A 109,822-nucleotide genomic window follows, 5' to 3' on the forward strand; every position below is an offset into this window, starting at 1 on the left:
CCGCGATCTCGTCAAACGGGTTCATGCTCATCTTCACATTCGCAAGATCAACACCAGTCCCGTCCGCCTTCACACGCGGCTTCACATTATAATCTATCACCCGCTTCACGGGTACAAGAAGTTTCATGTCATTACCTCCAGTTCGCGTCCACCCTGGGGAGTGTCATCGCCGCGCTACATGCGCGTTTTGCATGCTTTACGCAAGCGTAAGGCGGCAGCCTCGTTTGCCGTAGCGTCAAAGGCCGCCCATGCTGCGAATCAGGAAACCGCCTTCACCTGCGCCACGATCTTCTTGGCGGCATCGCCGAGATCATCGGCAGAGACGATCGGCAGACCGGAGCTGGCGAGGATATCCTTGCCCATATGTACGTTGGTGCCTTCAAGGCGCACCACCAGCGGGACCGAGAGGTTCACCTCCTTCGCGGCGGCGACGATGCCCTCGGCGATGATGTCGCACTTCATGATGCCGCCGAAGATGTTGACGAGGATGCCCTTCACGGCCGGATCGGCGAGGATGATCTTGAACGCCGCCGTCACCTTCTCCTTGCTGGCGCCGCCGCCGACATCGAGGAAGTTGGCCGGGAACATGCCGTTCAGCTTGATGATGTCCATCGTCGCCATAGCGAGACCAGCGCCATTGACCATGCAACCGATGTCGCCATCGAGCTTTATATAGGCCAGATCATATTTGCTGGCTTCCAGCTCAGCCGGGTCTTCCTCGGTCTCGTCGCGCAGCTCCATCAGGTCCGGATGGCGGAACAGCGCATTGCCGTCAAAGCCGACCTTCGCGTCGAGCACCAGAAGATTGCCCTGCTCGGTCACGGCGAGCGGGTTGATCTCGATCTGGCTGGCATCGGTGCCTAGGAACGCGGCATAGAGCGAGGAAGCGACCTTGGCGGCCTGCTTGGCGAGATCTCCGGTCAGCGAGAGAGCGGCGGCGATGCGGCGGCCATGATGCGGCATGAAGCCGGTCGCGGGATCGATGGCGATGGTGTGGATCTTCTCTGGCGTGCTGTGCGCAACCTCCTCAATGTCCATGCCGCCTTCGGTGGAGGCGACCATCGCGATGCGACCGGTGGCGCGGTCAACCAGCAGCGCCAGGTAGAACTCCTTGGCGATGTCCGCGCCATCCGTAACATAGAGGCGGTTGACCTGCTTGCCTGCCGGGCCGGTCTGGATCGTGACCAGCGTATTGCCGAGCATGTCGGTCGCCGCGGCCTTCACCTCGTCCAGCGTCTTGGCGAGGCGCACGCCGCCCTTGGCATCGGGGCCGAGCTCCTTGAACTTGCCCTTGCCGCGCCCGCCCGCGTGGATCTGTGCCTTCACGACATAGAGAGGGCCGGGGAGCTTGCCTGCGGCGGCAACAGCTTCCTCCACTGTGAACGCGGCATGACCGGCGGCGATCGGCGCGCCATATTTCGCAAGCAGTTCCTTGGCCTGATACTCATGAATGTTCATCGCGTGCTCCTGTGTCGGGCGAATTTATGATGGCGCCTCAAAGCACAGTGTAGCACGCGCGCATAGGAAGATTTCGCAAATGGACTTTGCAAAGTTGCAAAATGCGGTCTGAAATGGGCAAAGAAAAACCCGGATCGCCCCCCTTGAGCGATCCGGGCTTTCAGCGCTTAAGCGCCTGTTCCCTTTTATTGTGTCCATCCTCCCCATCGCGCCCCTGCAGTCGCGCTGGGGGCACGGTATCCCTGAACCATGGCCATTTTTTAAGTCCTATGTTCGATGGAAATCACTATGGCGAGAACCGGCTCTTGTCATCCTTCAAATTGGGTTAAGAATCATTTTTGCCGCGGTGCTGTGTCAATTTCGCCACAGGGCTGCGCGCCCCAATCGGCTTGCCAGCGTCCTTCCGTGTCCCTAGAGCTTTTCTGCGCGATGTCCGGAGGCAATACCCCATGATTCTGAGCCGTTTCGAACGGATGATCGCCAGACGCTATCTCCTGCCCGGCAAGGGCGAGGGCTTCATCTTTCTGGTGGCGGGGATCAGCCTTGTTGCGGTGATGCTGGGCGTCGCCGCACTGATCATCGTAATGAGCGTGATGAACGGATTCCGCGCCGAGCTTTTCGACAAGATCGTGGGGCTGAATGGCCATGCGGTGGTGCAGGGCTATGGCGGGCGCCTGCCAGACTGGCGGCAAGTGATGGCTGAAGCAAAGGCCACGCCCGGCGTCGTACGCGCCACGCCGCTGATCGAGCAACCGCTGCTTGCCAATTTCAATGGCAGGGTAGAGGCGGTGCTGGTCCGCGGCATGACGATGGACGACATCGGCACAAATGACTCGCTCAAGGGCAAGGTTAAGGTCGGCAGCATGGATAACCTCGCGCCGGGTCGCAACGTCATCGCCATCGGCGCGGGTTTGGCAGACAATCTCGGCGTGACGGTGGGCAACACGATCTCGATCATCAACCCGGCGGGCCGCGCAACGCCGTTCGGCACCGTGCCGCGCGAGATCGGCTATCAGGTCGGCGCGGTTTTCGAGATCGGCGTTTATGACTATGACAAGGCGTTTGTCGTGATGCCGATGGAAAATGCACAGCAACTGCTGCTGCTGGGCGATGTCGTCGGCATGATTGAGGTGACGACGAACGATCCCGACAATGTGGCGACTATCCTCGCCCCTCTGGCGGATAAGGTGGAGGGGCGCGCTGTTGTCACCGACTGGCGGCAGATGAATGCCTCGCTATTCGAGGCGCTGCAGGTGGACCGGATCGTCAGCTTCGTCGTGCTCTCGCTCATTATTCTGGTGGCGGTCTTCAATATCCTCTCGTCGCTCATCATGCTGGTGCGAGCCAAAACGCGCGACATCGCGATATTGCGGACGATGGGTGCGCGGCGCTCCTCGCTGCTCAAGATTTTCGTGACCGTGGGGGTGACAATCGGCTCGCTCGGTATGGCGGCGGGCGTGGTGATGGGGTTTGTCTTCCTGTTCTTCCGGGAGAAGGTGGTGGCCTTCATCCAGCTTGTCACCGGACAGAATATCTGGGATCCTTCGGTGCGCTTTCTGGCCGAGCTGCCCTCGCGCCCGGACCCGGTGGAGATCGTCGTCATCTGCCTGATGGCGGTGGGGTTCAGCTTCCTCGCTACGCTCTATCCGGCGTTCAAGGCCGCGAATACCGACCCGGTGCAGGTGCTGCGCTATGAATGAGCCGGTGCTGATCGTGCGCGACCTGAAGCGCGCCTTCACCCAGGGCGGGGTGACGATCGAGGTGTTGCGCGGCGTCAACCTCTCGATCGCGCGCGGAGAGATTGTGGCGCTGTTGGGGCCGTCCGGCTCCGGCAAATCTACACTGTTGCAGGCTGTTGGGCTGCTTGAGGGCGGTTTCGAAGGCTCAATCCGCATATTGGGCGAGGAGGCAGCCAAGCTGGGGGGCGACGAGCGCACTCGCCTGCGCCGCGATGCGCTGGGCTTCGTGTATCAGTTCCACCATCTGCTGCCGGATTTCACGGCTGCGGAAAATGTCATGCTGCCGCAGATGGTGCGCGATGTGGCGGATGCTGTGGCGATGGGGCGTGCGGCCGACCTGCTCGGCGCGCTCGGCCTGGCGCAGCGGATGGAGCATAAGCCGAGCCAGCTATCGGGCGGTGAGCAACAGCGCGTGGCCGTGGCGCGCGCGCTCGCCAACCGCCCGGCACTCGTGCTGGCGGATGAGCCAACCGGTAATCTCGACGAGCGCACGGCAGACGTGGTGATCGACGAGTTTCTGCGCCTCGTGCGCGAGGAAGGCAGCTCTGCCTTGGTCGCCACGCACAACGAGCGCCTTGCCGCGCGGATGGACCGCGTGGTGCGGCTGCACGAGGGGCTGCTAGAGTAAGACATTACAGCGCTTCGTTCAGGCTGCTCTGCGGCTGAGCAGGCGATCCAGCGACCATGCTCCGGCTCCCTTGGCGAGCAGCGGCAGCAACAGGCCCGTCCAGCTCAGATGCGTGGGCCATGCGTCGGGATAGACGAAAATCTGGATCACCAGCGTCATGCCGAGCAGACCCAGCGCCGCGCCGCGTGTACACAGGCCTAGCACCAACAAGATCGAAAACAGATGCTCCGAGATGGTCGCGGCATAAGCGGCAATGTGCGGAGGGATCAATGGCAGCGCATATTCGGTCGCGAACAGATCGAATGTGCCATCGGTAATTGTAAACCAACCCTCCACCTTGGCGCGACCGGAAAGGAAGAAAATTGCCGCTGCGCCAAGCCGCGCGATGAGTAGTAGCAATGACTCTGGCAATAGCCGTTCCGCAAGGTTCGCCGCGCCGGAATAGAGCGAGATGAGCGTCTTCATCAGTGCATCCTCCGTATCAGTTAATAGGAATGGCCCGGACGTAGGGGGGTGGTCGTCCGGGCCCAGAACAGGCGATTTGATGGGATCAGATCGACTGCTCTTATTCTTTGTTTTACCGCGATTTCTGAATCGTCCGATGATACCATCTGACTGGAAATCGCTCTCCAAGCATGGGGGCGCCTGTGCCGATCAGGCTTGTGGCGTCAGCGATCCCATACCCTTGGGGGTCTTGATCTTGGTGCAGGTGCCCGCCTTGACAGCCTTCCACGCGTTGCCCTGATAATCCTTGACCGAGGTGCCCGCGCAACTTGTGCCAGCGCCTGCCTTGCAGTCATTCTTGCCGGCAAGCGAGACGCCATAGCATTTTTCGGTCTTGGGCTTGTCGGCGGCATGCGCGACACTAACGAGAGTGAAGGCGAGGGCTGCTGCTGCTGCGGTCTGGGTGATGTTCATGATTGTGCTCCTGTCCGTGTGAATAGGGTTTGGGTGTCATGGGTCGCGGTGCGGCCCGGTTGACGAGGAGCAATTCGGCAGTCCTTCCCGAATGGTTACATTATTTATTTTTTCCATTTCGCTGGTTGAAGTGTAACCATTCGTCCTTCGCAAACGAAGGGTTGAGCGGGAGCACAAATGCGGGCCAGCGAAACACAGCTCAAGGCATGGATGATAGGCGGGCTGGATGGCGACGCTGCATGTCAGGCGCGCCTGTTGCGCGCGCTCGTTCCCATATTGGAAGCATTTTACAGGCGGCGGATGCAAGATGGGCAGGGCGACATCGACGATCTGATTCAGGAGACGCTGATTGCTGTGCATACGCGCCGGGCGACCTATGACCGGGAACGTCTGTTCAGTGGCTGGCTGTTTGCGATCGCGCGGTACAAGATGATCGACCATTTCCGCAGAGGGGGCCGCACCTGCACGATGGAGGGCCTTGAAGACATCCTCATCGCCGAAGGATTTGAGGATGAGAGTGGTGCGCGGATGGATATCGATCGGCTGTTGGGTGAGCTGCCCGCAAAGCAGGCAGAGGCTATTCGCGCCACCCGGCTTGAAGGGCTGAGCACGGTCGAAGCCGCAACGCGGGCTAATATAGGCGAATCTGACGTAAAAATATCGGTGCATCGTGGGCTGAAGGCGCTCGCGGCCCGCATAAGAGGCGATGTGACATGAATACCGATCAACTCATAGAGGCTCTTGCCAGCGACGTTGCGCCCGTGTCTCGCCATGCTGTCGGGCGCCGCCTTGTCGCGGGGATAGCATTGGGGGCCATAGGTACGATACTGTTGATCGGCCTGTGGCTTGGCTTTAATCCGCAACTTGATGTCGCCATGCGCCATTACTCGTTCTGGGTAAAATGGGGCTATACCCTCTCGCTTGGCATCTGCGCGGTGGTGGCGACAACGCGGCTTGCCCGGCCAGACAGCGGCACGCTCGGCTGGCTGTGGGTCATGGCGCTTCCTGTGGCTTTGCTCACTGCCATTGGCATTTTCGAGATGAGCCGGGTGCCGTCTGCGCAATGGCTCGCCATGTGGCTGGGGGAGACCTGGAGCGTCTGCTCTTCGATCGTCTTCATGCTGTCGTTGCCGATCTTCGGCGGCTTGCTCTGGTCCTTCCGCCGCCTCGCTCCCACGCGGTTGCGCGCTGCCGGGGCGACGGCAGGGCTAACGGCGGGCGCTTGGGCGGCTACGCTCTATTGCCTGCACTGCCCGGAAGTCTCCGCGATTTTCGTACTCACATGGTATACTCTGGGTATCAGCCTTGCGACTCTGGCGGGTGCTGTTCTCGGCCCGCGCCTGATGCGCTGGTAATTTTGGCAGGCGCTGTAACCAGCCTCCTGATCCACCCGAATAACAGAGGCCGACCCGGCATACGTATTTTCAGGAGACCAGTATGAACAGTTTGAATTCCGGCATCAGCCTTGCCACCAGCGCCGCCCTCGTCGCTGTTGCCGCCGCCGCGGTTGCCGCCCCGGCCGTTGCCGCTGCTGCAGACGCTGACAAGCAGGTTCACTGCTATGGCATCAATACCTGCAAGGGCACGTCGGACTGCAAAACCGCGCATAATGACTGCAAGGGCATGAACGAATGCAAGGGGCATGGTTTCAAGACCATGACCGCAAAGCAGTGCAAGGCCGCTGGTGGCAGCCTGACCGAGCAGAAGTAATTTGCGCTGCGTGTCGTCGCTTCATCCGAGGCGGCGACACCAGCATGTCGGAGGTGCCTGATGTCCGCCCCGTCTTTTTCCGGCTTTGGCCTTGGCCTGCGCAAACCGCATTATGCCGAATTTCTGGAAACCGATGTTCCGGTCGATTTTGTCGAGGTCATTTCCGAGAATTTCATGATCGACGGCGGGCGCCCGCGCGATATTCTGCATAAGGTGCGAGAGCGCTATCCGATAGCACTACATGGCGTATCCATGTCTGTCGGTTCGGCGCATGGGCTGGATCGTGCTTATCTATCCCGTTTGCGCGCGCTGGTGGATGAGATAGAACCTTTGTTCGTGTCGGACCACTTAAGCTGGTCGCGCACTCCGGCGTTCAACTCCCACGATCTTCTCCCTATCCCCTATACTCTTGAGGCGCTCGATATCGTCTGCGTCAACATATCTGAGGCGCAGGATGCTCTGGGCCGGACGATGCTGATCGAAAATCCGTCCAGCTATATCAGCTTCGCGCAATCCGAAATGACCGAGTGGGATTTCCTCCACGCCGTCAGCGACCGCACTGGCTGCGACCTGCTGCTCGATGTCAACAATATCTATGTCAGCGCGGTCAATCATGGCTTTGATCCTTTCGCATACACTGCCGGGATGCCCATGGACCGTGTGCGCCAGATCCATCTCGCCGGGCACAGTCAGGGAGAAACCCTGCTGATCGACACGCATGACAAGCCGGTGCCTGCGCCTGTGTGGTCATTGTTCGCGCATGTTATGGAGCGCGCCGGGCCTGTCGCTGTGATGATTGAGCGTGATGATGATATTCCTCCACTTGCCGATCTGATGGCCGAACTCGACATGGCGCGGGCGCTGTTGCCAGAGAAAGCGGCGGCATGAGCCTGCTTGCGCTCCAGAGCGATTTTCGTGAGTGGCTTACAACCGGCTCTGATGATGTTGCCGCCCGCTTCGAGCCTGAGGCGCAGGCCGGGCTTCTGGTCTATCAGAACAATTATCGTGCATCGCTGATGGCCTGCCTTGAGGAAAGCTTCCCGCAGACGCTCGCATGGATCGGCAATCAACCGTTTCGATCCGTCGCCGCGACCCTGATTGACGCTCGTCCGCCGGATAGCTGGTCACTCGATCATTATGCCGCGCATTTACCCGCCGCACTGTCCGCGTGTTTCCCGGATGATCCCGAAGTCGCGGAACTGGCTGTGCTGGAACAGGCGCTCACGGACGCGTTTGTCGGGCCGGATGCTGCCGCGCTCGCATCCGGTCAACTGGCCAGCATAGATTGGGACATCGCCATGCTGCGCCTTGTCCCTACCGCTCGGCTGTTAACGGTCTTCACCAACGCGGCGGCGATATGGTCGGCATTGTCGTCGGATCGGGAGCCGCCATCACCCGAAACCTTGGCCGTACCCGCTATTTTACTCGTCTGGCGCGCGGGGCACACGTCCTGCTTTCGCGTTCTTGACGCAGTTGAAGACCAACTGGTGCGTGACATGCTCGAAGGCATAGCATTTGCCGATGTCTGCACCCGGTTGGTCGAGGCGTTTGGCGAGGCGGATGGCATCAAAACGGCAGGCACTTGGTTGGCGCGCTGGGCTGCAGAAGGCCTGCTAGACCGTTTTCATCTGGCTCAATCAATGAGTCCTCATCCTAAGCTACCTATGGATTCGCGCGGGAATGGCGCGCCATCCAACTCGTAGTTGTGTACGAAATCTTGCGGGACTTCAGGTCCCCAACTCGCTAGCGCATCCTCCATGCTGTAGTTCGTGGGTGTCCAAGCGGAATAATCGTCTATGTGGTCGATATCGGCATAATATTCGAACCAGGAGCCCCAGGGGTCCTGAATATAGTGAAAGAAGTTCGATCCGATAGTGTGCCGCCCGAAGCCCCAGTCGCCAAGGCCCGCCTTTGCGAGCAATGCGCGACCACCCCGGCCGACTTCATCTGGGTCGGCCACCTGGAAGCTGGCATGGTGGAATCCAATGCCGCCTGATTTGGCAAAGGCGATAACATGGTGGTCGCTGTCGTTGCGTGTGCAGGTAAACGCAATGATGTCCTGTGCCCGGTCGGCTAACCCCATTCCAAAGGCTTGAGTTACAAATTCGACGCTTGCCAAGACGTCGGGCGTAAAAACAAGCACATGGCCGAGCCGCAATGGCCTGACGGGTAGATAGCTTTGCTTCGGCATGATGGCTGAACGGCGCTTGCGCACAATACGACCCGGTCCGTTGATCTCGAAGGGGGTGGGTGGGATCGCCAGATCGCTGTCAGCAGGATGTTCGCAAAGGTGAAACATCATGCCGTGGGGGTCACGCACCCAAAGCCCTTCCGGTGCGAAGCCGGCAGGCGCGTCAGTCACCAGTCCACCCAGGCTAGGGATGGCTGTGGCGATTTCATCGAGACGTTCTGCGCGAAGCTGAATGTGATGAATGCGCTTCCGAGGTGCGCCGCCAACAAGGACGATTGACGCGCGATCCTGCGTCTCGCACCGCATATAGGCGCGGTTGCCTTCCACCGTAGCACTGAGCCCGGCATCGGAATAAAAGCGCACACCCGCTTCTATGTCAGGAATTTCGAGCGTGACCGATAATAACCCCAGTACCGCCATGACATCCTCTCCTCTGGTCAGACCTTTGCGACCCTATTTTCAATCGCACCTATTGATTCCACCTCGCAACGGATGAGGTCGCCCGGCTGCAGAAACACTTGTGGCTCCATGCCGACACCGACGCCTTCAGGCGTTCCGGTGGCGATCAGATCCCCACTTTCCAGTGTGAAGGCGGTTGATAAGTAAGAAATCTGCGCCCACAGATTATGGATCATGTTGGCGGTATTGTTGTCCTGCCGGAGCTCACCATTGACCCAGCTCCGCAGTCTCAGTGCGTGAGGGTCGGCAATTTCATCTGCGGTTACGATCCAGGGACCGATCGGGCCATGCGTATCGAATGATTTGCCCATCGTGAAGGTTGGCGAGTGAAATTGCCAGTCGCGTGCAGACACGTCATTGCCGACACAATAGCCGAAAATATGGGCCGGTGCCTCAGATTCGGTTACGCCCTTGGCCGGCTTGCCGATTACAGCAACCAACTCGACTTCATAATCAAGCTTTTCGGTCACTCCCTGCTCGATTTCGTCATAGGGTCCGATAATGCATGTGGTCTGTTTGTTGAACCAAACCTGGTGCTTGCTGCGGGCAATGCCGAGCTTGTCCGCCTCTTCCAAGTGCTTGGCATAGTTCATGCCTATCGCGAGATACTTGCCAGGGCGCTCGATGGGCGGGAGTAGCTTGACAGCGTCGAGTGTCAAAACAGGCTTGGCGCTCGCAACGATATTCTTCAAAGCGGCAAGGGCATCCTCACCGCCTTCAATGATTTCGCGGATCGAGCGCCAGGGCGCTCCAGCCGCAACTAGGTCGATAACGCCTTGTTCCTTGAGTGCGCCGATGCGCGTTTCACCATCATGGCTGTAACGAATGAGCTTCATATCACATGCTTCCTGCAAGAGTTGGTGTGTTCTGTTTTCAGTCGGGCTGGGTTGCCAAGAGCGCCGCCGCCGTGGCGAACCCCGCAGCCCTTAGATCCGACAAGAAATCATCAATCAATGATTGCAGATCGTCGGATGTGCCAGCCCCCCCATAAACATAGAAATCCGGTCGGACTAACATCGCAATCCAGCCATTAGTCTCGAAAAAGGCGTCCATCCTGCCATCAAGATCAACGACTCCGCCCGGTGTATACTGATCGAATGATATGATTCTCACATCGAGTGCGATAAGTGTCTGGATTACCTCAGGACTCAGTAATGAATGGGGGTCCACCCCGCGACAGTGAAGCGCAAAATTGGACTCAATAAGCGCATCGAGGCGCATGTGATTGCCATTTCGCGATATTGTTACATGGGGCGACAGCAATCCCGCGCCCTTGGCAAGAGAGCCGTCTTCTGCCCGTCGCACGATCCCTGATGTAAGGGAAGGGAACGGAGGAGGAGGCTCTGCAGAACCATCGAGAAAGGCCTTGTCACGTTCGGCAGCAGCCTGACTGTCAGGGATGCAGATTATCTTCCCCAGATAGATCGAAATGTCGGTAACCTGGCTAACGTGTGGGCGTCGTTCGATTTCGTAGGTATCAAGCAGGCTGTCGTCCGCCTTGCCATCGAGAATGAAACCAAGTTTCCATGCCAAATTCCAGGCGTCGCGCATGCCCGCGCACATGCCTTGGCCCATAAAGGGCGGCATCACATGGGCGGCATCGCCCGCAACCATAATCCGCCCTGCTCGCCACTTGCTGGCCATCAATGAGCGGAAGTTGTATACCTTGTGACGCACGATTTCGATATCATTGGGGCCGGCCCAGCGTTCGAGCAGGCTCCAGACCTTTTCCTCGCTTTCCAGATCCTCGATCCGCTCTCCGGGAAGCCGCATGAATTCCCAGCGGCGGAAAACCTTGTCGCCGCGGATGCCTGCCGGTACGATGGTGGTAGGACGGACAGGATTGCAATATTGCCCCGCTGCGGGAAGCCCCAGCTTTTCGATCGTCACACCATCTTTCAGCATCACGTCGATGACCAGCCAGTCCGCCTCGAAACCGCGATCTTCACGTTCGCCGCCAATCGTTTCGCGCACCAGTGAATTGGCACCGTCACAACCCACCAGATATCGCGCGGAAATGGTCTTTTCCTCGCCGGTTTCACAATGGCGCAGGCGAGCGTGGACGAGATTATCATCCTGCGTCACCTCTGTCATTTCCCAGCCGAGATGCAGATCAACCGTTGGTTGCTTGGCGACGGCATCGTCCAGCGCCTGCTCAAGTGTCGGCTGATGGACGAAATTCACTTCTGGCCCACCCGATATAGATGGTGACGACCAATCGATCACCAGCAACTCATTCCAGTCGGCGTTAAACCATTGATATAATGGCCCTGGCTGAGTGACTGATGGCAGGATTTCCCCCATGCCGTTGGCGGCCAGCACCCGATACAGTTCGTGATCAATGCAAACGGCGCGGGGAAGCGGATAACGCGTCGTCCAGCGCTCGACGACGGCGACATGGCGACCTTGGCGACCCAGCATCAATGCCAACGATTCACTGACGGGGCCGTAGCCCACCTGGACAACGTCATAAACGTCGATGCTCATGTCACTCCCACTCCCCTAGGCTTGAACTTATAATGTCCTGATTGTCATAATGACAGTAATGATATTACTAAGTCAAGGCAGTATCTGCGATAAATATGCTGCTTCATCGAGATATCCGTTCGGATGAGTGCCCTTTGACAACAGCCATAGTAGTGGCCCGCTGCTCCGCCGTGGCATTGAGCTGAGCGTTGACCGCGAGGAAAATGCTGCTACTTCGTTCTGGCAATGACTAGCAAGGCAGGGCAAAAAATCATGGTGCCGCGGCAGAAATCCGCGCTTGCCGGGCCGGTAGACACGGTCCCGCAGGAGGATCATCGTGTTCGCGTGGCGCGCGAGAAGCGGAAGCGGATGCGTGCGCATCTTATGCAATCGATCATCGCAGTTTGCTCTGGACGCAAGCTGACAGGTTCAACCGTAATTGAAGACGTCGTGCGTCATGCCGAGGTGTCTCGCGGAACGTTCTACAAATATTTCGAAACGCTCGATGAAGCTGTTATCGAAATTGCTTCTGAGCTGGCCGAGGAAATGACCGTCGGCATAGCATCGGTATATGACGTCCTCGATGATCCAATTTTGCGCACGGCAACCGGCTTTCAGACGTTTCTTTCGCGCTCTTTGATTGATCCGAATTGGGGCGCTTTCATCATCCATCTGGATTTGCTGAATGGAGAGCAGAACCAGATCGCGAGCAAAGTCAAAGGTGATATTCGGTTGGGTATCCAGACTGGCGATTATTTCGTCAAGTCTGTCGATACGGCGGCTGATTTGTTGATGGGGGCAAAACACGAGGCAATCCGGCGGATTATCGCCGGGCAGCACGATGTAAGTTATATACATGATATGGCAGCAATGGTGCTCAAAAGCTTCGGGGTGTCACATCATAAGGCAGAGAAATCTGTGGCCCACAGTTTCCAAAGACTGTGTGACCTAGCACCAGATAAATTGGCGTGGTGGAAAACCGGCGGCCCCGCTGCACAGTTTCGGCCTGATATATAGCCAGTACGGCTAGGCATCGACGATGCCAGCATGGGGCTTTTCTCAATTTCTGGTTTATCCTTGATAGAATGAAGCTCTGCGCATGTGCGATTGGGGCACAGACGCCTTCTTGTGATGCTCATTCACGGCCATAATTCGCGGCGAGAATCTTTTCGATTGACATCATAAAAGCATTAGTGTCATTTTGACATCAATGAAACTCAAGATGCCCAAGTCGGCACACTGCAAGAATGAGTTCAGAAATCGGGAGAGGTGGCTTTGAACATAGACCGGAGAGGTGCGATCGGGATCGGTGTTGCGGCACTGTCTTCGTTGTCGTTTGCCCCTTTGGGGGCGGCCGCACCTTCGGCTAGAAAGCCTAACATCGTGTTCATCATGGCCGACGATCTCGGTTATGCCGATCTTAGCTGCTATGGTCGTCAGGACTATAGGACGCCAGCCGTTGATCGTCTTGCGCGCGAAGGCGTCCGGCTCACTCAAGCTTATGCAAATTCACCGGTATGTTCGGCAACCCGCATCGCCTTGATGACCGGCAGGTATCAGTACCGTCTTCGGGCCGGATTGGAAGAACCGTTGACTCCGGCCAGTAGCTACGGTTTGCCGCCGGAGCAACCGACGCTTCCATCGCTGTTGCGCAATACAGGCTATCACACCAGCCTTATCGGTAAATGGCATATGGGAGCGCTGCCCGATTATGGCCCATTGAAAAGTGGTTATGACGAATTTTGGGGCATACGCGGCGGCGGCGTGGATTACTTTTCGCATGCTGCGTTGGGTCAAGCGGATCTGTGGGATAATGATCGCCCTGTTGCTGAGGTCGGCTATCTGACCGATCTTATCGGGCAGCGCGCTCTCGATATGATCGAGCGTCGCTCTGCAGATAAGGATCCCTTTTTTCTGTCCTTGCATTTCACCGCACCGCACTGGCCGTGGGAAGGTCCGGAAGATGCAGCCGTGTCCGAACGCCTGAGCAAGGACAAGACTCTGAGTGCTTTGGCCCATTTCGATGGCGGTGACATGGCCACCTATGCCGCCATGGTCGTTCGCATGGATTATCAGATCGGTCGTATTCTGGATCTGCTTGATCGCAAGGGCATTGCAGACAACACCATCGTCATATTCACCAGCGATAACGGCGGAGAGCGGTTTTCCAATGTGTGGCCTTTCACGGGCAGGAAGGGAGAACTACTGGAAGGGGGACTCCGTATTCCTGCTGTCGTCCGCTGGCCGGGCAAGATACCGGCGGGTTCAGTCAGTGAGCAAGTCACCATATCGATGGACTGGTTGCCCACGCTGCTTGGCGCAGCTGGCGTCAATTTGCCGATGGATGCATCTTCGGACGGCATCAACATCATGCCATCTTTGTCTGGCAAAAGCGGAGCCGTCGATCGCACGCTGTATTGGCGCTACCTCAATTTCGATCAGCAGGCGTGCCGCATGGGCAACTGGAAATATCTGAAGATTCTGAACGAGGAGTTCCTCTTCGATGTCGTTGCCGATCCACTCGAACGTGCGAACCTGAAGGCGCGTTATCCGTCGATTTTCGCTCAGCTCACGGCATCTTATCATTCATGGAACAGGGAGATGCTACCGCTCGATCCCAAAGCCTTCACTCACGGCTTTTCAGGGAAGGAAATGGCCGACCATTTTGGTGTGAAGTCGCCGGTCATGCACAGCGGAACTATTGATTAGTTTATGATCAAATGCCGCTTCAGAGACAATTATTCACGGTTTTTTCTACAACACACAGAGTTCGGGGAGAGAGAAATGAACATGACAGATAAACTTTACGCATCGGTATCGTTACTGCCGTGCCTGATGTTTTCAGGCATGGCGTTTGCACAGGAGGCTAACCCCACAGCGGCGGCATCCGGCGCAGAACCGGCAGCCGAGCAGGCTGCACCGTTTGAAGGTGAGATCATCGTCACCGCACAGCGCCGTGAAGGCACGGTTCAGGACACGCCGTTGGCTATTGCCGTTCTGTCTGGCAGTCAGATGGCGGCAGCTCAGATTAACGATCCTACCAAGCTGACCAATGTGACTACCGGCGTGCAACTATCGACTGTCGGCCAGCAGCTTGCACTTTTTGTTCGTGGTGCGGGCGCACCCGTGGCGAACGTCAGAGCGGACCCGGCGGCGGCCTATTCAATCGATGGTATTGCCATCGCCAGGCCGGTATCGGTTAACGGCGCTTATTATGACCTTGCACGGGTTGAAGTCGTGAAGGGGCCGCAGGGGACGCTCTATGGTCGAAATTCAACCGTTGGCGCGATCAACATCATTACCAACCGGCCAAGTTTTAAACTGGAAGGGAGTGCAGAGATCGAAGCGGGGAACTACGATCTCTTTCGTGGTGAAGCGATGCTGAACGTGCCTCTGTCTGATACGTTTGCCATGCGCGGCGCGGTGCAGGCGACGAAGCGCGATGGCTATCTGTCCAACGGATATAATGACGCGGACAATTACGCCGGTCGTTTGCGTGCGCTTTACCAGCCTTCGAGCGACATCTCCCTTCTGTTGACCGCCAGCTACTATCGCGACCACGGAAAGGGATCGGGAGACGTATCGCTGAACTCGCCGAATGGCACGGTATTTACAAATGACCCATGGTTCGTGAAGGCAGGCCCGCCTAACTTTTTTGACCAGGTTCCAACGGACGGCAATCAGAACCTGAAAAGCCTGATTCTGAGTGCCGAGCTTGAGGCTGATCTGGGCTTTGCGACCCTTACGGTTATCCCAGCCTATCTCGACACGAGCTACCTTGCTCATACCTACACCGGTGGTTTTGAGCAGCGCATCGACAACGATGACAAGCAGAAAAGCGTCGAAGTGCGATTGGCGTCTCCAGCTAATCAGGCAGTCAGCTGGATCCTTGGGGGGCTGTATCTTGACGATAAACAGGATGGCTACACAGACATTGGGTCGCGTCCCGGAATTCTTCAGCGCGAACAGACCAACAAGCTCAGCCTTAAATCCTATGCTGCATTTGGTCAGGTAACAGTGAATCTGAGCGACCAGTTCCGGATCACGGGTGGCGCGCGTTATTCCAATGAAACCAAGGATCTGGACGGGTTTGTGCAAATCCTGACCTTGAGCCAGGTTCCTGTGCCGGGCCAGCCTGTGCTGCCCTCCATTGGTCACCGCAACTTCGAAGATATCAGCTACCGTGTGGGTCTGGAGTATGATGTATCGCCGGATAGCCTGCTGTATGCCTCAATCGCAACTGGATATAAGGCGGGCGGATTTAATGTCGGGCTCCCCCCTGTAAATCCGGGCGATCTTCCTAACAGCTTCGATCCGGAAAACATGACCGCTTTCACAATTGGCTCGAAGAACAGCTTCGCAAATAAGCGCGTTCGTCTCAATGTGGAGGCATGGTACTGGGATTATCGCGATGTCCAGCAGGTTCAATTCGGCTTCGTTAACCCGCGTCCCGCGTTTGCCCTCGTGACCTATAACGCAGCAAAGCAGGAAAGCTATGGCGCGGAAGTTGATGCCTCGGTCCGGATCGGGGATGGCGGCACCTTGAGTGGAAACCTGACCTATACACGTTCCACCTGGAAGGAGTTCGCTTTGCCCGGATTTGTGTTCGGTCCCTTTAACATTCCCGCCAGCAACCTGAGTGGCGCAGACACTCCATTCGCGCCGAAATGGGCAGCCAACCTGTCTTACACACACGCGTTGGAAACCGCTAACGGCGGCGTGATAACACCGGGTATTCGCACGCGTATCCGCAGTGCGCAGACATTGAACACAACAGGTGTGATCGGCAGCCGGGTAAAAGGCACTATGTCGACGGATATCTGGGTGACTTACCAGTCACCGGATTCGGCGATAGAAGTCCAGCTGTATGCCAACAACCTTGAAGACGAACCTGTCTTCAGCTTCTCTGGCGTGACGCCGGCAGGCCATTGGGGGCGGCCGGGCAACCCCCTCACCTTTGGTATTCGCGCCAAGACGAAATTCTGATCGATTGGCGGTCCCCGGTGCACATCGCCTGCGCCGGGGATTTTCAGTGTGACAGGTGAAACATTTTATCAGACAGTTTCGCGCGGTTGTAGCCAGGGATCTCGCCACCAGCCCAGGCGATCAGGTGCTGCACCCCGGATGAAGATTGTCGCCTCTGTCACCAGTGCGCTGGCTTCCTCGCGCTCTACGCCCAGCCCGATAAGTATCATCGACATCATGCCGTCCACAAATTCGCGGCGTACGTCTGCGGATCGTGCATTGGAACGGATGGCTTCCCGCATCGCTCCGATAGCCAGTGTTCGAGCTGCAACAGCGTCATCGAAACGGACTTCGCCATTAGCAGAGGCTTCCGCAAGATGCCGGGTTATTCCGTTGAACAGAGCGCCTTCGGCACGCAGCATATCGCTATGAGCGACGAAAGCCGCCCAGGTTCTGTCGAGCACGCTGCGCATCAGAAACAGATGCACCGAAATCGTAAACAGCATGACCGGTCGCTTCTGATCACCAACGAGATGCTTGAGACTTTCGATCATCTCATCAACAAGGTCGCTGGCGCGTCGCTCTATCGCCTCATCGACCGAGACGAAATATTTGTAAAACGTCGCGCGAGATACATCTGCACGCACGATGACTTCGTCAACCGAAGGCGGGCCAGCCAGTACATGATCCGCATAGCACTCCATCGTTGCTTGTAACAGCCGCTCGGTCATGCGCTCCCGGCGTATTTTCGCCACGCGGACCCGATGGTCCTCACTATCCATTATCTCGATCGTTTCCATCGCACCCCGGCTAGCATCAATTCGCGGATCCGCAAATGGTCGTTCATATGCCTCGCAAGGCGCAGGAGAATTTCGGCACTGCCTGCTCGGCCTCAAGTCAGTCCACCTATGGATTTCATATTGATCATTGTGTCGTTTTTGTAAATGGTGCGAGAACAAGGCGAGACAGGCGACCATTGAGGAGAGACTATGACTGAAATTGAAGCCACGCGCCGTGAGGCGCTGCTGGGTACGGCTGTGATCGGGTTGGGCCTCTCGGCCAACACCGCTTCGGCTGGCGGGGCACCGATTGTCGCCAAGGCCGAGGACAAGGTCGGGGAACCGACAGGTGAGGCGAAGATGCCGATCATCTGCCTTGAAGAGCATGTCAACGACATTGCGATCGCTCAGGCAACCAGGACCGCCTTTGTAGCACAGATTCCTTATTTCGCGGGTTTGGGCAGCCGTTATCGAGAGGATCCAGCCCGTTTTTCTCCTGATCGGCCAAGTCTGACATTTGTTCCGGACTCGATTAAGGTTGCGACCGCGCCGATCGAGGTCCGTCTTGCGGCGATGGATGCAGCCGGAATCGACATGCAGGTCATGTCACTCAGCAATGCGCCGCAACTTGCGCCGGTCGGGCAGGCAAACGCCTTGATCAAAGCCACCAATGATCGGCTTGCGACCGCTGCCGCGGCCCATCCTGCACGGTTCTCCGCTTTTTTCACTCTCCCATGGCAAGATCCGGACGCCGCAGTGCGCGAAGCAGAGCGCTGTGTGAAGGAGCTCAAGCTGCCGGCGACCTTGTTAAGTGGCCGTCCTCACGATGAAAAATTCATTGACGATGAAAGCTTCGATGCGGTCTTGGCACAGCTGGCGCGGCTCGATGCACCGATCTACATTCACCCTGGTGCCCCGCTGGAAGCCGTGCGAGAGCCCTATTATGGTGGCTTCAACGCGGAAGTGGAGGCGCGTTTCCCGCTCTTCGGGTGGGGCTGGCATCACGAGGCGGGAATTCAGGTTATTCGCCTGATTCTCTCCGGCGCTCTCGATCGTCATCGCAATCTCAAGATAATCAGCGGGCATTGGGGTGAAATGGTGCCATTTTACCTTCAACGCCTGGATGACACCATGCCGCGTGAAGTAACCGGACTTTCGCGCACCATCAGCCAGACCTATCGCGATCAGGTGTGGGTAGGGCCAAGTGGAATGCTCGATCTCCCCCACTTTCTATTCATACGCGAGATTATGGGGATTGAGCGGGTCGTCTTCTCTATCGACTACCCATATCTGACGATGAACGGGGCGCGTGCGTGGCTGGAAAACTTGCCAATACCCCATCACGAAAAGGAAGCGTTCGCATGGCGTAACGCCAGCAACTTGCTGGGTGTTAACCTCGTTGTCGATGGTTCTAACGGTGTCGCTTGACGATCCCGATATTCACTGATAGAACAAAATAGACAAATAATCTATTATGAGGAGTCTCCGAATGGCAACGGTTACTAGTCTTCCCAATGCGCCAGCAGCGCCCAGCGTAGTCGATAAAGTGCGCGCACTCGTTCCCGAACTGCGTGCGGCACAGGCAGAGTCAGACCGGCTAGCCAGGCCGCCGGCCCATATCGTTGAAAAACTGCGCGAGGCTGGCGCCTATAAATTGACCGTGCCGGCGCAATATGGCGGCCTCGAAGCAAACATGAAAACGTGGATGGACACCGTCGTCGAAATCGGACGTGGCGATGCCGGTGTCGCCTGGGCGGTTACCCTGGTCACATCCTGCAACTGGGCCTTTTCTAGCTATTTTCCAAAGCACATTGTCGATGAGGTATTTGCTGACCCCAATGCGACGCTGGCGGGGATTTTCACGGGACGCGCGGTTAAAATCAAACCGGTCAAGGGCGGCATACATGTCGAAAAGGGCACCTGGTTTTTCAATTCCGGGGTCTACGAGGCGACGTGGGATTTGCTCGGCGTGCCCATGTTCGACGCTGACGGAAATGAGATAGGCCCAGGAATCGCGCTGGTCCCGATGAGCGATGTGAAGTTGCTCAACGACTGGAATACGAGCGGAATCAGGGGCAGCGGCAGCACCAATGTCGCGATGGAGGACGTCTTCATTCCGAATGAACGGATCATACCTCTCGTGCCGATCGCCGACGGAACCTACCCCCGGACACATATGGGCGCTGCTCCACGCGTAGCGTTCATGCCACTGATGGCCAGCATCCTGTCCTATCCACTGATTGGCGCGAGCCAGCACATGGTGGAGTATTTCCTCGAAACGCTTCCTAAGCGGGACATCAAACTTACGCCTTATACGAACGCCGCAGAAGCACCGGTCACCCATCTTCAGATCGGAGAGGCCACCGCCAAAATAGAAGCCGCACGGCTGTTGATCGAGGATGGGGTGCGAGAGATGGACGACTGGTCGTACAGGGCCGAATATATGCCGATAGAGCTACGCGCGAAAATCCGTCGCGACACCGCATTCGCCGAACGGCTTATGTGGGAGGGTGTAGACCAACTCGGCACCGTCAGCGGTGGTTCCTTCTCATGGTTGAGCAATATTGGCAATAGGTTGTGGCAGGATGTTAAAGTGGGCACCCTCCATCCATTGATATCCGCCCCCAGCAACTATGAGATGTATGGACGGATGATTGCGGGTGTTGAGCCGCCACTCATGCTGATTTGAGTGGAGCATAGTCTGATAACTCTGCCAAGCTTCAATCAGCGTCTATGCCTTGGCGGGGCCGTATAAAACTCGTGATCAAGCAATGAGTTGCGCAGCGGCCCGTCGAAGCGTTCATTGCAGCATTTGCCTATGCGGAGCCAGTCGCGTTGCAGGCCCATATGGGCTGAATCCCAACAGCCCCAAATCTACAGAGCTATCAGACTGCTGATGCCCTTGCTGCCGGCCGGTTCGTGCCAGTACTGGCGGATCATGCCTCTGTGTCCTTGCCAGTCAATCTGTTGTTCCAGGGAGCCTGTGCTACAATGCCTGTAGTTCACTTGTTTATCCGGGCAATGAAAATGCAGGCTTGTATCAAGGCTTGGGCCTAGTGCGTTCCGCGCCGCGGTCGGTTCCACATCATGCCGCCTTTTCCTCACGATCAAAATCTTCAAGCGCTTCGGTTGCCTTCAGCCACTCTTGCTCCGCCAACTCTACACGAGCATCTATGTCCGCCCGGCGTTTCAACAATTCGGTCATGGTGAGACCGGCCAATGTGGCATCCACTGAGGATGGGTCGAACATAGCCCTGTCGATGGATGTGCGCAGTTCAGTCAGCTGGCTAAACTCGTTCTCGGCTTTTTTGACGCTGTCACGCAACTTCCGCTCTTTCTCGCGCGCCGCGACCGCGGAACGACGGTCTGCCTTGCGGTCTGACTTGGCTGATTTGCCTGTTCCGCCTGCACCGCCGCCGCGTCCCAACACGAAATCGGTGTAATCCTCCAGCGATCCGTCATAGGGCTGCGCCTGCCCGCTATCGACCAGCACCAGCCGGTCTGCGACCAACTCGATCATGTGGCGATCATGGCTAACGATCACAACGGCGCCGGAATAGCTGTTCAACGCCTGCACCAGCGCCTCGCGGCTGTCGACATCTAGGTGGTTCGTCGGCTCGTCTAGGATCAGCAGATGCGGCGCGTTGCGGGTGATGAGCGCTAAAGCAAGCCGCGCCCGCTCTCCGCCCGATAACGAGCCGACCTTCTGCGTCGCGCGCTCGCCCGAAAAGCCAAAGCGCCCCAGTTGCGCGCGCACCGCGCCCTGTGTCGCGCCTTTCATTGCGCGGGTCATATGCTCCAGCGGGGTATCGCCCGTGTCCAGTTCCTCCACCTGATATTGCGTGAAATAGCCGACGCTCATCTTGCCGGATGACGCCATCTCGCCTTCCATCGGCGTTAATTGCGCGGCGAGCAGGCGCGCGAGCGTGGTCTTGCCATTGCCGTTCTTGCCGAGCAGAGCGATGCGGTCATCCGGGTCGATCCGCAGGTTGAGGCGCTGGAGAATTGGCGTTTCGCTATAGCCCACAGCCGCCATATCGAGGGTGATGAGCGGCGGCCGCAAAGCGGGCGGATCGGGGAAGGCGAAGGACAGCGAGGGATCTTCGAGCGCGGCGGCAATCGGCTGCATCCGTGCCAGCGCCTTGGCGCGCGATTGCGCCTGCTTGGCGGTGGAGGCACGGGCGCTGTTGCGGGCGACATAATCCTGCAACTTGGCGCGCTCGGCGTCCTGCTTTTCCCTGGCGGCGGCAAGCTGCGCCAGCCGCTCGGCGCGCTGCCGTTCAAACGCGTCATAGCCGCCGGGATAGAGCGTCACCTTGCCGCTCTCCAGATGCAGGATATGATCGACGACATTGTTCAACAGATCGCGCTCATGGCTGATGACGAGGATCGTGGCGCGATACTCCTTGAGGAAATTTTCCAGCCATAGCGTCGCTTCGAGATCGAGGTGGTTCGATGGCTCGTCGAGCAGAAGCAGGTCTGGCGCGGAGAACAGCAGCGCCCCCAGCGCCACGCGCATTTTCCATCCACCTGAGTAGCTGTCCAGAGGCCGGTTCTGCATTTCTTCGTCGAAGCCCAACCCCAGCAGGATACGGCCGGCGCGGGCGGGGGCGCTGTAAGCATCGATTGCGATCAGCCGGTCATGCACATCGCCCAGCCGGTCTGGGTCTTCGCACGTCTCGCTTTCGGCCAGCAACGCAGCACGTTCAGTGTCGGCGGCGAGCACAGTTTCGAAGGGTGTCGCGCTACCACTGGGCGCTTCCTGTGCGATATAGCCCAGCCGTGTCCCACGCGGCATCTCTATGCTGCCACCATCCGGCTCGATCTGCCTGATGATCGCCTTCATCAGCGTGGATTTGCCCGCGCCGTTGCGGCCGATCAGCCCCACGCGTGAGCGCGGCGGCAGTGCTGCAGTGGCGCGATCGAGGATAGTCCGTCCGCCAAGACGAACCGTGATGTCATTAAAGCTCAGCATCGCGCGCCGTTAGCACAGCCATGCAGGAGATAGCTATTTTTCATTATGCATAGATTCAGCCCATATGGGCCTGCAAAGCCTGATTTTCTGTGCTTCGGTGCTCACGTGCCTTAAGTACGCTGCGTTGAATCGAGTCACGTGCCTCGATTCAAGATGCTCGAAAATCAGACTTTTCGCCTCCATCTGGACTGAATCTTGACAGCCATCAGACCATCATTGTGCGCACAGGGCCGGTCACGCGGTGGCGACATGCTCCGCGATCACATCCAGAAACGCCTGACCATACGCCTCTCGCTTGCGCTCACCCACGCCGGTGATTCGGGCAAGATCGGTAGCAGAGCGGGGGCGTTGCTCCGCCATTTCGCGCAAGGTGCTGTCATGGAAGATCACATAAGGCGGCACGCCCGCCTCGATCGCGAGCGCACGGCGGCAGGCCCGCAACGCCTCGAACAGCGGATCGTCGGCGGGGTTGATGTCATTGTTGCGTCGCCCCCGTTTTGCCCGCGTGGGGGGTAGCACCAGTGCTATCGCCTCCTCGCCGCGCAGATAGCCCCGCGCCTGGGGGCCGAGCATCAGTCCGCCATGCTCGTTGGTCTGCAGGGCATCACGCACAAGCAGGGCACGCGAAACGGGCTTGAGCATCGCAGCCTCATCGTGCCCGACAATACCATAGACGGTGAGCTTGTCGTGGTGGCGCTGGATGATCTTGTCGTTGCTCTTGCCGGTCAGCACCGCTTCGATGTGAGTGAGGCCGAAACTCTGGCCGGTACGATAGACGGCGGAGAGCAGCTTTTGCGCGGTGGTGGTGGCGTCGATGCTGGCGGGCGGGGAAAGGCAATTGTCGCAATTGCCGCAGATCTGCGGCGGGTCTTCGCCAAAATGCCGCAACAGCACCGCGCGCCTGCACCCTGCTGTTTCGACCAACGCCCCCAGCGCGGCAATGCGCGCTCGTTCGCCCTGCTGGCGGGCCTGTTCAACCTCGGTGATGCGCTGACGGGCACGCACGAAATCTTCGGCGCCCCAGAGCAGCGTTGCCACCGCTGGGCTGCCATCGCGCCCCGCACGTCCGCTTTCCTGATAATAGCTCTCGATCGACTTGGGCAGCCCCGCATGAACGACGAACCGCACGTCAGGCTTGTCGATGCCCATCCCGAATGCGACCGTGGCGACCATCACCATATCCTCGCTGGTGATGAATGCGGCTTGATTTCTTGCCCGTACTTCCGGAGCCAGACCCGCATGATAGGGCAGGACTGGCCGTCCTTTCGCTCCCAGGCTCGCAGCCAGCTTTTCGGTCGCCGCACGGGTCTGGGTGTAGATGATGCCGGGGCCGGGGTTCGAAGCCAGGATGTCGCCGATTTGCCGTCCCGGCCCATCGCGCGGCTCCACAACGTAGCGGATATTGGGTCGGTCGAACCCGGAAATGATGAGACCGTCATCCGGGATGCCGAGCTGTGCCAGAATGTCTTGCCGCGTATGGGCATCGGCGGTGGCGGTTAGTGCAAGGCGGGGCACTTGCGGGAAACGATCCAGCAGCGGCCGCAACAGACGATAGTCCGGGCGGAAATCATGCCCCCATTCGGAAACGCAATGCGCTTCGTCGATCGCGAAGAGGCAGATCCGCGCGCGCTCCAGCAAGGCGCGAAACCCCTCGTTGCTCGCCCGCTCTGGCGCGACATAGAGCAGATCGAGATCACCCGCGAGCAACTGGCCCTGCGTTTCCCGCCAGTCCTCGTCCACCGATGTCAGGCTCGCCGCGCGGATACCGAGCGCGCGCGCCGAACGCAGCTGATCATGCATCAGTGCAATCAGGGGAGAGACGACGACGCAGCATCCCTCCATGGCGACGGCAGGCAATTGATAACAAAGCGATTTGCCCGCACCGGTCGGCATAACGGCCAGCGTGCGCTGGCTGGCCATGACCCGATCTATCACGCTCTCCTGAACGCCTCGAAACGTCTCGAACCCAAATATATCATGGAGTATTTTGAAAAGATTGATGCGCATCGTCCGCGGCTATAGGGAGCCTGGTGTGCATACGCAAAGCATCGGTAAATTCTTCTGCTAGATCAGTCTTTCGAAAGGCAGGGCAGATATTCCATCTAATGCAGCGCCTTGGAAAGTGGCCGAGAAATTGGTGCAGCCCATTGATTTAGAGCGCGCAGCGTTAAATCTGGATCAGTCAGAGCGCTCTAAGTTTTTGTTTTGTCGCATCGTTTTGGCGCAAAACCGGTTCCCACTTTTGCGCACGATGCTCTAGCATGTCAAAAAAGTGGCGCCGTCAAGCGGAGCTAGATCGAACCGGCGCATGGGCTGGCGGGCGGCATCGCGCAAAGAAAGTGGTGCCCGGGGACGGAGTCGAACCGCCGACACTGCGATTTTCAGTCGCATGCTCTACCAACTGAGCTACCCGGGCATCCGCGCGACGGGGGATTACCCCCTCGCGGACAGGAGAGCGCGCTATAAGCATCACTTACCCTCGCTGTCCACCCCATAATCACTGCTTTTTTGCAGCTCGTCTTCCTCTGTGGAGCGTGCGGGGATCCGATAGCCTTCGTCGATCCAGCCGATGAGATCGCGGTCGCGGCAGCCCTTGCTGCAAAAGGGCCGGAACTCCGGCACTGTCGGCTCTTTGCACAATGGACAGCGGGTGGTCCGGCGTTCAGCCTGCATGATGCTCTCCCGGCGCCAGCGCGGCATCGGCATGAAGCGTCACCGTTCCGCCTCGCCGCTTTTCCAGACGGGTTATCCAGTCCGGCGCGCGACGGATGCGCTCAATGATGGCCGGATTCGCGCTGAGCGACACTGGTCCGCCGCCCACCGCTCCGCCTGCTCCTTGCGCGCGTTCGGCGCGGCGCAGCAGGGCAAGAGCGGCGCTCAGCACGGGGTCGTCACGCAGCAGTTCGATCAGCGAGGCGCGTTCGCGCTTGCGGATGATCTGGATAAAGCCGAAGCCGTTCACTGCCGTACGCTCAAACGGGAGGGGAAGGATCTTGTCGATCTGCGCGGCGGCGATGGCGCGCTCGTCCTTGTTGTTCATGGTCGGCAGATCAATGCCAATATTGCCGGTGAGGTTCATCGCGCGGATCGCCTGCGCCGCGAGCTTTGCGCCCTTGGGGCCGAGCTGGGCGGGCGGCAGGCTGCCGTCCACGTCGATCAGCACCATCGCGGGGGTGGGAAAGATGCGCAGGGCCGCATCCTCCGCGCCGAACACACCGCGCATCGCGCTGTCGAGCAGCTCGGACCAGCCATGCGCCTCGAAGCGGTCTTCCTCGTGCGCGGGGCAGGGGATGATCGGCACGCCGGTTTCGCGGATGCGCTGGAGCAGGCTGGGACCGGGGTGAGGCTTGGCGCCCGGCTGAGCCGCGCGGGCGAGGGCGAGCTTGTCACGCCGTTCGCCATCCAGCCCCGCTTCGCCGATCGACGCGCGGCGGATTTCGACGAGCACCGTCCCGCCCTCGGACAGCCGGGGCGGGATTGGTTCGAGCAGCACCTCTTCGCCGGAAAGCAGGCGGACGATCCCGCGCTTCTTAGGGATCAGCACCTTGACGAGCCGCCCCTGCGCCACGGCGCCCGCGAGTACGGTGTCTCCCTCGCGCTCGATCTGCGCCTCGATGATGCGGCCGGATTTCACCAGCGCGGCGCGGGATTCGCCGATGCCTTCCTCGTAGAGCCATTCCATCAGAGCGGATATCCTGCGGCGAGCAAAAGCGCCCGCGTTTCATAGAGCGGCAGGCCGATGACGCCGGAGGGGCTGCCGGAAAGAGCGCGGATCAATCCCGCCGCCGCCCCCTGTATCGCGTAGCCGCCGGCCTTGCCGTGCCATTCGCCGGTGGCGATGTAGAGGGCTATTTCCACGGTGGTAAGCCGTTTGAAGGTGACGATGCTGTTGGAAATTTTATTGCGCGCCAGCCCATCCGATCCAACAAGCGTGACTGCGGACCAGACATGATGCCGCCGCCCGGAGAGCAGCGCGAGGCACTCCCGCGCCGTGCCCTCGTCCTCCGCCTTGGGCAAAATTCTGCGCCCGCAGGCCACCACCGTATCCCCCGCCAGCACCAGCGCGCCGGGGTGCCGCGCCGCCACCGCCGCCGCCTTTTCCGCCGCCATGCGCGCGGCATAGGCGCGCGGCAGCTCTGCCTTCAAAGGTGTTTCGTCGATATCGGCGGGGTCTATCGCGTCCGCCGTCACGCCGATCTGCGCCAACAGATCAACCCGGCGCGGCGAGGCGGAGGCGAGGATGAGGCGCGTCACGCGCGCACCCTCACTTGAAGCGGTATGTGATGCGGCCCTTGGTTAGGTCATAAGGGGTCAGCTCGACCAGCACATCATCCCCCACCAGCACGCGAATACGGTTCTTGCGCATCTTTCCTGCGGTGTGACCCAATATTTCGTGGTCATTCTCAAGCTTCACGCGGAACATCGCATTGGGGAGTAACTCCACCACCGTGCCGCGCATTTCGAGCAGTTCTTCTTTAGCCATATTGTCCTTGGATTTCGCGAATTGCGGCTCCCATAGCGGCAAATGTTGGAAAAGGGAAGCTTAACCGCCTTTGTGTGTGGCGGGAGCTCTGATGTCAGCCGCCGAAACAGTCTGCTGCATCCGCTATCGCATCAAAGACCGTGTCGATCTGATCGCGCGAGGTGCAATAAGGCGGCATGACATATGGCGTGTTGCCCAGCGGGCGCAGCAATATGCCACGCTCCAGAAAAAAGGCGCGCAGCCTGGGCGCGAGGTCAGACATATAGCCCGCGCCTTCGCCGCCCTTCATGTCTATCGCCGCGATGGCGCCCAATGCGCGCGGGTTCTCCAGCGCTGGATGCGCGGCAAGCCCGGCGAGCCGCGCGGCCATGTGTGCGCCCAGTGCCGCGATGCGCTCGCGCACATCCTCTCCCTCCCAGATCGCGATATTGGCGGCGGCGGCGGCGCAGGCGATGGGGTTGGCGGTAAAGCTGGAGGAATGGAAAAACATCTGCGCGCGGTCGGTTGAGCGGTGCGCCTCGAAAACCCTGCCCCGCGCGAGCGTGGCGGCCAGCGGAATACTGCCCCCGGTCAACCCCTTGGCGGTGCAGAGAATATCGGGCGTCGCGCCCGCCTGTTCGCATGCGAAGAGAGTGCCGGTGCGGCCCCATCCGGTCATCACCTCGTCGGCGATCAGCAACACATCATGCGCGGCGCAGATTTCCGCCATGCTGCGCAGCATATCTGCAGCATAAACCAGCATACCGCCCGCGCCGAGGATGAGCGGCTCCACGATCAGCGCGGCGGGTTTTTCCGGCGCTGTGCACAGACGCTCAAGCGCATCGAGCGTGGCTTGCTCCCGCCCCGCCGCCGGAAAAGGGACAGTCTCGACATCGAACAACAGCGGCGCATAAGCGCGGTTGAACACGCCGCGTGCGCCGACGGACATCGCGCCGATCGTATCGCCATGATAGCTGTGCTCCATCACGACAATCCTGTGCCGCGCCGCGCCGATATTGTGCCAATATCCCAGCGCCATCTTGAGCGCGACCTCGACCGCCGTCGATCCACTGTCGGAAAAAAACACATGGGCAAGCGGATCGGGCGAGGGCAAGGTGGCGTCCGTCAAGCGGATGAGGCCGCGCGCCACCTGCTCGGCGGGTTCGTGGGTATAGCCTGCGAATATCACTTGATCGAGCGTGGCGGCCTGCGCCTGAATGGCGGAAACGATCCGGGGGTCGCAATGGCCGTGGGTGATGACCCACCAGCTCGATATCGCGTCGATCAGCGTTGCGCCATCCGCGCAATGGAGCAGCGCGCCTTCCGCCCGCGTGACGAGCGGGATCGGTTCGCCAAGCCCGTGCTGGGTGAAGGGGTGCCAAACAGGGGAAGGAGTCACGCGAGCAGCGCCTCTATCGCGGCAATATCGACATGCGCCTGCATCGCGAGGTGCAGCCCGGCGGCGTCGATCCGTTCCAGCCGGGGCAGGCGGCCGAGCGAGCGCACGTCGCCCAGCGCAGGGATAATGCGCTCATTCTCCTCATGCGCTTCGCCCGAAAAGAGGATGCCGCCAATGGGAACGTCGCGCGCGCGCAGGGCGGCAATCGAGAGCAGGCTGTGGTTGATCGTCCCCAGCGCCGTGCGCGCGACGAGGATCACCGGCGCGCCCCAGCGGGCGAACATGTCGAGGTTGAGGAGATGGTCATTGAGCGGCACCATCACGCCGCCTGCGGACTCGACTATCAACGGAGCGGTGACATGAGGCAGGCCGAGCAGCGTCGGGTCGATCTCGGTTTCGTCCAGACGCGCGGCGAGGTGTGGCGAAGCAGGCGTCGCCAGCCGATAGGCTTCGGGCAGTAAGCGTTCCTCCGCCAGCTGGGTGATGCGCTGCACCGCCTCGGTATCGGTCTGCGGTTCGATCCCCGCCTGCACCGGCTTCCAGTACAGCGCCTTGGGCAGGCACAGCATCAGCCCGGCAGAGACGAGCGTCTTGCCGACATCGGTATCCGTGCCTGCTATCACCAGCGCGTTGCTCATGCAGCGTCCTTGCCCTTGCCGATATGCATCGCCAATGTTTCGCCTAGCGCAACAATGTCCGTTTCCGCGGCGTTAAGCGTGAGCGAGAGGCGCAGGCGGCTGGTGCCCGCCGGAACCGTGGGCGGGCGCACGCCGCGCACATCGAAGCCTGCGCGCTGGCAGGCTTCTGCCACCGCCATCGTCCGGCGGTCATCCCCCAATATGATGGGCACGATCTGGCTGGCAGGCGCGGGCAGGCCGAGCGGCGCGCAGATATGCGCCTCCGCCGCCGCGATCCGCGCGCGCAAGTCCGCGCGCAATGCGTCGCCATGCGCTCCTGCGATCCGCCCCAGCGCCGCGCCCACCGCCACCGCCATCAGCGGCGAGGGTGCGGTCGAGAAGATGAACGGCCGCGCCTTGTTGACGAGCGTATCTATGAGCGCACGCGCGCCGCAGACAAGCGCGCCCTCCACCCCCAGCCCCTTGCCGCATGTGTGGAGCGTCAGCAGGTTTTCCGCGCCTTCGAGGTGCGCCGCCAGGCCGCGTCCCTCCGCGCCATAGACGCCGGTGGCATGCGCCTCATCGAGCAGCAGCATCCCCTCATGCCGGTGCGTGATCTCGGCCAGAGCATCGACTGGCGCGATGTCGCCATCCATCGAATAGAGCGTTTCGGCGACGATCCACGGCGTGCCGGTGCCGCCCTCGCTGCGCCAGCGCGCAATTGCATCGTCGAACGCGTGCGCGTCATTATGCGCTACAAACACAGCGCGTGCCTTCGACTGGCGGATGCCGTCATGCATGCTGGCATGGGCGAGCGCGTCGGCGACGATCAGGTCTCCCGGCCGGGGCAGGGTGGAAAGGATCGCGAGGTTGGCGGCAAAGCCGTTGGCCATATAGAGCGCAGCCTCGGCCCCGAAAAACGCCGCCGCCTGTTCTTCGAGCGCCCCATGCTCAGGCGCGTTGCCGCGCAGCAGGCGCGATCCGCCTGCGCCCACGGCCACGCCGCGCGCAATCGCGTCTTTAATCGCCGTCGCGATCACTGGATCGTGGCTGAGGCCGAGATAGTCGTTGGAGGAGAAGTCCACGCCTTCCGCCGCAATCAGCCTCCGCGCCCGCCCCCGCGCGCGCAGGGCGGCAAGCTGGCGATGATAAGGATCGAGCAGGGCCATGGGGCGAGACTATAGCGCATCCGCTTCAAAATAAAACCGCCGGACCCTCCTTGCGAAGATCCGGCGGCAGGTCACGACCCCAAAGGCTCTATAGGCTTTAGTGGTCATACGCGGATCCCCACTTCCGCGCTTTTATAGGGTTCGTTGTTTTACATCGCCCCGTGTGCCAGCACCGAGAGCAGCAGCAGCGCCACGATGTTGGTGATCTTGATCATCGGATTGACCGCAGGGCCAGCTGTATCCTTATAGGGATCGCCCACGGTGTCGCCGGTCACGGCCGCCTTGTGCGCGTCCGATCCCTTGCCGCCGTGGTGGCCGTCTTCGATGTATTTCTTGGCGTTATCCCACGCGCCGCCGCCGCTGGTCATCGAGATCGCGACGAACAGGCCGGAGACGATCACGCCGAGCAGCATGGAGCCGAGCGCCGCAAAGCCCTGTGCCTGCCCGGCCACCGCCGTCACGATATAATAGACCGCGATGGGCGAGAGCACCGGCAGCAGGCTGGGGATGATCATTTCCTTGATCGCCGCCTTGGTGACGATGTCCACGGTGCGGGCATAGTTGGGCTTGGAGGTGCCCGCCATGATGCCGGGGTTGGATCGGAACTGCTCGCGCACATCCTCCACCACGCTGCCCGCCGCGCGGCCCACGGCGGTCATGCCGAAAGCGCCGAACAAGTAGGGCAGCAGCGCGCCCAATAGCAGGCCGACGATGACATAGGGGTTGGACAGTGCGAAATCGACCGCCACATCGGGGAAATACTGGTTGAGATCCTCGGTGTAGGCGCCGAACAGCACCAAAGCGGCGAGCGCGGCGGAGCCGATGGCATAGCCCTTGGTCACGGCCTTGGTGGTGTTGCCCACCGCGTCCAGCGCGTCGGTGCGGGTGCGCACATCATCGGGCAGGCCTGCCATTTCGGCGATGCCGCCCGCATTGTCCGTCACCGGGCCATAGGCATCGAGCGCCACGACCATGCCGGCAAGCGCCAGCAGCGAGGTTGCCGCGAAGGCAACGCCGATGATGCCCGCGATCTGGAACGTTGCCACCACGGCAACGACGATGACCAGCGTGGGCAGCGCGGTCGATTCAAGGCTGATCGCCAGCCCCTGAATGACGTTGGTGCCGTGGCCGGTCACGCTCGCCTGCGCGATGGACTTGACCGGGCGATAGTTGGTGCCGGTGTAATATTCGGTGATCCACACCAACGCGCCGGTGACGACAAGGCCGATCATCATGCACCAGAACAGCGCCATGCCGGTGTATCCGCCCATCCCTTCAAGGTCTGCGCCCACAACCGTGTTCATATCCCCCAGCACGCGCCAGGTGACATAATAGATGGCGGGGACGGACAGGATCGCCGTGGTCCAGAAGCCCTTGTAGAGCGCGCCCATGATGTTGTTCGATCCGCCGAGGCGCACCATATAGGTTCCGATGATCGAGGTGAGGATGCACACGCCGCCGACGATCAGCGGCAGCGACATCAGCGCGGTCAGTTCCGCCGCAGAGGCGTTCACCAGCAGCGCGATCGATACCATAGTCAGGCCCAAGGTCACGACATAGGTTTCGAACAGATCCGCCGCCATGCCCGCGCAATCGCCGACATTGTCGCCAACATTATCCGCGATCACGGCGGGGTTGCGTGGGTCATCCTCCGGGATGCCCGCCTCGACCTTGCCGACAAGGTCCGCGCCGACATCCGCCGCCTTGGTGAAGATGCCGCCGCCCAGACGCGCGAAGATCGAGATCAGGGACGCGCCGAAGGCCAGAGCGGTGAGCGCGGCGATGATCTCGCGGTCATTGGGCGCGAGGCCCGAAACCGAGGTGAGATACCAGAACAGCCCGGCGATAGAGAGCAGGCCGAGGCCCGCCACCAGCATGCCGGTGATCGCGCCAGACCGGAAGGCGAGCGTTAAGCCGCCCTGAAGGCTGCCCCGCGCGGCCTCCGCCGTACGCACATTGGCGCGCACCGAGATGTTCATGCCGACATAACCCGCAACGCCCGAAAGCACCGCGCCGATCAGGAAGGATACTGTGGACACCGTGCCGAGTGTCATCGCCAATATCACGGCAACCACCACACCCACGATGGCGATGGTGGTATATTGCCGACCGAGATAGGCTTGCGCGCCCTCCTGGATTGCGGCGGCTATTTCCTGCATTTTTTCGTTGCCGGGGGAGGCGCTGAGCACCTGCCGGCTCGTAAATACGCCATAGAGCACGGCAATAAGCCCGCACGCCATGGCAATCGTAACGACTGTCATAGGATCATCCTCTCGCCCCTTTTTGTCGGCATTATATGCGCTCCGCCGGGGTCAGACGGGCGCTGCCTATTTTGGGATTGGAACGACGGGCGGAGGCGCACATCCGCCCTGGCGCGAAAGCACCGGCGGCATCGTCTCTACCCTTCAGCATCGTGTCGGCCATGTTGAGCCATCCTGACCAAGGCTGATTGTCGTTGGCCGAGCAACCTATCGGCGCATTTCGTCGCGTCAAGCCGGTTAATCGGATGTTCAGGAAAGTGGCGCGTCGCCATGCATATAGCCGAGGCGTGGCGGCAGGGGGACGGGCGCACCATTGTGGCTGAGGCGCAGGCCATCGCCCGCAATGCACTGGCCTATGCGGGTAATCGGCACCGCACACTGCGCCGCTGCATCTGCGATGGCCTCGGCATCGGCAGGGTTGGTGGTAAACAACAGGCGATAATCATCGCCGCTGGTGGCCGCGAACAGGCGGTTTTCTGGTGTGTCGCCCGGCGCGGCAAGGAAGGCGGGGGAGAGCGGCACGGCCTCCAGAGCCACTTCGATGCCGCAGCCGCTGGCGCGGGCAATGCGCTGTGCGTCGATCAGCAGGCCATCCGATACATCGGCCATCGCGCTGACGAGCGGGCTAAGCGCCTGCCCCAGCGCGAGGCTGGGCATAGGTGTGCGATAGGCATCGATGAGAGTAACGGGCTGCGCCTCGCCCGCGCGGAGCAACGCAAGCCCCGCCCCCGCATCGCCAATCGTGCCGCTGACATAAAGGCCATCCCCCGCTTGCGCTCCGGCGCGGGAGGGCGCCCCGCCTTCTGGAGCCAGCCCCAGCGCGGTGAGGCCAAGCACACGCGGCGCGCCAGCGGGCATCGCCACGGTATCCCCGCCCAGCAGAACTGTATCAAAATGAGACAGTGCTTTCCCCAGCCCGTCGGCAAAGGCGCGATCCCACGCGCCATCTCCCGCCAGCGCAAAGCCGAGCACCACGCCAAGCGGCCGCGCGCCCTTGGCCGCAAGGTCTGAAAGGTTCACGGCCACCAGCTTCCACGCCACGGTTTCCGGCGGGTCTTGCGCCAGATAATGCACGCCCTCCACCAGCATGTCGTGGGTGAGGACCAGCCCTTGCCCGCCAACCTCGATCACCGCTGCATCGTCATTCAGCCCGCGCGCGCCGGGGTGAGTGGCGAGGGCGCGCAGGCGCTCGATGAAGGCAGATTCGTTCACGGCGCCAACTCTAGCATGAATGGAGGCAATGTCGGCAATGGAGTGGAGGCGGACATACTTACTTCCCCGTCACCCCGGGCTTGACCCGGGGTCCCGCTGCTCTTTTGGGTCAATAGTTTGTACCGGAATCGCCGACCGCATTTTACACCTTCCTCCCCCCGCCATCCTGTTTCTGATCTCAACGTCGCCCTGAAGCACCAGAAAAGCGGGACCCCGGTTCAAGCCCGGGGTGACGAAGGTGGAGATGTCCGGGAGATAGTTGCTCCCCCCGCCACTAGCTCTCGCGCTTGGCGCCATCCAGCAGCTTGGCAATGCGCGCCTTTTCTTGCGCGTCAGCTTGTCTTTGCGCCTTGGTGCGGCCGAAAGCGACGCGGTTGGTGGCGGCTTGCGCTTCTGCCTCCTCGCGCTTTTTCGCCTTGCGGGCCATGCGCAGGTTGACGACTTCGCCCATGGTCAGGAACGCGCGCCCTTCGCCACTGCATCGAGCAGGCCGTTCACGAAGCCGCTCTCGCGCTTGTCGTAAAACGCCTTGGCGACATCGACATATTCGCTGATGACGGTGCCGGTCGGCACATCGGCCCGCGCGATCAGTTCATAGGTTCCTGCGCGCAGGATCTGGCGCATCGGCTTGTCCAGCCGCTCCAGCGACCAGCCTTCGGATAGGCGCGCGACGATCAGCGCGTCGATCTCGTCCCGCCGGGCAGATACGCCGCTCACGAGGTCGTCGAAGAAGCTCTGCTCCGCCGGGGCGTAGGTCACGTCCTCTATCGTCGCGCCGAGGCGATGCTGGTGGAACTCATGCAGCAATTGCGCGAGCGGCGTGCCCTCCATCTCCTGCTGATAGAGCGCCTGCACGGCGGCGAGACGGGCAGTGGAGCGGGATAATGCCCTGTCGTTTGTGTTGGCGGTCATGCGGGCGCTTTGAGGCGTGGCCTGCCGAGAAAGTCACGCTTGCCGAGGGCGACGCCCTTGTGGCGCAGGATGTCATAGGCGGTGGTGGCGTGGAAATAAAAATTGGGCAGCGAGAAGGACAGCAGGAAATTCTCCGCCGTGAAGTCCATCCGCAGGTTCATGGCAGGAACCTCAAACACCATATCGCGTCCGACAAAGCTCTCCACTTCCTCTGGCGTGATGGCGCCGAGGGTATCTATGCTGGCCTTCATCTGGTCACGCAAGCCTTCAAAGCTTCCGGCCGGGGGCACACGATCGGGCGAAAAGGTGCCATTACGCACACCTTCAATCGCGCCTACAGAGTGCGTCGTCATCCATTTGAATTGCCAGCTTAGCGGCAGCATGTCCGCGCCGAAATGCTCGGCCAGTAATTCCTCTTCACTTACCCCATTGTCCGTGCAGTACGCCTGCGCCTTGTCGATCAGGCCAAGGCCGGACTGGAGAATTTGAAGATAAGACGGGATCGTCGCGTCATAGAGCGAAATGGGCATGCTCAGTCTCCTTGGTTGGCGGGGCCATTGCCCAGCCGGTTGGCTACACTATTGGCATGGGCGGGCAGCCCTTCCGCGTTTGCCAGCGCCACTGCCGCCGGGCCAATGGCGTTGAGCGATGCGCGGTCGAGCGCGAGGAAGCTGGTGCGCTTCATGAAATCCAGCACCGAAAGGCCCGACGAAAAGCGCGCACGCCGCCCGGTGGGGAGCACGTGGTTCGGCCCGGCGACATAATCGCCGACGGCTTCCGGCGTCATCCGCCCCATGAACACGGACCCAGCGTGGCGCACCTTGGCGAACAGAGCATCGGGATCATCGACCGCAAGTTGCAGATGCTCTGGCGCGAGGCGATTGACGAGCGGCATCGCCGCCTCAAGGCTCTGCACGGTGATGATCGCGCCGTTCGCGTCCCAGCTTTCGCGCGCGACCGCCGATGTGCCCAGCAGCGGGATCTGCCGCTCGATCGCGGTGGCGACCTGGCCGGAAAAGCAGTCGTCATCGGTGAAGAGGATCGACTGGCTGGTGGGGTCATGCTCCGCCTGAGAAAGCAAATCCGCCGCGATCCATTCCGGGTCGTTCTTGCCATCCGCAACCACGACGATCTCTGACGGACCCGCCACCATGTCTATGCCCACCACCCCGTAAAGCTGGCGCTTGGCCTCGGCCACCCAGGCATTGCCCGGCCCGACGATGACATCGACCGGCGCAATCCGCTCTGTGCCATAAGCTAAAGCCGCGATGGCCTGCGCCCCGCCGATGCGCCAGACCTCGCTCACCCCGGCGATCTTGGCGGCGGCGAGCACCAGCGGGTTGATCTCGCCGCCGGGCGTCGGCGTGACGATGACGATGCGCTCCACGCCCGCGACCTTGGCGGGGATGGCGTTCATCAGCACGGAGGAGGGGTAGGCCGCGCGCCCGCCGGGCACATAGAGCCCCGCCGCATCGACCGCGTTCCACCGCGCGCCGAGGCGTACGCCTGCAGCATCGGTCTCGTCCCGGTCCTGCGGGCGCTGCGATGCGTGATAGGCGGCGATGCGGTCTGCCGCCAGCTCCAGCGCGGCGCGCAGATCGGGCGCGAGGCCCGCCAGCGCCGCATCCATCTCCGCCGCCTCGACGCGCCAGCCGGTGGCATCGAGGTCATGCTTGTCGAACCGCGCGGTCAGGTCCTTGAGGGCCGCGTCGCCCTCGTCCCGCACGCGGGCGATGATCGCGCGCACGGCGTCCGCCACGTCGGCATCCGCCTCGCGCCGGGCGTTGACGAGCGCATCGAACCGCGCGGCGAAATCCGCCGCAGCCACGTCAAGCAGCTGCATTGCCCGCCCCCACGGCATTGCGGAACCGCTCTACCAGCGGCACGATCTCTGCCGCGCGCATCTTGAACGCGGCGCGGTTGACGATGAGGCGCGCGCTGATCTGCATGATCACGCTGGTCTCGACCAGCCCGTTGGCCTTCAGCGTCGCACCGGACGAGACGAGATCGACGATCCGACGCGAGAGGCCGAGCGAGGGCGCCAGCTCCATCGCGCCGTTCAGCTTCACACACTCCGCCTGTATGCCTTGGGCCTCATAGTGCCTGCGGGTGAGGTGCGGATATTTGGTGGCGACGCGGACATGGCTCATCGCCGCTTCGTCCTCGCTCGCGGTCTCGACCGGCTCGGCAACAGACAGGCGGCAATGGCCGATGTTGAGATCGACCGGCGCGTAAATCTGGGAATAATCGAATTCCTCGATCACGTCGGACCCGACGATGCCGATCTGCGCCGCGCCATGCGCCACGAAAGTCGCGACATCAAACGCGCGCACGCGGATGATGCTGGTGCCCGGCTGGTTGGTGGCAAAGCGCAGCGCGCGGCTCTTCTTGTCGTGAAACTCCGCATCCGGTTCTATCCCCGCCCGCGCGAGCAGCGGCAGGGCTTCGTCGAGGATGCGCCCCTTGGGCACGGCGATGATGAGCGGCGCGGTCATAACGGCCAAGCGCTTAGCTTGGGGCGCTTCAAAGGGCAAGGAGAGTCGCTTTTGCTGCCGGGTTGGTTTATCGTTCGTCTGCCGGAGAAGAAGGAGCGCAGAATGATGAAACGCCGCACAAAATGGATTGCCGCACTGGGTGTCGCAGGCGCGCTGGCGCTCTTCATCGTTCCCAAAGCCGCGACCAGCGCGCTTGGCGTGGGGGCCAAGGCGCCCGATTTCACCACGCGCGGCGCGATTGCGGGCAAGGTTTTCACGTTGAAACTCTCCGATCAGCTCAAAAAAGGCCCGGTAGTGCTCTATTTCTTCCCGGCGGCCTTCACGCCCGGTTGCACGGCCGAGGCACATGAATTTGCCGAGGCGACGGAGGATTTCAAGGCGGCGGGCGCGACCGTGATCGGCATGTCGGCTGACCCGGTAGACAAGCTCGCGCGCTTCTCAAGGGAGGAATGTCGCGACAAGTTTGCCGTGGCATCGGCGGGGCCGGACATCATCAAGGGCTATGACGTGGCGCTGCCAATGCCGGGCGGGATGACCAACCGCACCTCCTATGTCATCTCCAAGACCGGGCGGATCCTCTATGTCCACAGCGCGATGAGCTATAAGGATCATGTGAAGAACACGCTGGCGGCGGTCAAGACGATCAAGTAGAAGCGCGTTGGCACCGGAAGCACGGAAAATCGCCATTTGCAGGCCGTCAGGGCTGAATGTCGATCGGCCCCTAGGGCACCGGGCTGCGGCTTATAAGCGCGCCGCTGCGGCGTTGTGCGCTGACGCGGGTGTAGGTGTCCAGCATCGCCTGATTGACGGCATCCCACCGATTGCGTTTTGACAGGTCCAGCCCTGCCTCGCCATGCTGGGCGCGCAGGCCGGGGTTGGTGCAATACAGCTCCAGCGCGTCGGCAAACTGACCGATCGCGCCGGGGCGGATGAGGCGGCCGCTGACGCCTTCTTTTACCAGGCTGTCGCTTCCGGTCGCCTGTGCAGCCACCACCGGCAGGCCGCAGGCCATCGTCTCCAGCGTCACATTGCCGAAGGCTTCCGTGACGGAAGGGTTGAACAACATATCCATGCTGGCCACGGCGCGGCCAAGCTCTGGCCCGGTTTGGAAACCGAGGAAACGCGCATCCGGCAGGCGATGTTCGAACCAGCTGCGCGCCGGACCATCGCCGATCACCATAACCCTGTGCGCCACCTGCCGCCGTCGCAGCTCGGCAACGGTGTCAGCGAATACATCCAGCCCCTTTTCCATCACAAGACGGCCGATGTAGCCGATGACAGGTGTATCGGCCGGAATACCAAGAGCGGAGCGCCAGATAGTATCGCGCTTGGCCGGGGCGAAGATGCTGTCATCGATTCCGCGCGTCCATACGCCGACATCATAGCTCATGCGCTGTTCGCGCAGCATTTGCGCCAGCGTCTCGGACGGAGCCATGATCGCATCGCATCGGCGATAGAAACGGCGCAACAGCGCCACTACCAGCGGCTCCAGCACGGCGAGGCCATAATAACGCGGATAGGTTTCGAACCGCGTATGCACCGAAGCCACAACAGGCAGGCCATGCTTTCGCCCATAGCGCAACGCGCCGTGGCCAAGCGGATCGGGGCTGGACACATGAATGAGCGTGGGCGCGAACGCGCGCAGATCACGCCGGAGGGCGCGGGTTAAGCCGAGCGGAAAGCGATATTCCGGGCGGCGGGGAATCGGCCATGACGGCGCGCTGACCAGATCGCCTGTCGGCTCAAATGCGGGTGTTTCCGTTGTCGGTGAATAGACGCGCACCACCACGCCCTTGCTCAGCAGATAGCCGACCAGCTTGTTGAGCGCCTGGTTGGCGCCGTCCTTCACATAATTATAGTTGCCGCTGAACAGCGCAACACGCATCGGTTGGTCTGGCATCGGGCCTCTATAGACACGCCCCGGCGCGAACGCAAAGCAGGCGATCAGTCTTTATCAGGGGTATGCGCCCGCGCCGGAGGGTGGAGTCGCAGCCGGGTGACGCGGCGGCTATCGGCCGCGATGACCTCCAGCCGCCAGCCGCTTTCGGGGTGCAGAACGATTTCGCCTATGGCTGGCACTTGCCCCGCGATGATGAAGGCGAGGCCGCCCAGCGTATCGATATCCTCCTCCACATTGGCGAGGCGCGGGTCGATCCGCTCGGCCACATCCTCCAGCTCGGTGCGCGCGTCGGCCTCCCACAGGCCGTCATCGAGCGCGACGAGCATTTCCTCTGGCGCGTCGTCATGCTCGTCCTCTACATCGCCGACGATTTCCTCGACCAGATCCTCAAAGGTCAGCAGCCCCTCGGTGCCGGAATATTCATCGAGCACGATGGCGAGGTGGGTGCGCTTGGCGCGCATTTCGACCAGCAGATCGAGCACGCCCATGCTCTCGGGCACATAGAGTGGCTGGCGGATCAGCGGCTCCAGCGTCTTGGGCGGAGCCTCGCCACCCGCCAGGATACCGAAGGCGTCGCGGATGTGGATCATGCCGACGATGGTGTCGAGCGTCTCGCGATAGACGGGGATGCGGCTGTGCCCGGCCTCGGTGAACAGCGCGACAAGATCTGCAAAGCTCGCGCTTTCCTCTATCGCGATGATGTCTGCGCGCGGCACGGCGACATCATCGACCGTATGTTCGCTGAAATGCAGGAGGTTGCGGAGCATCTGCCGCTCCAGCGGGGAAAGATCGCCCTTGACGCGCTGGCCCGGCTCTTCGCCAGCCTCCTCGTCATATTCGTCGATCGCTTCTTCCAGCTCGCGCCGCAGTGTGTGATCGGAATCATTGCCGAACAGCAGGGACTTGATGCCCCGCCATATACTTCCGCCTTCGCCGGCGGAACCGCCGCTACTGTCCGCTTCCTTGGTGCCGGACGGGCTATCGTCAGCCATGATACTATGAGTCCCCTGTATTCACGGAATATGGATCAGCGATGCCGAGGCTGGCAAGTGCGCGCACCTCTATCGCTTCCATCTCGTCCGCTTCATGCTCTTCCATATGGTCATAGCCGAGCAAATGCAAAGCCCCATGCACGATGAGATGGCTGGCGTGGTCTGTAAAGGCGATGGTTTTCTCTTCTGCCTCGCGCGCGCACGTCTCCCGCGCCAGCACGATATCGCCCAGCAAAACCTCGCCGTCATCACTGTTGGAGAGGGTTTCGAGCAGATCCTGCTGCACCATCGGGAAGGACAGGACGTTGGTCGGCGCGTCCTTGTGCCGATAGGCGGCGTTGAGGGATTGCACCTCGGCGTCGTCGGTCAGGCGGATGGATAGTTCTACACAGACTGTGGCGTTGCGCAGCTCGTCATGCGGGGTCTGCGCGAAGGCCGCCCGCACGGCGCGCTGCGCCAGCGCGGGCCAGTCTACCTCGGCAGGCCAGCCTTCCTCGCCCGAAAGCGCCACGTCAAGCATCAGGCGTCCGGCCCCTCATAGGCCTGCACGATCCGCCCGACAATCGGGTGGCGCACGACATCGGCCACGCCAAAGTGCACGACCGATATCCCCTCGACACCTTCCAGACGTTCCACCGCATCGGCAAGGCCTGAGCCGCCCGCCATCGGCAGCAGATCGACCTGCTTTGGATCGCCGCATACGACCATGCGGCTACCCTCGCCAAAGCGGGTGAGAAACATCTTCATCTGCGCCTTGGTGGTGTTCTGCGCTTCGTCGAGGATGATGAAGGCGTTGGCCAGCGTGCGCCCGCGCATGAAGGCCAGAGGCGCAATCTCGATCTCGCCGGATGCGATGCGCCGCTCCACCTGCTCGGCGGGGAGGGTGTCATAGAGCGCGTCATAGAGCGGGCGAAGATAGGGGTCGACCTTCTCCTTCATGTCGCCCGGCAAAAAGCCCAGCCGCTCGCCCGCCTCGACAGCGGGGCGGGAGAGGATGAGGCGGTCGACCGAGCCGGTGATGAGCTGGCTCACCGCCTGCGCCACCGCGACATAGGTCTTGCCTGTGCCCGCCGGGCCAAGCGCGAAGATGACGTCCTTGCGCGCCAGCTCCTCCATATAGCGGGTCTGGGTCGCGCTGCGTGGCACGATCGTCTTCTTGCGCGTGCGGATCATGATGCTGGGCGGCTGCGCGACATCGTGGCGGATGATGCCGTCCAGCGTCGGCTCGGCAGACATGGCGATCACCGCCTCGACCGCGCCGGGGTCTATCTCTTGCCCCTTGGCAACGCGGTTATACAGGCCCATCAACACATCGCGCGCCCGCGCCGTCGCTTCTGCATCGCCCTCGATCTGAACCTTGTTGCCGCGCGCGCCGATATAGACGCCGAGGCGATTTTCGATGGCGACGAGGTTCTGGTCATATTGGCCGAACACCTGCCCCAGCAGATGCGGCTTATCGAATTGAATATCCAGACGGGCGCGATCGCCGGGTTCGGCAGGGGCGTGTTTCTTGGGCATCAGCGAGCGGTCCGGTGGGTCAAGCAGCTTTCCTCCTTACAACTTCCCCGGCGAGGCTGTTTGGCCCGGCAGAGACGATATCAACCTCGATCATGTCGCCGATCCGTGATCCTTCCGCGACCACATGCACCGATTGCAGCCAGGGCGATTTGCCGACGAGTTGCCCCGGCTTGCGGCCCGGCTTCTCGATCAGCACGGAGCATCGCTTGCCGACAGTGGCCTGATTGAAGGCGAGCTGATCGGCTATGATCTGCGCCTGAAGCTGCTTCAGCCGCGCATCCATGATTTCTGGCGCGATCTGATCGGTCATGTCGGCGGCGGGGGTGCCGGGGCGGGGACTATATTTGAAGCTGAAGGCATAGGCATAGCCCACCTCGCGGATGAGGTGCATGGTCGCCTCGAAATCTTGCTCGCTCTCGCCGGGGAAGCCGACGATGAAATCGCCGGACAGCGCTATGTCCGGCCGCACCGCGCGCACCTTGTCGAGCAGGCGCAGATAGCTGTCGCGTGTGTGGCTGCGGTTCATGGCTTTCAATATCGGGTCGGACCCGGACTGCACCGGCAGGTGCAAATAGGGCATCAGCTTTTCCACATCGCCATGCGCGGCGATGAGGCCGTCGGCCATGTCGTTGGGGTGGCTGGTGGTATAGCGGATGCGCGCCAAGCCATCGATCTTGTCCAGCGCGCGGATAAGGTCATGCAGGCCGCGCCCGGCGTCATCGACCCAGGCGTTCACATTCTGGCCCAGCAGCGTGATCTCCTTAACCCCGCCATCGACCAGCGCCTTCGCCTCGTCAAGGATCGCGTCCCAAGGGCGGCTGATTTCCGCGCCGCGCGTATAGGGCACCACGCAATAGGTGCAGAACTTGTCGCACCCTTCCTGCACCGTGAGGAAGGCGGTGGGGCGAGGCTGCTTGGCGCGGCCGGGAAGCGCGCCGAATTTGGAGGCGGCGGGCATATCGGTATCGAGCGCCTCTTCGCCACGCATAGCTTTGCCGACCAGCTCCGGCAGCCGGTGATAGGCCTGTGGCCCCACAACAATATCGACCATCTTGGTGCGCCGGGTAATCTCCGGCCCCTCGGCCTGCGCGACGCAGCCCGCCACCGCGATCATCGGGCGGGTGCCATCCTCGCGCCGCAGGCGACCAATGTCGGAATAGACCTTTTCCGCCGCCTTCTCGCGGATGTGGCAGGTGTTGAGCACCACCATATCGGCGCTTAACCCTTCCTCAACCGCGGTCATGCCCTCCGCGCCGAGCATCTCCGCCATGCGCTCGCCGTCATAGACGTTCATCTGGCAGCCGAAGGATTTGACGTGGAAGGTGCGGGGAGGATTCTTGGCGGTGGGGCGAGTCATTGGCCCAGCTATACAGGGGCTGATGGAGACAAGAAAGCGGTTAGGCGCAGGATGCTAATTCTTCCTGTCAAACGCAACGCCATACAGCTCCATCCGGTGATCGACGAGGCGGAAGCCCAGCTTTTCGGCGATCTGGCGCTGGAGCTGTTCCAGCTCTGGATCGACGAACTCGATCACGTTGCCGGTTTCGACATCGATCAGATGGTCGTGATGCGCTTCAGGCGCCGCTTCATAGCGCGCGCGCCCGTCGCCAAAGTCGTGCCGCTCCAATATGCCCGCTTCCTCGAACAAACGCACGGTGCGATAGACGGTCGCGATCGAGATGCCGGGATCAATTGCCGAGGAGCGCTCGTGCAGCTTCTCGACATCCGGGTGATCTTCCGCATCAGACAGCACGCGCGCAATGATGCGCCGCTGTTCGGTGATTCGCAGGCCTTTCTCGGCGCATAGCGCCTCTATGTCTATTTTACGCGGCATGAAGCTGGACCGTTCTCGGCGTTACAGGTTTCACGCCAATGTAGACTGTCCACGCAAAATGAAAAGGGAGCAGGGTGATTTTGTCACCCGCTCCCCATTTGCCCGTTGAAACGAGACAGATTATTTGGTGCGCTTTGCGCCGCGCGATTTTCCGAGGCCGATTTTTTTGGCAAGGGTGCGGCGCTGATCGGCATAATTGGGCGCGACCATCGGATAATCATTGGGCAGGCCCCACTTGGCGCGATAATCATCCGGGGTCATCTGATAATGCGTCATCAGGTGGCGCTTCAGCATCTTGAGCTTTTTGCCGTCTTCAAGGCAGATAATGTAATCCGGCTTGATCGAGGCGCGCACGGAGACAGCCGGTTCAGGCTTTATTTCCGGCGCAGGAGCAGGATTCTCAAGCGATGCGAGAGCAGAATGAACATTCTGAATAAGTTGCGGCAGATCAGAAACAGCGACGCTGTTGTTCGATACGTGCGCGGCAACGATATCCGAGGTCAGGGTGATTAACATTTCACTTTTTGCGGCGGAATCGTCCATAAAATTTCTCCTTATATCTTTATGCGGCCCATTATTGACAGGTTACGAAGTCCTGTCTGTCAGGTCGGCATATAGGATGAACACGGCTCATGGCAACAGTTACTTGCTGCTATAACGACAGTTTGAAACTAAGGGCATCATAGTAAGTTCCATCGCTACCCTTATAATAGGACGGGCGACTGTGAACATGTTCAAATCCCGCTCTTTGATAGAAATTCACAGCCCGATTATTTTCCCGCACTTCGATATGCAACACGATGACCTTAGATTTTCGTGCCTTTATGATACAGTTTTTCAGTAGTGCGTCCCCAATGCCACGGTTGCACCATCGGGGGTCCACGGCGATCAGCAATAACTCCGCTTCATCAGAGACAAAGCGCATCAGCGCAAAACCCAGAGTGGCCTGATCGAGCTGCGCGAGCGAGAGCGTTACGCCGGGCAGGCTCATAAACCCGGCGAGTTGTGACGCTGTCCATGCCTCGCCATAAAGGGGATCAAAAGCGGCATTCATCACCGCCATGGCGCTGGCCTCGGCGCGATGATCGGGGCGATCGAAATCGCGGATCGTCAACATCTCGCCCAGTGGCGCGGCCATATCAGGCGTCTCCGGTAGCTGCGGCGGGCAGAGCGGCGTCCGCGCCCCGGCCATAGCTCGCGGTCGCGCCCTCTGCCACTGTACTTAAGGGCAGCAGCAGCGCGGCGCGCGCATCGGGGTAGAGCAGCCGCCCCTCGCCATATCCGCGCGCGGAGACGAGCGCCTGCGCGCCGGTGCCAAAGATGAGCGGCGCGTCAGTCATGGCCGCAAGGTCGGCAATCGGAACGGAGGCTGGAGGCGCCAGCGGAGCGAGGCTGTCACGGTCAAACTGCTGCCAGAACAGCTCGCCATGCCCGCCTGTGATCGCGATGGAGAGGGGGGTGCCATTTGCCTCAACCTCGCGTGCCAGCGCTGCCAGCAGGGCAAGACTGGAATAGCTTTTGAGGTCCGCTCCCCACGCAAAGGCAAGCGCCCGCGCCGCTGCCAGCCCCACGCGGATGCCGGTGAAGCTGCCCGGCCCGGCATCGACCCAGATGGCCTGCGCCCGGCCGCCATCGGGCAAAGTAGCGATGGCGGGGACAAGTTTTTCGGCATGTCCGCGTCCGGCGATTTCATGATGATGACTGATCAGCGCGCCATCCTCGAACAGTGCGACGGACAGCGCCTCGCTCGCCGTATCGATTACCAGATGCCGTGTGCCGCTGCTCATTCCTCAGCGCGCTTAGCGGCTTACCGCAGCGCCCGCAACGGGCTTCAGACGGCGAGGACTTCCGTTACTTCCGGCACATAATGCTTCAATAGCTGCTCTATGCCGTTTTTGAGCGTTGCGGTGGAGGAGGGGCAGCCGGAACAGGCGCCCTGCATCTTGAGATAGACCTTGCCCTTGTCGAACCCGCGATAGACGATATCGCCACCGTCGTTGGCGACGGCGGGGCGTACGCGGGTGTCGATCAGCTCGCGGATTTGCTCGACGATCTCTGCGTCCGCCGGATCATCGGCGAAGCCTTGCTCCGCATCATCGGCGGGAACGCTGATGCCTGCGGCCGTGCCCGCGCGAAACAGCGGCATATCCCCAGAAAAATGATCGAGCAGGATCGAAAGCACATCGGGCTTGGTCGCGGCCCAGTCTCCGCCCGGCGCGATGGTGACGGAGATGAAATCCGAACCGAAGAACACGCCGGTCACGTCGCTCAAGGTGAACAGGGCTTCGGCCAGCGGCGAGGCTTCGGCTTCCTCCGCATCGGCAAAGTCCCGCGTGCCCGCCGGCATCACCTTGCGGCCGGGCAGGAACTTGAGCGTAGCGGGGTTCGGGGTCTTTTCGGTTTCTATGAGCATGAACGCGATGTGGCGATTATGCCTCAGTGATTCAAGCGAAAATGCCTTGGCAGGCGAATAGGCTTGCTTTGTTGGAGCCGCATCGCCATATGCCGCCCTGCGCGACAACCGGGCCACATGGCCTATATTGCGATTGGCGGCGTGAACGCTCCGGCCTTTTTTGAGGCGACGGAACCGGCCAATACCTCGCGCAAGCTTATTGAGGCTTCCCAATTCACGCGGGTCGTTTCGGACACCCGCCTAGCGTGTGCGCCCTGTGGAGGCGCGCGTGCGCTACGCTCAATATTGTGAGTATATACTATGGAATTCAAGGACTTTGGCCTAGCAGAGCCGATCATGAAGGCGCTTGCCGCCAAGGATTATTCTGTTCCCACCCCGATCCAGCAACAGGCAATGCCGATTGTGCTCTCCGGCAAGGATCTGTGCGGCATCGCCCAGACCGGCACCGGCAAGACGGCCGCTTTCGCGCTGCCGACGCTGGACCGCCTGTCGCGCGTGGCGAAGCACACGCCGCCGCTCACCTGCCGCGTGCTGGTGCTTTCCCCCACGCGCGAGCTGGCCGCGCAGATCGGCCAGAGCTTTCGCGATTATGGCCGCTTCATGCGCCTGAATGTCGCCACCGTCTTTGGCGGCGTGCCGATCCACAAGCAGATCCGGCAGCTAAGCCAAGGCGTGGATGTGCTGGTGGCGACGCCGGGCCGGCTGCTCGACATCATCTCGCAGAAGGCGTTCCACCTGAAAGGCGTTGAAGTGCTGGTGTTGGATGAAGCAGACCAGATGATGGACATGGGCTTCATCCACCCGGTCAAGCAGATCGTGTCATTCGTGCCCAAGGAACGGCAGACCCTGTTCTTCTCGGCCACGATGCCCAAGGAAATCGCGGCGCTGGCGAAGCAGTTCCTCAACGATCCGGCCACGGTCTCCGTCACCCCGCCCGCCACCACGGCGGAACGGATCGTGCAGCGCGCCTATTTCGTCAATCAGGGCGAGAAGCAGGCGCTGCTCACCCACCTGCTGCGCACCGAAGACATTGACCGCGCGCTCATCTTTACCCGCACCAAATATGGCGCGGACAAGGTGGTGCGCGCGCTCGCCGGAGCGGGCATCCCCTCGCTCGCTATCCACGGAGACAAGTCGCAGGGCCAGCGCACGGCGGCGCTGCAGGCGTTTCGCGCCGGGCAAGTAAAGCTGCTGGTCGCGACGGATATCGCCGCGCGCGGCATCGACGTGTCGGGCCTCAGTCATGTCATCAACTTCGAGATTCCCAACAACCCGGATCAATATGTCCACCGCATCGGCCGCACCGCGCGCGCAGGGGCAGAGGGCATCGCGATCAGCCTCGTGGCAGATGACGAGAGGTCTTACCTTAAGGCCATCGAGCGGCTGACGCGGACGCAAAGCGAGGTGATGCCGCTGCCCGCCGGTATGGCGGAGCTGGTCCGCAACCTGCCCAAGCCCGCGCCACGCAAGCCGGCGGACGCCCGCCCGCCGCGCCCGCAACAGGTGCGCGAGAAGCAGCCGCGCCAGCATCGCGAACGGGGCGAGCAGGGCGATGGCGCCCGGCCATTCCGCCCGCGCCGCAGGAAGAGCGTTGGCGCCTATAAGGGCGCGGTGCAACGGGTAGGGTAAACATCTGATGTAAATCCGAAAGTGCCCATCGGGCCAAATTTCGGAGAATATTGTCAGTAGCGGTTCAGTAATTCGCCGCTATGACGGGAGGCGATGACCCATCGCTTCCCGCCGCGCGCCCTTATTCTTACCCTTGCGGCGCTATCGCTGATCGCGGGGCAGGGCGATGTGTTCGCCCGCGCTCCCGCCAAGCCCGCAAAGGCTCAGCCGGTTGCCGCAACGCCCGTTGCCGCGCGTCCGTGGCTATATGAAAACAGCGATGTCCCGGTTGATGCCGCCTGGCGGTTTGGCACGTTGCCCAACGGCCTGCGCTATGCGGTGCGCCGAAATAGCGTGCCGCCGGGCCTGCTCTCCATCCGTGTGCGCGTCGATGCCGGATCGCTGCACGAAAAGCCGGAGGAATCCGGCTATGCGCATTTCATCGAGCATCTGACCTTTCGCGGATCCAAATTCGTGCCGGATGGCGAATCAAAGCGGATCTGGCAGCGATTAGGCGTCACCTTCGGGTCAGACAGCAACGCCCAGACCACGCCCACGGCGACCACCTATGCGCTCGATCTGCCCGATGCGTCGGTGCAAGGGCTGGAGGAAAGCGTCAAGATCCTCGCCGGGATGATGAGCGATCCCAATATCGTCCCCGCCGCTGTCGAGGCAGAGCGGGCGGTGGTGCTGGCCGAGATGCGCGAGCGCGAAGGCGCAACATCGCGTGCGCAGGACGCCGCCCGTGCGCTGTTCTTCGCCGGGCAGCCGCTCGGCGCCCATGCCCCTATCGGCACGGTGCAGAGCCTCAGGGCCGCTTCCGCCGAAACGCTGCGCGCCTTTCATGAGCGCTGGTATCGGCCGGAGAATGTCGTGATCGCCGTTTCGGGCGATGCGGACCCGAAGGCGATCGAGGCACTGATCCTCAAGCATTTTTCGGGCTGGAAGAGCGAGGGGCCAACCGTCCCCGCGCCCGATTTCGGCAAGCCCGACCCTGCCGCCCCCGCGAGCGCCGTGGTGGTGCAGCCGGGTACGCATACCTCTGTCTCGCTGGCGTGGTTGCGGGCGTGGACCGCCAAGGCGGACACCATCGTCTATAATCAGCGCAAGCTGGCGGACAGCGTGGCGATCCAGATGATCAACCGGCGGCTGGAGGAAGCAGCCCGCCGCCCCGGCTCTGCCTTTTTGCAGGCGAGCATCGATGTGGATGACACCAGCCGCTCTGCCAATGGCACCTATATCAGCATCATTCCATCGGCCGAGGGCTGGGAAGCGGCCTTGCGAGAGGTTCGCGCCATTGTGGAGGACGCCAAGGCCTCCGCCCCCAGCAACGAAGAGATAGAGCGCGAATACAGGGCGTTTGAAACCAGCCTTGCCATCGATGTCGAAAATCAGGACACGGAGGCCAGCGCGACACAGGCCGGGAACCTGACGATGGCGGTGGACATCCGCGAGACGATCGTCAGCCCGCAGGTGGCGCTCGATATCTATCGCTCTGCCCGCCCGGTCATGACGCCGGAGTTTATGCTGGATGCCACACGGCGGATGTTCAGCGGTGATGCCATGCGCGCGCTGCTGGTGCTGCCTCAGGAGGAACCAGATGCGCAAGGCCGCCTGGATGCGGCGATGCAGGGGCCGGTAGTCGCGGCGCAGGGCGTACGCATTACCGGCAAGGTCGTCACTATGGCCGATCTGCCTGCCCTGCCGCCAGCGGGCATTGCGGTCTCCCGCACCCCTGTCGGCGCGCTGGGCATGGAGTTTGTCACCTTTGCCAATGGCGTGCGGATGACGCTGTTCGCCAATGAAGGCGAGAAGGGCAAGGTGCGCGTCAATGTCCGCTTCGGCCATGGCCTGCTCGATCTGTCGCACAAAAGAGCGCAGCCGGGCTGGGCGGCGGGCTATGTGCTGGGCGCGAACGGCATCGGATCGCTCGGCCAGCGTGAGCTGGATGAGCTGACCAACGCCCGCAGGCTGGGTTTCGACTTTGGCATAGACGAGGAGGCCTTCGAGCTGTCCGCGCTTACGCGCCCGGCGGACTATCGGGATCAGCTCCGGTTGTTCGCGGCCAAGCTCTATGCGCCCGGCTGGGACCCTGCACCGGTGGAGCGCGTGAAGGCGGGGATGCTCGCCGCTTATGACAGCGCCTCTGCTACGCCCGGCGGGGTGATGGGGCGCGAGCTGGGCTGGCTGTTGCGCAAGAAGGATGCGCGCTATCGCACCCCCGACAGGGCGGAGATTGCAGCACTGACGCCGGATGCCTTCCGCACCTTCTGGGAGCCGATTCTGGCTTCCGGGCCGATAGAGGTGCAGATTTTCGGTGATGTGAAGGCTGATGAGGCGATCGACGCGGTGGCGCAGACTTTTGGCGCGTTGCCCGCGAGGGCGGAGCGGCCGGTGAAGCGCGCTGCGCGCAAGGCCCGCTTCCCGCGTCATAATGCAAAGCCGCTCATGCTCACGCACACAGGCGATGCAGATCAGGCCGCCGCCGTCATCGCATGGCCCACCGGCGCAGGACTCGCCAACGCGCGTGAGGGGCGGCAGCTGGAGATATTGGCGCAAATCATCAACGACCGCCTGTTCGAGCGGCTGCGCGCGGCGGAGGGCGTCGCCTATTCGCCCGGCGCGCAGGCGGACTGGCCGTTGGGCTTTGACCGGGGGCGCGGCTATATCCTCGCGATGAGCCAGCTAAAGCCGGGCAGCACCGACTATTTCTTCACGTTGGTGCGTGAAATCGCGGCGGACCTCGCTGCCCGGCCGGTGAGCGCGGACGAGCTGCAACGCGTGCTCGCGCCGATGCGGCAGTTGCTCTCGCGCGCCAGCACCGGCAACGCCTATTGGATGGACCAGATGGAGGGCGCGGCGTTCGACCGCCGCTATGTCGCGGCGATGACCAGCCTGCCGCGCGATCTTCTCAGCGTCTCGCCAGAGCAACTGCGCGCGCTCGCCGCGAAATATCTGGTGGACAAAAAGAGCTATTCGGTCGTGGTGCTGCCCCAAGGGAAGTGATGCTTTATTCTTCGTCACCCTGAACTTGTTTCAGGGTTCATTCCTCCATTCGAGCAATGGTTCGATAGGCGCTATGGATGCTGAGACGAGTTCAGCATGACGAAATTCCTCTCCACAGTCCTACAAAATATATTTGCTCAGGTCCGTATTGCGCGAGATGCTCGCCAGCTGCGTGTCGACATAGGCTTCATCGATAACCAACGTCTCGCCTGCGCGGTCCTCCGCGTCGAAGCTCACATCTTCCAGCAACTTTTCCATCACGGTCTGGAGCCTGCGCGCGCCGATATTCTCAACGCTTTCGTTCACTTCCGCCGCGATGCGCGCCACCGCGCGGATGCCGCTTGTCGTGAGGTCAATCGTCACACCCTCTGTGGCGAGCAGCGCCTTATATTGCTCGGCCAGTGACGCCTTGGTATCCGAGAGGATCGCCACGAAATCCGCCTCGGTCAATCCTTTCAGCTCGACGCGGATCGGCAGTCGGCCCTGCAATTCGGGCAGCAGATCGCTCGGCTTCGCAACATGAAACGCGCCGGATGCGATGAAGAGGATATGGTCGGTCTTCAGCGGACCATATTTGGTCGAAACGGTCGTGCCCTCGATGAGCGGCAACAGATCGCGCTGCACACCCTCGCGGCTGACCGATCCGCCGCGCACATCAGACACGGCGATCTTGTCGACCTCATCCAGAAACACGATGCCGTTCTGCTCGGCCTGAGCCAGCGCCACGCGATTGAGGTCGTCAGTGTCGAGGCGCTTGTCCTGCTCTTCCTCGACCAGCTTGTCCCACGCATCGGCCACGCGCAGCTTGCGCCGCTTCTTTTGCTGCTGGCCGAACGCCTTGCCCATCATGTCGGAGAGGTTGATCATGCCGATCTGCCCGCCCATGCCGGGGATCTCCAGCGGCATGGAGGGCGCATCCGCCACCTCTATCTCCACCTCCGCGTCATTCATCTGGCCGGATTCGATGCGGTCTCGATAGGCGAGGCGCGTCGCCTGGCTCGCTTCCTTGCCGGTGAGCGCGTCGAGCAGCCGCTCCATCGCCGCCTCGGACGCGGCATGGCGCACGGATTCGCGCCGCCGGTCCCGCTCCAGCCGCACGGCTTCCTCGACGAGATCGCGCACGATCTGCTCGACATCGCGGCCCACATAGCCGACTTCGGTGAACTTGGTCGCCTCCACCTTGACGAATGGCGCGTCCGCCAGCCTGGCAAGGCGGCGCGAAATCTCGGTCTTGCCGCAGCCGGTGGGGCCGATCATCAGGATGTTCTTGGGCGTCACCTCATCCCGCAGTTCGGGGCTGAGCTGTTGCCGGCGCCAGCGGTTCCTGAGCGCGACGGCGACCGCGTGCTTGGCGTCCTTCTGGCCGATGATGTGCTCGTCAAGCGCGGCGACAATCGCCTTGGGGGTGAGGGCAGGGTTCATTGGGTAAATCTCTCGGCGTAAAATCTGTGTCAGGCTGCGCTATCCAGCGCCTCCAGCGTGATGCTCTCGTTGGTGTAGACGCATAGCTCCGCCGCGATCTTCATCGCCTTGCGCGCCAGTGTCTCGGCATCATTTTCATAGTCCATCAGCGCCCGCGCGGCAGAGAGCGCGAAATTCCCGCCGGACCCGATAGCGGCAATGCCGTCCACTGGCTCCAGCACATCGCCATTGCCGGTGAGGATCAGCGTCACGTCCTTGTCCGCCACCGCCATCATCGCCTCAAGATTGCGCAGATATTTATCGGTGCGCCAGTCCTTCGCCAGCTCCACCGCCGCGCGCATCAGCTGGCCGTTGTGGCGATCGAGCTTGGCCTCCAGCCGCTCGAACAGGGTGAAGGCGTCTGCCGTCGCGCCCGCGAACCCACCGATGACCGATCCGTCATGCAGGCGGCGCACCTTCTTGGCGTTGGGCTTCATGATCGTCGGCCCCATGCTGACCTGCCCGTCGCCCACGACGACGACCCGGCCATTTTTGCGCACGGAGAGGATGGTGGTGCCGTGCCATTGCGGCATGCCGGCGGATGAGGAAGATGCGTTCATGCTCCGCCATATGGGCTGAAGCACGCGCGTGTTCAAGATTGCGTCAACACGGACTGCGCGCGGCTTGACAGCCGCTCCGGCCAATGCCAATGCGCTGCTTCCCTTTCCGGGGCGCGTAGCTCAGTGGTAGAGCACACCCTTCACACGGGTGGGGTCGTAGGTTCAATCCCTACCGCGCCCACCATTTCCCCTGCTGGGAAGATGGGATCGGGTCACTCCGTCCATTATGGCAGCAGGAGTGAGCGATCCACGCCAGTCTGATAATGCTAGCGTGCCGTGCAACGATGCTTTTGTGCGGCTGAGTGGTTTCGGCGCCTGGTGGTGATTGGTCCTGCGTCAGTGCATCCGGTTTACCGCGAAGCGGGCGAGATCGCGCAGCGGCATGGCCTTGGGGCCGAAGGCGTCCAGCGCTTCGTGGCATGCGTCTTCCAGGGTGCTGACCTGATGGGCCGCGCCATCGAGGCCGAGCAGCATTGCGGCGTTCTTGCGCCCGCCCGCCGCGTCTTTCTGAAGCGCCTTGCCTACAATAGCCGCGTCGCCGATGCTGTCGAGAATGTCATCGCGGATCTGGAATACAAGGCCGAGATTTTCGGCAAAACGCAGCAGGTTTTCCTGTTCGTGCGCGCTGCATGTGCCCAGCATGGACCCCGCCTCCACCGCAAAGCGGATGAGCGCCGCAGTCTTGCGGGACTGGCACTCGAAAACGTCTTGAGGGGTGGGCCGGGATGGGGGGTAGAGGTCCATCATTTGCCCGCCCGCTAGGCCATCCTGCCCAACTGCGCGAGCGAGCGACAACACCAGACGCGCCCGTAGAGCGCCGTTCGGGTGAGTGGCCTCATCCGCCAAAATCTCGAAGGCGAGCGCCAGCAGCGCATCACCAGCCAGCACCGCTGTCGCCTCGTCGAACTTGCGGTGCAGCGTGGGCCTGCCCCGGCGCATGTCGTCATCATCCATACAGGGCAGGTCATCATGCACCAGCGACTGCGCGTGGACACACTCTATCGCCGCACCGATCCTCAGCGCATGGGCATAGGAACCGCCAACGAGATCGGCCACGGCAGCCACCAGCAGCGCGCGAAACCTTTTGCCAGCGCCGGTAACGGCATAGCGCATCGCTTCTGCCAGCCGCCGGTTGCGGCCTCCATCCTGTCCGATCGCCTCGTTGAGTGCCACGTCAAGATCTGTGCGCAGGCGGGAAAGCCGGTCTTCCAGCGTGCCTGACAGGGCGGGGGAATGAAGGGGTTCGAGTGACACCGGGCGAAAGCGCACCCGCTCCGGCGCGCCCTCCGTCTCTTCCAGAGCAAACCCCTGCTGCATCAGCGCGTCGCATATGCCGCGCACCGCCGGTTCGGGCGTGGAAGCGGCGGCGGTCAGGCCGATGATGCGCGCATGGGTGATAGCTTCGTGCGGAATATCCGTGGCGTTTGTGACCAAGTACGCCTGTGGGCATCCCGCCGCCTGCGCAACCTCGACCAGACGACGCGCATTGGAAGACATGGTGTCGCCCACCACCAGAACCAGATCGGCCTGCATCGCGATGGCCGTGATCGCCTTTTGCCGGTTGGTGGTGGCATAGCAGATATCGCTGGCGCGCGGCGCGGCAAGATCGGGAAAGCGCGCCTTGATGGCCGCGATTATTGCCTCCGCATCATTTACCGCGAAGGTTGTCTGCACCGCATAGGCGATAGCGGTGTTGGGAGCGAGGTCCAGCATGTCTAGGTCGGATGGGTGCGCGATCACGGAAATGGCGCCCGCCGGCAACTGGCCCAGAGTGCCAACAATTTCGGGGTGCCCCTGATGCCCGATCAACAGAACATGCCGCCCGGCGCGATACCAGCCTTCCACCTCGGCATGGACCTTGGCCACCAGCGGGCAGATGGCGTCCACCACGCGCAAATTACGGTTGAGCGCAGCGTGCTTCACCGCACGGGCGCTGCCATGCGCCGACAGGATCGTCATCGCGCCGGGTGGAATGGAGTCCACTTCCTGCACAAACACCGCCCCCAATCCCTCCAGCCGGTTTACGACCTCCTGATTGTGAACGATAGCGCGGCGCACATAGACGGGAGCGCCATGTTGCTCCAGCGCGCGTTCTACCGCATCGATCGCGCGCTCGACCCCGGCGCAGAACCCGCGCGGATTGGCGAGCAGCACCCGCCTTTCGGCCTGAGTGTCCATGCGTGTGCTTTTCACAGTCAAACCTCTGGCATGCTCCATGTCCTGCGCCTACCATGCACCGGGCCGATCAGACGGAATAGCCGCACCTTGGGACAGGTTGTGCGCCTCTCCGCGCAGATTATGCGCTACAATTGAAGCTGTGTTTCACGAAAGAGTGCCGATCATCATGCCCAAGCCAAAGTCAGCCGTTGTCATCGGTTCCGGGTTTGGCGGTCTGGCGCTCGCGATCAGGCTCCAGAGCGCAGGCATAGCCACTACGGTGCTCGAAGCGCGGGATCGGCCCGGCGGGCGCGCCTATGTCTGGAAAGAGGCGGGCTATACCTTCGATGCCGGGCCTACGGTGATTACAGACCCCGCATGCCTTGAGGAGCTTTGGGCGCTATCGGGCAACCGGATGGCGGACGATGTCACGCTACTGCCTGTTCAGCCCTTCTATCGCCTGCTGTGGAATGACGGCACAGAGTTTGATTACTCCAATAACGATGCCCAGCTTGCGTCCGAAATCGGGAAGCTGGACCCTGCGGACGTCGCCGGATACGCCCGGTTCCTCGAATATTCCGGGGCGGTGTATGAAGAGGGCTATGTCAAGCTCGGCGCCGTACCTTTCCTGAGCTTTTCCAGCATGATCAAGGCGGCGCCAGCATTGGCGAAGCATCAGGCATGGCGCTCGGTCTATTCGATGGTGTCCAGCTTCGTGCGCAACGAGAAGCTGCGGCAGGCGCTGTCGTTTCATACGCTGCTGGTCGGCGGCAACCCGATGAACACCAGCAGCATCTACACCCTTATCCACGCGCTGGAGAAGCAGGGCGGCGTCTGGTTCGCCAAGGGCGGCACCAATGCGCTGGTGAGCGGTATGGTCGCGCTGTTCGAGCGGCTGGGCGGTACGCTGTTGCTGGGCGAGGCGGCGACGCGGATCACATGGTCCGGTAATCAGGTTACGTCAGTCGTCACCTCGGCGGGGCGGACGCTCAACGCAGACATGATCGCCAGCAATGGTGATCTGGTGCACAGCTATGGCCTGATCGATGGATCACCTTATGCCGCGGGCAAGGTGCGCGCATTAAAGCGCAAGCGTTTCTCGCCGAGCCTGTTTGTCGTGCACTTCGGGTTGAAGGGCACATTCCCCGATATCGCGCACCACAGCATATTGTTTTCATATCGCTATGGCCCGTTGCTCAATGACATCTACAAGAACGGCACGTTGCCGCCAGACCCGTCGCTTTATCTCCACAACCCCTGCGCTACTGACCCGGACATGGCGCCGGAAGGCAAATCCGCCTTCTATGCGCTCGCCCCGGTGCCGCATATGGGCCGCGCGCCGGTGGACTGGGCGCAAGAAGGGCCGCGCTATCGCGAGGTGGTGCTGAACAGAATTCGCGATCTGCTGATCCCCGATCTGCACGAGCGGCTGGACCATTGCTTTCACTATACGCCGCAGGATTTCGCCGATGATCTGGGCGCGCATCTCGGCAGCGCCTTCAGCCTGGAGCCGGTGCTGACCCAGAGCGCGTGGTTTCGTGGCCACAATCGCGACGATCATTTCGGCAATCTCTATTTCGTCGGCGCGGGCACGCATCCGGGCGCGGGGATACCGGGCGTGGTGGGCAGCGCCAAGGCAACTGCGCGCCTTATGGTATGATCCGGCCCGATCCGCTATAGATAACCCTTATGCAGACAACCGCCCTTATCCTGATCTTCCTCGCCACGCTCGCGGCGATGGAACTGTTTGCCTATGCCATGCACCGCTGGGTCATGCACGGGCCGGGCTGGTTCCTGCACGCCAGCCACCACCGCGTACGCACTGGCCCGTTCGAGTGGAACGATCTTTACGCCGTCATTTTTGCTGTACCGTCCATCGTGATGATTTATCTGGGGGTGCGCGGCGGCTGGGGTGGCTGGGCGACGGCTGTGGGCGCAGGCATCGCGGGTTATGGCATGATCTATTTCGGCTTTCACGACTGGATCGTGCACCAGCGCCTGCCACACCGCATCGTGCCGCGCTCGCGCTATTTCAAGCGGATAGTGCAGGCGCACCGGCTGCACCACGCAGTCGAGAGCAAGCGCGGCACGGTGAGCTTCGGCTTTCTCTATGCCCCGCCGGTCGAGGCGCTGAAAGCGGCGTTGAAGCACTCAGCCGAAGCGCGGCTGCGGGGGCCGGCGGCCTAACCGGGCCGCGTCCAGAGGCCAGTGCGTGGCGCATAGGTCGGTGCGAAGGGCGCTCGCATCAGCGCGCCAGCAAACAACCCCAGCTTGGCGGCGGCGCCAGTGCGCACCCGCTCTTCCCATGCGCTTTCCCCCCGCCGCACCACCCGCTCGCCGATCGCGCCATAGATCGCGTCCGCCGCCAGCACGGCGAGGCGGGAGCGCGGGGCAAGATGCGCCGCGCCGATCCGCGCCGATGCGCGATAGGGGCGGGACAGTTCCACCAGCCGTTGCGCCATCCGCGCCAGCTTGGGCCTGTGATCGGGCAGGGGAATGTCCGCCTCGGCCAGTCCCTCCGCCTTCAGCCATTGCACCGGCAGATAACAGCGCCCGGCCAGCGCATCGGGCACGATATCGCGCGCGATATTGGCGAGCTGAAACGCCAGCCCCAGATCGGATGCGCGATCGAGCACCTCCCGCTCGGCCGGATCAACGCCCATCACCACCGCCATCATGCAGCCCACGCTGCCCGCGACATGATAGCAATAGCGCAGCAGATCATCCTCGCTCTCTGGCCGCCAGTCTGCCGCATCGAGCGCGAACCCGGCGATATGATCGTCGATGAAGGCGCCGGGCATGTGCGTTTCACTCGCCACCAGACGCAGCGCGGCAAACGGCGCGGGTACAGGCGCGTCGCTGTTAAGCGCGGCATCGGTCAGCGCCACGAGCCGGGCATGAGCCGCTTGCGCATCTTCCTGCACCGCCGCAGCAGCGCCGCCCAGCTCCTGCCCATCGGTCATGTCATCCGCCGCGCGGCACCAGGCATAGAGCAGCCATGCCCGCTCGCGCGTCATCGGCGCGAACAGCCTGCTCGCCGCAGCAAAGCTCTGTGATCCGCGCGCGATGCTCTGATAGGCGGCCTGCACCAGCGCGGCGCGCTCGGCTTGCGTCATGCGCTGCTTCCGCCCAACAGCGCGCGTACAGCTGCGGGTATCGAGACCGGCGGCTTGCCGGTGAGGATGGCGAGCTTGTCAGATGCGGTAAGCGCGCCCGCGTAAAATCGGCCGATTCGTTCCGGCGAGAGGCGATAGAAATGCGCGAAGATGCGGTGGCGCTCTTCCGGCTTGGCGGCATGAAACAGCATCCGGTTCAGCAGCCGGAAATAGCCGCTCTCCCGCCAGTGCGCCATGAAGCGCGCCCGTGTCCACCGCGCCAGCTGTGCACTATCGAGCAGGCCGGGCAGGGCAGACAGCTCCTCCGCCAGCCGCAGCGCCAGCCCAAAGGAATAGCCGGTCGTCGCATGGAAGAACCCGCCGCGCAGGCCCAGCCGCGCTATCGGTTCGTTTTCCGGCCAAAACAGATCGGGATCGCCGCCGATCAGGATCGGCAGCACGCCCGTCTCCTGCCGCAGTTCCGCGCCCAATAGCCCGCGCTCCCGCGCCAGCGCCCGTACGCGATCCGCCACTTGCCCCACATCCAGATCGGGCGTGTCGCTATAGTACGTGTCTTCCACCAGCACCGTCTCGGCGCTCAGCGGCAACACATAAACGAAGCGATAACCGTCGATCTGTGGCAGCCGCGCGTCCATCACGGTGGCGCAGTCCGGCTCCGGCGCGCGCGCCGCGAACTCGATGCCGACGAACTTCTGCCAGCCCAGCTCCAGCCCCGGCATCGGCCCGTCCGGCCCGCGCGCATCGATCACCGCCCGCGCTGCAATGCGTTCGCCGGTGGCAAGCGTCACGGCGTCAGGCTCTATCCGCGCCACCTGTGCGCCCAGCCGATAAGCCGCTTTCGGCAGCCGCGCCCGCACCAGCGCATCGAGCGCCGCCGCGTTGGTGGCGTTATAGGCCATGGGCAGCACGCGCTCTCGCCCCTCGAACGCCACGCGGTGGCGCGGCCAGCGGACAGGGGTGAGCGCTTCCACCAGATCGTGCGCGCCATGCGGCACATCGCTGTCGAAGAAGGACCAGACATGATTGCCGCCAAAGCCTGTCCCGCCCTCGATCAGCACTAGTGGAACATCCGGCCGCCGCTCGGCCAGCCGCAGCGCCGCAAGCGCACCCGCCAGCCCGCCGCCGACAATCACCAGAGGAAGCCCGTGCGTCATGATGCGGTCTTATCCGCTGCCAGTCACCAAACCAAGCAGCAAGACATGCACTTTGGGGAGGGAGGGAAATTTCGCCTGCGTACACGCGCTATTTCATTGCCGGACGCGCCGTTGTATCGGGCGCTATGCGTCCGTACTTTCGCACTTTCCGGCTTTTATCCTCAGCCGTGCTGGCGGTGCTGCTGGGCGGCGCGACGTCGCTGCCCGCGCCGGTCAATAAAGCGATGCTCGATATAGATGTGACCGGCGCGAGATCAGCGAAGGGCGTGGTGCGGCTGGCGCTGTGCCCGCCGCGCACCGGCTTTCCCGATTGCAAGGCGGCTGCCCTTCGCACTGCCTCGGCACCGGTGGAGCGCGGGCAGGCGCGCTTTCAGCTTACGGACCTGCCCGCGGGATCCTTCGCCGTCAGCGTCTTTCACGATGAAAATGACAATGGCAGGATGGACAGCTTCGTTGGCATCCCGCGCGAGGGCTATGGTATATCGCGCAACCCGCCTTTCCGCGCGCGCGCGCCGCGCTTTGACGAGGCGGAGATCGTGCTGGCGGGCCATGGCCAGATCACGATTGCTCTGCGCTATCTGATGTGAGCGCCCTGCTATGCGCTGGGTCGTGTAGCGGTTTTCCTAATCATTTATCTCCTTTGTCTGTTAAGCTTCTTATTGTAGATTGCGGGCATGGAGAGCGATAAGCCGATTTGGCGGGAGTGTTATAGCCACCCCGTCGCGTGGGACACAGCTTTTGAGCCGATGTCCTTGCCCGATATGCTGCTGGAAAAAGCGGAGCAAACCCCGCTTGCGCCCGTGATTGATTTCATGGGCCGCAAGTTTAGCTATTCCGATGTTGCCGGCGGTGCCCGCCGCGTTGCGCGCGGCTTGCTCGATCTCGGTATCGGGCGCGGCGACCGAGTCGGGCTGTTTCTGCCCAATGTGCCGCATTATGTCGCCGCTTATTATGGTGCGATGATGATGGGGGCGACCGTCGTCAACTTCTCGCCGCTGTATACGGTGGAGGAGCTGAAATATCAGGCGGAAGACAGCGGCACCAAGCTGCTCTTTACCCTCTCGGTGAAAGCGCTGTTGCCGCGTGCGCTGGAGGTGCTGAACCAGAGCTGCATCGAGCAACTGGTGGTTGGTTCCATTGCGGGTGCATTGCCGACCGGAAAATCCCTGCTCTACCGGCTGTTCAAGGCGGAGGACGAAGCCGATGTGCCAGAGGATGATCGGCGCATCACCCGTTTTTCGGCGTTGATCGCCAATGACGGCGATTGCCCGCCCGTGCCGATCGACCCTGTGAACGACATCGCGTTGCTGCAATATACCGGCGGCACCACCGGCACCCCCAAAGGCGCGATGCTGACGCACCAGAACCTCACTGCCAACGCGCGCCAGGTGGCGGTATGCGATCCCAATGTGAACGAGAGTGATCGGGCGATCGGCGCGCTGCCGCTGTTTCATGTCTTTGCCAACACCTGCGTATTGAACCGCACGATCGCGCGCGGCGGGGAGATGGTGCTGCTGCCCCGGTTCAACGCCAAGCAGGTGATGGACGCCATAGAGCGCACCCGCGCACCGCTGATGTTCGGCGTGCCGACGATGTATCAGGCGATGCTGGACAGCCCGGCGCTGCACGGCGCGGATCTGTCCGCGCTCAAGGTCTGTATTTCGGGCGGCGCCCCCTTGCCGCAGGAACTGAAATTGCGGTTCGAGGAGGCCACGGGCGCGCGCATTGTCGAGGGCTATGGCCTCACCGAGAGCAGCGGCGTCGTCAGCTCCAACCCCTATGAGGGAGGGAACAAGCAGGGCAGCATTGGTCATCCGATGCCGGGCACGCGCGTCAAGCTGCTCAATCGCGAAGACCCCACGCGCGATGCCGATCCCGGCGAGCCGGGCGAACTGGCTTTTTCCGGCCCGCAGGTGATGAAAGGATATTGGCGGCGGCCAGAGGCAGACAAGGATGTGTTCGTAGGCGGCTATCTGCGCACCGGCGATGTCGCGACGATCGACGCCGAGGGCTATATCCGCATCGTCGACCGCATCAAGGATATGATCACCGTCGGCGGGTTCAAGGTCTTCCCCAGCCAGGTGGAGGCCGTGCTCTATCGGCACCCGGCGGTAAAGGAGGCGCTGGTGATTGGTATACCCGATGCCTATCGCGGTGAAAGCCCAAAAGCCTTCGTTGCCCTGAGGGAAGGGTGCATGGCCAGCGGAGACGAACTGAAAATCTGGCTCAATCCGCAGGTCGGCAAGCATGAACAGGTGGTGGCGGTGGAAATTCGCGACAGCCTGCCCAAAACCCTGGTAGGCAAACTCTCGCGCAAGGAGTTGGTAGCCGAGGAGCGAGAGAAATATGACGCAGCAAAACGAGCCAATGGCTGAGGAGCAGCTTGCCACGCTGGCAGGCGGTTGCTTCTGGTGTACCGAGGCGGTCTTCCTCCAGCTTGCCGGCGTGAGCGGTGTAGAAAGCGGCTATATAGGCGGGGCGACGGCGAACCCGACTTATGAGGAGGTATGCAGCGGGCGCACAGGGCATGCCGAAGCCATCCGCATCCGCTTCGATCCCTCCGTCATCAGCTATGACGACCTGCTCGACATCTTTTTCGCCACGCACGACCCGACCCAGCTTAACAGGCAGGGCAACGACATCGGCACGCAATATCGCTCGGCCATCTTCCCGCATGACGCTGCGCAGGGGGAGGCGGCGCGGGCAGGAATGGCGCGCGCTCAGGCCGACTGGCCGCAACCCATCGTCACCACCATCGAGCCGCTTTCCGAATGGTATCCCGCAGAGGATTATCATCAGGACTACTGGAACCGCGCGGGCGACCGAAACCCCTACTGCATGGCAGTTATCCCGCCCAAGCTACAGAAACTCCGCAAGAAATTCTCTGACAGGCTGATGGCGTGATATCGCGCGCGCTGCTGGGTGCAGGCCTCGCCGTCGCCCTCGCAGGCTGTGTCAGCACGGTCGGCAAGGTCGTCACCGCGCCGGTTAAGGCCGGGTCGAAGGCGGCGGACTGGATGACGACGAGCCAGGATGAGGCAGACCGCGAGCGCGGTAGGGAAATCCGCCATCAGGAAGAGGCCGCGCGCAAGGCTTGCAGGAAACAGGGCAGGGACGACTGCTGAATTCAGGCTGCTGCGCGGCGCAGCCGGTCGTTGATCGCCAGACCGACGCCCTCCATCGGTATGGGAGCGACGGCGATGCGCTCTGCGGAACTGGCGTCCGCAATGTGCAGCGCGGCAAACAACGCTGCGGCGGCTTCATCGAGATCGCCTGCCTCAGACAGGCTGATATCGCCCGAAACTGCACCGAAACCGATCAGATATTCTTCCCGCTCCGCGCTTAGCACATTCAGCCGCACCGGCTTGGAGGGCGCATAATGGCTCTCCATCTGCCCCGGCGCTTCGATGCCATGATCGCTGCCTGACACGACCACCGGCAGGCCGCTTGCCCGCGCCAGCATCTCGGTGGTGATTGGGCCGGGGCGCAGCAGGCGGATATGGTCTGCCGCAGGGCTGGCTATGGTCGATTCAATTCCGCGTGCGGTCTGCCCGCCATCGAGCACCAGCGGGATGCGCCCGCCAAGGCTGCGCAGCACATGCTCCGCGCGCGTCGGGCTGATCGCGCCGGAGCGGTTGGCGGAAGGGGCGGCAAGCGGCGCGCCGCTCGCCTCTATCAAAGCCCGCATCGCCGGGTGTGCGGCGCAGCGGATCGCAACCGTGGGCAGGCCCGCCATCACCAGCGGCGAGAGGCCAGCTTCTGCGCGCACCGGCAGCACGAGGGTCAACGGCCCCGGCCAGAAGGCCTTGGCGAGCCGCTCCGCCATATCGTTCATCTCCGCGAGTTTCGCCGCCATCGGCACATCCGCTACATGCACGATCAGCGGGTTGAAGCTGGGGCGTCCCTTGGCGGCATAGATGCGCGCCACCGCGTCGCTGTTGCGCGCGTCCGCCGCGAGGCCATAGACCGTCTCGGTCGGCACCGCGACGGTCTGGCCCGCGCGGATCAGCTCCGCCGCATAGGCAATAGCGCACTCGTCGCAGTGGCGCAGTTCGGTGGAGACATCAGGTTGCACGCGCGCGGCTATAGGGATTTGCACGGGCGGGGGGAAGGGCCAAGGCTTGCCGCCGCGCCACCCGCCCGATAGAGCGTGCCGTCATGACCGAAGATCTGTTCTCCCGCATCGCCACCGCGCTGGAACGCCTCGCGCCCGCCGCCCCGCCGCAGCCGGACCTCGCTGCGCATCCCGCCTATGTGTGGAATGGCCGCATCGCGCAGGTGGTGGATGCCTTCGCCCCGGCGGATTATGCGCTGCTCACCGGCATAGACGAGCAGAAGGGCCGCCTGCTGGAAAACACGCGCCGCCATGCCGCCGGGCTGCCCGCTCACGATGCGCTGCTCTGGGGATCGCGCGGCACCGGCAAGTCCGCCAGCGTCGGCGCGGTCATCGGGGCTTTGCAGGGCGAAGGGGCAGACATCGCGCTGATGCAATGCACTGCCGATCACCTCGAATCGCTGCCCGATCTGTTCGCCCTGCTGCGCGGAGTGGCGCGGCCCTTCATCGTCTTCATAGACGATCTGGGCTTCGATGAGGGCAGCAGCGGCACCGATGCGCGGGTATTGCGCTCCTTGCTCGATGGCGGGGCCAGCGCGCGCCCGGCCAATGTGCGGCTCTATGTCACGTCGAATCGGCGCCACATCTTGCCGCGCCAGATGTCGGAGCAGGACGACCCGATCAATGCGCGCGATGTGGTGGATGACAAGATGGCGCTGTCAGACCGGTTCGGCCTGTCGCTCGGCTTTCACGCGATGGATCAGGACACCTATCTCGCGATTGTCGAGGGCTATGCCCGGCACTTCGGACTGCCCTTCGATGGCGCGGATGCGGTGCAATGGGCGACGCGGCGCGGCAGCCGGTCTGGCCGGGTGGCGTGGCAATATGTGACCGAGCTTGCCGGGCGCGAGGGCAAGCGGCTTGGGCGCGCTATTTCTTTATAACCCGCCAGATCACCCCGCCCACATCGTCGCTCACCAGCAGCGCGCCGTCCTGCGCCACCAGCACATCGACCGGGCGGCCGCGCGCCTCCTCGGTATCTGCGGAGAGGAAACCGCCCAGCACATCTATCGGCTTGCCGTTTTGCGAGGCGCGGCCATCCTTCTCGAACGGCACGAACACCACCTTGTAACCCGCCTTGGGCTTGCGGTTCCAGCTGCCATGCAGCCCCACGAACGCGCCGCGCTCATAGGGCGCGCCCAGCTTTGCCCCGGTAGCAAATGTCAGGCCCAGCGGCGCGGTGTGGTTGCCCAGCGCGAAGTCCGGCCGCTTGGTATATTCGCGGATTTCCGGCCTGCCGGGCTGCACCCGCCGGTCCTCATAGCCGCCCCAGTAATTCCACGGCCAGCCATAAAAGCCGCCGAATTCCACGCGCGTGAGGTAATCGGGCACAAGATCGGAACCCAGCATGTCCCGCTCGTTCACCACCGTCCACAGCGCGCCCGAAACAGGCTCCCACGCCATGCCGATGGGGTTGCGCAGGCCACTGGCATAGATGCGATTGTCGCCGGTCTTCGGGTCCAGCTCGATGATCGCGGCGCGGTTGGTCTCAGTCTCAAGCCCATTTTCGCCGATGTTGGAGTTGGAGCCGATCCCGATGTAGAGCAACTTGCCGTCCGGGCTGGCGAGCAGGCTGCGCGTCCAGTGCGGATTGGGTGCGCCGTGCGGCAAAGAGACGATCTTGCGGCCTTTGGCGGTGATGCGGGTTTCCCCCTCCTTGTAGGGGAAGGCCAGCACCGCGTCGGTATTGGCGACATAGAGCGTATCGCCCACCAGCGCCATGCCATAAGGGGAGTTGAGGCCGGTGAGGAGAGCGGTTTTCAACTCCGCCCTGCCATCGCCATCGGCATCGCGCAGCAGGGTGATCCGGTTGGCGGGGGCGCCGCCCGCGCCTGCCTTGCCGATGAAATATGCGGTAATCCTGCCGACAATCCCCTCCGGTTCGCGCTTGGGCCCGCCTGTCTCCGCTACCAAAATATCGCCATTGGGCAGCTTCAGCATAGAGCGCGGGTGCGCCAGCCCTTCGGCAAAGCGCGCCACGCCCAGCCCCTGCGCCGGGGTCGGCGTCTCGCCCGCTTTCCAGCCCACGGCTTCGGCAATATTGGGCACGGGGATCCATTGCGAGCGCGGGCTGGTGATCTGCGGCACACGGCCCATGTCCGCCCCATCGGCGAGGCGCGCCTCATCCGGCCGGGTGATGTAAAACAGCGCACCGAGAATGACGACCAGGAAAATCAGGCCAAGGGCAAGGATATGCTTCATCATGATATTACCGCTTTCTCTCGCGCAGCCAGATCGCAATCGCAATGGCAATCCCCAGCCCCAATCCGCTGAGCATGCCAATGCTCGGCTGACCCAGCAGCCCGCCGATCACCGCACCGGCAGGCACCAGCCCCGCGATGAAGCATCCACCCGCGCTGCTCGCCTTGCTGTTTCCCGGCCCGTTCATGCTCTTGCCCGTTGCGCTGTTTTCGTCATCCCCGCCTCATATCGGGACATGGCCTGTCCTGCCAGAGAACATTTGTCCCGATTTGGCATTTGCCTAACCGGGCGTTGACGTTCGTACCCCGTGCAAATGCGTGGCCGCGCGATACTGGCACGGGGCTTGGACCATGAATGCCATATAAGGTCGCAAAACACGCGGGGTATCATGCAAGTTCCAATACTGGGGGATCGCCAGAGTTTCGAAGATGCTTCGGAGCTGATGAAGGCTTTTGGCGCGCAAGCGGGGCGGGAAGCTGCATCGCGCGCAGACAAGAGCCGTGACCTGGGCAACCACATCCGCTTCTGCCACTGGCGGCAGATCGAGCGGATGATCTTTCTGCTGTCGATCGAGCAGCCGGTGGGCACGATCCACTAGGGGCTGTGGGGATTCAGCCCATATGGGCCTGCAAAGTGCTATTTTCTGCGCTTCGGTGCTCACGTACCTTAAAGTACGCTGCGTTGAATCGAGTCACGTGCCTCGATTCAAGATGCTCGAAAATCCCCCTTTTGCCCTGCGGTCGCCTGCGGCCCCGGCTCCATCTGAACTGAATCCCCACAACCCCTAGAGCATCGTGCCAAAAAAGTGGGAACCGGTTTTTGGCAAAAAACGATGCGACAACAAAAAGTTAGAGCGCGCATCTTGCGTCAGATTTAACGCAGCGCGCTCTAGCTGGATTTACAGCTTCAATCCCGCCGCCTCGTCCAGCCCGCACAGCAGGTTAAGGTTCTGCACCGCCGCGCCGGACGCGCCCTTGCCGAGATTGTCGAACGCGGCGACGAGGCGCACCTGCGCGCCATCGGGCGAGGCGAAGACGAACAGATCCATGCCGTCTGTCCCCGCCAGCCGCTCGATCGGCATGCTCGCGCCGTCATAGGTCTCAATAAACCGCACGATGCGCGAACCCGCATAGGCCTTGCCCAGCACCTCTCGCACCGCATCCGGCGAGGGCGCGCCCGGCAGCGCCGAAAGATGCACAGGCACCTCGACGATCATGCCGCGCAGCGTATCCGCGACGGACGGCGCGAAGATCGGCGGCAGGGAAAGCCCCGCATGCCGCGTCATCTCCGGCACATGCTTGTGCGCGAGGGTAAGGCCATAGCCATACCACGCCGCCGGGCGGCCGCTCGTGCTCTCGAAATCCGCGATCATGCTCTTGCCGCCGCCGGAATAGCCGGAGACGGCGTTGACGCTCAGCGGCGTGCTGGCGGGGACGACCCCGGCGCGCACAAGCGGCGCGACCAGCGCGAGAAAGCCGGTGGGATAGCAGCCGGGGTTGCTGATCCGCTTCGATCCCGCCACGGCCTCGTGCCCCACCAGCTCAGGGAAGCCATAGGTCCAGCCCGGCGCCACGCGGTGCGCGGTCGAGGCGTCGATCACCTTGGTGCGATCATTGGCGATGAGCGAAACGGCCTCGCGCGCCGCATCGTCCGGCAGGCAGAGGATCACCACGTCTGCGTCGTTGATCGCTTGGCGCCGCGCGGATGCGTCCTTGCGCTGCGCGTCATCGAGCAGGATCAGCGCAAACTCGCTCCGCCCCGCCAACCGCTCGCGGATCTCCAGCCCGGTCGTGCCCGCCGCGCCGTCTATGAAAATTTTATGCGTCATAGCGATACCCTCTGGCGGGTGAGGACCGGCTGGTCATGATCGGGCTTCAGCCGCGCGATCACATCATCGAGCGGCTCGATCAGCGTGGTCATCCAGTACGCATTGGCATGGAGCATATTCACCGCATCGACCATGATGCCGACATGGCCGGGGAAGAAAATCACGTCGCCGCGCTGGAGCGGCGCGTCATCCTCAAGCGCATCGCCGATGCTTTCCCGTTGCAAATCGCTGTCGCGCGGCACCTTGACGCCCGCTTGCCCCAGCGCGAGCTGAACCAGGCCGGAGCAATCGATGCCGCCCGCGCCGCGCCCGCCCCAGACATAGGGCTGGCCGATCTGCCGCTCCGCCGCCGCCACCCAGTCCTCCTCAAACGCGCCGAGGGGCAGAACATGGCGCACATGCACCGCGCCCGCTTCGGTGAGGATGAAATTGCCTTCCGCCGTACCCGCGATGCGCGCGCCCGTGGGCAGCGAACCCACCACTGGCGATTTGATGTCGGCTTCCGCAAACACCGGCGCGCTGCGCGCCGTCACATGATGCGTCGGGCCAAGCGCGCCCACGCCCAGCGCCATCCGCTCCACATAGCCGACATAGCCGTCATGATCGCAAAAGCCCCAGGCCCAGCCGCCGGTCACATCGAGCAGATGAAAGGTCTCGCCCGGCAGCAGCTGCGACGCCGCGCGGGCATCTGCCGCGCCCGCCTCCCGCACAAATGCGGCGGCGCTCAGGCAGTGCATCGGCTCCGCCTTCGCGTAATGCGGCGCAAACAACACCCCCGCGAGGCTGAAATCCGCCAGATCGCCACGCACCGCGTTCACCCGCCGGTCCAGCTTCACCGAGCGGCCATCGAGGTGAAAACGGGTGCGGTTCGGCGCGATAGTCTTGGTCATGTTCTGGTCGGCGTTCATCGGCTGCCCCCTGCGATGAATGAACTGGTGCGTCAAGACCTTGTCTAGCTCAAACACGTGGGTAGCGCGCCTCGATCATCGCGAAGGCGGCGCGCAGGCCGAGCGCGTCACCGCCTTTGGGTCGCCCCGGCTTGGCGGCGCTGCGCCATGCGAACGTATCGAAATGCGCCCAGTGCGCGTCGCTGCCGTTCACGAACTTCTTCAAAAACAACGCGGCGGTGATGGCCCCTGCAAAGCCGCTGTCTCCCGCATTGGCGATGTCGGCAATGTCGGATTTCAGCATATCCTCATAGCCGTCCCACAAGGGCAGCCGCCAGACCGGGTCATCGATCGCTTCGCCCGCTTGGGCAAGCTCTCCCGCCAGAGCGTCGTCATTGGCGAACAGCGCAGGCAGATCCGGGCCGAGGGCAACCCGCGCCGCGCCGGTCAGCGTCGCGAAATCGAGGATCAGCTCGGGCGCGTCCTCGCACGCCTTGGTGATCGCATCGCCCAGCACCAGCCGCCCTTCGGCGTCGGTATTGCCGATCTCCACCGTCATGCCGTTGCGGGTGGCAAGCACATCGCCGGGGCGGAAGGCATTGCCCGCAATCGCGTTTTCCACCGCCGGGATCAGCATGTGCAGCCGCACCGGCAAGCGGCTCTCGATGATGAGCTGCGCCAGCGCCAGCGCATGGGCCGCGCCGCCCATGTCCTTCTTCATCAGGCGCATGGCCGAGCTGGGCTTGATATCCAGCCCGCCGCTGTCAAAGCACACGCCCTTGCCGATGATGGCGACGCGCGGGTGCGCGGGGTTGCCCCATGTCAGCTCGATGAGGCGCGGCGCATGGCTGCGCGCGGCGGCGCGGCCCACCGCGTGGATCATCGGGTAATGCTGCTCCAGCGTATCGCCCTGCGTGACGACAAGGGTGGCGTCATGCGCGCGGGCGAGGCTGTCTGCCGCCGCTTCCAGCTCCGCCGGCCCCATATCGGCGGCGGGGGTGTTGACGAGATCGCGCACCAGATGCGTTGCGCGCGCAAGCCGCACCGCAGGCTCTATTCGCGCGATATCCTTGGTCAACAGCACGCGCGCCCCCACAGGCGCGTCGTCCTTCTTCGTGCGATAGCGATCGAACCGATAGTGCGCGGCGAGCCAGCCGAACAGGGCAGGGCCGGTCTCCGCCTCGCCCTCCACGCGATAGCTTCCCTGAGGCAGGCCTTCCGCCAGCTTGGCAAGGCACCATGTCGAGAGCGTGCCCGCATCCGCCACGCCCGCCACTGCGGCCCAGTCGTCCGCGCGTTCGGCGGGGAGGATAGCAAAGCTGGCCGCCTTGCCCGCAAATTTCTGTGCGGCGAGGGCGGCCCGGTCCCGCTCTGGCCGGGCGGAGAGCCATGCGTCATAGCCCTTTGCGTCAACGAGGTGGATGGAGCGGGCGTCCTGCCCATTGTCGGGCAGGATGAGGTCTGAATAATCGGTCATGCGCCCTTGTGTAGGGGATCAACCGGCACGCCGTAAAGATCATGCTCGTCTGCATCTTCGATTGTCACATCGATGATGTCTCCGGGGGCGAGGGCGGGGTGTGCCGCCTGCACATCGCGCAGGAACACATTGCCGTCGATCTCTGGCGCATCGGCCTCGGACCGCGCGGTGGCGCCGATGCTCCCGTCTTCATCCGCCTCGCCCACCTCGTCGATGATGACGGGTAGGGTGCGGCCGATCTTCGCCTGCAGCTTGGCGGCGGAAATGCGCGCGGTAGCCTCCATGATGCGCGCATAGCGCTCTTCCTTGACTTCTTCGGGTACGGCATTGGGCAGGGCGTTGGCCGCCGCGCCTTCGACCGGCTCGAACCGGAACGCGCCGACCCGGTCGAGCTGCGCTTCCTCCAGCCAATCGAGCAGATACTGGAAGTCCGCCTCCGTCTCGCCGGGAAAGCCGACGACGAAGGTGGAGCGGATCGCGATATCCGGGCAGATCGCGCGCCAGCTCCTGATGCGCTCCAGCACCTTGGCCTCGTTCGCCGGGCGCTTCATGGCTTTCAACACCGATGGCGCTGCATGCTGAAACGGGATGTCGAGATAGGGCGTCAACTTGCCCTCGGCCATCAGTGGGATGACCTGATCGACATGGGGGTAGGGGTAGACATAATGCAGGCGCGTCCAGACGCCCAGCTCGCCCAGCGCCTCGGCCAGATCGGTCATGTGTGCGCGCACCTGCCGCCCGCGCCATTCCCGCGTCTCGTGGCGGGTGTCCACGCCATAAGCCGAGGTGTCCTGGCTGATGACGAGCAGTTCCTTCGTCCCAGCCTGCACCAGCTTCTCCGCCTCGCGCAGCACCGCATCGACCCGGCGGCTGACCAGATCGCCACGCAAGCTCGGGATGATGCAGAAGGCGCAGCGATGGTTGCAACCCTCGGAAATCTTGAGGTAACTGTAATGCCGAGGCGTTAGTTTCAGGCCGCCTTCGGGCACCAGATCGACAAAGGCATTGGGCACGGGCGGCGCGGCCTCGTGCACCGCGTTCACGACCGCCTCATATTGATGCGCGCCGGTGACGGCCAATACATCCGGGAAGCGGGCGCGGATCAGCTCCGCCTCGTTGCCCATGCAGCCGGTGACGATCACGCGGCCATTCTCGGCAATCGCCTCGCCGATCGCCTCAAGCGATTCTTCCTTCGCGCTATCGAGGAAGCCGCAGGTGTTGACCAGCACCACATCCGCCCCGGCATAATCGGGCGACATGGCATAGCCATCCGCGCGCAGCTTGGTGAGGATGCGCTCGCTGTCCACCAGCGCCTTGGGGCAGCCAAGCGACACCATGCCGACTTTCGGGGCGGGGGGAAATTTCGTTGCCATGATCGCGCGGCGCATAGCCGCTTGCGCCGATAAAGTCACGTGCTCGTGCATATCGGATAACGCCTTGTCAACATTATGGGATTATTGGGTACGGAACATCCCGTAAAAGGGTCGCTTGATGTTCAAAGCCCGTGAGCCGAGAGAGCCAGTGATACTGCCGGTCCGCATCCGCATGGATTCGGGCTGGGTCGATGCGACCATTCGCAACATCTCCACCAAGGGCATGAAGCTGCATATGCCCTCGCCTCCGCCGCGGGGCAGCTTCATAGAAATACGCCGGGGCAGCGCTGTCGTCGTCGGGCAGGTGCGCTGGGTCGATGAAGGCTGCTGCGGCCTTCTGGCGCAGGGGCGGGTGCCAGTCGCGCAGTTCAAGGGCGCGCCTGCACCCGGCGCAGTTCCGCGCTTCGGCGAGTGCGGCACCGAGGTGGAGCGCCGCACCAGCGCGCGCATCTTGACGCCAGAGGAGGTCGCCGAGCGCAGCCGCCTCAAGGCCATGCTGATGCAGAAGGTGATCATCGCGGCAGCGGGCATTGCCGGTGCGGGGTTCATTGGCTCGTTGATGTATGGCGCGCTCGAAAAGCCGATGGCTGCGATCAGCAATCGCTTGTAATTACTTGAACAATTCCGTCAGTCCCGCCATCGATCCGTCATGCGTCAGGTCATAATGCAGCGGGGTCACGCTGATATACCCGGCGTTGATCGCCTCAAGGTCCGTGCCCGGCTGCTCCGCCTCGCTGGTGTCCAGCCCGAACCAGTAATAGCGGTATCCGCGCGGGTCCTTGCCCTCGATCACGTGCGCGAGGCCCATATCGTGAAAGCCCTGCCGCGCCACGCGGATGCCCTGCACCTCTGAGGGTTCGATCGCGGGGAAGTTGACGTTGACGAGCATCTGTTCGCCCTCAGGCGCCTTGAGCAGCGCGCGTACCACGCGCTCGCCCCAGACTGCGGCGCACCCGAACGGCACCTCGTCGCCCATGCCTTCCTTGCGGTAGACCTGAGACAGCGCAATCGAGCGGATGCCGGAAATCGCGCCCTCCATCGCGGCGGAAACGGTGCCGGAATAGGTGACATGCTCACCCAAATTCGCGCCGCGGTTGACGCCGGAGAGCACGAGGTCCGGCTTGCAGTCCTTCATCAGGTGGCTCACCGCCATCATCACCGCGTCGGTCGGTGTGCCGGTGACGCTGAAATGCTGATGCCCATGCTTGCGGATGCGCAGGGGCCGGGTGAGGGTGAGGCTGTGACCGGTGCCCGATTGCTCCTCGGACGGCGCGACGATCCAGATATCGTCCGAAATCGCCCGCGCGATCTTGAGCAGCACTTCAAGGCCGGGGGCGTGAACGCCATCGTCGTTGGTAAGCAGGATGCGCATGGTAGGGAGTTCCTTAATCCTCAATCGCGTCATGCTGAACTTGTTTCAGCATCCATGGACCCTGAAACAAGTTCAGGGTGACGAGAAATTTATCTCGGCGTCAGTTGCTTGATCCCGCCCATATAAGGCGCGAGGATTTCCGGCACGATGACGCTGCCGTCCGCCTGCTGATAATTCTCCAGCACCGCCACCAATGTGCGCCCCACTGCAAGGCCGGAGCCGTTCAAAGTGTGGAGGAAGCGGGTGCCTTTCTCGCCCTCTGGCCGATAGCGAGCGTTCATCCGCCGCGCCTGAAACTCGCCACAGTTGGAGACAGAGCTGATCTCGCGATAGCAGTTCTGGCTGGGCAGCCAGACTTCGAGGTCATATGTCTTGGCGGCGGAAAAGCCCATGTCGCCGGTGCAGAGCAGCATCTTGCGATAGGGCAGGCCGAGCGCCTGCAATATGCCCTCCGCCGAGGTTAGCATATGCTCATGCTCCGCCGCGCTGTCTTCCGGGCGGCAGATGGAAACCAGCTCCACCTTCTCGAACTGATGCTGGCGGATGAACCCGCGCGTATCGCGCCCGGCGCTGCCCGCTTCGGAGCGGAAGCAGGGGGTGAGCGCGGTGAATCGCAGGGGCAGGGTTGCGTCCGCCACGATCTGCTCTCGCACCAGATTGGTGAGCGAGACTTCGGCGGTGGGGATGAGCCAAAGACGGTCGATAGGATCAGGTATTTCTTTAAATGTCTCTTCTGCTTGGTCTTTGAAGAAGTTACGCATCTTCTCCATGTCCCAGCCTTCACCGACCTTGCGGACGAAATCGCTGTAAAACTTATCGGCAAGTTCTGATTTGGAGAATCGTTTTGTGGTCCAAAACAAATCATCTTCAAACTTCGGCAACTGCCCGGTGCCATAGAGCGTGGCGTCGCGCACCAGCAGCGGCGGGTTTACCTCCTCATAGCCGTTCTGCCCGGTCTGGGTATCGAGCATGAACTGCGCTAAAGCTCTGTGCAGCCGCGCCATGCCGCCGCGCAGCGCCGCGAAGCGTGCGCCAGACATCGCGGCCGCGCTCTCGAAGTCCAGCCCCAGCGCCGGGCCGAAATCGGCATGATCCTGCGGGGCGAAGTCGAAGTTGCGCGGGGTGCCCCAGCGGCTCACCTCGACATTGGCATGCTCATCGGCTCCCTCCGGCACATCGGCGGCGGGAAGGTTGGGGATGGCGGCCAGCAGGTCTTCTAGGTCTTGATGCGCCTCTAGGCGGCTTTCGACATCCGAAAGTTTCTGTGCAACGTCTACCGATGCTGTTTTGAAAGAGAGCGCCTCTTCAGTATGCCCTTGGCCTTGTCCAGCTAGCTGGCCAAAACAGGCTGAGAGGCGCTTCCTTTCGGCCCTCAGGCTTTCCGCTTCCGTTTGAAGTTCCCGCTTCTGCTTATCGAGATCCAGTATCTGCGCGCTCATGCCGTCCAGCCCGCGCCGGGCGAGCGCGGCGTCGAAGGCTTGCGGATTGTCGCGGATGGAGCGGATATCGTGCATGGGCTTTGGCGTCCGGTATGCGGGGAATGTCCCGCGCCCTATGCCCTCGCGCGTCTGCGCGCGCAAGCATAAGAAAAGGGGTGACGCGGAAGCCCTCCACGCCACCCCCAGGGTCGCCTCGTTCAGGCCGCTCAGGCCTGTATGTCGTCGCTCTCTGCGTCTGCGCGCTTGGCGAAGCGTTGCCGCGCCACCAGCGCCGCCGCCGCCGCGCCGAACAGCAATATCATCGGCGGAGCGGGCACATCGGTGCCGCCGCTGCTCGATGAGGTTGAGCTGCTGCTGGAGGAAGACGTGCTGGACGAAGTGGAGGAGGAGGTCGATGTCGATGTCGACGTGCTGGTCGATCCACCGAAGCTCGATGAGCTGACGTTGCCGGACGATGTGCTCGATGAGGTGGAGGACGAGGTCGAAACATTGCCGGACGAGGTGGAAACGCCGCTGGACGTGGAGACGCCCCCGGTAGACGTGCTGACGCCACCAGTTGAAGTCGAAACGCCGCCCGTCGAAGTGCTCACCCCGCCGCTGGTGGAGCTGGAGGTTGAGGTGGACGAAATCCCGCCGCTAGAGGTGGATGACCCGCCGGTTGAGGTAGACGATCCGCCAGTCGAGGTGGACGTGCTTCCTCCGGTTGAGGTGAGGCCGCCCGTGGAGGTCGAGGTGCTGCCTCCGGTCGAGGTCAGGCCGCCGGTAGACGTGCTGGTCGATCCGCCGCTGGTGGTGGACGAGATGGTAACGACCACGCTGCCGCCGCCCCCGCCGCTGCCGCCGAAGAATCCGCCGAAAAACCCGCCGCCGCCAAAGCCGCCGCCCCAGCCACCGCCGCCGCCGCCGTATACGACCGGCGTGCCGCCGCTGGTGCTCGTGCCGGTCGCCACCTCAGGCAGCGGCGCAGGCAGAGGCGCTGGCGCCGGCAACGGGATTGGCGCGGGCTGGACGATTACCGGTAGCGCCTTTTCAACCTGCTTGCGCTTGATCGGCTTGCGCTGGACAACCTTAACAGGTTTGGCCTGCTTGGCGCTTTTGGTGGAATGAACGACTGCCGGCCGCGGGCGCTCGGCATAGTGCACCGCGCCGCCGCCCAGCACTGCCCCGCCCGCCGCGCAGGCGCATAATTTTGCTACAGCCGTCTTAACCGACATATCTTTTTCTCACATCATCGCATGTCACACGGGGCAGATATCCCCGTCACGCATTGGCGGTCCTAATACCCACAAACGCAAAATAGACCGTTAACTGCAAGCCAATTAACCCCGTTTACCGCATCATGAAGCGATAATTTACAAGCCTAATATGAAGCCGCGTCCTTAATGTCCTGTATTGGCACGGTTTGCGCTGGCGCAGGTCTGTTCGGCTTTTTCCGCTGCATGCCATGCGGTGCCTTGTCTGGCGGCGGCAGCATGGCTTGCGCACGCAGCCTCTGTGGGCTGCACCGCGCGATCGGGAGAGAAAGATGGCGAGCAGCACTGTTACCCCCGGCGATCACGGAAAGGCGGTCGTGGCCCTGCCCGACGGATACAAGCCATCCGCAGACGAAGAGTTCATGAACCCGCTGCAGCTCGAATATTTCAGGTTGAGGCTGCTCGACTGGAAAAAGCAGATACTGGCAGAGGCAGAGGGCACGCTTGCGGTGCTCCAGAGCGAGCCTCTGCGCGAGCCGGACATGAACGACCGCGCATCGAGCGAGACGGACTGGTCGATCGAGCTGCGCACGCGGGATCGCCAGCGCAAGCTTATCTCCAAGATCGATGCGGCGCTGCGTCGCATCGACGAGGGCGAATATGGCTATTGCGAGGTAACGGGCGAGCCGATCTCGCTGGGGCGGCTGGAAGCGCGGCCTATCGCCACAATGACGCTGGAAGCGCAGGAACGCCACGAGCGACAGGAGAAGGTCTCTCGCGACGATTGATGATCCGCAGCGTTGTTTTGGATTTATTGATAAATTACTTATAGGGGGGTGTTCCGCAAGGCCGAAAAACGGTCTGTGGAGCAGGTTGAAAAAAATAATACGGGTTGCAAAATGTCATATAATGAAGGGGATTCTCCCCGATCAGGTGGGCGGGACAGCATGTTCCTGCTTGCCATATTGCGTGATGTTCAGGGCAAGGAACTGGGCAAGGCGATTGTCAGAAACCTGTCTGCTACAGGTATGTTGGCCGAAGGTTCGTTTGATTTGAAACGCGGCGATATCGTGCGGTTCGCGCTGGGGCAGGCGGGCGAACTGAGCGGCGAGGTGATGCGTGTGGAGGAGGGCCGGTGCGGCATCCAGTTCCACCGCGAGATCGACCCGGCGGCAGCGCGCAGGCGAATCGGCAGCCGGGCACCGTCTGCGGCCTCTCCGCAAACGCTCAAGAAATAGAGTTTTGAATTGAGCGCGTCCGTTTCGGACAGGCGCTCAGGCGCCGCGCAGCTCTTCCTTCAGCCGCAAATTGCGCTTTTTGAGGTCAGCCAGCAATAGCGCGTCTGGCAGGGGGCGGCTCATCTCCAGGCGAATCTTGGCCTTAAGCGCATCGCGCTTGGCCTGTAGGGCAGACATGTGGCTGTGTTCCATAGACATTCTCCGAAAATGAATGTGTTGGATGTATGAGTAGATCATGATTCGCGCCCAGAGTCTCGTGCGATTTTTATGTCATCGCCATGATGCGCCGTTGCTGCGCCGAACTGTGTAGCCTCTGGACCATATCATAGGATGTGCGCTATCCTGCCGCGCATGAGCCCAGAGGAAATCATGCGCCGGATCGAGCTGTTGCGGCAAGAGCACCGCGATCTCGACACAGCAATCATGGCGCTGATCGAGAGTGGCGCGCGCGATCAGTTGCAGCTCGCCCGGCTCAAGAAGCGCAAGCTGATGCTGCGTGATGAAATTGCCATGCTCGAAGATCAGTTGATCCCCGATATTATCGCCTGAAGCATTTCCGTGCCCATACGGGACATTCATCATGTATTGCGCTGTTTACCACGTACCTGTGCTGACAAAGGCGGCAGTATGTGTCAGGCACCCTTCATGCACACCGCCGAGTCTCTGCACCCCGCTCTGTTCTCGCGTCTGATCGAGGGCCTCTATATCGAGGCGCTGGTGATGGCGGACGAGGCGCGCGCCTATTTCGACCGGCAGGGCACGGGGGATAAAGCGCGCTATGACACGATGACGCGCCTGTCGTTCACCTGCGAATCGCTGAAGGTGACGACGCGGCTGATGCATGTCATCGCGTGGCTGATGACGCAGAAAGCATGGCAGCGCGGCGAGATCGCGACGGATGCGCTGGGCGATCCCAAATATCGGCTCGGCCCGGCGGCGGAGACGGACATGGCGGTCATGGCGGTCATGCCCGGCGGCGCACGGCAACTGGTCGAGGGCAGCCAATCGCTTTACGAGCGCGTCCTGCGCCTTCAGGGCAGGATGGAAGCGGCGCTCAGCAGGCCGCGGGCAGAGCAGGAGCAGGCGCCCGCCTCGGTCAGCCCGGCGCTGGAGCTGATCGGAAGGCTCGAAAAGAGCTTTTAGCCGCGCGCTATTTCGCCATAGCGCATTGCGGCGGCACGGGTGCTTGACTAGGGTTCCCCTGCCGCGCGTCTGCCTGAATGTCAGGAACATAGTGCGCGGCCAGAGGTTGAGCATAGAGTGACGGCACAACAAGCGGATTGGCGATACGGGGCATGGGTGGCCATGGCGATTGCGCTGGCCGTGCCGCCGCAGGCCGCTGTCGCGCAGGCCAGCGTCTCTCCACCAGCCGAGGTTCCCTCCCAAAACGACGCCGACGCTTTCTCCCTAGATATAGATAGCAGCCTCGATGTGGGGGTCGATTGGCCAGACCTTGAGGCGAAACTGCCTGAGGAGATGGCGACTATCGCGCCAGACGCGCCCACAGAGGTTAGCACCCCTTCCTCTCCTCCACTCATTGTTGACGACATGGCCGAGAGCGAGGACGATAAGGCGTCGCCCGTGCGCGGAGCAGGCGAGCAGCCAGCCGTTGCCGACGATGGCGCAGAGCATCGTTATGCCATTCTCCTCACCGGTCTGGAGGGCATATCGGACCCTGTGTTCCGTTCGCGTTTCAGTTCTCTCTCCGTATTGCAGGAGGGGCGAGGCAAGGTCGCCAACCTTGCCCAGATCAACCGGCGGATGCGGCTGGATGCGGAGCTGCTCGATCGTCTTTTGCGGGCAAAGGGCTATTATGACGCGATGGTTCGCCCTGCCGTGCGCGCAGCCGAGGAGGCTGGCGCCAGCCATCGGTTGCGGGTGATTTTCGATGTTCGCCCCGGCGAGCGCTATGCCCTGTCGCGTGTGGCCTTGCCGGGCCTGTCGGTGGCGGCAGAGCGGGTGCCGCTGTTGCGGTCTGCCTTCCCGATTGCTGTGGGCCAGCCAGTCGATGCCGACCTGATTTTCGCCGGGCGTGATGCGCTGAGCCTGGCGCTGAGCGAAAATGGCTTTCCCTTTGCGGTGGTGGAAGAGCCGGTCATCACAATCGATCATGAAACGCGCAAGGGCGATCTGGAGATGATCGTGCGCGCGGGTGGCTGGCGCAAATTCGGCGCAATCGTGGTGGAAGATACGCCACGGCGGCTGTTTTCGCCGCGTCACCTTTCGCGCATTGCCCGCTTTGACCCCGGCGATGTCTATAATGCCAGCGATGTGGAGGATCTGCGCCGTGCCCTCATCGCTACCAGTCTTGCCTCCAGCGTTACCGTGAAGCCGCGCGACAGCGGCGATGGCGAGCATGTGGATATCGCCGTCTCCGCCATCCCCGGCCCGATGCGCAGCGTAACGGGCGAGGTGGGTTATGGCACTGGCGAGGGCTTCCGGCTTCAGGCGAGCTGGCAGCACCGCAACTTCTTCCCGCCCGAAGGCGCGATCACGGTCAGCGGCCTGCTTGGCACCAAAGAGCAGGCAGCGGGGCTTACCTTTCGCCGGGGCAATTTCCTGAAGCGGGATCATGTGCTGTCCGCCGGGCTTAACGCGCGGCATCAGAATGTGGATGCGTTCGAGGCAAAGACCTTCGCCCTCACCTCCAGTTTCGAGCGCCAGACCAATATCCTCTATCAAAAGAAGTGGGTGTGGAGCATTGGCGGGGAGCTGAGCTTTTCCCAGGAACGCGACGTGTTTGCCGGGTCCGACGCCAAGACCAGGCGCAGTTACTATATCGCCGCGCTGCCTGTTTCGCTGAGCTATGACGCGAGCGATGATCTGCTCGATCCTCACAGGGGCTTTCGCCTTGGCGCGCGGATCAGCCCGGAACTGGTGAACCAGAACGGCGCGTTCAGCTATGCGCGGGCGCAGGTCGATGGCAGTGTCTATGTGCCCGTGGGGGAGAAGGTGGTGGTAGCCTCGCGGGTGCGGCTGGGCTCTATCCTGGGCAGTGTGACCGCAGACCGGATCGCGCCTTCGCGGCGCTTTTATGCGGGGGGTGGGGCATCGGTGCGCGGCTATGGCTATCAGGCCATCGGCCCGCGCGACACCAACAACGATCCCGTAGGCGGAAAGAGCCTCGCGGAATTTTCGCTGGAGGCGCGGGTGCGCTTTGGCGTGTTCGGCGTGGTGCCTTTTATCGATGCGGGTAATATTTCGACCGGATTTTTGCCGAAATTGTCGCAAGTGCGCTACGGTGCGGGCGTTGGAGTGCGATATTATTCCAATTTCGGGCCGATCCGCATCGATATCGGCACACCGCTGAACCCCCAGAAGGGTGACGGGCGCATTGCCGTTTCCGTGTCGCTGGGGCAGGCGTTCTGATGGCGGAGACGGCAGAAGACGCGTCGGGCAGAGAGGGCGCGCAGGATCGGGCGGCTGGCGCGTCGCGCCTGTGGCGGGCGGTGCGGGTGTCGCGCCGTGTCGTGACGGTGGCCGTGCTCGTGCTGCTCTTGGCAGGCATGAGCGGGCTGGCGTGGCTCGATAGCGCACCGGGCCATCGTTTCGTCACGCGGCAGATCGCGGCATGGGCGCCGCAATCGGGCCTGCGGGTTTCCGTCGGGCGGATCGAGGGCAGCCTCTATAAGGATGCGTTGCTGCGGGATGTGCGCGTTTCGGACCCGCGCGGCGTCTTTCTGGAGGCGCAGGCCGTGCGGCTGGATTGGTGGCCGCTCGGCTGGCTTTCCAACCGGCTGGAGATCGATACGCTGCATATTCCGCGCGCGAAGCTCCATCGCCTGCCTAAGCTGCGCCCCGGCAAGACGGGCAAGATACTGCCCGATTTTGACATTAGAATCATGCGGTTAGCGGTCGATCGGCTAGAGATGGGCAAGGGCGTTACCGGCCATGCCGATGTGCTGAGCCTGTTGGGAGACGCGGACATTCGCGGAGGGCAGGCGCTGTTGGATATGCGACTCTCCTCGGTTTCCGGGCGCGACAGCCTGGTCCTGCTGTTGGATAGCCGGCCTGACGAAAACCGTTTCAACGTGGAAATAGCCATAGACGCGCCCGCCCGCGGCCTGCTCGCCACGATGGCCGGATTGAAGCAGGACGCCAATCTGCGCCTCGAAGGAAAAGGCGACTGGGCAGCGTGGGATGGCCGCCTCGTCGCCACGCTGGATCGCAAGTCTGCCGCCGGGCTGGACATTCAACTGCGCAAGGGCGCGTTCCAGATCGAGGGGGCCGTGTCGGGTGCCGCGATCGCCACGCGCGGCGTGCTGGCGCGTCTCGCCTCGCCGCAAATGCAGGTTCGCGCAGAAGGGCGCTATGCCGATAAGCTGCTTTCGGGCACATTTTCCGCACAATCTGATGCGCTGGCGATCAGCCTCAAGGGCGGGCTGCATCTCAATGGCTGGGGCTATGACAACCTCTTGATAGATGTCGGTCTGCGCAAGCCCGGCGCTCTGCTGCGCAATTTCGATGCGCGTTCCCTCGTCGCGCGATTGCGGCTCAACGGGCCGCTTGATGAGGCACGGTTCGATTATCTGTTGAAAGCCGATCAACTGCGTTTCGGCAAGACAGTATTGCATGGCGTGCGCGCCACGGGCGATGGCCGGGTTGGTGCGGGTGGCAGGCAGACGGTCATCCCGCTCTCCCTGTCTGCCGAGCGGATCGATGGGCAGGGGGATATCCTTGCCTCGGTGCTGCGGCGGATCAGCGTCACGGGGCTGTTGCAGAAGAACGGGGCTGTGATCACGTCAACACCGCTCAAACTAAGATCTGATCGGCTGAATGGCGAACTCGTGGCGCTGTTCGACCTCAGGTCCGGCCGTTATGATCTGGCGCTGACGGGCAACGTGCGTGGCGTGGAAATACGCGGGCTAGGCCTTGTCGATATACAGTCGCGCCTGCATGCCGCCCCCGGCGCACAAGGTGCGTTCAGCGTTTCAGGCACGGTAAGCGGTGTAGTGCGCCGGCTGGATAACAGCTTTCTGCGTACGCTGGGCGGTGGATTGCCAAGGGTGCAGACCAATATATCGTTGTCGCGTGACGGGCGTTTGCAGCTGGAGCGGCTTGCCCTTCGCGCGCCCCAGCTGATGCTCAATGGCTCTGGCGTGCGCAATCCCGATGGCACAGTACAGATCGCCGCAGCGGGGAACCACGCGCGCTATGGCCCGGTGCAGATTATGCTTAGCGGAAAGCTGGACCGGCCCGCCGTGAAGGCGCTGCTTGCGCGGCCCATGAACGGCGTTGCGGGGCTGGCGGATGTGCGACTGGTGCTCGATCCTGATCCCGCAGGCTATATGTATGAAGCGCGTGGTCAATCGGCACTGGGGCCATTTGAGAGTACTGGCGCGATTGAGCTGCCGCCTGGGGGGGGACAAAGTGCCATCCGCATCGGCAGCGTCCATGTCAGCGGATCTGAGGGGCAAGGCCGCTTGCTGATCGTTCCCGGTGGATTGGCCGGGCGACTGTTGTTTGCGGGTCCGGTGCACGGTGTGGTGGACCTCATGGTAGAAAGCGGCGTTCAGAAGGCTTCGGCCTCGCTGCGTATCGACAATGCCCATTTCGATGGCGTTGTGCCGGTGGATTTGCTGCGTGGGCGCCTCAAGGCCGAGCTGAGCCTGAACCCTGAAGGCGCGAATCTGGACGCCACACTCTCAGGCAGCGCGGCGCAGATCGGTGGCTTTCGTATCAACCGCTTCGGGGCTGATGCGCATATGATAGACGGCGTGGGCAAGGTGCGCGCGACCATCCTCGGCCAGCGCGGGCGGCAATTTAATCTCCAGTTTGATGCCGATGTCGAACGGGATGAAATCGGTCTTGCGCTCTCCGGTACGCTGGACGGGAGAGGTATATCTCTCGACAGGCGCGCGCAACTGCGGCGGATCGAAGGCGGCTGGGCGCTTGATCCTGTTACGTTGCGCTATGGCGGTGGCGCCGCACAGATCAAGAGCGCGCATTTCGGCAATGAGACGCGGTTTGATCTCGGATTATTGCATATGCCTCTTTCGTTGCTGGACCTGTCAAACAGCGACATGGGGCTGGCGGGGCTGGCGAGTGGAACCCTGAACTATGCGCATCCGCGCGGCGGCTTGCCGACGGGCAGTGCCCGCCTCACCGTTCGCGGCCTGAGCCGTTCGGGCCTTACGCGCACATCTACGCCGGTTGATCTTGGCCTCAACGCTGATCTCGGCACGAACCGGCTTGCGATGCGCGCGGTGGTGACGCGGTCTGGCGTTTTGATAGGCCGAGCGCAGGCACTGATTACGCCGCTTGCGGGATCTGGCAGCATCATCGAACGGCTGCGGGCCGCGCCTGTTAAAGCGCAGTTGCGCTATGTAGGGCCCGCAGAAGCAGTGTGGCGCATGACGCGCATAGAGATTATTGATATTACGGGGCAGGCCTCCTTGCGTGCCGATATTAGCGGGACGGGCGCAAATCCGGTTATCTCAGGCGCATTGTTAACTCAGGATGCTGCACTGGAAAGCCCCGTGACTGGCATGCGGCTCTCGAAACTGCGCACTATCGCGCGGTTCGATGGGTCCAGGCTCGTGTTCTCCCAGATTGAAGGCGCTGTGCGCAACGGTGGATCGGTCAGCGGGCAGGGCAGTTTCGATTTTTCGCTGGGACAAGGTATCGGCATAGATATGGCGCTTCAGGCCAATAATGCCGAGCTGCTGAATCGGGATGACATCGGCGCAACCGTCAGTGGGCCTATCACTATCAGATCGGATGGCCGTGGCGGCGTCATCAGCGGCAATTTTGATGTAATACGTAGCCGTTTCATGCTCGGCCGCGCCGCTGCGGTGGCGCAAATTCCTGAATTGCAGATCATTGAGCGCAATGGCCGGCAGGGAGACTTTACACCTGTTGATCGTGGTGCTGCATGGAATGTCGATATTGAGGCGCGCGCGCGCAATCGCCTTATGGTAAGCGGGATGGGGCTGGCCAGCGAATGGCGCATGAATCTTGCAATTGGCGGTAGCGTTACCAATCCCACGCTGGTCGGAAATGCTGAGATGGTGCGCGGTACTTATGATTTCGCAGGCCGTCGTTTCGATCTGACTTCCGGCAAGCTGCGTTTCGATGGCAGCGTACCCGCCAATCCAGAGTTGGATATTACGGCTGAAGCAGCGCTCAGCGGCCTCAACGCGACTATCCATATCAGCGGCAGCAGCGCGGCGCCGATCATATCTTTCACCAGTGTTCCTGCCATGCCGCAGGATGAAGTGCTGTCTCGTCTGCTCTTCGGCTCCGGTATCACCCAACTTTCTGCGCCAGAGGCGTTGCAGCTTGCCTCTGCTGTCACCTCATTGCGGGGCGGCAAGGGAGGGCTGGATCCGATTAATGCGGTACGTAAGGCGGCTGGGCTGGATCGGCTGCGTATTCTTCCCGCAGACCAGACAAGCGGGCAGGGCACTGCAATCGGCGCGGGAAAATATATTACCCGTCGCATTTATGTTGAGCTTATCAGTGATGGGCAGGGCTATTCCGCTACGCGGCTGGAATATCAGGTTACACGCTGGCTTTCGCTGCTTTCCAGTATTTCTACACTAGGGCGCCAAAGTATTACCGCAAGAATTTCAAAGGATTATTAGCTTGTTAACCTTGCCGGTGTATTGCGCCCATAACAAAAGATAAAAGATGAGTGTGGGTGCGCGAGAGAGGATGCACATGACCATCAGAGCACTTGTTTCATATGCCACCGCAATATTTCTTGTACTCATGCTTGCTGCCATTGGCATAGGCGGCATGAGGATCAATGATATTCGCATGGGCGGCCCCATTCAGACGAACACGCAGCATGCGTCTGACCTCATAGCCGATATTTTGCCACCGCCCGAATATGTGATCGAACCTTACCTAGAAGCGTCTTTGCTTGCGCGCGATCCATCCAGCTATTCATTGCGGGCGCAGCGGCTGCAGAAGCTGCGCGCTGATTATGATGCGCGCCACAGCTATTGGCTTGAGACGCATTTTGATCCGACACTGCAAAAGCACATTACACAGGATACGCACGAACCAGCCATGAAATTTTGGTCGGTGCTCGATTCGGAATTCCTGCCTGCCGTTCAGGCGGGGGATCAGGCGAGTATTGATCTTGCCTTTGCCGATCTGGCGGCTGCGTATGAAATACATCGCGGCAAGGTGGACCAGACTGTCCAGATGGCGCTCGACTATCAGCAGAAGCTCAAGAATGATGCTCAGAACCAGCTGGCAACGACCCTGACATTGCTTTTTGTGCTGGCAGGAGCGATGGTGGCCTTGTTTCTTCTTTTTTCCGGTTTCATCCAAGGCCGTGTGATCCGTCCTATCCGCCGTCTTGGGCAGCAGATGCGTGCTATGGCGCAGGGTGATCTGGTAGATATTAGCCGCGATGCCGGCCGTCAGGACGAGATTGGCGAGGCCGCGCGTGCGCTGGATGATATCGTTGTGTCAGTCGCTGAAAAGGCCGCCAAGGAAAGCCGCGAAAAGGCCGAGACACAGGGCATGATCGTGGAGGCTCTTGGCATTGCGCTGGAAAAGCTGCGCGCTGGCGTGCTGCATCATCGCATCTCGGCGTCTTTCCCGGCGGAATATGTCAGCCTGCGTGACAATTATAACAAGGCTGCAGATTCAATGCGGCAGGCCATCGAAGAAGTCACTACTTCAGTCCATATGCTCAATAGCAGTGCCTCAGAGATAGATAGCGCAACGCAGGACCTCTCGCAGCGCACCGAGCATCAGGCGGCAAATCTTGAGGAAACTGCCGCCGCAATGCAGCAGCTTACCGGCCGCGTGGCAGAGGCTGCCTCAGCCTCTCGCACCGCTCATGGCACCGTGATCGATGTCCGCCAGCGAGCAGATGAAAATGGCGAGACGGTCAAGCGCGCCATTGAAGCTATGAGTGGCATCGAGGAGAGCGCTCATGCTATCGCGCAGATCACCAATGTTATTGATGGCATTGCATTTCAGACCAATCTGCTTGCGCTAAACGCGGGGGTCGAGGCTGCACGGGCCGGGGATGCGGGCAAGGGCTTTGCCGTAGTGGCGAACGAGGTGCGCGCATTGGCTCAGCGTTGTTCGGATGCGGCGCGCGACATCAAGGCGCTGATTCAAGACAGCAATACGCATATTGATGGCGGCGTGGCTCTGGTGCGTGAGTCGGGCGAGGCCTTGCAACAGATCATGGACCGGGTAGGCAATATTTCCGGTTTGATCGAGATGATTGCCGACTCCGCCAACAGCCAGGCTGAGGGTGTGCAGCAGATCAATGTAACGATTGGCAGCATAGACCGTATGACCCAGCAAAACGCAGCGATGGGCGAAGAGTGCAACGCGGCCGCGCGCATTTTGAAAAACGAGTCAGACAGATTGCGCGATATGGTCGGCCGGTTCGACATTGGCTCCGGGCATATCGCTCATGGGTCTGATGCAACGAGGGTTAAGACGCGCCGCGCCGCCTGATTCCCCGACATTACCTGCCCCACTGAAAAGGCCCGGCGGCATTGCTGCCTCCGGGCCTTCTTTTTTCTATACAGGCTAGAGCATCGCACGCAAAAGTGGGAACCGGTTTTGCGCCAAAACGATACGACAACACAGAAACTTAGAGCGCGCTGACTGATCCAGATTTAATGCAGCGCGCTCTAGGCTGAATCAGCCGCTGTAGTACATGTCGAACTCGACCGGGCTGGGCGTCATTTCCCAGACGGCTACATCTTCGCGCTTCAGGTCGATATAGGCCTCGATCTGATCCTTGGTGAACACGTCGCCCTTCAGCAGGAAGTCCATATCGGCTTCCAGGCTGTCCAGCGCCTCGCGGAGCGAACCGCAGACGGTCGGAACCAGCGATAGTTCTTCCGGCGGAAGGTCATACAGGTTCTTGTCCATCGGATCGCCGGGGTGGATCTTGTTCTGGATGCCGTCCAGACCCGCCATCAGCAGCGCTGCATAGCAGAGATAGGGGTTGGCGAGGGCATCCGGGAAGCGGAACTCCACGCGCTTGGCCTTCGAGCCGCTGCCATAAGGAATACGGCAGGAGGCGGAACGGTTGCGGCTGGAGTAAGCGAGCAGCACAGGCGCCTCATAGCCCGGCACCAGACGCTTGTAGCTGTTGGTGGTCGGGTTGGTGAAGGCGTTCAGTGCCTTGGCATGCTTGATGACGCCGCCGATGAAGTAGAGGCACATGTCGGACAGACCGGCATAGCCGTCGCCTGCGAACAGCGGCTTCTTGCCATCCCAGATCGACATATGGGTGTGCATGCCGGAGCCATTGTCGAGCTTGATCGGCTTGGGCATGAAGGTCGCGGTCTTGCCATAGGCCTGCGCAACCTGATGCACCACATACTTATAGATCTGCATGCGGTCTGCGGTCGTCACCAGCGTGCCGAAGGTCATGCCCAGCTCGTGCTGCGCGGCGGCGACTTCGTGGTGATGCTTGTCGCACGGCAGGCCCATTTCGAGCATGGTCGAAACCATCTCGCCGCGGATGTCCATGCAGCTGTCGACCGGCGCTACCGGGAAATAGCCACCCTTGGCGCGCGGACGGTGGGCAAGGTTGCCACCCTCATATTCGCGGCCGGTGTTGGTGGGCAGTTCGATGTCGTCGATCTTGAAGAAGCTGCCATCGTAGCCGGTGGAGAACCGCACGTCATCGAACATGAAGAACTCAGCTTCGGGGCCGACATAGATGGTGTCGCCGATGCCGGTGGTCTTCAGGAATGCCTCTGCGCGCTTCGCGGTGCTGCGGGGATCGCGGGCATAGAGTTCGCCATTAGAAGGCTCGACGATGTCGCAGAACAGGATCATCATCGGGGTGGCGCTGAACGGGTCGATGTAAACAGCGTCCAGATCGGGCTTCAGGATCATGTCGGATTCGTTGATGGCTTTCCAGCCCTCGATCGAGCTGCCGTCAAACATAAGGCCGTCGGCGAGTTCATCTTCACCCATCACGCCCGCGCACATGGTGAGGTGCTGCCACTTGCCCTTGGGATCAGTGAAGCGCAGATCGACCCATTCGATCTCCTTTTCTTCGATCATCTTGAGAATGTCTTTGGGCGAATTCGCCATTTCTGCATACCCTTTCTAAAGTTTCGACCGGACTTTCCCGGATCGGCAGTTCAAAAAATTTGTATTTGTTCAGGCTGGGACCAACCTGAAAAGAGACTGGTCAGATTGCGTCATTGTCTCGTTCGCCGGTGCGGATGCGCAGGGCGGACTCGATAGAGGAAACAAAAATCTTGCCGTCGCCTATGCGGCCAGTTTGCGCCGCCGCCGCTATGGCTTCAACAACGCGATCGGCAAGCGCATCTTCCACCACGACCTCCAGCTTAACCTTCGGAAGAAAATCGACGACATACTCGGCACCGCGATACAGCTCCGTATGCCCTTTCTGACGACCAAAGCCCTTGGCCTCGGTCACGGTGATGCCGGAAACGCCCACTTCGTGCAGCGCTTCCTTGACCTCATCGAGCTTGAACGGCTTGATGATCGCCTCAACCTTTTTCATTTAGCAAGCACCCCTTTTTCCTTCTGCGTCTCCGTATTGCGTCCCGACGTCATTCGCCTCACGGCTTATGGATACAACGCGAACTCGCCCGATACGCGACTCGGAGAGGACTTTCCGCGATGCTGCGCGAAATGTCTATAATGCCCGTGATTCGAGCATGACAGTCCAGAAATGCCTGTTTTTTAGGCAGGTTGGTCAGGCGCCTATTCGCCCCTGATTTCCGTGAGTTTGCGTTCCCAGGCCAGAGCGTGGGCTATAATGGTGTCTAGATCGGCAAAGCGCGGTTTCCATGGAAAAGTCGCCATGATTGCGCTGTTGTCTGACACCAGAGAGGCTGGGTCGCCCGCCCTGCGGCCCTCGATATGCCGCTCAATCTTGAGGTTGGTCACGCGGTCGACTGCATCCAACACCTCCAGCACAGAAAAGCCCTTTCCATAGCCGCAGTTAAGGCGATGATTGCGCTGTGGTTCGTTGATCAGCGCCTCCAGCGCCAGCACATGCGCGGCGGCGAGGTCTGACACATGGATATAATCACGCACGCCGGTGCCGTCTTCTGTGTCGAAATCGGTGCCGAAAACGCCGACATGGCTGCGCTTGCCGAGAGCCGCCTCAACCGCGACCTTGATGAGATGGGTTGCGCCTGCCGTGGATTGGCCGGAGCGGGCCTGCGAGTCCGCGCCTGCCACGTTGAAGTAGCGCAGCGCGCAGTAATTCAGCGGATGCGCAGCCGAAACATCCGCCAGCATATACTCGGTCATCAGCTTGGACATGCCATAGGGGTTGATCGGGCGCTGAGGGCAGCTTTCTGAAATCGGGCTTACGTCAGGCATGCCATAGGTTGCGGCGGTCGACGAGAAGATGAAATGCGGCACGCCGCATCGTACCGCGCTCTCAATCAATGTGCGGCTGTTCGCCGTGTTATTCTGATAATATTTGAGGGGGTTCTCAACCGACTCCGGCACGACGATAGAGCCGGCGAAGTGCATGACCGCCCTCACATCATGCGCGCGCATCGCCGCCTCGACGGCAGCCTGATCCGCGATGTCAGCCTCAACCAGCGGCACGTCAGCCGGGATTGCGAAGCGGAAGCCGGTAGCGAGATTATCGACCACGACAACTGGCCAACCCGCATCGCGCAGTGCCAGCACGGCATGGCTGCCAATATATCCGGCGCCGCCGGTGACGAGGACGGTTGGCTTGTTCGGCATCACTTCATACTCCACAGCATCTGTCTGCTTCCCGGTTAGCGGGTAAGCGCCTGTGGATGCAATGCAGCAGAAATACGAAAAGCGCGTTAAGCCGCCGCTTTTTTCGCCGCGCTGTAAAAGCCTGTCCCATGTGCCGCCAGATCACGCAACTGCGCTGTGGGGGTGAAACGGTCGCCGTAATCGAGCACGAGCCTATCGAGCGTTTCAACTACTGCCTTAGTGCCTACCGTGTCCATATGGCTGAACGGTCCGCCAGTCCACGGCGCGAAGCCCCAGCCGAAGATCGCGCCAATATCGCCGTCCTCAGGCGCCGTCAGCACACCTTCCTCATAGCATCGTGCGCATTCGATAAGCTGACGATAGAGCAGGCGTTCCCGCACCTGCGCAGCCGACGGCTGTTGTGCGGCACGGGGAAAATGCTCTGAGAGGCCCGGCCAGAGGAATTTCGCGCTGCCATCTGCGGGATATTCATAATAGCCTTTGCCATTCTTCCGGCCCAGGCGGCCCAGCTCTACCACCATCTTCTCGATCACATTATCGGCAGCCGTCGCCTTATAGGCATCGCCCAGCGCTTTTTTGGTGGCGACCGTAATCTTGTGAGCAAGCTCGATCGACACCTCGTCTCCCACCGCCAGCGGGCCGACCGGCATGCCGAGCTGTTTGCCGACATTTTCGATCAGAGCGGGGTTCACGCCTTCCGCCACCATCTGTGCGCCTTCGCTTACATAGGTGGAGAAACAGCGCGAGGTGTAGAAGCCGCGGCTGTCGTTTACGACAATCGGTGTCTTCTTGATCTGTCGGACGAAATCGAGGGCTTTTGCTATGGCTGTAGCGCCCGTGTTTTCGCCTAGGATGATCTCCACCAGCGGCATTTTCTCGACCGGCGAGAAGAAGTGAACTCCTATGAAATTCTCCTGCTTGCTCCATGCTTTAGCCAGCCCGGTGATCGGCAATGTTGAGGTGTTGGAACCGAAGATCGTATCCGCGCCCAGCACCTTTTCCACACGCTGCGTTATTTCGGCTTTTACAGCAGGGTCCTCGAACACCGCCTCGATCACGAAATCGCATCCGGCAAGGTCCGCCGCATCGGTGACGGGCGTGACGCGGGCCAAGATTTCCGCCATCTTATCCGCCGTCATTTTGCCGCGAGAGACGCGCTTTTGCAGCTCCGCCTCGACATGGGCCTTGCCCTTCTCCGCAGAGGTCATATCCCGATCCAACAGGACCACCTCGATCCCTGCTTGCGCGGATACGGTGGCGATGCCCGCGCCCATCATCCCCGCGCCGAGCATCGCGAGCTTTTTGGTGGGGGAGGGCGCCACATCCGCAGGGCGGCGGGCGCCACGCTCTGCCGCCTGCTTGTTTACGAAGAGAGTACGGACCATGTTGCGCGATTGCGGCTGCGCGATCACTTTCGCGAAATATTTGCTCTCGATGCGGAGCGCCCGGTCCATCGGCAGTTGCAGGCCTTCATAGATGGCGGAGAGCAGGGCGATAGGCGCATTCATGTTGCGCTGGGCCTCTTTCTGCATCATGGGCACTGCGCCCATGAAGGTCTGGGCGAAGCCGGGGTGCATGGCAGAGCCGCCGCCGGGCACCTTATAGCCCTTGATATCCCATGGCTGGGCAAATGCGGCCGGATTGGCCTTAACCCATGTCTTGGCCGCTTCCAGCGCGGTTCCGGCTGGCACTACTTCGTCGATGAGCTTGAGGGCTGCACCCTCGGCAGGGGCGAATAGCTTGCCCTGAAGCATATACATCAATGCGGTCTGCACGCCGGTGATGCGGGGCATGCGCTGGCTGCCGCCGCCGCCGGGGAAAAGCCCGACGAGGATCTCAGGCAGACCAAGCTGCGTCTTCGGATTATCACCGACAACCCGCCGGTGGCAGGCCAGCGCCAGCTCAAACCCGCCACCGACGCATATGCCCTCTATCGCGCAGGCGACCGGCTTGCCGCAGGTTTCAAGGCGGCGCAGCACGCGGTTGAGCTCAAACACGCGCGTGAACAGCGTAGCCATGTCGAGGCTTTTCCCCGGTGGGGGGAGGAGCATGCCCTCCATTGCCTTCAAATCCATGCCGGCCATGAAGCCGCTGTCCTTGCCCGATGCAATCACCGCGCCCTTGATGGCGTCCTCGGCGGAAATCCGGTCTATCGCGGCCTCCAGATCGGCCAGAAACTGAGCGCCGATCACGTTCATGCTCTGGTCCGGGCAATCAATGGTGAGGGTGGCGATGCCGTCTGCATCGACATCGAAACGGATGGTCTGTGTCATGATATCAATCCTCTCCGTTGTGCTGTTCAGACGCGCTCGATAATCGTGCCGGTGCCCATGCCTGCGCCGACGCACAGGTTGATGAGGGCGGTTCCCTTGCCGGATCGCTCTAGCTCGTCGAGCGCGGTGCCGAGCACCATCGCACCGGTCGCGCCCAGCGGATGCCCCATCGCAATCGCGCCGCCACAGACGTTGATCTGGCTGTGGTCGAGGTCCATCGCCTGCATATAGCGCAGGACAACGCTGGCGAAGGCCTCGTTCAGCTCCCACAGGTCGATGTCAGACTTGCTCATGCCGGATCGGTCGAGCAGCTTTTGCGCGATGCTCTCCGGCCCCGTGAGCATGATCATCGGCTCGCTGCCGATGGAGGCGGCGGCGCGGATGCGGGCGCGAGGTTTGAGGCCATATTTTTCGCCCATCGCCTTGCTGCCGATCAATACCGCCGCCGCGCCATCGACTATGCCGGAGCTGTTGCCGCCATGATGCACATGGTCGATTTTCTCTACCTCCGGGTAACGCAGATAGGCCACCGCGTCGAAGCCCGGCATCTGTTCTCCCATAGCCGCAAAGCTGGGCTTGAGCGCGCCGAGCGACTGCATGTTGGTGCCAGGGCGCATATGCTCGTCATGATCGAGGATCACTTCGCCGATCACATCACGGATGGGGAGGATAGATCGGGCGAAGCGGCCTTCATCCCATGCTTGTTTCGCGCGGCGCTGGCTTTCGACAGCATACGCATCCACATCCGCGCGGGAAAAGCCGAACATCGTGGCAATTAGGTCTGCGCCGATGCCCTGTGGCGCGAAATAGGTTTTGTAGGCCACGGCAGGGTCGGTCGCCCATGCGCCGCCATCCGATGCCATGGGGACGCGGCTCATGCTCTCTACGCCGCCACCGATAGCAAACTGCGCCTCGCCCGATGCAACCTTCGCTGCCGCCATGTTGACGGCCTCCAGCCCGGACGCGCAAAAGCGGTTGATCTGGACGCCCGGTACGCGCTCGTCATAGTCAGCGCTCAGCACCGCAACGCGCGCGATATCTGCGCCTTGCTCGCCCACAGGAGCGACGCAGCCGAGGATCACATCATCCACATCGGCCGTATCAATATGTGTGCGGTCTGGGATGGCGCGCAGCACCTGGGAAGCCAGCGCAACAGGCGTGATTTCATGAAGGGAGCCATCAGGCCTTCCCTTTCCGCGTGGGCTGCGCACCGCATCATAGATATAGGCTTCCATCACGCTCTCTCCTGCTGGGTGTGGCTATTGTTGCCTGATGCCTAATGTGCGCCGAATTTCAGCAAGTGCAAGGGGTCTCGGCCGGTATGCTGCCCGTTGCATTATGGCTATCACCCGCGAACAGGGGGTGACGTAGCGTCCTTTTGACACATATTCTTATATCATTTTTCTGCCGGTTACATGATTTATAGTCCAAGAATATCCATAGCGAGAGCATAAGGACTGGCTTTTTCCGAATCGTTGCACATATGGCTGCAAGCTGGGCCAGCATGTTACGGGGAACGCAATGAACCATCCGGCAAGTGAGGAGCGCACGTTGGAGTTGGAGAAAATCGCAGTTCCTGCCCACGTGGAAGAGGCTATACGCACGCTCATCCGCTGGTCTGGAGATGACCCGGAGCGCGAAGGCCTGTTCGACACTCCAAAGCGCGTAGCGCGGGCCTGGAAGGAATATTGCGAGGGCTATGCCGAAGACCCGGCCTATCATCTTTCCCGCATTTTTCATGAAGTTGGCGGCTATGACGAGATTGTACTGCTGAAAGGCATCCCGTTCCAGTCTCATTGCGAGCATCATATGGCGCCGATCACTGGCGTTGCGCATATTGGCTATCTGCCCGGTGATTATGTGGTGGGCATATCCAAGCTCGCGCGGGTGCTGCACGGCTTTGCCCGGCGCTTGCAGGTGCAGGAGCGGCTGACTGCGGAAGTGGCTGACTGCATATGGGATAATCTTCACCCGCGCGGTGTCGCGGTGGTGATCGAAGCGACACATGGATGCATGACGGGGCGTGGAGTGCGCACGCCCGACGTGGTGATGAAAACAAGCCGTATGATGGGCGTCTTTCGAGACGATGAAAAGAGCCGCAAGGAAGTCTTGCGCCTGATGGGATTGTAAGCGTGTCTTTGGTCGATACGCCGGTCGCTCTGATAACGGGCGGCCATCGGCGACTAGGTGGTCATATTGCACTAGCATTGGGAAAGGCGGGCTATCGGCTGGCATTGCATGGCAGCCATGATTGTGCGCTGGAGGGCTGGCTGGCCGACGCTTTTGCTGCGGCAGATGTGAAATGGGCAGGCTTTGTCGCTGATTTTTCCCAGCCAGAGCGCGCAACCGCATTGATGCGTGAGGTGACGGCGCACTTTGGCCATGCGCCTGATGTGCTGGTGAACAGCGCGGCATTGTTTGGGCAGGATCGGCTGGAGGATGTAACAGCCGATGATTTGATGCGCCATTACGCGGTGAACGCTGCGGCTCCCGTGTTGCTGGCCCAAGCCTTTGCCGCCACGCAAAGCCCAGCCAACGGGCGCTGCATAGTGAATATCCTCGACCAGAGGCTCAATCATCCCCACGGCGATCAACTCGCCTACACCCTTTCCAAGCAGGCGCTTGCCGGTTTTACGCAGATCGCAGCACGGGAAATGGCGCGGCAAGGGATTCGCGTCAACGCGGTTGCGCCAGGGCTGACGCTGGCGACAGATGCGTATGACGCGGAGCGTATGGAGCGTCTGGAGAATATGATGCCTCTGCGGCGGCTGCCACAGCCGGAGGATATCGCAGAGGCGGTTTTATATCTTGCCCGTGCGCGTTCCGTCACGGGTCAGGTGATCGCGGTGGATGGCGGCGCGCAGCTACGAAGCTATGCACGGGATTTCATGCACCTGTAGGGTGGCTCAGCAAAAAACCCGCCGGATTGCTCCAGCGGGCTTTTTCTATGTCTTCGTGATGACGGAAGATCAGGCTTCCGTTTCACCCTCGGCCGTATCGGCGGCGTCATCAACCTCGCGGGCGATTTCGCCCGGCTCGGCATTGGGATCATAGTCTTCCGTGAAGCCAGCCTCGTCCTTTTCGAACATGCTGGCCATCACATCGACGCCATCCTTCTGAAGATCGGCTTCTTCCGGCGAGCGGGCGACGTTCACCGTGATGGTGACGGCCACTTCCGGGTGCAGCGCGACCTTGACCTCGAAGACGCCCAAAGTCTTGATCGGGCGTTCGAGCACGATCATCGCCTTGGTGACGATCTTGTGGCCATCGGTATGCAGCGCATCCACGATGTCACGCACCGCGACCGAGCCATAGAGATGGCCGGCGTTCGACGCCTGACGGATCAGCACGATCTGATGACCGTCAACCGATCCGGCCTCGGCCTCGGCAGTAGCGCGGCGTGCGGCATTGTCTGCCTCGATGCGTGCGCGGTTAGCCTCGAAGACCTTGCGGTTCGATGCATTGGACCGCAGCGCCTTCTTGTTGGGCAGCAAATAGTTGCGGGCGTAGCCATCCTTGACGGTGACGACATCACCGATGGCGCCCAGCTTCTCGATCCGTTCGAGCAGAATGATTTCCATGTCTTAGCTCCTCACTTCACGATGTAGGGAAGCAGGCCCAGATGGCGGGCGCGCTTGATTGCCTGAGCCAGCTCGCGCTGCTTCTTGGCGGATACCGCGGTGATGCGGCTGGGGACGATCTTGCCACGCTCGGATACGAAACCCTGAAGCAGACGAACATCCTTGTAATCGATCTTCGGTGCGTCTTTGGCGGCGAAGGGGCAGCTCTTGCGGCGGCGGAAAAATGGGCGTGCCATGTCTCTATATCTCCTTATTCGCCGTCAAAATCAGCGCGGTCGCGGCGCGGGCCACGGTCCGGGCGATCACCACGATCGGGGCGGTCGCCATCACGGCCACCACGGCGTTCCCGCTCGCGGTCGCCCTTGCGCATCATGACGGAGGGGCCGGCTTCCAGCTCGTCAACGCGGACAGTCATATAGCGGATGACGTCTTCGTTGATCTGGGTCTGGCGCTCCAACTCTGCGACGACGCCAGCGGGCGCGTCGATGTTGAGCATGACATAATGCGCCTTGCGGTTCTTGGCGATCTTGTAAGCCAGCGAACGTAGGCCCCAGGTCTCGACCTTGGTGACTTTGCCCTGATTCGATTCGATAATGGCTGTGGCGTTTTCCGCCAGCGCGTCTACCTGGGCCTGGGCCAGATCCTGACGCGCAAGGAATACATGCTCGTAAAGCGGCATGACAGCTTGCTTTCTTCGTTGGCCGATTGCTGACGGGCGCACCATGCGCACCGCCCCTCCGGCTGTCGTCTTAAGTCATCTTCCGCGCGGCCTTCCGGCTTTGCGAAGGCGGGCCTATGGCGGAAATGCGCGGGAAATGCAAGGGGCTTCCATGCGCCGCGCAAATCGTTATGGAGCGGGTCACTATCTTATCTAGGGGACCATGATGCGCGCATTCATCTTTCCGGGGCAGGGCAGCCAGCAGGTTGGCATGGGCAAGGCACTTGCCGAGGCCAGCACGGTCGCTCGCGAGGTGTTTCAGGAAGTGGACGAGGCACTGGGGCAGCATCTGTTCCGCATCATGTGCGATGGGCCGGAGAGTGACCTGACGCTGACCGAGAATGCGCAGCCCGCTATCATGGCGAACGCCATCGCCACGCTGCGGGTGCTGGAGAAAGAAGGCGGACTAAAGCTCTCCGAGAAGGGCGATTATGTCGCCGGACATTCGCTTGGCGAATATACCGCGCTGTGCGCCGCGCAGGCCTTTGATCTGCCCACTACGGCGCGGCTGCTGAAGCTGCGCGGGCGAGCGATGCAGGCCGCCGTGCCGGTGGGCGAGGGAGCCATGGCCGCGCTGCTGGGTGCCGATATCGAGAAGGCGCAGGCGCTGGCCGATGCAGCGGCAGAAGGAGAGGTCTGCACCGTCGCTAATGACAATGACCCGACACAGGTGGTTATCTCCGGTCATCGCGGCGCGGTTGAACGCGCGGTCGCGCTCGTGAAGGAGCATAATATCAAGCGCGGCGTGCTTCTTCCTGTCTCCGCCCCGTTCCACTGCCCTCTGATGCAACCCGCCGCTGATGCGATGGCCGAGGCGCTTGCCCAAGCGAGCATCAATGCGCCGCTGCTGCCGGTCTATGCCAATGTGCTCGCCGCGCCGATCGCGTCGCCAGACGATATTCGCGCGCGCTTGGTCGAACAGGTAACGGGCCGCGTCCGCTGGAGAGAGAGCGTGGCGGCGATGTGGGACGCGGGCGTAACGGATTTCGTGGAGCTGGGCGGCAAGGTGCTGGGACCCATGGTCAAGCGCATCGCGCCGGATGCGAATGTCACCAGCGTTGTCACGATGGATGATATCGAGGCGCTGCTGGCGGGGCTCTGAATATAAGGGAGAGACTATGTTCAATCTTACAGGAATGACGGCGCTGGTAACCGGCGCGAGCGGCGGCATCGGGTCTGCCATTGCCAAGGGGCTGGCGGCACAGGGGGCGCGATTGGCGCTGTCGGGTAGCAATATCGATAAGCTCAATGCCTTCGCAGCTGAACTGGGCGGCGATCATGTCTGCTTGCCGTGCAATCTGTCTGACGCCGCTGCAGTCGATGCGCTGGTGCCGCAGGCGGTTGAGGCGCTGGGCGGCAAGCTGGATATTCTGCTCAACAATGCGGGCGTGACGCGCGACAACCTCATCCTGCGGATGAAGGACGAAGAGTGGCAGGATGTCATCCGCATCAATCTTGAGGCGGCCTTCCGCCTGATGCGCGCCGCCGCCAAGCCGATGATGAAGGCGCGCTTTGGCCGCATCATCTCGATCACCTCCGTGGTGGGCGTTACCGGCAATCCGGGGCAGGCGAACTATGCGGCCTCAAAGGCTGGCCTGATTGGCATGTCCAAGGCGCTGGCTCAGGAACTGGCGAGCCGGAACGTGACCGTAAACTGCATCGCGCCCGGCTTCATCCGTTCGGCGATGACGGATGCGCTCACCGATGCGCAGAAGGAAGCCATTTTGGCGAAAATCCCGGCGGGTGCGCTGGGCGAGGGGGATGACATCGCCGCCGCTGCTGCCTATCTTGCCTCGCGTCAGGCCGGGTATGTCACCGGGCAGACGCTCCACGTCAATGGCGGGATGGCGATGATTTGACCACTTGGGTCTTGCAACACTGCGTCCGGGGTTCTAGGGCATGGGCGCAGCAACGGGTTAACATTCGTTCAAATCGGACACTACAAAGGGACCACTCATGAGTGAGACTGCGGATCGCGTAAAGAAAATCGTCATCGAGCATCTGGGCGTCGAGGCGGACAAGGTGACCGAGGACGCCAGCTTCATCGACGATCTTGGTGCGGACAGCCTTGACATCGTCGAGCTGGTTATGGCGTTCGAGGAAGAGTTTGGCGTCGAGATCCCTGACGATGCAGCTGAGAAGATCGGCACCGTCAAGGATGCGATCGACTATATCGACAGCAAGCAATAAGCGCGCTGTGTTCGCGGCTGGGCGGGTTCCGTCGGGTCGTGCGCGCAGACGGAATATGCAATGGCGGCTTTCCGGCGCGGCTTGGCCCGTGTAAGGAAGCCGCCATTTCGGTTTGACGATGGGCGCCCGGCGCTGTCTGGGCCGCCCGCAGGATTGGGTTAGGAGCTGGGTATGCGTCGTGTGGTCGTAACAGGCCTTGGCATAGTTTCACCGCTGGGAGCGGACATTGAGACTGTGTGGAAAAACATCCTCGCCTCGAAAAGCGGTGCGGGCAAGATCACGCGGTTCGACGCTTCCGACCAGAAATGCCAGATCGCCTGTGAAGTGAAACCCGCCGATCACGAATATGGCTTTGATCCCAACAAGCGCGTCGATCACAAGATCCAGCGCCAGGTCGATCCGTTCATCATCTATGGCATTGATGCCGCCGGGCAGGCGCTGGAAGATGCAGGCCTTACCGAGATGGACGACGCGACCAAGCTGCGCGCCGGGTGCTCCATAGGATCCGGCATCGGCGGCCTTCCGGGTATAGAAAGCGAATCGCTCATCCTCGCGGAAAAGGGGCCGAGCCGGGTGTCGCCGCACTTCGTTCACGGCCGCCTCATCAACCTGATTTCGGGGCAAGTCTCGATCAAATATGGTCTCAGGGGCCCGAACCACGCGGTCGTTACCGCCTGCTCGACCGGCGCGCACTCGATTGGCGATGCTGCGCGGATGATCAGGGACGACGATGCGGACATCATGCTGGCGGGCGGTGCGGAAAGCACCATCTGCCCGATCGGCATCGCTGGCTTTGCACAGGCGCGGGCGCTGAACAGCAGCTTTAACGACCGCCCCGAACAGGCGAGCCGCCCCTATGACAAGGATCGTGACGGCTTTGTGATGGGCGAGGGCGCGGGCGTCGTGGTGCTGGAGGAATATGAGCACGCCAAGGCGCGCGGCGCGAAGATTTATGCCGAGGTCGTGGGCTATGGCCTTTCCGGCGATGCCTATCATGTTACCGCGCCAGACCCGCAGATGGACGGCGCCTTCCGCTCCATGTCCGCAGCGCTCAAGAAGGCGGGCATGACCCCGGCAGACATTGATTATATTAACGCGCATGGCACCTCGACCATGGCGGACACGATAGAGCTGGGCGCGGTACGCCGCCTGTTTGGTGACGCGATCTCGAATGTATCGATGAGCTCTACCAAGTCCGCCATTGGCCATCTTTTGGGTGGCGCCGGCGCGGTGGAGGCAATTTTCTGCATCCTCAGCATACGGGATCAGATCGTGCCGCCCACGCTCAACCTCGACAATCCTGATGAGGGCACCGAGGGTGTGGACCTTGTGCCGCATGTTCCGCGCAAGCGGCAGGTGCGGGCGGTGCTGAACAACAGCTTCGGCTTTGGCGGCACCAACGCCAGCCTCATCATGAAAGCACTCTGACGCACCCCATGCGCCGCACTATTCTGATCCTGCTGGGGGTAATGCTGGCGGGCGTGATGATCGCCGGAGCGGTGTTCGTTCATGGCTGGAGTGCCAGCGGCCCGGCGAGGGAGGATACGCCGTTCGTTGTGGCAGAGGGCGATACCCTCAAGAGTGCCTCGAGCGCGCTGGAGGAAGCCGGTCTGGTCAGCTCTGCGGATGGATTCTATTTCCGCGCCCGCCTCTTAGGCGGCTCAACGGGCATCAAGGTGGGTGAATATAGTATTCCCAAGGGTGCTAGCGCGAAGCATATCCTCGCCATTCTCACCGGCGGTGTCGGCGTCAGCCGTTTCGTCACTATCCCCGAAGGCATGCCGTCCATCCTCGTTTACGAGCGGCTGATGGCGGCGGAACAGTTGACCGGCACAATCGATTTGCCCGCAGAGGGCAGTGTGCTGCCCGATACCTATGCCTATGACAAGGGTGAGACGCGTGCTGCTGTGCTTGCCCGGATGCAAGGGGCGATGGCGCAGGTGCTGGACGAGGCGTGGGCCAATCGCTCGGCTGACACGGTTGTCAAGTCCAAGGCCGAGGCGCTCACTCTTGCCAGCATTGTGGAGAAGGAGACATCTGTTCCAGCGGAGCGGCCAACCGTGGCAGGTGTCTATTCCAACCGGCTGCGCATTGGCATGCGCCTTCAGGCGGACCCGACGATCATTTATCCCATCACCAAGGGTAAGCCGCTGGGGCGGCGGATCAAACGGTCAGAGATTCAGGCTGTGAACGGCTATAATACATATTCGATGGCCGGGCTGCCCAAAGGGCCGATCGCCAATCCCGGCAAAGACTCGATCATCGCCGTGCTCAACCCCGCGAAGACCAAGGCGCTGTATTTCGTGGCAGACGGCGAAGGTGGGCATGTGTTTGCCGAGACACTGGAGCAGCATGAGGCCAATGTCCGCAAATGGTTCGCGATCAGGAAAGAACGCGGCATTTGAGGGTGGGTGCGGGTAGTTTGCACTTGTGATTGATCTGTGCCCGGTCTTATGATGCGTCCTATGACGACAGATAGTACAAAGCCCGCCGCGCCTGCCACCGCAGATGAGCCTGATGTCGCATCTGGCTGGACCAAGCCCGCACTCATCGGCTTGGGTGGGGCAGTGGCTTCCGCGGCGATCGCGGCGGCGGTGATCTATGCAGGGCGGTCGAAGCGCAAGAAGGTGGACAAGCTGGCCGCCGCCGAGAAGACTCCGCCTACCGACTAAGTTTCTGTGGCTTACCAAGCGTCAGGCCGCGCCATAGCCATTCGGCGGGGCCTTGGGCAAAGCGGCTGAGCCAGAGCGGGGACCAGACCAGCATCAGCGCCCATAGCGGCAGAACAAACAGATAGACCTGCGCGCGGGGAACGGAGGCGAATAGGCCCATCCCCCAGCCATAGAACAGCGCGGTCATCGCCACGCTGCAGAGCAGATAATTGCTGAGCGCCATCCGCCCAGCCGCCTCTACCCTGCTCAGTAATGCGCCGCGTCCGGCGGCAACAAACGCCAGGATCAGCGCGGCGTAGCCGACCGTTAGTGGGATGCGGAAGGGCAAGGACCAGGTCACCACCACGGCAAACGTGGTGGCCGGATCAAACCCGCTGGCCCATACCCAGATGCCGAGTGCCATCATTGGCGGCAGGCCGATCAGGAAGCAATGGCGGGCGGTGCCGAGATAATGCTCTCGCGCCCATTTGCCACTGAGGAATCCGCCCTTCAGCATCGCCATGCCGAGCAGCATGAAGCCCAGCGTATCCAAGCTCATGTAGAGCAGCCCGGCAAATCCCCAATCCCAGATATCCGCGAGTTTATGAGCGAAGATGCCGGCCCAGCTTCCTTTGTAGAGGGCTATTTCCATGTGGATTGCGGCTTTGTCGATCAGTAGGGGGTAGTATGATACCCCCAGCTGTTGGATTCCAACAGTGAGAACGATGAGCAGCGCCAGCTGAGCCGCGAAGGTGAGGAAGGCGAGCTTTACCAGCTCCAGCGGCGCTCGGCCCGCGAAGCGCATCGCGACAAGGCCGATCAGGGCATAAAGCGTCAGGATATCGCCCCACCATAGCAGCAAATAGTGCGCGATTCCGAACACAAACAGCCAGAAACTGCGCACGACCATATAGGTTTGCCCATTTTTCCCGGCCATTTCCGCGCGGTCCATCAGCAGGATCATCGACGCGCCATAGAGCAGCGAGAACAGACCGCGCATCTTGCCATCCACCGCGACAAACGACACCAGCCACGCCAGCCTGTCCGCCAAGCTTGTCCCGCCCCAGGCATTGGGGTTGATATAGGCCGCCTCGGGCATCGAAAAGGCGATGATGTTCATCAGCAAAATGCCCATCACCGCGAAGCCGCGGGTGATGTCGATCATCGGCAGGCGGTGTTCCTCGTGCGCGGGGGCCATGTTGGTCCTTCACCTTGGCAAAAAATACGAATAGGGCGCTTTGTCATGATCGAGCAGCGCGCGCAACGGATTGGCAGAGCTTTTGGCGCGGCCGCCCCGCATTATGACGCGCACGCGGGCATCCAGCGCGTGGTCGCGGCGACGCTGGCGCAGCTGTTGCGGCTTCAGCCGGTCAAGCCCGCGCCCAATGGCGGCAGGCTGCGCATCCTCGAAATCGGCTGTGGCACTGGGCTGTTGACGCGCCATTTGCGCGGTCTGTTCCCGGATGCCGAGATCGTCGCGACAGACATATCGGCGGAGATGATCGCGCAAGCCGAGCGGGGCGGCGATCTGGCGGCGCGCTTCCTCGTGATGGATGGCGAGGCCCCCGCGTTTGACGGCGCGCATTTCGACCTCATCGCCTCAAGCCTGACCTTTCAATGGTTTGCCAACCTGCCGAGCGCGCTCGACCGGCTGACGGCGCTGTTGCGGCCCGGCGGCAGCCTGATGTTCGCGACGATGGCGGAGCGCAGCTTTCACGAATGGCGCGCGGCGCATGACGTTTATGGACTACAGGCGGGGACGCCGCGCTACCCCGATGCCGACAGTTTGCGCGCGATGCTCGCCCGCCATGCCGATGCCTTCCTGTTCGAGGAGGAGTATGCGCATGATTTTGGAGGGTCGAGGGGGCTGCTCGCGCATCTGAAAGGCATCGGCGCGACGGTGCCGGTCGAGGGACGCGAGCCGCTGGTGGCCGGGCAGATGCGCAAGGTCATGCGCGCGTTCGACAAGGCGGGCGGGGTATGCACCTATCATGTGGCCTATTGCCGGGTGACGCGGTTGGCGGAGCATCGGGCATGACCGACGGCTACACGATACGCCGCGCTGTGCCCGCCGACGCCGCCGCGCTGGCGGTGCTCAAAAGGCGCACGTTTCGCGAGACATTCGTGGATGGCCCCGTGCCCATCGAGTATAGCGCCGGAAATCTGGCCGTGTTCGAGCGGGAGTCCTACGGCGAAGACGTGGTGGCGGCGCAATTGCATGACGTGCGCCGGGCGCATTGGGTTGCGCAGGCGAGCGATGGTAGTCTCGTCGGCTATGCCCATGTCGGCCCGTGCAAGCTTCCGCATGCGGAGGCGCGGCCAGAGCAGGGCGAGCTGTATCAACTCTATGTGATCGGACAATGCCAGGGCACAGGGCTGGGCAGGGCGTTGCTGGACCATGCACTTGACTGGCTTGCCGAACATATGCCGGGGCCGGTATGGCTCGGCGTGTTTTCAGGCAACCACCGGGCTCAGGCTGTGTACGCCGCACGCGGTTTCACGAAAGTCGGGGAATATCAGTTCAAGGTGGGCGATCATCGCGACCATGAATTTATATTCCGTAGAGACTAGCCATCCATCAGCTTCGGGAAAAAGCCCTCATGCGCGGTGCGCAGGTCGGTGAGGGAGACGGCGTGGTCGCTGTCGGCCAGTTCGAAGATCAGGCGGTTGGCGACGGTGCGGCCGATGGGTTGCACCGGCACGCCCGCGGCCTCGCCCGCGGCGAGGAAATCCGCAAGCGCGGCGTCGCTCAATGTGACGATGTAGACGCCCTGATCTTCGGCGAAGAAGGCGCGGGGGTCGTCAAAAGCGTGGTTGGCCTCGTGGCTCTGGATCATCGCGCCGATGCCGCCGCTGAGCGCCATTTCCGCGACCGTGACGGCGATGCCGCCGTCTGACACATCATGGCAGGCGTTGATCGCGCCAGATGCGATATGCGCGCGGATGAAGTCTCCGGTCTTGCGCTCTGCGGCGAGATCGACCGGCGGGGGCGGGCCGTCTTCGCGGCCATGACATTCGCGCAGCCAGATTGATTGCCCCAGATGGCCTTGCCAGTGGCCGACGGCGAGGATGATATCGCCCACGCCCTTGAAGGCGATGGTCGCGTTTTTGGTCCAGTCCTTCAGCAGGCCGATGGCGCCGATGGCAGGCGTGGGGAGAATGGCGGAGCCGCCGCCGGTCGCCTTGCTCTCGTTATAGAGGCTGACATTGCCCGAAACGATCGGGAAATCGAGCGCACGGCAGGCATCGCCCATGCCTTCGAGGCAGCCGACAAATTGCCCCATGATCTCCGGCCGCTGCGGATTGGCGAAGTTGAGGCAATTGGTGACGGCGAGCGGGGTTGCGCCCACGGCGGTGATATTGCGCCAACATTCGGCGATGGCCTGTTTGCCGCCCTCGACCGGGTCGGCGAAGCAATAGCGCGGGGTGCAATCGGTGCTGATCGCGATGGCCTTGTCTGTGCCGTGGACGCGCACCAGCGCCGCGTCTCCGCCCGGCGCCTGCACCGTGTCTCCACCGACCTTGTTGTCATACTGCTCCCAGATCCAGCGGCGCGAGGCGATGTCCGGGCTGCCCATCATCTTGAGTAGGTCCGCGCCCATGTCTGCGCAGGCGGGAATGTCGGTCAGCGGCGGGCGCTTGGGCGTGGGGACATGGGGCCGGTCATAGAGGGGTGCGTCGTCCGCCAGCGGGGCGAGGGGGATGTCGCACACCGTCTCGCCATGATGGACGAGGACCATGCGGCCGGTGTCCGTCACCTCGCCGATCACCGCGAAGTCCAGCTCCCACTTGTGGAAGATCGCTTCGGCGAAGGCTTCCTTGCCGGGCTTCAGCACCATCAGCATGCGCTCCTGACTTTCGGAGAGCATCATCTCGTAAGCGGTCATGCCGGTTTCGCGCTGGGGCACCTTGTCCATATCGAGCCGGATGCCGACGCCGCCCTTGGACGCCATCTCGACGCTGGAGGAGGTGAGGCCCGCCGCGCCCATGTCCTGTATCGCGACGATCGCGTCTGACGCCATCAGCTCAAGGCATGCCTCGATCAGCAGCTTTTCGGTGAACGGATCGCCGACCTGAACGGTGGGGCGCTTTTCCTCGCTGTCTTCGCCGAAGTCCGCGCTCGCCATCGTTGCGCCGTGGATGCCGTCACGCCCGGTCTTGGAGCCGACATAGACGATGGGGTTGCCGACGCCGCTCGCCGCCGAATAAAAGATCTTGTCCTGATCGGCGACGCCGACGGTCATGGCGTTGACTAGGATGTTGCCGTCATAGGCCGGGTGGAAGTTCACCTCGCCGCCCACGGTGGGCACGCCGACGCAATTGCCATAGCCGCCGATGCCGCGCACGACGCCGCTGATCAGGTGGCGCATCTTGGGGTGATCGGGCCTGCCAAAGCGCAGCGCGTTCATGTTGGCGATGGGGCGCGCGCCCATGGTGAACACATCGCGCAATATGCCGCCAACGCCGGTCGCCGCGCCCTGATAGGGTTCGATGTAGGACGGGTGGTTGTGGCTCTCCATCTTGAAGATGGCCGCCTGTCCGTCGCCAATGTCAACCACGCCCGCATTTTCGCCGGGGCCGCAGATGACCTGCGGGCCTTCTGTGGGGAGTTTCTTCAGATGGATGCGGCTGGATTTGTAGGAGCAATGCTCTGACCACATTACCGAGAAGATGCCGAGCTCGGTCAGGTTCGGCTCGCGTCCCAGCGCGTTCAGCACGCGGGCATATTCTTCGGGGCTGAGGCCGTGTTCGGCGACGATTTCGGGCGTGATGGCGCTGGCTGTCTCGGTCATGCCAGCCCCTTAGTCAAAGCACGGCCACGTGAAAACCGCTTTTGCGCATATGAGGCCAAGAAAATGGGCCGGATGTTTGCACACCCGGCCCTCATATTTGTCCGAAATTTGCCGCTGCGCTGAAATTTCGGGTTTCGGTGCCAGCCCGCCCCCCCCTCCCAACCGCCCGATAGGGCATCCTGTGGGCGGTTGGGAGGGGGAGCGGGCTGGCGCCGCTCTAAAACTTTACGCCTTGCAGCTCTGCGAGGCCTTGCCCGGTACTTCGGCGGTGACGGCATCGCCATTGCCGGTGAGCGAATAGCCCTCGGCGGTGAAGGGCTTGCCTGGCTCTGCCATCATCAGCTTGGTGGCGGCACCTTCCTTCTCGGTCTTGACCATTACGGTCTTGTCGTCAGACATGAAATCCGCAAACAGCAGCGAGCCATCGGCGCAACGATAGGATTTGCTGACCTTGACGCTCGGCGGCAGTTCCACAGGAGCAGCGTTGTTGAGCTGATCGCCCAGCGGGTCCGGCGGTCCGCGATCGATCACTTCCGGTTCATTGTTGCAGGCGGCAAGCGCAAGCATGGACGAGAGGGCAACGAGAGCGAAGGTCTTTTTCATGAGGAGCTTTCCAAAAATTATATGCGACAGGCTTGTGGTAAGCGACTGGAGCCTATGTGCAGGTGCAGCAATGCCGTCAATGGTTAACGGCTCTTGGACTGGAATTTTTACAGAAATTTTGCGCTTACCGCACTTTTTTCAGCGGATGAACAGCGGGCAGCGGTCACGCGGCGCTTGACCGGGGGCGAGGGGGACGCCAAAGCTGCGCCATGGCACAGGATAATCCGTCATCGCCTTCGCCCGCTTCTCAGCCGGATGCGCCTTCGTTCGAGGAGGCGCTGCGTGAGCTGGAGAGCATCGTGCAGAAGCTGGAACGGGGCGATGTCGCGCTCGATGAATCGATTGCGCTCTATGCGCGCGGAGAGGCACTGCGCGCGCAATGCCAGCAGCGGCTGGCCGATGCTGAAGCGCGGATCGAGAAGCTTGCCATCGGTGCGGGCGGCGCTCCTGTCGGCGCGCAAGCCTTTCATGCGGACTGAGATGGCTGCGCCGGGCGAACCGCCGAGCGGAAGAGCATTGCTGCGCAGCGCGTTGCAGGAAATTAGCGCCGATGTGGACCGCGCCTTTGATACACTGCTCGACATTCCCGATGATCCGCGCCGCCCGCTGATCGAGGCGATGCGCCATGCGGCGATTGGCGGGGGCAAGCGGATGCGCCCCCTTCTGGTGAAGGCGGCGGGTGCGCTGTTCTCACTCGACCCCGGCCATCTGCTGCGCGCGGGCCTCGCGGCGGAATGTATCCATGTCTACAGCCTGGTGCATGACGATCTGCCCGCGATGGACAATGACGATATGCGCCGGGGCAAACCCACCGTGCATAAGGCGTTCGACGATGCGACGGCGATCCTTGCGGGAGACAGCCTGCATGACCTCGCCTTCGAGATATTGGCGGGGGAGGAGACCCATCCCGATCCATTCGTGCGCATCAACCTCGTACGTGCGCTGGCCAAGGCCAGCGGAACCGGAGGCATGGCGGGCGGGCAGATGATGGACATCGCGGCCGAAAGCGCGGTGTTCGATCTGCCGACCATCACCCGGCTGCAGCAATTGAAGACCGGCGCGCTGATCGGCTTTTGCATCGAGGCGGCGGCGATTATGGCGCATTTGCCATCGGAAGCGCGTGTGGGCCTCCATGGCTATGCGCATGACATTGGCCTCGCCTTCCAGATCGCGGATGATCTGCTCGACATCGAGGGTGATGCGGCGGTGACGGGCAAGGCAGTGGGCAAGGATGCGCAGGCGGGCAAGCAGACCTTCGTCTCGCTGCTGGGGCCAGAGCGCGCGCGCGAACAGGCGCGCATGCTCGTGGAACAGGCGAAGGCGCACCTGCACGGTTTTGACGAGCGGGCAGGCCTGCTGCGCGCGATTGCCGATTATGTGATCGAAAGGGACCGCTGATATGGGGGATACTGCCGGAACACGGATCGGGGTCTATCCCGGCACATTCGATCCCATCACGCTGGGGCATATGGACATCATCCGCCGGGGCGCGAAGCTGGTGGACAAGCTCATCATCGGCGTAACCACCAACCCCAGCAAATCGCCGATGTTCTCGGTCGAGGAGCGGCTGGAGATGGTGCGCAGAGAATGTGCCGGGCTGGATGCCGAGGTGGAGGTAGTCGGGTTTGACGCGCTGCTGATGGATTTTGCCTCCGCGCAGGGCGCGGGCGTCATCATCCGGGGACTGCGCGCCGTCGCGGACTTTGAATATGAATATCAGATGGCGGGCATGAACCAGCAGATCAACGATACGGTCGAGACCGTGTTCCTGATGGCGGACGTCTCGCTCCAGCCGATCGCATCGCGGCTGGTCAAGGAAATCGCGCTCTATGGTGGGCCGATCCACCGTTTCGTGAGCCCTAAGGTGCGCGACGAAGTGGCGGCGCGGGTAGAGCAAATGGGGCGCAAGGGCGCTTGATGCTGGCTTCCGAAATGCGCCGCTGCGCAGGCATTTCGGGTTCCGGCACCAGCCCGCTCCCCCTCCCAACCGCCCGATATGGTATCCTGTCGGGCGGTTGGGAGGGGGAGCGGGCTGGTGCCGCCCTTAAAATTCGCTTATCCGCGAATTTTAAATCATAGGCTGATGCTCATTTTTGGTTCATCCCCATCCCATTATCGCGCATATGGTGCACAGAATCGCTATCGGAGAGGCTATTTAATGAAGCCCAACAAGTTTGTTCGTCTGGCCCTCGCGGCACTGATGGCCTTTGGCGCCATTGGCACCGGCACCGCCTATGCACAGAACAAGGCGCAGGCCGAGGAAATGGAGAAGGCCGAACGTTCCGCCAAGGCCGCGCGCCAGGCGGAGGCGCTGCGCAAGGGGCCGAAGATGGCATTGCCGCCCGCCAGCATCCCACTCGATTCCTCGAATGTCTGGGTGCTCCAGCTTTCCAACGGCGGCACGGTGCGCATCCAGCTCCGCCCCGATGTTGCGCCCAACCATGTTGCGCGCATCAAGGAGCTGACCGGGCGGGGTTTCTACAACGGGCTGGCGTTCCATCGCGTGATCGAAGGGTTCATGGCGCAGGGCGGAGACCCGAAGGGCGATGGCACCGGCGGGTCCGAGCTGCCAGATCTCAAGGCGGAGTTCAGCTATCTGCCGCATGTGCGCGGCGTCGTCTCGATGGCGCGCTCTCAGTCCGAAGACAGTGCCAACAGCCAGTTCTTCATTATGCTGTTCCCCCGCATGCAGCTTGACCGCAAATATACCGTGGTGGGCCGCGTGATCGAGGGCATGGCGGCGGCGGATGCTATTGCTACGGGCGAGCCTCCCGAAAACCCGACCAAGATCGTCACCGCGCGGATGGAAGCGGCAGCGCCCGCAAGCTGAACCAGCGGGCGCGGGTCGATCCGCTGAGACTATGGACGTAAGCCTTTTCGATTTCGTGCTGCCGCAGGAGCGCATCGCCCTGCGCCCCGCCGAGCCGCGCGACGCCGCGCGCATGCTGGTGATGGAGGGCGGGGGGGAGCTACGCGACGCGTCTGTGCGTGATCTGCCCGACCTGTTGCGCGCGGGCGATTGCCTGGTGTTCAACGACACCCGCGTGATCCCGGCCCAGCTTGAGGGAACGCGCGGAGAAGCGCGGATCGGCGCAACGCTGCACAAGCGCATCGACCTGCGGCGTTGGCAGGCGTTTGTCCGCAACGCCAAGCGGCTGCGCGCGGGCGACCGCATTGACTTCGGCGCAGGTGTTACCGCCATCGCCGAGGAGCGGGATGACGAGGGCGGCTTCACGCTATGCTTCGAGGGTGACGAGCCGGTAGAGCTGCTGCTGGAGCGGGCGGGGCGCATGCCGCTGCCCCCCTATATTGCGGGCAAGCGCGCGGCGGACGAGCGCGACAAGGCGGATTATCAGACGATGTTCGCGCAAAAGGATGGCGCGGTCGCCGCGCCCACCGCTGCACTGCATTTCACGCCCGGCCTTGTGGCGGCGCTGGAACAGGCGGGCATAGGCACGGAGCAGGTGACGCTGCATGTCGGCGCGGGCACGTTCCTGCCCGTCAAGGCGGAGGATACCGCCGACCACAAAATGCACGCCGAGTGGGGGACTTTAAGCGCAGAGGTGGCGGAGCGGCTCAATGCGGTGCGGGCGCGCGGCGGGCGGGTGATCGCGGTCGGCACCACCAGCTTGCGCGTGCTGGAAAGCGCGGCGGATGACGCGGGGCTGCTGCATGGCTGGACTGGTGAGACGCGCATCTTCATCACGCCCGGATACCGCTTTCGCGCCATTGACGGCCTGATGACCAACTTCCACCTTCCGCGCTCGACGCTTTTTATGCTCGTTTCGGCGCTTATGGGGCTGGAGCGGATGCAGGCGACCTATGCCCATGCAATCGCGCAATACTATCGGTTCTATAGTTATGGAGACGCGAGTCTGCTCATCCCTTGATCGGCTCCCTCTCTGGGCTTCGGGGGAACCATCGGCCATGCCAACAATTGTAACCGGCAAGGCAAACATTCTAAAAGGAGCAGCCAATGGCATTGTTGAAATTAGCATTCGCATCGGCGCTGGGCTATGGCCTGTATCGATATTGGAAGAAAAGCCCGCAGGGCGTGTCGCGCGCGGCGTTTGCCACCGGCGAATCTACGCCCGGCGCGGTCGACGTCCGCAACGCCGGGCAGGAAGCCATGGCGAGCGACATCAAGGATTGGGATGAGCTTGATCAGGCGAGCGATGAGAGCTTTCCGGCGAGCGATCCGCCATCGAGCAATCGTTTCACCTGATAGCCGCGTTACCCGAACGCCATTCGAGAGAGGTCGCCCAGCTCGGCAAAGAGCGCGGCGGCCTTTTTCGTGAGATCTGGCTCGATTTGTGGCGCGGCGCGCTCCGGCATGGCGCGGATTTCCTGCAAGGGCTTGGCAGCGATACCGAGGCGGGCGGCGAGGGCGGGCCAGAGCGCCGGATCGCCCGCCAGCCCGTCCGAAGGGACGATCAGCACATTGTCGTGCGCACGCGCGGCCTCGATCAGCGCCCGGTGTGCCGAGATCCAGCGGGCGAGCCAATAGTCCGGCGTTGCGGGATCTCCCGAAATCTCCTCGCTCCCCCAAGCGAACGGCCTATGTGTAGCGCCGAACTCGTGATGGCCGAGCCACTGCATATACTTCTGCGTAAATGCATCCGCATCGGCGAAGCGGCGATGCTGCGCGAGCAGGCTCATTGCGTGGCTGGCG

109 protein-coding genes, 2 tRNA genes and 1 pseudogene (1 of these 112 cut by a window edge) are annotated in these 109,822 nt (G+C 62.0%); 49 read left to right on the plus strand and 63 right to left on the minus strand.

Annotation, left to right across the window (positions count from 1 at the left end; translation table 11 throughout):
- A pseudogene (locus EQG66_RS04140) lies at positions 1–127 on the minus strand (electron transfer flavoprotein subunit beta/FixA family protein); the annotation flags it as partial.
- A 131-nt stretch (positions 128–258) separates the two neighbouring features.
- On the minus strand, positions 259–1,458 hold the full coding sequence (sucC, locus tag EQG66_RS04145; protein ID WP_129403290.1) for an ADP-forming succinate--CoA ligase subunit beta: 1,200 nt from the start codon (positions 1,456–1,458) through the stop codon (positions 259–261).
- 449 nt (positions 1,459–1,907) lie between these two features.
- Here sucC and EQG66_RS04150 point away from each other — a divergent pair, with 449 nt between their 5' ends.
- Both EQG66_RS04150 and EQG66_RS04155 read left to right on the plus strand, forming a co-directional pair.
- Complete coding sequence (locus EQG66_RS04150) at positions 1,908–3,158, plus strand: lipoprotein-releasing ABC transporter permease subunit (protein WP_129403291.1); 1,251 nt, start codon at positions 1,908–1,910, stop codon at positions 3,156–3,158.
- Positions 3,151–3,825: an ABC transporter ATP-binding protein gene (locus EQG66_RS04155; RefSeq protein ID WP_129403292.1), complete on the plus strand. Its 675-nt coding sequence runs from the start codon at positions 3,151–3,153 to the stop codon at positions 3,823–3,825. The genes EQG66_RS04150 and EQG66_RS04155 overlap by 8 nt, the downstream gene beginning before the upstream one ends.
- An 18-nt stretch (positions 3,826–3,843) precedes the next feature.
- Here the strand turns inward: EQG66_RS04155 and EQG66_RS04160 are convergent, their stop codons facing one another.
- Both EQG66_RS04160 and EQG66_RS04165 read right to left on the minus strand, forming a co-directional pair.
- A complete protein-coding gene (locus EQG66_RS04160; RefSeq protein WP_129403293.1) occupies positions 3,844–4,290 on the minus strand; it encodes a DoxX family protein in 447 nt (148 codons plus the stop codon).
- Between the two features lie 189 nt (positions 4,291–4,479).
- Positions 4,480–4,743 (minus strand): BufA1 family periplasmic bufferin-type metallophore, encoded by a 264-nt coding sequence (locus EQG66_RS04165; protein WP_129403294.1) that lies wholly within the window; start codon positions 4,741–4,743, stop codon positions 4,480–4,482.
- A 177-nt stretch (positions 4,744–4,920) separates the two neighbouring features.
- Here EQG66_RS04165 and EQG66_RS04170 point away from each other — a divergent pair, with 177 nt between their 5' ends.
- The 5 genes from EQG66_RS04170 (at position 4,921) to EQG66_RS04190 (ending at position 8,156) form a co-directional block, all read left to right on the plus strand.
- Positions 4,921–5,460, plus strand: coding sequence for a sigma-70 family RNA polymerase sigma factor (locus EQG66_RS04170; protein ID WP_129403295.1), 540 nt, complete (start codon positions 4,921–4,923; stop codon positions 5,458–5,460).
- Positions 5,457–6,098, plus strand: coding sequence for a DUF1109 domain-containing protein (locus EQG66_RS04175; RefSeq protein ID WP_129403296.1), 642 nt, complete (start codon positions 5,457–5,459; stop codon positions 6,096–6,098). The genes EQG66_RS04170 and EQG66_RS04175 overlap by 4 nt, the downstream gene beginning before the upstream one ends.
- 82 nt (positions 6,099–6,180) lie before the next feature.
- The gene (bufA2, locus tag EQG66_RS04180) at positions 6,181–6,453 is read left to right on the plus strand and encodes a BufA2 family periplasmic bufferin-type metallophore (protein ID WP_129403297.1); all 273 of its coding nucleotides are present in this window, start codon (positions 6,181–6,183) and stop codon (positions 6,451–6,453) included.
- A gap of 60 nt (positions 6,454–6,513) precedes the next feature.
- Positions 6,514–7,341, plus strand: coding sequence for an MNIO family bufferin maturase (gene bufB / locus EQG66_RS04185; protein ID WP_129403298.1), 828 nt, complete (start codon positions 6,514–6,516; stop codon positions 7,339–7,341).
- Positions 7,338–8,156 carry an HvfC/BufC N-terminal domain-containing protein gene (locus tag EQG66_RS04190; protein WP_129403299.1) on the plus strand — a complete coding sequence of 273 codons (819 nt, stop codon included), beginning with the start codon at positions 7,338–7,340 and terminating at the stop codon, positions 8,154–8,156. The genes bufB and EQG66_RS04190 overlap by 4 nt, the downstream gene beginning before the upstream one ends.
- Here the strand turns inward: EQG66_RS04190 and EQG66_RS04195 are convergent.
- From EQG66_RS04195 to mhpA, 3 genes are read right to left on the minus strand one after another with little or no spacing between them, the layout of a single operon-like run.
- A complete protein-coding gene (locus EQG66_RS04195) occupies positions 8,102–9,064 on the minus strand; it encodes a VOC family protein (RefSeq protein ID WP_129403300.1) in 963 nt (320 codons plus the stop codon). The genes EQG66_RS04190 and EQG66_RS04195 overlap by 55 nt on opposite strands.
- A gap of 17 nt (positions 9,065–9,081) precedes the next feature.
- Positions 9,082–9,939 carry a fumarylacetoacetate hydrolase family protein gene (locus tag EQG66_RS04200; protein WP_129403301.1) on the minus strand — a complete coding sequence of 286 codons (858 nt, stop codon included), beginning with the start codon at positions 9,937–9,939 and terminating at the stop codon, positions 9,082–9,084.
- Positions 9,940–9,976: 37 nt separating this feature from the next.
- Positions 9,977–11,590, minus strand: a complete 1,614-nt coding sequence (gene mhpA / locus EQG66_RS04205) for a bifunctional 3-(3-hydroxy-phenyl)propionate/3-hydroxycinnamic acid hydroxylase MhpA (RefSeq protein ID WP_129403302.1) — start codon at positions 11,588–11,590, stop codon at positions 9,977–9,979.
- 225 nt (positions 11,591–11,815) lie between these two features.
- Between mhpA and EQG66_RS04210 the strand changes: the two genes are divergently transcribed.
- The 3 genes from EQG66_RS04210 (at position 11,816) to EQG66_RS04220 (ending at position 16,555) form a co-directional block, all read left to right on the plus strand.
- A complete protein-coding gene (locus EQG66_RS04210) occupies positions 11,816–12,586 on the plus strand; it encodes a TetR/AcrR family transcriptional regulator (RefSeq protein WP_129403303.1) in 771 nt (256 codons plus the stop codon).
- A 252-nt stretch (positions 12,587–12,838) separates the two neighbouring features.
- Complete coding sequence (locus EQG66_RS04215; protein ID WP_129403304.1) at positions 12,839–14,278, plus strand: sulfatase family protein; 1,440 nt, start codon at positions 12,839–12,841, stop codon at positions 14,276–14,278.
- A gap of 75 nt (positions 14,279–14,353) precedes the next feature.
- Positions 14,354–16,555, plus strand: a complete 2,202-nt coding sequence (locus EQG66_RS04220) for a TonB-dependent receptor (RefSeq protein ID WP_164975580.1) — start codon at positions 14,354–14,356, stop codon at positions 16,553–16,555.
- Positions 16,556–16,623: 68 nt separating this feature from the next.
- Here EQG66_RS04220 and EQG66_RS04225 read toward each other — a convergent pair whose 3' ends face one another.
- Positions 16,624–17,316, minus strand: coding sequence for a TetR/AcrR family transcriptional regulator (locus EQG66_RS04225; protein WP_129403306.1), 693 nt, complete (start codon positions 17,314–17,316; stop codon positions 16,624–16,626).
- Positions 17,317–17,523: 207 nt separating this feature from the next.
- On the opposite strand from EQG66_RS04225, the gene EQG66_RS04230 reads away from it, so the two are divergent.
- Positions 17,524–18,741 carry an amidohydrolase family protein gene (locus EQG66_RS04230; protein WP_220428633.1) on the plus strand — a complete coding sequence of 406 codons (1,218 nt, stop codon included), beginning with the start codon at positions 17,524–17,526 and terminating at the stop codon, positions 18,739–18,741.
- A gap of 61 nt (positions 18,742–18,802) precedes the next feature.
- On the plus strand, positions 18,803–20,002 hold the full coding sequence (locus EQG66_RS04235; protein ID WP_164975581.1) for an acyl-CoA dehydrogenase family protein: 1,200 nt from the start codon (positions 18,803–18,805) through the stop codon (positions 20,000–20,002).
- A 396-nt stretch (positions 20,003–20,398) separates the two neighbouring features.
- On the opposite strand, the gene EQG66_RS04240 is transcribed toward EQG66_RS04235, so the two are convergent.
- From EQG66_RS04240 to hisG, 18 genes are all read right to left on the minus strand, one after another.
- The gene (locus tag EQG66_RS04240; protein ID WP_129403308.1) at positions 20,399–22,288 is read right to left on the minus strand and encodes an ABC-F family ATP-binding cassette domain-containing protein; all 1,890 of its coding nucleotides are present in this window, start codon (positions 22,286–22,288) and stop codon (positions 20,399–20,401) included.
- Between the two features lie 234 nt (positions 22,289–22,522).
- Entirely contained in the window at positions 22,523–24,295 is a 1,773-nt protein-coding gene (gene recQ, locus EQG66_RS04245) for a DNA helicase RecQ (protein WP_129403309.1), read from the minus strand.
- 333 nt (positions 24,296–24,628) lie between these two features.
- Positions 24,629–24,704, minus strand: a tRNA-Phe gene (locus tag EQG66_RS04250).
- A gap of 53 nt (positions 24,705–24,757) precedes the next feature.
- Positions 24,758–24,961: a DNA gyrase inhibitor YacG gene (locus EQG66_RS04255; RefSeq protein ID WP_129403310.1), complete on the minus strand. Its 204-nt coding sequence runs from the start codon at positions 24,959–24,961 to the stop codon at positions 24,758–24,760.
- A complete protein-coding gene (locus EQG66_RS04260; protein WP_129403311.1) occupies positions 24,951–25,973 on the minus strand; it encodes a ribonuclease in 1,023 nt (340 codons plus the stop codon). Before EQG66_RS04260 ends, EQG66_RS04255 begins: the two co-directional genes overlap by 11 nt.
- Positions 25,970–26,542 (minus strand): Maf family protein, encoded by a 573-nt coding sequence (locus EQG66_RS04265; RefSeq protein ID WP_129403312.1) that lies wholly within the window; start codon positions 26,540–26,542, stop codon positions 25,970–25,972. Before EQG66_RS04265 ends, EQG66_RS04260 begins: the two co-directional genes overlap by 4 nt.
- 10 nt (positions 26,543–26,552) lie before the next feature.
- Positions 26,553–26,771 carry a translation initiation factor IF-1 gene (gene infA, locus EQG66_RS04270; protein ID WP_123152747.1) on the minus strand — a complete coding sequence of 73 codons (219 nt, stop codon included), beginning with the start codon at positions 26,769–26,771 and terminating at the stop codon, positions 26,553–26,555.
- Positions 26,772–26,865: 94 nt separating this feature from the next.
- Complete coding sequence (locus EQG66_RS04275) at positions 26,866–28,149, minus strand: adenosylmethionine--8-amino-7-oxononanoate transaminase (RefSeq protein WP_129403313.1); 1,284 nt, start codon at positions 28,147–28,149, stop codon at positions 26,866–26,868.
- Entirely contained in the window at positions 28,146–28,787 is a 642-nt protein-coding gene (bioD, locus tag EQG66_RS04280; RefSeq protein ID WP_129403314.1) for a dethiobiotin synthase, read from the minus strand. Before bioD ends, EQG66_RS04275 begins: the two co-directional genes overlap by 4 nt.
- On the minus strand, positions 28,784–29,935 hold the full coding sequence (locus EQG66_RS04285) for an 8-amino-7-oxononanoate synthase (protein WP_129403315.1): 1,152 nt from the start codon (positions 29,933–29,935) through the stop codon (positions 28,784–28,786). Before EQG66_RS04285 ends, bioD begins: the two co-directional genes overlap by 4 nt.
- 149 nt (positions 29,936–30,084) lie before the next feature.
- A complete protein-coding gene (locus tag EQG66_RS04290; protein WP_129403316.1) occupies positions 30,085–32,196 on the minus strand; it encodes a sodium-translocating pyrophosphatase in 2,112 nt (703 codons plus the stop codon).
- 31 nt (positions 32,197–32,227) lie between these two features.
- The gene (locus EQG66_RS15695; protein WP_281273898.1) at positions 32,228–32,359 is read right to left on the minus strand and encodes a hypothetical protein; all 132 of its coding nucleotides are present in this window, start codon (positions 32,357–32,359) and stop codon (positions 32,228–32,230) included.
- Between the two features lie 86 nt (positions 32,360–32,445).
- Complete coding sequence (gene thiL / locus EQG66_RS04295; RefSeq protein ID WP_129403317.1) at positions 32,446–33,408, minus strand: thiamine-phosphate kinase; 963 nt, start codon at positions 33,406–33,408, stop codon at positions 32,446–32,448.
- A gap of 274 nt (positions 33,409–33,682) precedes the next feature.
- Positions 33,683–33,859: a DUF4169 family protein gene (locus EQG66_RS04300; protein ID WP_129403318.1), complete on the minus strand. Its 177-nt coding sequence runs from the start codon at positions 33,857–33,859 to the stop codon at positions 33,683–33,685.
- A 2-nt stretch (positions 33,860–33,861) separates the two neighbouring features.
- Positions 33,862–34,320, minus strand: coding sequence for a transcription antitermination factor NusB (gene nusB, locus EQG66_RS04305; RefSeq protein WP_129403319.1), 459 nt, complete (start codon positions 34,318–34,320; stop codon positions 33,862–33,864).
- Positions 34,317–34,850 carry a DUF1993 domain-containing protein gene (locus EQG66_RS04310; protein ID WP_129403320.1) on the minus strand — a complete coding sequence of 178 codons (534 nt, stop codon included), beginning with the start codon at positions 34,848–34,850 and terminating at the stop codon, positions 34,317–34,319. Before EQG66_RS04310 ends, nusB begins: the two co-directional genes overlap by 4 nt.
- A 2-nt stretch (positions 34,851–34,852) precedes the next feature.
- Positions 34,853–36,163 (minus strand): histidinol dehydrogenase, encoded by a 1,311-nt coding sequence (gene hisD / locus EQG66_RS04315; protein ID WP_129403321.1) that lies wholly within the window; start codon positions 36,161–36,163, stop codon positions 34,853–34,855.
- Positions 36,150–36,815 (minus strand): ATP phosphoribosyltransferase, encoded by a 666-nt coding sequence (gene hisG, locus EQG66_RS04320; protein WP_129403322.1) that lies wholly within the window; start codon positions 36,813–36,815, stop codon positions 36,150–36,152. The genes hisD and hisG overlap by 14 nt, the downstream gene beginning before the upstream one ends.
- Positions 36,816–36,920: 105 nt before the next feature.
- On the opposite strand from hisG, the gene EQG66_RS04325 reads away from it, so the two are divergent.
- Positions 36,921–37,466 (plus strand): peroxiredoxin, encoded by a 546-nt coding sequence (locus tag EQG66_RS04325; protein ID WP_129403599.1) that lies wholly within the window; start codon positions 36,921–36,923, stop codon positions 37,464–37,466.
- Positions 37,467–37,536: 70 nt separating this feature from the next.
- On the opposite strand, the gene EQG66_RS04330 is transcribed toward EQG66_RS04325, so the two are convergent.
- From EQG66_RS04330 to EQG66_RS04375, 10 genes are all read right to left on the minus strand, one after another.
- Positions 37,537–38,715: a glycosyltransferase family 4 protein gene (locus tag EQG66_RS04330; RefSeq protein WP_129403323.1), complete on the minus strand. Its 1,179-nt coding sequence runs from the start codon at positions 38,713–38,715 to the stop codon at positions 37,537–37,539.
- A 44-nt stretch (positions 38,716–38,759) separates the two neighbouring features.
- Positions 38,760–39,707: a hemolysin family protein gene (locus tag EQG66_RS04335; protein WP_129403324.1), complete on the minus strand. Its 948-nt coding sequence runs from the start codon at positions 39,705–39,707 to the stop codon at positions 38,760–38,762.
- Between the two features lie 4 nt (positions 39,708–39,711).
- Complete coding sequence (gene ybeY, locus EQG66_RS04340; protein ID WP_129403325.1) at positions 39,712–40,227, minus strand: rRNA maturation RNase YbeY; 516 nt, start codon at positions 40,225–40,227, stop codon at positions 39,712–39,714.
- Complete coding sequence (locus EQG66_RS04345) at positions 40,227–41,225, minus strand: PhoH family protein (protein ID WP_129403326.1); 999 nt, start codon at positions 41,223–41,225, stop codon at positions 40,227–40,229. The genes ybeY and EQG66_RS04345 overlap by 1 nt, the downstream gene beginning before the upstream one ends.
- A gap of 19 nt (positions 41,226–41,244) precedes the next feature.
- A complete protein-coding gene (miaB, locus tag EQG66_RS04350; protein ID WP_129403327.1) occupies positions 41,245–42,582 on the minus strand; it encodes a tRNA (N6-isopentenyl adenosine(37)-C2)-methylthiotransferase MiaB in 1,338 nt (445 codons plus the stop codon).
- 54 nt (positions 42,583–42,636) lie between these two features.
- A complete protein-coding gene (locus EQG66_RS04355) occupies positions 42,637–43,059 on the minus strand; it encodes a Fur family transcriptional regulator (protein ID WP_129403328.1) in 423 nt (140 codons plus the stop codon).
- Between the two features lie 120 nt (positions 43,060–43,179).
- Positions 43,180–43,602, minus strand: a complete 423-nt coding sequence (locus EQG66_RS04360) for a Ros/MucR family transcriptional regulator (protein ID WP_129403329.1) — start codon at positions 43,600–43,602, stop codon at positions 43,180–43,182.
- Positions 43,603–43,711: 109 nt separating this feature from the next.
- Positions 43,712–44,197: a GNAT family N-acetyltransferase gene (locus EQG66_RS04365; protein WP_245987859.1), complete on the minus strand. Its 486-nt coding sequence runs from the start codon at positions 44,195–44,197 to the stop codon at positions 43,712–43,714.
- Position 44,198: 1 nt separating this feature from the next.
- Positions 44,199–44,846, minus strand: coding sequence for a tRNA (adenosine(37)-N6)-threonylcarbamoyltransferase complex dimerization subunit type 1 TsaB (gene tsaB / locus EQG66_RS04370; RefSeq protein ID WP_129403330.1), 648 nt, complete (start codon positions 44,844–44,846; stop codon positions 44,199–44,201).
- A 44-nt stretch (positions 44,847–44,890) separates the two neighbouring features.
- Complete coding sequence (locus tag EQG66_RS04375; protein WP_129403331.1) at positions 44,891–45,472, minus strand: NifU family protein; 582 nt, start codon at positions 45,470–45,472, stop codon at positions 44,891–44,893.
- Positions 45,473–45,772: 300 nt separating this feature from the next.
- Here EQG66_RS04375 and EQG66_RS04380 point away from each other — a divergent pair, with 300 nt between their 5' ends.
- Both EQG66_RS04380 and EQG66_RS04385 read left to right on the plus strand, forming a co-directional pair.
- On the plus strand, positions 45,773–47,101 hold the full coding sequence (locus tag EQG66_RS04380; RefSeq protein ID WP_129403332.1) for a DEAD/DEAH box helicase: 1,329 nt from the start codon (positions 45,773–45,775) through the stop codon (positions 47,099–47,101).
- A gap of 93 nt (positions 47,102–47,194) precedes the next feature.
- Positions 47,195–50,086, plus strand: coding sequence for a M16 family metallopeptidase (locus EQG66_RS04385; protein ID WP_129403333.1), 2,892 nt, complete (start codon positions 47,195–47,197; stop codon positions 50,084–50,086).
- A 120-nt stretch (positions 50,087–50,206) separates the two neighbouring features.
- Here the strand turns inward: EQG66_RS04385 and hslU are convergent, their stop codons facing one another.
- Entirely contained in the window at positions 50,207–51,508 is a 1,302-nt protein-coding gene (gene hslU / locus EQG66_RS04390) for an ATP-dependent protease ATPase subunit HslU (RefSeq protein WP_129403334.1), read from the minus strand.
- A gap of 29 nt (positions 51,509–51,537) precedes the next feature.
- Entirely contained in the window at positions 51,538–52,080 is a 543-nt protein-coding gene (hslV, locus tag EQG66_RS04395; protein ID WP_181951783.1) for an ATP-dependent protease subunit HslV, read from the minus strand.
- Positions 52,081–52,216: 136 nt separating this feature from the next.
- On the opposite strand from hslV, the gene EQG66_RS04400 reads away from it, so the two are divergent.
- Positions 52,217–52,291: transfer RNA gene (locus tag EQG66_RS04400), tRNA-Val, on the plus strand.
- A gap of 152 nt (positions 52,292–52,443) precedes the next feature.
- Here the strand turns inward: EQG66_RS04400 and ispH are convergent.
- Positions 52,444–54,285, minus strand: a complete 1,842-nt coding sequence (gene ispH / locus EQG66_RS15520) for a 4-hydroxy-3-methylbut-2-enyl diphosphate reductase (protein ID WP_129403336.1) — start codon at positions 54,283–54,285, stop codon at positions 52,444–52,446.
- Positions 54,286–54,451: 166 nt separating this feature from the next.
- Between ispH and EQG66_RS04410 the strand changes: the two genes are divergently transcribed.
- Positions 54,452–55,924, plus strand: a complete 1,473-nt coding sequence (locus EQG66_RS04410) for a phytoene desaturase (protein ID WP_129403337.1) — start codon at positions 54,452–54,454, stop codon at positions 55,922–55,924.
- A 29-nt stretch (positions 55,925–55,953) separates the two neighbouring features.
- A complete protein-coding gene (locus EQG66_RS04415; protein WP_129403338.1) occupies positions 55,954–56,451 on the plus strand; it encodes a sterol desaturase family protein in 498 nt (165 codons plus the stop codon).
- On the opposite strand, the gene EQG66_RS04420 is transcribed toward EQG66_RS04415, so the two are convergent.
- Together EQG66_RS04420 and crtY are read right to left on the minus strand one after the other, a co-directional pair.
- Positions 56,448–57,380 carry a phytoene/squalene synthase family protein gene (locus EQG66_RS04420; RefSeq protein WP_129403339.1) on the minus strand — a complete coding sequence of 311 codons (933 nt, stop codon included), beginning with the start codon at positions 57,378–57,380 and terminating at the stop codon, positions 56,448–56,450. The two genes, EQG66_RS04415 and EQG66_RS04420, sit on opposite strands and share 4 nt — an antisense overlap.
- Positions 57,377–58,534: a lycopene beta-cyclase CrtY gene (gene crtY, locus EQG66_RS04425; RefSeq protein WP_129403340.1), complete on the minus strand. Its 1,158-nt coding sequence runs from the start codon at positions 58,532–58,534 to the stop codon at positions 57,377–57,379. The genes EQG66_RS04420 and crtY overlap by 4 nt, the downstream gene beginning before the upstream one ends.
- Before the next feature lie 125 nt (positions 58,535–58,659).
- Between crtY and EQG66_RS04430 the strand changes: the two genes are divergently transcribed.
- From EQG66_RS04430 to EQG66_RS04445, 4 genes are all read left to right on the plus strand, one after another.
- A complete protein-coding gene (locus EQG66_RS04430) occupies positions 58,660–59,121 on the plus strand; it encodes a DUF2141 domain-containing protein (protein WP_129403341.1) in 462 nt (153 codons plus the stop codon).
- An 87-nt stretch (positions 59,122–59,208) separates the two neighbouring features.
- Positions 59,209–60,909: a long-chain-fatty-acid--CoA ligase gene (locus tag EQG66_RS04435; protein ID WP_129403342.1), complete on the plus strand. Its 1,701-nt coding sequence runs from the start codon at positions 59,209–59,211 to the stop codon at positions 60,907–60,909.
- Positions 60,902–61,438, plus strand: a complete 537-nt coding sequence (gene msrA / locus EQG66_RS04440; RefSeq protein WP_129403601.1) for a peptide-methionine (S)-S-oxide reductase MsrA — start codon at positions 60,902–60,904, stop codon at positions 61,436–61,438. Before EQG66_RS04435 ends, msrA begins: the two co-directional genes overlap by 8 nt.
- On the plus strand, positions 61,435–61,659 hold the full coding sequence (locus tag EQG66_RS04445; RefSeq protein ID WP_245987861.1) for a hypothetical protein: 225 nt from the start codon (positions 61,435–61,437) through the stop codon (positions 61,657–61,659). The genes msrA and EQG66_RS04445 overlap by 4 nt, the downstream gene beginning before the upstream one ends.
- Before the next feature lie 2 nt (positions 61,660–61,661).
- Here EQG66_RS04445 and EQG66_RS04450 read toward each other — a convergent pair whose 3' ends face one another.
- Positions 61,662–62,609: an L-threonylcarbamoyladenylate synthase gene (locus tag EQG66_RS04450; RefSeq protein WP_245987863.1), complete on the minus strand. Its 948-nt coding sequence runs from the start codon at positions 62,607–62,609 to the stop codon at positions 61,662–61,664.
- A gap of 83 nt (positions 62,610–62,692) precedes the next feature.
- Between EQG66_RS04450 and EQG66_RS04455 the strand changes: the two genes are divergently transcribed.
- Positions 62,693–63,532 carry an ATP-binding protein gene (locus EQG66_RS04455; protein ID WP_129403343.1) on the plus strand — a complete coding sequence of 280 codons (840 nt, stop codon included), beginning with the start codon at positions 62,693–62,695 and terminating at the stop codon, positions 63,530–63,532.
- On the opposite strand, the gene EQG66_RS04460 is transcribed toward EQG66_RS04455, so the two are convergent.
- On the minus strand, positions 63,519–64,853 hold the full coding sequence (locus EQG66_RS04460) for a PQQ-dependent sugar dehydrogenase (protein ID WP_129403344.1): 1,335 nt from the start codon (positions 64,851–64,853) through the stop codon (positions 63,519–63,521). The two genes, EQG66_RS04455 and EQG66_RS04460, sit on opposite strands and share 14 nt — an antisense overlap.
- A 4-nt stretch (positions 64,854–64,857) precedes the next feature.
- On the minus strand, positions 64,858–65,037 hold the full coding sequence (locus EQG66_RS04465) for a hypothetical protein (protein WP_129403345.1): 180 nt from the start codon (positions 65,035–65,037) through the stop codon (positions 64,858–64,860).
- A gap of 201 nt (positions 65,038–65,238) precedes the next feature.
- On the opposite strand from EQG66_RS04465, the gene EQG66_RS04470 reads away from it, so the two are divergent.
- Positions 65,239–65,448 carry a hypothetical protein gene (locus EQG66_RS04470; RefSeq protein ID WP_129403346.1) on the plus strand — a complete coding sequence of 70 codons (210 nt, stop codon included), beginning with the start codon at positions 65,239–65,241 and terminating at the stop codon, positions 65,446–65,448.
- A 300-nt stretch (positions 65,449–65,748) separates the two neighbouring features.
- Here EQG66_RS04470 and argC read toward each other — a convergent pair whose 3' ends face one another.
- The 4 genes from argC to rimO are packed head-to-tail and all read right to left on the minus strand — an operon-like array spanning position 65,749 to position 70,430.
- Positions 65,749–66,678, minus strand: coding sequence for an N-acetyl-gamma-glutamyl-phosphate reductase (gene argC / locus EQG66_RS04475; protein ID WP_129403347.1), 930 nt, complete (start codon positions 66,676–66,678; stop codon positions 65,749–65,751).
- Positions 66,675–67,586 carry a C40 family peptidase gene (locus tag EQG66_RS04480; RefSeq protein ID WP_129403604.1) on the minus strand — a complete coding sequence of 304 codons (912 nt, stop codon included), beginning with the start codon at positions 67,584–67,586 and terminating at the stop codon, positions 66,675–66,677. The genes argC and EQG66_RS04480 overlap by 4 nt, the downstream gene beginning before the upstream one ends.
- Before the next feature lie 49 nt (positions 67,587–67,635).
- Positions 67,636–69,042, minus strand: a complete 1,407-nt coding sequence (locus EQG66_RS04485) for a leucyl aminopeptidase family protein (protein ID WP_129403348.1) — start codon at positions 69,040–69,042, stop codon at positions 67,636–67,638.
- The gene (gene rimO / locus EQG66_RS04490; protein WP_129403605.1) at positions 69,039–70,430 is read right to left on the minus strand and encodes a 30S ribosomal protein S12 methylthiotransferase RimO; all 1,392 of its coding nucleotides are present in this window, start codon (positions 70,428–70,430) and stop codon (positions 69,039–69,041) included. The genes EQG66_RS04485 and rimO overlap by 4 nt, the downstream gene beginning before the upstream one ends.
- 103 nt (positions 70,431–70,533) lie before the next feature.
- Between rimO and EQG66_RS04495 the strand changes: the two genes are divergently transcribed.
- The gene (locus EQG66_RS04495) at positions 70,534–71,025 is read left to right on the plus strand and encodes a PilZ domain-containing protein (protein WP_129403349.1); all 492 of its coding nucleotides are present in this window, start codon (positions 70,534–70,536) and stop codon (positions 71,023–71,025) included.
- Here the strand turns inward: EQG66_RS04495 and surE are convergent, their stop codons facing one another.
- Together surE and serS are read right to left on the minus strand one after the other, a co-directional pair.
- On the minus strand, positions 71,026–71,787 hold the full coding sequence (surE, locus tag EQG66_RS04500) for a 5'/3'-nucleotidase SurE (RefSeq protein WP_129403350.1): 762 nt from the start codon (positions 71,785–71,787) through the stop codon (positions 71,026–71,028). It abuts the gene before it with no gap.
- 89 nt (positions 71,788–71,876) lie between these two features.
- Positions 71,877–73,301: a serine--tRNA ligase gene (gene serS, locus EQG66_RS15525; RefSeq protein ID WP_129403351.1), complete on the minus strand. Its 1,425-nt coding sequence runs from the start codon at positions 73,299–73,301 to the stop codon at positions 71,877–71,879.
- 141 nt (positions 73,302–73,442) lie between these two features.
- On the opposite strand from serS, the gene EQG66_RS04510 reads away from it, so the two are divergent.
- From EQG66_RS04510 to EQG66_RS04520, 3 genes are all read left to right on the plus strand, one after another.
- Positions 73,443–74,333: a hypothetical protein gene (locus EQG66_RS04510; RefSeq protein ID WP_245987865.1), complete on the plus strand. Its 891-nt coding sequence runs from the start codon at positions 73,443–73,445 to the stop codon at positions 74,331–74,333.
- A gap of 418 nt (positions 74,334–74,751) precedes the next feature.
- Positions 74,752–75,207: an RNA polymerase-binding protein DksA gene (gene dksA / locus EQG66_RS04515; protein WP_129403352.1), complete on the plus strand. Its 456-nt coding sequence runs from the start codon at positions 74,752–74,754 to the stop codon at positions 75,205–75,207.
- 159 nt (positions 75,208–75,366) lie between these two features.
- Positions 75,367–75,657: a PilZ domain-containing protein gene (locus tag EQG66_RS04520; RefSeq protein ID WP_164975582.1), complete on the plus strand. Its 291-nt coding sequence runs from the start codon at positions 75,367–75,369 to the stop codon at positions 75,655–75,657.
- 36 nt (positions 75,658–75,693) lie between these two features.
- On the opposite strand, the gene EQG66_RS04525 is transcribed toward EQG66_RS04520, so the two are convergent.
- Positions 75,694–75,849, minus strand: coding sequence for a DUF465 domain-containing protein (locus EQG66_RS04525; protein WP_129403354.1), 156 nt, complete (start codon positions 75,847–75,849; stop codon positions 75,694–75,696).
- Between the two features lie 177 nt (positions 75,850–76,026).
- On the opposite strand from EQG66_RS04525, the gene EQG66_RS04530 reads away from it, so the two are divergent.
- The 5 genes from EQG66_RS04530 (at position 76,027) to EQG66_RS04550 (ending at position 85,092) form a co-directional block, all read left to right on the plus strand.
- Positions 76,027–76,206: a YdcH family protein gene (locus EQG66_RS04530; protein ID WP_129403355.1), complete on the plus strand. Its 180-nt coding sequence runs from the start codon at positions 76,027–76,029 to the stop codon at positions 76,204–76,206.
- 96 nt (positions 76,207–76,302) lie between these two features.
- Positions 76,303–76,800, plus strand: coding sequence for a DUF1465 family protein (locus tag EQG66_RS04535; protein ID WP_129403356.1), 498 nt, complete (start codon positions 76,303–76,305; stop codon positions 76,798–76,800).
- Positions 76,801–76,962: 162 nt separating this feature from the next.
- Complete coding sequence (locus tag EQG66_RS04540; RefSeq protein WP_129403357.1) at positions 76,963–79,026, plus strand: autotransporter assembly complex protein TamA; 2,064 nt, start codon at positions 76,963–76,965, stop codon at positions 79,024–79,026.
- A complete protein-coding gene (locus tag EQG66_RS04545; protein ID WP_220428634.1) occupies positions 79,026–83,243 on the plus strand; it encodes a translocation/assembly module TamB domain-containing protein in 4,218 nt (1,405 codons plus the stop codon). Before EQG66_RS04540 ends, EQG66_RS04545 begins: the two co-directional genes overlap by 1 nt.
- A 175-nt stretch (positions 83,244–83,418) precedes the next feature.
- Positions 83,419–85,092, plus strand: coding sequence for a methyl-accepting chemotaxis protein (locus EQG66_RS04550; RefSeq protein WP_164975583.1), 1,674 nt, complete (start codon positions 83,419–83,421; stop codon positions 85,090–85,092).
- A 189-nt stretch (positions 85,093–85,281) separates the two neighbouring features.
- On the opposite strand, the gene glnA is transcribed toward EQG66_RS04550, so the two are convergent.
- From glnA to EQG66_RS04575, 5 genes are all read right to left on the minus strand, one after another.
- Complete coding sequence (gene glnA, locus EQG66_RS04555) at positions 85,282–86,694, minus strand: type I glutamate--ammonia ligase (RefSeq protein WP_129403359.1); 1,413 nt, start codon at positions 86,692–86,694, stop codon at positions 85,282–85,284.
- Positions 86,695–86,794: 100 nt separating this feature from the next.
- Positions 86,795–87,133, minus strand: a complete 339-nt coding sequence (locus EQG66_RS04560) for a P-II family nitrogen regulator (RefSeq protein WP_129403360.1) — start codon at positions 87,131–87,133, stop codon at positions 86,795–86,797.
- A 203-nt stretch (positions 87,134–87,336) separates the two neighbouring features.
- On the minus strand, positions 87,337–88,341 hold the full coding sequence (gene galE, locus EQG66_RS04565) for a UDP-glucose 4-epimerase GalE (RefSeq protein WP_129403361.1): 1,005 nt from the start codon (positions 88,339–88,341) through the stop codon (positions 87,337–87,339).
- Positions 88,342–88,427: 86 nt separating this feature from the next.
- A complete protein-coding gene (locus EQG66_RS04570; protein WP_129403362.1) occupies positions 88,428–90,614 on the minus strand; it encodes a 3-hydroxyacyl-CoA dehydrogenase NAD-binding domain-containing protein in 2,187 nt (728 codons plus the stop codon).
- A gap of 26 nt (positions 90,615–90,640) precedes the next feature.
- Positions 90,641–91,849 (minus strand): acetyl-CoA C-acetyltransferase, encoded by a 1,209-nt coding sequence (locus EQG66_RS04575; RefSeq protein WP_129403607.1) that lies wholly within the window; start codon positions 91,847–91,849, stop codon positions 90,641–90,643.
- A gap of 286 nt (positions 91,850–92,135) precedes the next feature.
- On the opposite strand from EQG66_RS04575, the gene folE reads away from it, so the two are divergent.
- Positions 92,136–92,744 carry a GTP cyclohydrolase I FolE gene (folE, locus tag EQG66_RS04580; protein ID WP_129403363.1) on the plus strand — a complete coding sequence of 203 codons (609 nt, stop codon included), beginning with the start codon at positions 92,136–92,138 and terminating at the stop codon, positions 92,742–92,744.
- A 2-nt stretch (positions 92,745–92,746) separates the two neighbouring features.
- Positions 92,747–93,514 (plus strand): SDR family NAD(P)-dependent oxidoreductase, encoded by a 768-nt coding sequence (locus EQG66_RS04585; protein WP_342775113.1) that lies wholly within the window; start codon positions 92,747–92,749, stop codon positions 93,512–93,514.
- A gap of 69 nt (positions 93,515–93,583) precedes the next feature.
- On the opposite strand, the gene rplI is transcribed toward EQG66_RS04585, so the two are convergent.
- The 3 genes from rplI to rpsF are packed head-to-tail and all read right to left on the minus strand — an operon-like array spanning position 93,584 to position 94,874.
- Positions 93,584–94,195, minus strand: coding sequence for a 50S ribosomal protein L9 (gene rplI, locus EQG66_RS04590; protein WP_129403365.1), 612 nt, complete (start codon positions 94,193–94,195; stop codon positions 93,584–93,586).
- 11 nt (positions 94,196–94,206) lie between these two features.
- Positions 94,207–94,431 carry a 30S ribosomal protein S18 gene (gene rpsR, locus EQG66_RS04595; RefSeq protein WP_004212076.1) on the minus strand — a complete coding sequence of 75 codons (225 nt, stop codon included), beginning with the start codon at positions 94,429–94,431 and terminating at the stop codon, positions 94,207–94,209.
- Between the two features lie 14 nt (positions 94,432–94,445).
- On the minus strand, positions 94,446–94,874 hold the full coding sequence (gene rpsF, locus EQG66_RS04600; protein WP_129403366.1) for a 30S ribosomal protein S6: 429 nt from the start codon (positions 94,872–94,874) through the stop codon (positions 94,446–94,448).
- A gap of 205 nt (positions 94,875–95,079) precedes the next feature.
- On the opposite strand from rpsF, the gene fabD reads away from it, so the two are divergent.
- The 6 genes from fabD (at position 95,080) to EQG66_RS04630 (ending at position 99,775) form a co-directional block, all read left to right on the plus strand.
- The gene (gene fabD / locus EQG66_RS04605; protein ID WP_129403608.1) at positions 95,080–96,015 is read left to right on the plus strand and encodes an ACP S-malonyltransferase; all 936 of its coding nucleotides are present in this window, start codon (positions 95,080–95,082) and stop codon (positions 96,013–96,015) included.
- Positions 96,016–96,031: 16 nt separating this feature from the next.
- Entirely contained in the window at positions 96,032–96,772 is a 741-nt protein-coding gene (fabG, locus tag EQG66_RS04610; protein WP_129403367.1) for a 3-oxoacyl-[acyl-carrier-protein] reductase, read from the plus strand.
- A gap of 97 nt (positions 96,773–96,869) precedes the next feature.
- Entirely contained in the window at positions 96,870–97,103 is a 234-nt protein-coding gene (locus EQG66_RS04615; protein WP_129403368.1) for an acyl carrier protein, read from the plus strand.
- Positions 97,104–97,274: 171 nt separating this feature from the next.
- Positions 97,275–98,531, plus strand: a complete 1,257-nt coding sequence (gene fabF, locus EQG66_RS04620) for a beta-ketoacyl-ACP synthase II (protein ID WP_129403369.1) — start codon at positions 97,275–97,277, stop codon at positions 98,529–98,531.
- 8 nt (positions 98,532–98,539) lie between these two features.
- A complete protein-coding gene (mltG, locus tag EQG66_RS04625) occupies positions 98,540–99,508 on the plus strand; it encodes an endolytic transglycosylase MltG (RefSeq protein WP_129403370.1) in 969 nt (322 codons plus the stop codon).
- A gap of 60 nt (positions 99,509–99,568) precedes the next feature.
- Positions 99,569–99,775, plus strand: coding sequence for a hypothetical protein (locus EQG66_RS04630; protein WP_129403371.1), 207 nt, complete (start codon positions 99,569–99,571; stop codon positions 99,773–99,775).
- Here EQG66_RS04630 and EQG66_RS04635 read toward each other — a convergent pair.
- Positions 99,765–100,952, minus strand: coding sequence for a DUF418 domain-containing protein (locus EQG66_RS04635; protein ID WP_129403372.1), 1,188 nt, complete (start codon positions 100,950–100,952; stop codon positions 99,765–99,767). The genes EQG66_RS04630 and EQG66_RS04635 overlap by 11 nt on opposite strands.
- A 45-nt stretch (positions 100,953–100,997) precedes the next feature.
- On the opposite strand from EQG66_RS04635, the gene EQG66_RS04640 reads away from it, so the two are divergent.
- Together EQG66_RS04640 and EQG66_RS04645 are read left to right on the plus strand one after the other, a co-directional pair.
- On the plus strand, positions 100,998–101,792 hold the full coding sequence (locus EQG66_RS04640; protein WP_129403373.1) for a methyltransferase domain-containing protein: 795 nt from the start codon (positions 100,998–101,000) through the stop codon (positions 101,790–101,792).
- Entirely contained in the window at positions 101,789–102,325 is a 537-nt protein-coding gene (locus EQG66_RS04645; protein WP_129403374.1) for a GNAT family N-acetyltransferase, read from the plus strand. Before EQG66_RS04640 ends, EQG66_RS04645 begins: the two co-directional genes overlap by 4 nt.
- On the opposite strand, the gene purL is transcribed toward EQG66_RS04645, so the two are convergent.
- Positions 102,322–104,547, minus strand: a complete 2,226-nt coding sequence (purL, locus tag EQG66_RS04650; protein ID WP_129403375.1) for a phosphoribosylformylglycinamidine synthase subunit PurL — start codon at positions 104,545–104,547, stop codon at positions 102,322–102,324. The genes EQG66_RS04645 and purL overlap by 4 nt on opposite strands.
- A gap of 225 nt (positions 104,548–104,772) precedes the next feature.
- Positions 104,773–105,150, minus strand: coding sequence for a YajG family lipoprotein (locus EQG66_RS04655; protein ID WP_129403376.1), 378 nt, complete (start codon positions 105,148–105,150; stop codon positions 104,773–104,775).
- Between the two features lie 209 nt (positions 105,151–105,359).
- Here EQG66_RS04655 and EQG66_RS04660 point away from each other — a divergent pair, with 209 nt between their 5' ends.
- The 6 genes from EQG66_RS04660 (at position 105,360) to EQG66_RS04685 (ending at position 109,375) form a co-directional block, all read left to right on the plus strand.
- Positions 105,360–105,629, plus strand: a complete 270-nt coding sequence (locus EQG66_RS04660; protein ID WP_129403377.1) for an exodeoxyribonuclease VII small subunit — start codon at positions 105,360–105,362, stop codon at positions 105,627–105,629.
- Positions 105,619–106,548, plus strand: coding sequence for a polyprenyl synthetase family protein (locus tag EQG66_RS04665; RefSeq protein WP_425470217.1), 930 nt, complete (start codon positions 105,619–105,621; stop codon positions 106,546–106,548). Before EQG66_RS04660 ends, EQG66_RS04665 begins: the two co-directional genes overlap by 11 nt.
- Position 106,549: 1 nt before the next feature.
- Positions 106,550–107,068 (plus strand): pantetheine-phosphate adenylyltransferase, encoded by a 519-nt coding sequence (coaD, locus tag EQG66_RS04670; RefSeq protein WP_129403378.1) that lies wholly within the window; start codon positions 106,550–106,552, stop codon positions 107,066–107,068.
- Between the two features lie 240 nt (positions 107,069–107,308).
- Positions 107,309–107,980 (plus strand): peptidylprolyl isomerase, encoded by a 672-nt coding sequence (locus tag EQG66_RS04675; protein ID WP_129403379.1) that lies wholly within the window; start codon positions 107,309–107,311, stop codon positions 107,978–107,980.
- Positions 107,981–108,011: 31 nt separating this feature from the next.
- The gene (gene queA, locus EQG66_RS04680; RefSeq protein WP_129403380.1) at positions 108,012–109,040 is read left to right on the plus strand and encodes a tRNA preQ1(34) S-adenosylmethionine ribosyltransferase-isomerase QueA; all 1,029 of its coding nucleotides are present in this window, start codon (positions 108,012–108,014) and stop codon (positions 109,038–109,040) included.
- Between the two features lie 86 nt (positions 109,041–109,126).
- Positions 109,127–109,375, plus strand: coding sequence for a hypothetical protein (locus EQG66_RS04685; RefSeq protein ID WP_129403381.1), 249 nt, complete (start codon positions 109,127–109,129; stop codon positions 109,373–109,375).
- Between the two features lie 8 nt (positions 109,376–109,383).
- Here EQG66_RS04685 and EQG66_RS04690 read toward each other — a convergent pair whose 3' ends face one another.
- Positions 109,384–109,822, minus strand: the end of a protein-coding gene (locus tag EQG66_RS04690; RefSeq protein ID WP_129403382.1) for a sulfotransferase. 584 nt of this gene lie beyond the right edge of the window; 439 of the gene's 1,023 nt are visible here — the last part of the coding sequence; the start codon falls outside the window, past its right edge — the gene reads right to left on this strand; its stop codon occupies positions 109,384–109,386.

The sequence above is a fragment of the Sphingobium fluviale genome, assembly GCF_004122115.1.
Lineage (GTDB): Bacteria > Pseudomonadota > Alphaproteobacteria > Sphingomonadales > Sphingomonadaceae > Sphingobium > Sphingobium fluviale.

What these genes read in the sequence shown, in the direction of transcription:
- EQG66_RS04635 (WP_129403372.1), bottom strand. Translation starts at nt 100,952, where the DNA reads ATGGCCCCCGCGCACGAGGAACACCGCCTGCCGATGATCGACATCACC.
- EQG66_RS04560 (WP_129403360.1), bottom strand. Translation starts at nt 87,133, where the DNA reads ATGAAAAAGGTTGAGGCGATCATCAAGCCGTTCAAGCTCGATGAGGTC.
- EQG66_RS04345 (WP_129403326.1), bottom strand. Translation starts at nt 41,225, where the DNA reads ATGCCCAAGAAACACGCCCCTGCCGAACCCGGCGATCGCGCCCGTCTG.
- EQG66_RS04240 (WP_129403308.1), bottom strand. Translation starts at nt 22,288, where the DNA reads ATGCTGAGCTTTAATGACATCACGGTTCGTCTTGGCGGACGGACTATC.
- EQG66_RS04220 (WP_164975580.1), top strand. Translation starts at nt 14,354, where the DNA reads ATGAACATGACAGATAAACTTTACGCATCGGTATCGTTACTGCCGTGC.
- bufA2 (WP_129403297.1), top strand. Translation starts at nt 6,181, where the DNA reads ATGAACAGTTTGAATTCCGGCATCAGCCTTGCCACCAGCGCCGCCCTC.
- dksA (WP_129403352.1), top strand. Translation starts at nt 74,752, where the DNA reads ATGGCGAGCAGCACTGTTACCCCCGGCGATCACGGAAAGGCGGTCGTG.
- EQG66_RS04415 (WP_129403338.1), top strand. Translation starts at nt 55,954, where the DNA reads ATGCAGACAACCGCCCTTATCCTGATCTTCCTCGCCACGCTCGCGGCG.
- hslU (WP_129403334.1), bottom strand. Translation starts at nt 51,508, where the DNA reads ATGAACCCTGCCCTCACCCCCAAGGCGATTGTCGCCGCGCTTGACGAG.
- EQG66_RS04210 (WP_129403303.1), top strand. Translation starts at nt 11,816, where the DNA reads ATGACTAGCAAGGCAGGGCAAAAAATCATGGTGCCGCGGCAGAAATCC.
- EQG66_RS04430 (WP_129403341.1), top strand. Translation starts at nt 58,660, where the DNA reads ATGCGTCCGTACTTTCGCACTTTCCGGCTTTTATCCTCAGCCGTGCTG.
- EQG66_RS04575 (WP_129403607.1), bottom strand. Translation starts at nt 91,849, where the DNA reads ATGGAAGCCTATATCTATGATGCGGTGCGCAGCCCACGCGGAAAGGGA.
- EQG66_RS04150 (WP_129403291.1), top strand. Translation starts at nt 1,908, where the DNA reads ATGATTCTGAGCCGTTTCGAACGGATGATCGCCAGACGCTATCTCCTG.
- EQG66_RS04545 (WP_220428634.1), top strand. Translation starts at nt 79,026, where the DNA reads ATGGCGGAGACGGCAGAAGACGCGTCGGGCAGAGAGGGCGCGCAGGAT.
- EQG66_RS04480 (WP_129403604.1), bottom strand. Translation starts at nt 67,586, where the DNA reads ATGAACGCCGACCAGAACATGACCAAGACTATCGCGCCGAACCGCACC.
- EQG66_RS04455 (WP_129403343.1), top strand. Translation starts at nt 62,693, where the DNA reads ATGACCGAAGATCTGTTCTCCCGCATCGCCACCGCGCTGGAACGCCTC.
- EQG66_RS04615 (WP_129403368.1), top strand. Translation starts at nt 96,870, where the DNA reads ATGAGTGAGACTGCGGATCGCGTAAAGAAAATCGTCATCGAGCATCTG.
- EQG66_RS04285 (WP_129403315.1), bottom strand. Translation starts at nt 29,935, where the DNA reads ATGGCCCTGCTCGATCCTTATCATCGCCAGCTTGCCGCCCTGCGCGCG.
- recQ (WP_129403309.1), bottom strand. Translation starts at nt 24,295, where the DNA reads ATGCGCATCAATCTTTTCAAAATACTCCATGATATATTTGGGTTCGAG.
- queA (WP_129403380.1), top strand. Translation starts at nt 108,012, where the DNA reads ATGGACGTAAGCCTTTTCGATTTCGTGCTGCCGCAGGAGCGCATCGCC.
- sucC (WP_129403290.1), bottom strand. Translation starts at nt 1,458, where the DNA reads ATGAACATTCATGAGTATCAGGCCAAGGAACTGCTTGCGAAATATGGC.
- EQG66_RS04470 (WP_129403346.1), top strand. Translation starts at nt 65,239, where the DNA reads ATGCAAGTTCCAATACTGGGGGATCGCCAGAGTTTCGAAGATGCTTCG.
- ispH (WP_129403336.1), bottom strand. Translation starts at nt 54,285, where the DNA reads ATGGACACTCAGGCCGAAAGGCGGGTGCTGCTCGCCAATCCGCGCGGG.
- mhpA (WP_129403302.1), bottom strand. Translation starts at nt 11,590, where the DNA reads ATGAGCATCGACGTTTATGACGTTGTCCAGGTGGGCTACGGCCCCGTC.
- EQG66_RS04630 (WP_129403371.1), top strand. Translation starts at nt 99,569, where the DNA reads ATGACGACAGATAGTACAAAGCCCGCCGCGCCTGCCACCGCAGATGAG.
- EQG66_RS15695 (WP_281273898.1), bottom strand. Translation starts at nt 32,359, where the DNA reads ATGGCCGACACGATGCTGAAGGGTAGAGACGATGCCGCCGGTGCTTTC.
- EQG66_RS04520 (WP_164975582.1), top strand. Translation starts at nt 75,367, where the DNA reads ATGTTCCTGCTTGCCATATTGCGTGATGTTCAGGGCAAGGAACTGGGC.
- bioD (WP_129403314.1), bottom strand. Translation starts at nt 28,787, where the DNA reads ATGAGCAACGCGCTGGTGATAGCAGGCACGGATACCGATGTCGGCAAG.
- hisD (WP_129403321.1), bottom strand. Translation starts at nt 36,163, where the DNA reads ATGCAGCTGCTTGACGTGGCTGCGGCGGATTTCGCCGCGCGGTTCGAT.
- EQG66_RS04645 (WP_129403374.1), top strand. Translation starts at nt 101,789, where the DNA reads ATGACCGACGGCTACACGATACGCCGCGCTGTGCCCGCCGACGCCGCC.
- EQG66_RS04655 (WP_129403376.1), bottom strand. Translation starts at nt 105,150, where the DNA reads ATGAAAAAGACCTTCGCTCTCGTTGCCCTCTCGTCCATGCTTGCGCTT.
- EQG66_RS04190 (WP_129403299.1), top strand. Translation starts at nt 7,338, where the DNA reads ATGAGCCTGCTTGCGCTCCAGAGCGATTTTCGTGAGTGGCTTACAACC.
- purL (WP_129403375.1), bottom strand. Translation starts at nt 104,547, where the DNA reads ATGACCGAGACAGCCAGCGCCATCACGCCCGAAATCGTCGCCGAACAC.
- EQG66_RS04435 (WP_129403342.1), top strand. Translation starts at nt 59,209, where the DNA reads ATGGAGAGCGATAAGCCGATTTGGCGGGAGTGTTATAGCCACCCCGTC.
- EQG66_RS04255 (WP_129403310.1), bottom strand. Translation starts at nt 24,961, where the DNA reads ATGCAGGCTGAACGCCGGACCACCCGCTGTCCATTGTGCAAAGAGCCG.
- EQG66_RS04665 (WP_425470217.1), top strand. Translation starts at nt 105,619, where the DNA reads ATGCGGACTGAGATGGCTGCGCCGGGCGAACCGCCGAGCGGAAGAGCA.
- EQG66_RS04360 (WP_129403329.1), bottom strand. Translation starts at nt 43,602, where the DNA reads ATGGACGATTCCGCCGCAAAAAGTGAAATGTTAATCACCCTGACCTCG.
- EQG66_RS04375 (WP_129403331.1), bottom strand. Translation starts at nt 45,472, where the DNA reads ATGCTCATAGAAACCGAAAAGACCCCGAACCCCGCTACGCTCAAGTTC.
- galE (WP_129403361.1), bottom strand. Translation starts at nt 88,341, where the DNA reads ATGCCGAACAAGCCAACCGTCCTCGTCACCGGCGGCGCCGGATATATT.
- EQG66_RS04290 (WP_129403316.1), bottom strand. Translation starts at nt 32,196, where the DNA reads ATGACAGTCGTTACGATTGCCATGGCGTGCGGGCTTATTGCCGTGCTC.
- crtY (WP_129403340.1), bottom strand. Translation starts at nt 58,534, where the DNA reads ATGACGCACGGGCTTCCTCTGGTGATTGTCGGCGGCGGGCTGGCGGGT.
- EQG66_RS04675 (WP_129403379.1), top strand. Translation starts at nt 107,309, where the DNA reads ATGAAGCCCAACAAGTTTGTTCGTCTGGCCCTCGCGGCACTGATGGCC.
- ybeY (WP_129403325.1), bottom strand. Translation starts at nt 40,227, where the DNA reads ATGCTTGACGTGGCGCTTTCGGGCGAGGAAGGCTGGCCTGCCGAGGTA.
- EQG66_RS04235 (WP_164975581.1), top strand. Translation starts at nt 18,803, where the DNA reads ATGGCAACGGTTACTAGTCTTCCCAATGCGCCAGCAGCGCCCAGCGTA.
- EQG66_RS04195 (WP_129403300.1), bottom strand. Translation starts at nt 9,064, where the DNA reads ATGGCGGTACTGGGGTTATTATCGGTCACGCTCGAAATTCCTGACATA.
- coaD (WP_129403378.1), top strand. Translation starts at nt 106,550, where the DNA reads ATGGGGGATACTGCCGGAACACGGATCGGGGTCTATCCCGGCACATTC.
- EQG66_RS04165 (WP_129403294.1), bottom strand. Translation starts at nt 4,743, where the DNA reads ATGAACATCACCCAGACCGCAGCAGCAGCAGCCCTCGCCTTCACTCTC.
- EQG66_RS04310 (WP_129403320.1), bottom strand. Translation starts at nt 34,850, where the DNA reads ATGCCCATTTCGCTCTATGACGCGACGATCCCGTCTTATCTTCAAATT.
- EQG66_RS04485 (WP_129403348.1), bottom strand. Translation starts at nt 69,042, where the DNA reads ATGACCGATTATTCAGACCTCATCCTGCCCGACAATGGGCAGGACGCC.
- EQG66_RS04365 (WP_245987859.1), bottom strand. Translation starts at nt 44,197, where the DNA reads ATGGCCGCGCCACTGGGCGAGATGTTGACGATCCGCGATTTCGATCGC.
- msrA (WP_129403601.1), top strand. Translation starts at nt 60,902, where the DNA reads ATGGCTGAGGAGCAGCTTGCCACGCTGGCAGGCGGTTGCTTCTGGTGT.
- EQG66_RS04160 (WP_129403293.1), bottom strand. Translation starts at nt 4,290, where the DNA reads ATGAAGACGCTCATCTCGCTCTATTCCGGCGCGGCGAACCTTGCGGAA.
- infA (WP_123152747.1), bottom strand. Translation starts at nt 26,771, where the DNA reads ATGGCTAAAGAAGAACTGCTCGAAATGCGCGGCACGGTGGTGGAGTTA.
- hisG (WP_129403322.1), bottom strand. Translation starts at nt 36,815, where the DNA reads ATGACCGCGCCGCTCATCATCGCCGTGCCCAAGGGGCGCATCCTCGAC.
- EQG66_RS04155 (WP_129403292.1), top strand. Translation starts at nt 3,151, where the DNA reads ATGAATGAGCCGGTGCTGATCGTGCGCGACCTGAAGCGCGCCTTCACC.
- EQG66_RS04495 (WP_129403349.1), top strand. Translation starts at nt 70,534, where the DNA reads ATGTTCAAAGCCCGTGAGCCGAGAGAGCCAGTGATACTGCCGGTCCGC.
- fabG (WP_129403367.1), top strand. Translation starts at nt 96,032, where the DNA reads ATGTTCAATCTTACAGGAATGACGGCGCTGGTAACCGGCGCGAGCGGC.
- rimO (WP_129403605.1), bottom strand. Translation starts at nt 70,430, where the DNA reads ATGCGCCGCGCGATCATGGCAACGAAATTTCCCCCCGCCCCGAAAGTC.
- EQG66_RS04540 (WP_129403357.1), top strand. Translation starts at nt 76,963, where the DNA reads ATGGCGATTGCGCTGGCCGTGCCGCCGCAGGCCGCTGTCGCGCAGGCC.
- EQG66_RS04410 (WP_129403337.1), top strand. Translation starts at nt 54,452, where the DNA reads ATGCCCAAGCCAAAGTCAGCCGTTGTCATCGGTTCCGGGTTTGGCGGT.
- EQG66_RS04225 (WP_129403306.1), bottom strand. Translation starts at nt 17,316, where the DNA reads ATGGATAGTGAGGACCATCGGGTCCGCGTGGCGAAAATACGCCGGGAG.
- serS (WP_129403351.1), bottom strand. Translation starts at nt 73,301, where the DNA reads ATGCACGATATCCGCTCCATCCGCGACAATCCGCAAGCCTTCGACGCC.
- EQG66_RS04230 (WP_220428633.1), top strand. Translation starts at nt 17,524, where the DNA reads ATGACTGAAATTGAAGCCACGCGCCGTGAGGCGCTGCTGGGTACGGCT.
- EQG66_RS04300 (WP_129403318.1), bottom strand. Translation starts at nt 33,859, where the DNA reads ATGGGCGAAGTCGTCAACCTGCGCATGGCCCGCAAGGCGAAAAAGCGC.
- EQG66_RS04200 (WP_129403301.1), bottom strand. Translation starts at nt 9,939, where the DNA reads ATGAAGCTCATTCGTTACAGCCATGATGGTGAAACGCGCATCGGCGCA.
- rpsF (WP_129403366.1), bottom strand. Translation starts at nt 94,874, where the DNA reads ATGCCGCTTTACGAGCATGTATTCCTTGCGCGTCAGGATCTGGCCCAG.
- EQG66_RS04685 (WP_129403381.1), top strand. Translation starts at nt 109,127, where the DNA reads ATGGCATTGTTGAAATTAGCATTCGCATCGGCGCTGGGCTATGGCCTG.
- EQG66_RS04325 (WP_129403599.1), top strand. Translation starts at nt 36,921, where the DNA reads ATGAAACGCCGCACAAAATGGATTGCCGCACTGGGTGTCGCAGGCGCG.
- EQG66_RS04640 (WP_129403373.1), top strand. Translation starts at nt 100,998, where the DNA reads ATGATCGAGCAGCGCGCGCAACGGATTGGCAGAGCTTTTGGCGCGGCC.
- mltG (WP_129403370.1), top strand. Translation starts at nt 98,540, where the DNA reads ATGCGCCGCACTATTCTGATCCTGCTGGGGGTAATGCTGGCGGGCGTG.
- EQG66_RS04335 (WP_129403324.1), bottom strand. Translation starts at nt 39,707, where the DNA reads ATGGCTGACGATAGCCCGTCCGGCACCAAGGAAGCGGACAGTAGCGGC.
- argC (WP_129403347.1), bottom strand. Translation starts at nt 66,678, where the DNA reads ATGACGCATAAAATTTTCATAGACGGCGCGGCGGGCACGACCGGGCTG.
- EQG66_RS04380 (WP_129403332.1), top strand. Translation starts at nt 45,773, where the DNA reads ATGGAATTCAAGGACTTTGGCCTAGCAGAGCCGATCATGAAGGCGCTT.
- EQG66_RS04385 (WP_129403333.1), top strand. Translation starts at nt 47,195, where the DNA reads ATGACCCATCGCTTCCCGCCGCGCGCCCTTATTCTTACCCTTGCGGCG.
- EQG66_RS04330 (WP_129403323.1), bottom strand. Translation starts at nt 38,715, where the DNA reads ATGCCAGACCAACCGATGCGTGTTGCGCTGTTCAGCGGCAACTATAAT.
- EQG66_RS04355 (WP_129403328.1), bottom strand. Translation starts at nt 43,059, where the DNA reads ATGCCGCGTAAAATAGACATAGAGGCGCTATGCGCCGAGAAAGGCCTG.
- fabD (WP_129403608.1), top strand. Translation starts at nt 95,080, where the DNA reads ATGCGCGCATTCATCTTTCCGGGGCAGGGCAGCCAGCAGGTTGGCATG.
- folE (WP_129403363.1), top strand. Translation starts at nt 92,136, where the DNA reads ATGAACCATCCGGCAAGTGAGGAGCGCACGTTGGAGTTGGAGAAAATC.
- EQG66_RS04465 (WP_129403345.1), bottom strand. Translation starts at nt 65,037, where the DNA reads ATGAACGGGCCGGGAAACAGCAAGGCGAGCAGCGCGGGTGGATGCTTC.
- EQG66_RS04510 (WP_245987865.1), top strand. Translation starts at nt 73,443, where the DNA reads ATGTCGTCGCTCTCTGCGTCTGCGCGCTTGGCGAAGCGTTGCCGCGCC.
- EQG66_RS04420 (WP_129403339.1), bottom strand. Translation starts at nt 57,380, where the DNA reads ATGACGCAAGCCGAGCGCGCCGCGCTGGTGCAGGCCGCCTATCAGAGC.
- fabF (WP_129403369.1), top strand. Translation starts at nt 97,275, where the DNA reads ATGCGTCGTGTGGTCGTAACAGGCCTTGGCATAGTTTCACCGCTGGGA.
- EQG66_RS04175 (WP_129403296.1), top strand. Translation starts at nt 5,457, where the DNA reads ATGAATACCGATCAACTCATAGAGGCTCTTGCCAGCGACGTTGCGCCC.
- EQG66_RS04460 (WP_129403344.1), bottom strand. Translation starts at nt 64,853, where the DNA reads ATGATGAAGCATATCCTTGCCCTTGGCCTGATTTTCCTGGTCGTCATT.
- bufB (WP_129403298.1), top strand. Translation starts at nt 6,514, where the DNA reads ATGTCCGCCCCGTCTTTTTCCGGCTTTGGCCTTGGCCTGCGCAAACCG.
- rpsR (WP_004212076.1), bottom strand. Translation starts at nt 94,431, where the DNA reads ATGGCACGCCCATTTTTCCGCCGCCGCAAGAGCTGCCCCTTCGCCGCC.
- EQG66_RS04530 (WP_129403355.1), top strand. Translation starts at nt 76,027, where the DNA reads ATGCGCCGGATCGAGCTGTTGCGGCAAGAGCACCGCGATCTCGACACA.
- tsaB (WP_129403330.1), bottom strand. Translation starts at nt 44,846, where the DNA reads ATGAGCAGCGGCACACGGCATCTGGTAATCGATACGGCGAGCGAGGCG.
- rplI (WP_129403365.1), bottom strand. Translation starts at nt 94,195, where the DNA reads ATGGAAATCATTCTGCTCGAACGGATCGAGAAGCTGGGCGCCATCGGT.
- EQG66_RS04570 (WP_129403362.1), bottom strand. Translation starts at nt 90,614, where the DNA reads ATGACACAGACCATCCGTTTCGATGTCGATGCAGACGGCATCGCCACC.
- miaB (WP_129403327.1), bottom strand. Translation starts at nt 42,582, where the DNA reads ATGACTCGCCCCACCGCCAAGAATCCTCCCCGCACCTTCCACGTCAAA.
- glnA (WP_129403359.1), bottom strand. Translation starts at nt 86,694, where the DNA reads ATGGCGAATTCGCCCAAAGACATTCTCAAGATGATCGAAGAAAAGGAG.
- EQG66_RS04535 (WP_129403356.1), top strand. Translation starts at nt 76,303, where the DNA reads ATGCACACCGCCGAGTCTCTGCACCCCGCTCTGTTCTCGCGTCTGATC.
- surE (WP_129403350.1), bottom strand. Translation starts at nt 71,787, where the DNA reads ATGCGCATCCTGCTTACCAACGACGATGGCGTTCACGCCCCCGGCCTT.
- EQG66_RS04550 (WP_164975583.1), top strand. Translation starts at nt 83,419, where the DNA reads ATGGGCGGCCCCATTCAGACGAACACGCAGCATGCGTCTGACCTCATA.
- EQG66_RS04170 (WP_129403295.1), top strand. Translation starts at nt 4,921, where the DNA reads ATGCGGGCCAGCGAAACACAGCTCAAGGCATGGATGATAGGCGGGCTG.
- EQG66_RS04525 (WP_129403354.1), bottom strand. Translation starts at nt 75,849, where the DNA reads ATGGAACACAGCCACATGTCTGCCCTACAGGCCAAGCGCGATGCGCTT.
- EQG66_RS04660 (WP_129403377.1), top strand. Translation starts at nt 105,360, where the DNA reads ATGGCACAGGATAATCCGTCATCGCCTTCGCCCGCTTCTCAGCCGGAT.
- hslV (WP_181951783.1), bottom strand. Translation starts at nt 52,080, where the DNA reads ATGCCGCAATGGCACGGCACCACCATCCTCTCCGTGCGCAAAAATGGC.
- nusB (WP_129403319.1), bottom strand. Translation starts at nt 34,320, where the DNA reads ATGACCGCCAACACAAACGACAGGGCATTATCCCGCTCCACTGCCCGT.